The following is a 114170-nucleotide window of genomic DNA, read 5'->3' as shown; positions in this document are numbered from 1 at the left end:
CTGCTCGCCACCCACCGCAACGGCGAGACGATCACCGCCGAGCACGGCTTCCCGGTCCGACTGGTCGTCCCCCGGCTGTACGCCTGGAAGGGGCCCAAATGGGTCCGGGCGGTCGAGTACATGCGGGCCGACCGGCGCGGCTTCTGGGAGGAGCGCGGCTACCACAACCGGGCCGACCCGTGGCGCGAGCAGCGGTACTCCCACCAGGAGGAGCCGGGCGACGGCCCGCTCCGGTAGGGGGCGCGGGGTCCGGTCGGGGCCGCTCCTTGAAGGTCGCTCCCGGAAGGTCGCTCCTAGAAGAACGGGAAGGTGACCGTCACCACGGTGCGCTGCGGCTTGCGCTCACCGGCCGCCGGGGACTGACCGTTCACCTTGCCGGTGCCGAAGAGATTGACCCCGCTGCTCTGCATGGCGAACCCGGCCGCCTGGAGCGCCTTCTCCGCGGCCTCCTTGCTCATCCCGGTCACGTCCGGGACGGCCACCATGCCCTTGCTGACCACCAGCGCCACCGGCGTGTTCTCCGCGACCTGCTCCCCGGCGGCGGGCGAGCTGCTGATCACCGAGCCCTCCGGCACGGTGTCGCTGAACGTCGAGGTGACCGTGCCGGCCGCCAGCTGCACCCCGGCCAGCGCCGGGGCGGCCTGCGCGGACGGCTTGCCGACCAGGTCCGGCACGGCGATCCGCTTCGGCCCGCGCGAGACGGTGAGCGTCACGGTGTCGCTCTTCCGGGACCGGGTGCCGACCCCGGGGTCGGCCGCGACCACCTGGCCGGCCGGGACGGACTCGCTGTACACCTCGGTGATCCGCCCGTGCATGCCGGCGGCGTCGAGGATCCGCTCCGCCTCGGCTCGGTCCTTGCCGAGCACGCCCGGCACCGTGCCGTACACCGCGCCCGAGATCGCGTACGTCGCCCCGCCGACCAGCAGCACCAGGGTGGTGAGCACGGCCGCCCAGATCAGCGGCTTGCGCGGCAGCCGTCGTCGGGCGGCCCCGGACCCGCGGGCGGACCGGGACCGGCGGGCCCGGGGCGTCCGGACCGGCGGCGGCTCGTCGTACGGACGGGGCTCGGTGAGCAGCTGCTCCATGACGTCCGGCGGCACGTCCAGCACGCTGGTGCGCTCGACCGGGGCCGCCGGGGCCACCGGGGTGAGCACCGAGGTCGCCTCGCCGGTCGGGTACTGGGGGCTGGGGCGGGTGGAGGCGGGCGGCTCGGCGTCCAGCTGGTCCGGTGTGAGCCCGCGGCGGACGCGCTGGAGCGCGGCGAGCAGTTCCACCGCGTCGAACGGGCGGAGGTCGCGGTCGCGGGCGCAGGCCCCGGCCACTATCGCGTCCAGTTCGGGCACCACGCCGGGCACGGTCGCGGACGGCGGCGGGACGTCCTCGTGCAGATGCCGGTACATCACCTGGACCGGGTTCTCGCCGGTGTGCGGACGGGAGCCGGTGAGCATTTCGTACAGCAGGATGCCGGCCGCGTAGACGTCCACCCGGCGGTCGGTCTCGGCACCGGGGTGGATCTGCTCGGGCGCCAGGTAGGAGACGGTGCCGAGCACGGTGTCGGTGGTCGAGGTGCTGGAGGAGGTCGCGCCGTCGGCGGCGTTCAGCACGCGGACCAGGCCGAAGTCGGCGACCTTGACCAGTCCGTCGTCGGTGATCAGGACGTTCTCGGGCTTGACGTCGCGGTGCACCAGCCCGGCCCGGTGGGCGGCGCCGAGCGCGGCGAGCACCGGCTCCAGGATGTCCAGCGCGGCCCGGATGGAGAGCGCGCCCCGGTCGTTCAGCAGGTCGCGCAGGGTGCGGCCGGGCACGTACTCCATGGCGAGGAAGACATGGCCGCCGTCCGCGCCCTGGTCGAAGACGTTGACCACGTTGGGGTGGGCGAGCCGGGCGACGGCCTTGGCCTCGCGGATGAAGCGGGCGGTGAACGCGGCGTCCCCGGCCAGCGAGGGGTGCATCACCTTGAGCGCGACGACCCGGTCGAGCCGGGTGTCGGTGCCCCGGTACACGGTGGACATCCCACCGGCGGCGATCCGCCGCTCGACCCGGTACCGGCCGTCGAGCAGGGTACCGATCAGGGGGTCGCGCAATGCCATGTCCACCCGGCGAGTCTAGGCCGTGGGGATCGGAGGGCCCCCGGAGACATCGATCCGGGGGCCGCTCTGTGCCTGCTTTGTGACACCGGACGCCCACTTGACCCCGAACGCCCACCGCTTTGTGACCCCGGACGCCCACTACTACAACCCGCCCCGAGCCGAAGGGGCGCGCCGGTGCCGAAAGGGAGAGCGCGAGGAGGCCCCTGAGGAACGAAGGGGCATCGGAGCGCCGACCGTCGGCACCGGAGCAGAGCGCCCCGGAGGCGAGCGGGCGAGGATTCAGAACGCCGGGCGCTCGCGGGTGTCGAGGTCGGCCCGGCCGGCCATCGCGGAGGAAGCCTCCGCGTGGAAGCGGCGCGGGATCCGGCCGGCCCGGTACGCGAGCCGGCCGGCCTCGGCGGCGTGCCGCATCGCGTCGGCCATCAGCACCGGCTCCTGGGCCCGGGTGACCGCGGAGGCCAGCATCACCGCGGCGCAGCCCAGCTCCATCGCCAGCGCGACGTCCGAGGCGGTGCCGGCGCCGGCGTCCAGGATCACCGGGACCCCGGCGCCCTCCACGATCAGCTGGAAGTTGTGCGGGTTGCGGATGCCGAGGCCGGAGCCGATCGGCGAGCCCAGCGGCATGATCGCCGCACAGCCGACGTCCTCCAGCTTGCGGGCCAGCACCGGGTCGTCGTTGGTGTACGGCAGCACCGTGAAGCCGTCGTCGACCAGGGTCTCGGCGGCGTCCAGCAGCTCGATCGGGTCCGGCAGCAGGGTCCGCTCGTCGGCGATCACCTCCAGCTTCACCCAGTCGGTGCCGAGCGCCTCGCGGGCCAGCCGGGCGGTCAGCACGGCCTCGCCGGCGGTGAAGCAGCCCGCCGTGTTGGGCAGGATCCGGATGCCGTTGCGGGTCAGCACGTCGAGCACCGAGCCCTGGGTGGCGGCGTCGACCCGGCGCATCGCCACCGTGGTCAGCTGGGTGCCGGACACCTGGAGGGCCTGCTCCAGGACCTCCAGGCTGGGGGCGCCGCCGGTGCCCATGATCAGCCGGGAGGAGAAGGACGCCCCGGCGATGGTGAGAAGGTCGTCGGCCATCGGTCAGCCTCCCTGGACGGCGGTGAGGATTTCGATCCGGTCACCCGCGGACAGCGCGGTGAGCGGCCACCGGGTGCGCGGCACCACGGTCTCGTTGAGGGCGGCGGCGACCCCGGAGTGGGCCTCGCTGAGGGTGGCGACCACCTCGGCGAGGGTGGTCGAGGCGGGCACCTCGCGCGGCTCGCCGTTGACGCTCAGCCGGACGTTCGGAGGGGTGTCGCTGGTGCGGGGGCTCATGCCGGGACCTTCGTGAATCGGTGGGGGGAGAACGGGCGGGCGAGCTCCGGCAGGTCGCCGGTGGCCAGGTACTCGGCGAGCAGGTCGCCGGTGACGGGCGTCAGCAGCACGCCGTTGCGGTAGTGGCCGGTCGCGGCGACCAGCCCGGGCAGGTCGGTCGGGCCGAGCAGCGGCGCGTTGTCCGGCGAGCCGGGCCGCAGCCCGGCACCGGTCTCCACCAGCGGCAGCTCGGTGAGGCCGGGCACCAGCTCGTGCGCGTCGCGCAGCAGCTCGTAGACGCCGCCGGCGGTGACCGTGGTGTCGTGGCCCTGCTCCTCGGTGGTCGCGCCGATCACCAGCTCGCCGTCGGCGCGAGGCACCAGGTAGATGTGGGCGCCGCGGACGACGGCGCGGACGTTGCGGGACAGGAACGGCCGGTAGGCCGCCGGCACCCGCAGCCGCAGCACCTGGCCCTTGACCGGGCGGATCGCGGGCAGCACGCCGGGGGGCAGGCCGGCCAGCAGGTGGCTGCGCGAGCCGGCCGCGAGCACGACCCGCCCGGCGGTGAGGGCCGTGCCGTCGGCGAGCCGGACGCCGGTCGCCCGGTCGTCCTCGACCAGCAGTCCGGCGGCCTCGGTGCGGCGCAGCACCACGCCGGCCCGTTCGCAGGCCCGGACCAGGGCGGCGGCCAGTCGGCGGCCGTCGACCTGGTGGTCGTCGGTGACGTGCAGTCCGCCGCGCACGCCGGGGGCGAGCATCGGCTCCAGCCGACGGGCCTCGCGGCCGGTGAGCCACTGCGAGTCCAGGCCGAGCCGCCGGTGGAAGGCGTGCAGTTCGCGCAGTTCCTCGCGGTCGTCGGAGTCCAGGGCGACGGCGAGGGTGCCGCACTGCCGGTAGCCGGTGTCCAGGCCGCCGCTCGCCTCGGTGAGTTCGGCGGCGAAGGCCGCCCAGCGCTCGTTGGAGGCCATGCCGAGGCGGAGCAGGGGCTCCTCGCCGTACTGGAGTTCGGTGACCGGGGCGAGCATGCCGGCCGCGACCTGCGCGGCGCCGCCGCCGGGGGCCGGGTCGAGCACGGTGACCCCGAGGCCCCGCCGGGCCGCCTGCCAGGCGACCACGAGCCCGATGATCCCGCCGCCGACCACCAGCACCTCGGCGCGGTCGCCCGATGCCAAGCGTGTCAAAGTCGCTGCTCTCCCTTCGCCGGTATGACCCGGATCAGGTTCGGACGGTCGCGGGCCGTGCCAGCCCGCCTCTCAGCCCGGTCCGCCGGGCTCCCGTGATGGTGCCCCCACCTTAACTCCGGGGGGTCGGAGCGCTGAAGGTGCCCGTGACGGGCCCGACGAGCGGTCGGTCCTAGGTCGGAGGACCTGCGACCGGGCTCAGTACAGTGACGGGCGTGGCTGAGCTGAGCGGTACGGGACAGACGGATCGGGTGGTCGTGGTCGGCGCCGGGCTGGCCGGGGCGCAGTGCGCCGCGGTGCTGCGGCGGGACGGCTGGGAGGGGCGGATCACGCTGGTCGGCGAGGAGCCGCACGCGCCCTACGACCGGCCGCCGCTCTCCAAGGACGTCCTGCTCGGCAAGACCGACAGCACCGCCCTCGACCTCGACTTCGGGCGGCTCGACGTCGAACTGCTCACCGGCCGCCGCGCCACCGGGCTCACCCCCGGCGGCCCCGGCACGGCCGGCACCCTGCACACCGACGCCGGGGACGTCCGGTACGACGCGCTGCTGATCGCCACCGGCTCCGAACCGCGCGTCCTGCCCGGTGCCGAGCGGGCCCACGTGCTGCACACCCTGGACGACGCGCTGGCGCTGCGCGCCCTGCTCCGCCCCGGGCTGCGCCTGGTCCTGGTCGGGGCCGGCTGGATCGGCGCCGAGGTGGCCACCGCCGCCCGGGCGGCCGGCTGCGAGGTGACCGTGGTCGAGGCCGGGCCGGCGCCCGTCCCCGGCGCGCTGCCCACCGAGGTCGGCCGGGCGATGGCCGCCTGGTACGCCGAGGCCGGGATCGTGCTGCGCTGCGGCACCGGTGTGGCCGCCGTCGAACCGGGCGCGGTGCTGCTCGCCGACGGCTCGCGGCTGCCCGCGGACGAGGTCGTGGTCGGCATCGGCGCCCGCCCGGCCACCGGCTGGCTGGCGGGCACCGGCGTCGCGCTGGACGCGGCCGGCGCCGTCCTGGTGGACGAGCGGCTGCGCACCACCGTGCCGGGCGTGCTCGCGGCCGGCGACTGCGTCGGCTACCCCTCGGCGCGCTCCGGCACCCGGCTGACCGTCCAGCACTGGGACCACGCGCTGCAGTCCGGCGAGGCCGCCGCCGCCACCCTGCTCGGGGCGGACGCGCCGCCGTACGACCCGGTGCAGTACTTCTGGTCGGAGCAGTTCGGGCGGATGGTGCAGTACGCCGGACGGCACGGCGCGGAGGACGAACTGCTCTGGCGGGGCTCCCCGGACGACGCCGACTGGTCGGTGCTCTGGCTGCGCGACGGCGTCCTGCGGGCGCTGCTCGCGGTGGACCGGCCGCGCGACCTGACCCAGGGCCGGCGGCTGGTCGAGCGCGGCGCCGTGCTGGACCGGGCCCGGGCGGCCGACCCGGCCGTTCCGCTGAAGTCGGCGCTCGCCGGGTAGCGGCGGGGCGCCCGCCGGGAGGGCGATTGGTGCGCGGGGGGCCGCGGAGGTGGCAGTCTGGGGGGGTGAGTGAGATCGAAGCCAAGATTGAATCCCTGGTCCCCGCGTGGCTCTACCTGCCGGACATCTCCGAGCGGTGGGGTGTGGTGATCACCGAGGTCCGCAACATGGTCAAGAAGGGTGAGCTGATCGCCGTCCGCCGCGGCCCCAACAAGTCGCTGCAGGTCCCGGCGGCGTTCATCGACGAGACCGGCCTGGTGAAGCACCTGCTCGGCACGGTGACGGTGCTGCGCGACAGCGGTTTCAACGACAACGAGATCCTGGTGTGGATGTTCACCGAGGACTCGTCGCTGCCCGGCACGCCGATCCAGGCGCTCTGCGAGAACCGGGCCACCGAGGTCAAGCGGCGGGCCCAGGCGATGGCGTGGTGACGGACCGGCGCGGACGGCTCGCCGACGCCCGGCTGTACCTGTGCACCGACGCCCGGCGCGAGCAGGGCGACCTGGCCGGGTTCCTGGACGCCGCGCTGGCCGGCGGCGTGGACATCGTCCAGCTCCGGGACAAGGGCCTGGAGGCCAAGCAGGAGCTGGCCGCGCTGGAGGTCCTCGCCGACGCCTGCCGCCGGCACGGCAAGCTGCTCGCGGTCAACGACCGGGCCGACGTCGCGCACGCGGCCGGCCCGGACGTGCTGCACCTCGGGCAGGACGACCTGCCGGTGCCGGCCGCCCGCGCGATCCTCGGCGAGGACGTGCTGATCGGGCGCTCCTGCCACGCCGAGTCCGAGGTGGACGCGGCGGCCGTCGAGCCCGGCGTCGACTACTTCTGCACCGGCCCGGTCTGGCCGACCCCGACCAAGCCGGGCCGCTTCGCGCCGGGCCTCGGTCTGGTCGAGTACGCGGCGAAGCTGTCCACCGGGCGGCCGTGGTTCGCCATCGGCGGCATCGACCTCGGCAACCTGGACGAGGTACTGGCCGCGGGGGCCGACCGGGTGGTGGTCGTCCGGGCCATCACGGCGGCCGAGGACCCGGGTGCGGCGGCCGCCGCGTTCGCCCGGCGGCTGCGCGCCGTCTGACCTTCTTCGGGGCCGTCGTCGTCCGGCCGTCGTCGTCCGGCTCAGTACTTGCGGACGGTGGCGGCCTCGGCCAGTGCCAGCAGGGCCGCCCGGGCCGGCCCGTCCGCCAGCGGGGCCGCCTCCAGCGCCCCCAGCGACTGGCGCAGCAGTTCGTCGATCCGCCGCTCCACCCGCTCCGGCGCCCCGCTGCGGGCCACCAGCTCGCGCAGCCCGACGACCTCGTCGGGCGTCAGGTCGGGCGCGCCCAGCCGCTCGTCCAGCCGGCGCGCCTCGTCGGCCGGCAGCCCCCGCATGGCGTGCGCGACCAGCAGCGTCCGCTTGCCCTCGCGCAGGTCGTCGCCGGCCGGCTTGCCGGTGACCGCCGGGTCGCCGAACACCCCGAGCAGGTCGTCCCGCAGCTGGAACGCCTCGCCCAGCGGCAGGCCGAACGCCCCGTAGGCGTCCACCAGCCGGGGTCCGGCTCCCGCGAGCAGCGCGCCGACCTGGAGCGGCCGCTCGATCGTGTACTTGGCCGATTTGTAGTGCAGGACGGTCTGCGCCCGCTCCAGCGCGCCGCCGTCGGCGGAGTCCCCGGCGACCGGCTCCAGCACGTCCAGATACTGGCCGACCATGACCTCGGTACGCATCAGGTCGAACATCGGCTTCGCGGCCAGCACCGCCTCCGGGTCCAGGCCGGAGTTCAGGAACAGCTCGTCGCACCAGATCAGCAGCAGGTCGCCGAGCAGCACGGCGGCCGAGGCGCCGTACTGCTCGCGGTCGCCGCGCCACCCCCGGGCGAGGTGCAGCGCCTCGAACCGGCGGTGCACGGAGGGCAGGCCGCGCCGGGTGTCGCTGCGGTCCATGAGGTCGTCGTGGACCAGCGCGCTGGCCTGGAGCAGCTCCAGCGCCGCCGCCGCCCGGGTGATCCCCTCGCCCCTCGCCGGGCCGCCGGCGCCCCGCCAGCCCCAGTAGCAGAAGGCCGGGCGGAGCCGCTTGCCGCCGTCCAGCAGGAAGTCGCGCAGCGCGTCGGTGACCGGGTCCAGCTGCGGGGAGACCTTGCTGAGCAGGGCCGCCTGGCCGTCCATGAAACCGACGAGGGCGGCGTTGACGCGCTCGCGCACGTCCTCCATGTCAATGGGGTTGGCCGGCCGCGGGCTGGACGAGGTCACGATGGGGCTCCGGAGGTAGCTGTGGTGCAGCAAGGGTATCCGGGGCGGAGGAGAACAGCCGTACGGGCGGGTTTCGGCCGGACGGGTGAAGCGCTGTTCACGCGGGCGTCGCACCCGCCCCCGACGCCGTCCGTTCCGGGTTCGCCCCCCGTCCATCCAATGTCTCAGAACCTGGGACGGAGTTGTCCGCGCCCTTCCACCGGCGGCTAACCTGCCACCATGGCACTCGGTATCGCTTCGACCAGACCGGACCGCGCACAGACCGTCCGCGACCTGCTGGCGGCGGGCAAGCGGTCCTTCTCCTTCGAGTTCATGCCGCCACGCACCGAGGTGGGTGAGCAGAAGCTCTGGGACGCCATCCGGCGGCTCGAACCGCTCGACCCCAACTTCGTCTGCATGACCTACGGCGCCGGCGGCTCCTCGCGGGAGCGCACGGTGAACATGGTCGGCCGGATCGCCACCGAGACCACGCTCACCCCGGTCGCCCACCTGACCGCCGTCGACCACTCGGTCGCCGAGCTGCGCAACATCATCGGCCAGTACGCCGACCAGGGCGTCCGCAACGTCCTCGCGGTGCGCGGCGACCCGCCCGGCGACCCGATGGGCGAGTGGGTCAGCCACCCGGAGGGCGTCACCTACGCCTACGAGCTGGTCGAGCTGATCAAGGGCATCGGCGACTTCTGCGTCGGCGTGGCGGCCTCGCCGAACATGCACCCGAGGTCGACCGACTGGGACGAGGACATCCGGCACTTCGTGGCGAAGATCCGCTCCGGGGCCGACTACGCCATCACCCAGATGTTCTTCGAGGTCGACGACTACCTGCGGCTGCGCGACCGGGTGACGGCCGCCGGCTGCGAGACGCCGATCATCCCGGAGATCATGCCGGTCACCAACGCCCGGCAGCTGGAGCGGTTCCCCCAGCTGAGCGGCGCGCCCTTCCCGGCCGAGCTGGAGGCCGGGCTGCGCGCGGTCATCGACGACCCGGTGGCGCTGCGCGAGGTCGGGATGGAGCACGCCACCGCGATGTCCGAGCGGCTGCTCGCCGAGGGTGCCCCCGGCCTGCACTTCATCACCCTGAACCACTCCACGGCGACCCTGGAGATCTACCAGAACCTCGGTCTGCACCAGCGCTGAGCTGCGCGCTTCCCACCCCTCGGGGCGCCCTTCCCGGTACGCCCGACGGGTGGGAACGCGATGCGGTACCCGGGCCGTTGAACGGGTACAGTCGCCGCACACGCGCGGCGGGCGCGGGCACGCGACTGGAGGTAGCGGGCGGGATGGGGATCGGATACCTGCTGCTGTACGCCTCGTTGGCGGTGGTGGCGCTCTGGCTGGTCGCCGAGCTGCTGTTCCAGAACCGGGCCCCGATGCACTGGCGCGGCCTGGCCCTGGTCGGCTTCCTCGCGGTGGCCGGCGGCATGGCGATGGGCTCGGTCCCGGTGATCGGCGGCGGCGCCGCGATGTTCGCGGTGGGCCAGACCTTTGTGACGCTCTCCGTGAAGCGCGGCTACGCGGCCGGCTGGTCGCTGCGCCGCCCGGACGGGAACCTGCCCGGGCCGCTCGCCAAGGTGCCGCTGCTCGGCGCGCTCACCGGCGGCGGCGCGGTCGCCGCGGCCGTGGTCGCGGCGGACCGGGTCGGCGAGGTCGGCGCCGTCGAGGAGGCCGGACCGGTCGCGGACAGCGCGCCCCGGCTGCCGGAGGAGGCGCCCGTCGAGCGGACCGCCGCCTTCGAGATGCAGGAGCTGGCCGCCGACGGGGTCTACGCCGCCGCCTACTACGAGCAGCAGCAGACCGAGGTGCTCCACGCGGTCGAGAACGTCCAGGCGGTGCCCCAGCAGGACGCCTACGCGGAGGCGTACCAGGGCGGCTACGACCCGGCGCAGCAGCACGACCCGCAGCAGCAGGCCGGCCAGTACGGCTACGACCAGCAGCAGCAACAGCAGCAGTGGCAGGCCCAGCAGCAGCCGGTGTTCGGCTACGACCAGGGCTACGGCGGTTACCAGCAGCAGGACCCGTACGGCGGCTACCAGCAGCAGCCGGACCCCTACGCGGCCTACCAGCAGCAGCCCCAGCCGCACGAGCAGCAGCACGACCCGCAGCAGCAGGCCGGCCAGTACGGCTACGACCAGCAGCAGCAACAGCAGCAGTGGCAGGCCCAGCAGCAGCCCGACCCGCAGCACACCACCGGCATCCCCCAGCAGCCGCAGCCGCAGTACGACCAGTACGGCTACCAGCAGCAGCCCACCTGGCAGCAGCACCAGGGCTGAGCGGCACCGGGTGCCCGGTCCCTACCGGGTCCGGGCCCCACCGGGGCTCAGGCCGGGCCGATCAGGTTGGCCACGATGCAGGCGGACATGCCGACCCGGGCCAGCCCGCCGCCGGGGTGGGCGGCGCCACCGGTGAGGTAGAGGCCGGGGTGGTCCTCGTTGGGGGCCTGGAGCAGGTCGCCGCCGAGGCCCGCCAGGGCCGGCGGCGGGACGGAGCCGAAGAAGGAGCCGGCCTCGCGCTCGGTGTGCTCGGGCGTGCGGACCACCCGCCAGAGCATCCGCTCGCGCAGGCCCAGACCCGCCGCGTCGACCTGGTCGAGCATCCGGTCGGCGAAGGCCTCCGGGACGCCGGGCACGCCCCAGTCCAGGTCGAGCGACGGGGTGGTCGCGGTCAGCACCACGGCCTCGTGCCCCGCCGGGTGCAGCGAGGGGTCGTCCGGCCGCAGCACCTGGACGGTCGGCCGGTCGCCCATCGGCGTTCCGGTGTCGAACAGCCCCGCCAGCTCGGCGGCCGGGTCGGGGGAGTGCACGACCGTGCGGTGCGGGGTGCCCTCCGGGCGTTCGCCGCGCAGCGCCAGCAGCACCACGACCCGCCCCGGCACGCAGTGCAGCCGGGACGCCGAGGCGGGCCAGTCGTCCGAGCTCTCGGCCGGGCCCATCCACTGGGTGTGCAGCACCCGCGCGTCGATCGAGGAGACCACCAGGTCGGCGTCGATCCGGTCGCCCTTGGTCTGCACACCGGTCACCCGGCCGTCCTCGACGACCACCCGGGCGACCGGCGTCCCGAACCGGAACTCCACCTTGCGCTGCTCGCAGCGGCGGAAGAAGGCGTCGGCCAGGGCGCGCAGACCGCCCTCGACGTACCAGACGCCGAAGGACTGCTCCATGTACGGCAGCACGGTGGCCCCGGCGGGGGCGGAGCGCGGATCGAGGCCGAACCGCAGCGCGTGCTCGTGCAGCAGGGCGGTCAGCCCGGGGTGCCCGCCCAGCTCCTGTGCGGCGACGTCGGCGAGTGTCCACGGGCGCGGGCCGCGCCACCGGCCGAACAGGCCGCGCCGGGCCGGGGCCGCGCCCGGCACCGGGTAGGGGTCGGTGTGCAGCGGCGTCGGGTCGGCGGGGAGCGGTTCCTCCAGCAGCGGCCGCCGGGTGGCCTCCCAGACCGTGCGGCCGTGGTTGAGCACGGCGGCCCAGCGCTCCCCGGAGCCGGGCCCGAAGGCCTCGTCCAGCGCCCGGACCACCCCGCCCCGGGAGGCGTTGGGGAGGGACACCGCCGTGCCGTCGGGGAACAGGTGCCGGCTCTCCGGATCGACCGGGCGCAGCCGCACCAGCTCCTCCAGCGGCTCGCGTCCGGTCTTCAGCGCGAGGTCGCGGTAGACGGCGGGGAGGGTGAGCAGACCGGGGCCGGTGTCGAAGGCGAAGCCGTCCCGCTCGTAGCGGCCGACCATGCCGCCGTAGGTGTCGCGCGCCTCGCAGACCGTCACCTTGTGCCCGAGGGTCGCCAGCCGCGAGGCCGCCGCGAGTCCGCTCATTCCTGCGCCGATGATGACGATCCGTGCCATGGCTCGATCCTAGATCCGGTACGGAGCCTCCTCCGCCACCGGGCGTCCGGCGGCGGCGCGGGCGGCGCGGCGTTCGCGGCGGCGGGCGCGGAAGGCGCGGATCCGGTTGATCGCGAACCACACCAGCAGGATGCCGACCAGCAGCAGTACGGCGGAGATCGCGGCGGCCAGCCAGGGGTGGAAGATCGCCAGGGTGACCAGTCCGGCCACCGAGATGTCCTCGGCCAGCGAGACCACGATGTTGCTGGCCGGCTCCGGCGAGGTGTTCACCGCCATCCGCAGCGAGGCCTTCACCAGATGGCTGACCAGCGCCGTCGTCCCGCCCATCGCGCCCGCCGCGACCTCGCCCAGCGAGCCCGGGTCGGTGCTGGCGGCGGCGATCAGGGCGCCGACGGTCGCGCCGGCGATCGGGCGGATCACGGTGTGGACGGCGTCCCAGACGGTGTCCACGTACGGGATCTTGTCGGCCACCGCCTCCAGCAGGAAGAGCACGGCGGCCGCGATCAGCACATCGGTGCGCTCCAGGGCCGGCGGTACCGAGTCGGCCCCGCCGAACCGGCCCAGCAGGCCGAGCAGCAGGACCACCGCGTACGCGTTGATCCCGCTCGCCAGTCCGCTGGTGAAGATCAGCGGGACGATCGTCATCGGTTCCCCGTCCGTTTCCTGCTCGCGATCCGGTCCGGTGTTCGGTCCGGCCCTCGCCGTACCGTACCGGGACGCCGCCGCCGGGGCCTCCGGTTCCCGCCCCCGTCCGTCTGAGTACGGATACTCAGACGGACGATTGAGTACCTGCACGGATGCCCCGCGACCTGCGAGGACGTCACAGTGGTGGCACCGGGACGGCGGCGCGTCGGGCGCCTGCGGCCCGAGGGGCGGACGATCGGCGTCCGGCGGTCACGGGGGACCGGCGGAAGCGCGTCGAGGGGGTGTCCGCCCCGGAGCCGGTCGGAGACCGCGCACCGCCGGCACGGGGCGGCGGAGCGGGTCAGGGGGGACCGGCACCACCGGGGGACCGGGAGTTCCGAAGCGCCGTCCGTGGGGGACGGCGCTTCGGCGACCGGCGGGGGCGGCCGGGCGGCCACCGGACCGGATCGCCGATGGACCGGATCGCCGGCGGGCCGAATTGTCAGTGGTGCCGTTCACGATGGAGGAGCACGGACCACCCGGCCCGCGCGCTGCCTCGGAACGGGGGAGACCATGACCATCAGTCACCCTGAGCACGTCACCGCCCGCCTCCACTCCGCCGCCCACCGACCGTCCACCGCCACCGGGGCCGACCCGGTGCTGAGCCGACTCGCCGCCCCGCCCGCAGCGCTCGACCTGCTGGCCGAGGCCCACCGCACCCTCGACCGCGCCCGCTCCCTGGCCGACCCGCTGGAGCGCTACGCCGCCGCGCACCTCGCGGCGCTGCGCACGGTGGCGGCGGTGCTCGCCGCCCGGGGCCGCCCGGAGAAGAGCGAACGCCGCCGCCGCGCGATCCGCAGCGCCTGGGAGGTCCTGCCCGAGGTGGCGCCCGAGCTCGCCGAGTGGGCGCCGTACTTCGCCGCCGGCGCGCGCCGCAGGGCGGCCGCCGAGGCGGGCATCAGGGGCGCGGCCTCGGCCCGTGACGCCGACGACCTGATCCGCAACTCGGCCCTGTTCCTCCGGCTGGTCGAGCGCCTTCTCGGCCTGCGGGCCGCTCCGCCCGCCCCGCGACTGCCGCTGGACGGCCTGGACGGGGACGGCGCGGGCGGGGAGAGCGGCGCGGACACCGGCACCCGGGAGGCCGGTTGACCGGGGCGGGGCCGATCGGGGCGGGGCGGGGGAGAGGGGAGGGGGAGCGCTCGGTCTAAGGTTGGGGACAACCTGATCGACCCTGCACGTGCCAAGGAGCTTCGCCTTGTACCCGACGCGTCCCCGCAGCGCCCTGCGTACCGCCGTGGTGTGGGAGGTGGTGCGGGCCGCCCTGGAGAAGCGGGTGGCCGAGCTGGACCAGCCGGTGCTCGACGTGGTCGACACCGGCGGCGGCACCGGCAACTTCGCCGTGCCGGTGGCCCGGCTGGGCCACCGCGTCACCGTGGTCGACCCGAGCCCGGACGCGCTGTTCGCCCTGGAGCGCAGGGCCGCCGAGGCCGGCGTGACCGATCTGGTCCGCGCCGTCCAGGGCGACACCCAGACGCTCCCCGAGCTGGTCCCGCCGGGCACCGTCGACGCGGTGCTCTGCCACGGCGTGCTGGAGGTCGTGGACGACCCGGCGGAGGCGCTCGGCAGCCTGGCCGGCACCCTGCGCCGGGGCGGTTTCGTCAGCCTGCTGGCCGCCAACCGCAACGGCGCCGTGCTCGCCCGGGCGCTCGGCGGCCACTTCGCCGAGGCCCGCGCGGTGCTGGGCGCCGCCGACGGCCGCTGGGGCGAGCACGACCCGATGCCGCGCCGCTTCACCGGCGAGGAGCTGGACCGGCTGGCGGTCGGTGCCGGCCTGCGGGTCGAGTCGGTGCATGGTGTCCGGGTCTTCGCCGACCTCGTCCCGGGCGTCCTGGTGGACACCGAGCCCGGCGCGATGGAGGCGCTGCTCAAGCTGGAGGAGGCCGCCGCCGGGCAGCCGGCCTTCCACGCCGTGGCGACCCAGCTGCACCTGCTGGCCACCCTGGGCTGACCGGGCGGACCGCCGCCGTTCGCCGCCGGACCGCCCACTGTTCGCCGCCGGACCGACGGTGCGTCTCCCGCTCGTTTCCCCGCCTTCTCCTCGGGATCTCCCCAGGTCCGGACCGATTCCATCGGATCGGGCACTAGTCCGGCCCCCGCCGCGTTGAGTGTGGTGCGGCGAGGAGCCGCCGAAGTGGCCGGGCCCACGCGTGGTCGACCACTCCGTCGCGAGCCCGTGGACCGTATGATCTGGGTAAAGCCGGAAAGCATGACCGCCGGACGCTCGGGGCATATGGACGACACGGGCCCGGGCCCCCGCACAGGCGTCCGACCGCGTGTTCTGAAGGCTGATTGGACTTGCCACCCCGACCGGGGCGGCGGACCGGTCGCACCCGCGACCGACGAGTAGGAGGACTCCGTGCCGCTCTCGGAGCACGAGCAGCGACTGCTCGACCAGATGGAGCGAGCGCTCTACGCCGAAGATCCCAAATTCGCTACGGCGCTAGAGGGAACCGGTCTGCGCACCTACACCCGTCGACGGGTCTATCTCGCCGTCGGCGGTTTCGTGGTCGGTATCGGCCTGCTGATGGGCGGCATGGTCGTACCCAATCAGATCTGGGTCAGTGTGGTCGGCTTCCTGGTGATGCTCGGGTGCGCCGTCTTCGCCGTGACGGGCTGGCGCCGAGGCCCCGCCGGGCAGGCGCAGCAAGCCGGTCCGGCCGCCGCGCCGCGCCGCAAGGCCGGGATGATGGACCGGGTCGAGCAGCGCTGGCAGCGTCGGCGCGACGAGCAGACCGGTGGCGGATTCTGAGACCTGAGGTCCGTACCGCCGCCGGTACGGACGCGAGGAGGGCGGGCAGTCGACCGACTGCCCGCCCTCCTCGCGTCCGGGCCCGGGTTCAGGACTCCGTGCCGCCGCTCCCGCCGCGGCGACCGCGGCCGGGGCGGCTGGCGGTCAGCCGGCGGACCGGCCCGGTGACCGCGCCGACCGTCCGGGAGATCCGGCCGCCGACCGCCAGCCGGGCCGTCAGCAGGGCTTCCGAGATCCGCCACCGCAGCTGTGCGGAGGAGGGCGGCAGCAGCAGGGCCCTGATCCGGCCGCGCCGTCCGGCGTGTGCCCGCAGGCCGTTCCTGGCGGTCCTGACGTCGGCCGCGAGCGGTTCCCCGACCTCCGCGGAACGGGCGTAGAGCACCCGTTCGGTCGCCAGCGCCACCCGACCGGCGGCCGCCGTCGCGCCTTCGTCCAGCTCGCCGGCCTCGGCGATCCGGCGGGCGGCGGCACGCGGGGTGCGCGAGTCGTCCGGCGGGATGCCGAGGTCCCAGGCGGAGTCGATCAGTTCGTCCCAGGCGGCCAGCACCTGCGCGTCGGTGAGCGGGACCGCTCCCGGCCCGCCGGGTCGCCGCCGCCCGCCCCCGCCCAGCCGGCGCCGGCGCAGCCGGGCCCGCCAGACCATCGGGGTGAGCAGCAGGAACAGCACCAGCGCGGCCGAGGCCAGGCCGGTCAGGACCTTCCCGGAGAGCAGCCAGGACTCCTCGCCGGCGCCCCCGGCGCTCTCCGGCCGGTCGCCGCAGTCGCCGGTCCGGCGCAGCTTCGCGTCGCAGTCCGGGTTGGCGGACGGCAGCTGGACCGGCGCGCTGGCCTGCGGCTCGACGGTCGGCTGGGTGGTCGGCTGGGTGGCCGGGGAGGAGGTCGGGTCCGAGTAGTCGGGCTGGACGCCGCGGGTCGGGGTGGGCTCGAAGCGCAGCCAGCCGTAGCCCTCGAAGTAGAGCTCGGGCCAGGCGTGGTACATCGCGTCGGTCACCGCGTAGACGTTGTTGCCCTTGGTGTTGCCGGGGGTGAAGCCGAGTGCGACCCGGGCCGGGACGCCCAGGATGCGGGCCATCACAGCCATGGTGGAGGCGAAGTGGACGCAGAAGCCGCGGCGGCGCTCCAGGAAGTCCTTCATCGCGTCGCTGCCGCTGTCGGTCCTGGTGGTGGCGTCGTAGGTGAAGTCGGGGCCGGTGAACCAGTCGCGCAGGGCGACCGCCTTGTCGTACCCGGTCTTCGCCTTGCCGGTGACCCGCAGGGCGGTGTCCCGGACCACCGGCGGCAGGTCGCGCGGCACCACGAGGTACTGGTCGCGGATCCGCTCGGGCGGGGTCGGCACGGTGCGCAGCACGGTCGCGGTCGGCCGGACGTCCAGCGCGGTGACCGTGTAGTTGAGGCCCTTGATCGCCTTCTCCCTGGCGGGCAGGAGGCTGGAGGTGACCGGGTCGAGCTGCCAGGCGGCGTTGTCGCGGAGGGTGACGCCGACCGGCGGGTAGGGCATCGGCAGCCAGGCGTCGTCCAGCTGGGGGCCGATCCGGACCTCGGCCTTCAGCTGCTGGGCCAGGTCGATGCTGCCCAGCCCCTCGGGGGCCGGGAAGGTGCCGGTGAACGGGACCGTGGCGGCCGAGCCGCGCTTCCAGCTGACGCCGTCGAAGACGTCCAGCGAGCCGGTGCGCAGATAGGTGGAGTCGGTGGCGGGGCTCTCGGACTTGTAGCTGAACAGTTCGACGTTGCGCGGCTTGGGGATCGCGCCGGTCAGGGTGATCAGCGGGTCCAGGCTGCTGACCGCGCCGGCGGTGCCGGTACCGCTGCCGGTGCCGCTGTGCACCAGGCCGGAGTCCCAGCGCGGCAGGAAGACGGGCAGCAGCAGGGCGAGCGCCAGCGCCAGGACGCCGACCTGCTGGCCGCTCCGGCCGAGCGTGCCGGTGCCGCTCCCTTCGCCGTCCCGCTCGGAGCCGCGGAAGATCCGGCCCCAGCGGGAGACCCGGTCCTGGCCCTCGGCGAAGAGCAGCACCAGGTAGCCGACGGCGGCGGTGGCGAACCAGAGCCAGTTGCCGTCGTCCCCGGCCAGGCCGTTGCCGATCGAGTAGAGCGCGAGCAGCGGCAGCCCGGCCAGGGCCGAGCGCCGGTAGGTGACCGCGACGGTGTCCACCACGACGGCGATCAGACCGACCGAGCCGACCAGGATGAGCCGCAGCCCGGGGCTGGGCGGGGCGGGGATGGCGTAGTCGCGGACGTCGTGGAACCCCTGGGAGAGGATCCGGCCCAGCAGCCGGACCGACTCGGGGCCGGGCACCAGGCCGCCGAAGACCGCGGCCGAGGAGGCGAAGCCGAGCAGCAGCAGGAGGGCCAGCGCGAGCAACTGGCCGGCCGGGACGGTCCACCGGTAGAACGGCGTGCGCCGCAGTCCGGCGCCGACCGCCGCGACGACCGCGACCACCAGGAAGGCGTGGGTGATCCAGCCCTTGGTGGTCAGCAGCGGGGTGAGGCAGAGCGCGGCCAGGGCGGTGGCCAGCGCCGAGTACACGGTCAGTTTGGCCCGGGTGGTCACGCGCCGGCCTCTTCTCGGTAGGGGGCGGACGACTCGGGCCGGTCGGCGGCGCGCCAGAGGTCGGGGAGGGAGTCGCCGGCGCGGACGGTCAGCACCGTCCAGCCGGCCTCGCGCAGCCGGCGGGCCCGCTCGCGGAACTCCTCGCCGCCGGTCTCGGGGGAGAGCAGACGCAGGCCCGCCCAGGTGCCGGTGTCGAGCAGCAGGACGACGGCGCCGCCGGTGCGGCCGCGCAGCCGGGCGAGCCGGGCGGTCTGCTCCTCGTCGAGCTCGCCGAGGACGGCCACCAGCAGGCCCTCGCCGCCGGCCCGCAGCGGTTCCTCGGCCCGGGAGAGCCCGGCGCCGTCGGAGAGGTCGACCACGGCGAGCGCGTCCAGGATCACCCCGGAGGTGTCGGCGGCGGTGTGGCCGCTGTCCCCCTGGACGCCGGGGACGGCGTGGCCGGTGTCGGTGAGCAGGCGGGTCTGGTAGCCGCGCTCCAGCAGGTGGACGCAGACCGAGGCCGCGCAGGCGACGGCCCACTCGAAGGAGGAGGCCGGGCCGCTGCCCCGGTGGCCGGTCTCGCGGGTGTCCAGCAGCACGGTGGCGCGGGCCCGGCGGGGCTGCTCCTCGCGCCGGACCATCAGCTCGCCGTAGCGGGCGGTGGACTTCCAGTGCACCCGGCGCAGGTCGTCGCCGGCCCGGTACTCGCGCAGGATGACGTCGTCGTCGCCGGCCAGCGCGAGCGAGCGGGTGTGGCTCTCGCCCTGCCCGGCCCACTCGCCGGTGAGCCGCACGAACGGCAGCGGCAGCACCTGCGGGACGACGGTGAGCACGTCGGAGGCGGCGAAGGAACGGTTCAGTTCGCACATCCCGAACGGGTCGGAGAGCCGCAGCTGGAGCGGGCCGAGCGGGTAGCGGCCGCGCAGGTCGGAGCGGACCCGGTAGGAGACCTCGCGGTGGCCGCGCGGTTCGACCCGGTCCAGCACGAACCGGGGCCGGGGCCCGAGCACGTACGGGACCTTGTCCTCCAGCAGCAGCAGGCCGGTGGGCACCCGGGAGACGTTGTCCACCCGCAGGTGCACCCGGGCCTCCTGGCCGGCCACCGACCGGTGCGGGTTGAGCCGGCGGCCGCTGGCGACCCGGTAGCGGGTGTTGGCCAGCAGCAGCGCGGCGGCCAGCGGCAGCGCGGCGAGCAGTACCCCGACGCGCAGCAGCGCGTCCTGGCCGAGCAGGTAGGAGCAGACCACGGCGGTCAGTCCGGCGGCGAGGAAGGAGCGCCCCCGGGTGGTGAGGCCGCGCAGGCCGGCGCGCAGGCCCGACGGTTCGCCGGACGGGCCCACCTCAGCCCCTCCGGACGGCCGGGCCGCCCTGCGGGCGCGGCAGCGGCAGGCGGGCGACCAGGTCGGTGACGATCTGCTCGGAGGTGCGGCGGCTGAGCTGCGTCTCGGCGGTCGGCATCAGACGGTGGGCGAGCACCGGCACGGCGAGGCGCTGGATGTCGTCCGGGGTGACGTAGTCGCGGCCGTCGAGGGCGGCGCCGGCGCGGGCGGCCCGGACCAGGTGCAGGGTGGCCCGGGGGGAGGCGCCGAGGCGCAGCTCGTGGCTGGTGCGGGTGGCGGCGACCAGGTCGACGGCGTAGCGGCGGACCGGGTCGGCGACGTGCACGGTGCGGACGAGGTCGATCAGCTTGAGGATGTCGGAGGCGTGGGCGACCGGCTGGAGGTCGTCCAGCGGGCTGGCGCCGGCGTGCACGTCGAGCATGGCGAACTCGGCCTCGGCGCTGGGGTAGCCCATCGAGATCCGGGCCATGAAGCGGTCCCGCTGGGCCTCCGGGAGGGGGTAGGTGCCCTCCATCTCCACCGGGTTCTGGGTGGCGACCACCATGAACGGCGAGGGCAGCCGGTAGCTGGTGCCGTCGATGGTGACCTGGCGCTCCTCCATCGACTCCAGCAGCGCGGACTGGGTCTTCGGCGAGGCGCGGTTGATCTCGTCGCCGACCACGATCTGGGCGAAGATCGCGCCGGGGCGGAACTCGAAGTCGCGCTGCTGCTGGTCGAAGATGTTGGTGCCGGTGACGTCCGAGGGCAGCAGGTCCGGGGTGAACTGGATCCGTCGCACGGTGCAGTCGACCGAGCGGGCGAGTGCCTTGGCCAGCATGGTCTTGCCGACGCCGGGCACGTCCTCCAGCAGCAGGTGGCCCTCGGCGAGCAGGACGGTCAGCGCGATCCGGACGGCCTCCGGCTTGCCCTCGATGACGCTCTCGATGTTGGCCCGGATCCGGTCGACGACGGCGGCGAGTTCCGGCAGACCGATCGGGCGGTGTTCCACCGCCTCCCGGTCGCCTCCCGCACGACCGTCGAGACCGGCCTGATCGCTGTAGCTCGTCACCCGTACGCTCCCTGGCACACCAATGCCCGGCTCCGTCCGAGCCCGGCCCCCACCCCATGCTGGACGCGGCCCCTCCGGTCGCGGTTCCGTGTGGGGGAGCCGGCGCCGGGGTACGGCCTGCGGCAGGCCTCCCCAGGTGGTTCGGGGTCAGACCGGCAGGCGCATTCTCCCCTGCGCGGCGGTGGAAGTCACCCTGTTCCTGTCCGCCCGCCTCCGGGCGGGGCCGCCGCCCCGGCGCCGGGCCGGGGTGCCCGGCGGCCCGGACGCCGTCGGCCGGGCCGGTCGGGCGGACGGGGGATCAGTCGATCTCGCGCAGCAGACCGGTGTGGACGTCGAACACGAAGCCGCGCACGTCGTCGGTGTGCAGCAGGAACGGGGAGGTGCGGACCCGCTGCATGGACTGCCGGACGTCGCCGTCGAGGTCCACGAAAGCCTCGACCGCCCACTGCGGGCGCTGGCCGACCTCCAGTTCCAGCTCGCGCCGGAAGTCCTCGGTGAGGCCGAGCAGGCCGCAGCCGGTGTGGTGGATCAGCGCGACCGAGCGGGTGCCCAGGGCGCGCTGACTGATGGTGAGGGAGCGGATGGTGTCGTCCGTGACCACGCCGCCCGCGTTGCGGATGACGTGGGCGTCGCCGAGTTCGAGGCCGAGGGCGGCGAACAGGTCGAGGCGGGCGTCCATACAGGCCACCACGGCGATCTTCTGCACGGGGCGGGCGTCCATGCCGCCGTCCCGGAAGGTCACCGCGTAGTCGCGGTTGGAGGCGACGAAGCGGTCGATGATGGTCGGGGTGGCGGGGTCGGCAGCGGCGGTCGGCGTGGGCCGGTCGGGAGTCACTGTCATGGTGAAGACGTTAGTGCGATTTACCCGGTCGTGGTGGGGCTGATTGCTACAGAGCGGGCGCCTGTGACCGAGGGCATATCCACAACGCCGTCCGCCGGGGCGCCCGGCGTCCGGCCGGCCGCGCCCGGGCGTCCGGCATGTGCCACGAGCACCCTCGCGACCTGCGGTGATCCGTACCGCCGCCCGGGTGGTGCGCCGGAGCGGACCATTGACTGGAGGGGCGCGCGCGATAGAGTTGCGGCGCAGTGGAGCACACCCGCCGAGGCCCGTCAACCGGGCCTTTCCGGCCGTGCGCGACCGACGCGGCCCGCGGCCTCCACCCGCTCCCCGTACCACCTGGCGCACCTTCCCCGGCGCCGGGCGGACACGGTCCTTCCCCAGGAGCGGGCGGGGACCACGGGCCGCGCGGCCCGGCCCGTGCGAGGGCTCCGTCTCCCGGTGGGACAGAATGGTCGGGGCTCCCCGGACGTCGGGCGGCTTACGCACCGAGGAAGGGCGCCACAGCGCATGAGCACCAACGATCCGGGTCCCAAGCACGTCCCGGTGATGCTGCAGCGGTGCATGGACGCGCTGGCCCCGGCGATCTCCCGGCCCGGCGCGGTGGTGGTGGACGCCACCCTCGGCCTCGGCGGACACAGCGAGGCGCTGCTCACCCAGTTCCCGGACGTCCGGCTGGTCGCGGTGGACCGCGACCCGGCCGCGCTCGAGCTCTCCGGCGAGCGGCTGGCCCGCTTCGGCGACCGGGCCACCCTGGTGCACGCGGTCTACGACGAGATCCCCGAGGTGCTGGACCGCCTGGACATCCCGAGGGTCGACGGCATCCTGTTCGACCTCGGTGTCTCCTCGATGCAGCTGGACGAGGCCGACCGGGGCTTCGCCTACGCGCAGGACGCGCCGCTCGACATGCGGATGGACCAGACCCGGGGGATCAGCGCGGCCGAGGTGCTCAACACCTACAGCCACGGCCAGCTGGCCCGGATCCTCAAGGTCTACGGCGAGGAGCGGTTCGCCGGGAAGATCGCCTCGGTCGTCCTCCGGGAGCGCGAGAAGGAACCGTTCACCAACAGCGCGCGTCTGGTCGATCTGGTGCGCAACGCCATCCCGGCCGCCACCCGGCGCACCGGCGGCAACCCGGCCAAGCGGACCTTCCAGGCGCTGCGGATCGAGGTCAACGGCGAGCTGGAGGTCCTGGACCGGGCGATCCCCGGGGCGCTGGACGTGCTGGCGCTCGGCGGACGGATCGTGGTGATGTCCTACCAGTCGCTGGAGGACCGCCTGGTCAAGCAGTACCTGGCGGCGGGCGCGACCAACACCGCGCCGCCGGGGCTCCCGTTCATTCCCGAGGAGCACCAGCCCTGGCTCAAGCTGATCACCCGAGGTGCCGAGCAGGCCACCGAGGAGGAGATCGAGGAGAACCGGCGTGCCGCACCCGTGCGGCTGCGGGTGGCGGAGAGGATCAGGGACCGAAGGACCCGGGGCTGACCGGAACCGGGCGGTCCGAAGGGCGGAGGAAGACGGTGGGGCCGGTGGCCGGAGGCGGGGCGGGGAGCCGGGTGCTCCCCGGGCAGGGCGGCAGGGCGCGGATCACCGTGCGCCCGGGCCGGTCGGTACGGGGGCGGACGCCGTTCGCGGTGCTGGTGGTGCTGCTGCTCGGGGCGGGGCTGCTCGGGCTGCTCGCCCTGAACACCGCGCTCAACGAGGGCTCCTTCGAGCTGTCGCGGCTGAACCGGCAGACCACCGTGCTGACCGACGAGCAGCAGGGGCTCCAGCACCAGATCGACCAGAACTCCGCGCCGGACGCGCTGGCGCGCCGGGCCGTCGAGCTGGGCATGGTGCCGGCCGGCGGGATGGCCTTCCTCGACCTGCCGAACGGCGGCGCGGTGGTCGGCACGCCCAAGCCGGCCCAGGACAGTCCGCCGGTGAAACGGTCCACCGTGGAACCGTGGCCCGGGAAGCAGCCCGCGCCGGGCCAGTCGGCGGCCCAGCCGACCGCCCAGCCGAGTGCCCAGCCCTCCCCGGCGGCGCCCGCCGCGCCGGCCGCCACTGCGGCCCCGTCGACCGTGCCCGGCACCGGAGGCGACGTCACCGTGCAGGTCAACCCGGGCCCGGCCAGGCCGGCCACGGGCGGAGGTGGCGCCCGATGAGCACACCCCGTCAGCCCCCCGGCGGCGGCGCCGGCGGGCGCCGGACGATCAAGGGCGCCGCACCGCGCCCGGGCGCCCCGCGCGGACAGTCCGGCGGCAAGCCGCCGGCCGCCGGGCGGGCCCGCAGCCCCAAGCCGCAGCCTCCCGGGACGCAGCCCGCGAAGCCCCAGCCGCCCAAGCCCCAGTCGTCCAAGTCGCAGCCGCCCAAGTCGCAGCCGCCCAAGCCGCACGCGCCCAGGCCGGCCGCCGCGAGGTCGCAGCCCCCGTCGGCCGCCAAGGGCCAGGGCGCGCGCGGGCAGTCCCCGAAGGACCAGCCCGCCCGGGCCCGCCAGCCCCGTCCGCAGTCCGCCGAGGGCCGCCCCGCGCGCAGCGGGCAGCCGTCCGCCGCGACGGTCCGCCCCGCCGTGCGCGGGGTCCGTCCGCCGCAGCAGCGCCGCGCCGAGGGTCGCCCGCCGACCGGTGCGCCGCCGCGCCGACGCCCCCCGCAGCGCCGTCCGGCCTCCCGGGGGATCCGGCTGGCCGATCCGCGCCGCCGGCTGCGGGTGATCACCGTCGTGCTGTCGGTGGTGTTCTCGGTCTTCGCCGGGCGACTGGTCCAGCTCCAGCTGCTGGACTCGGACGCGCTGGCCTCCGACGCCAACACCAACCGCTACCTGAACATCCCGATCACCGCCGAGCGCGGCTCGATAACGTCCTCCGACGGTGTCGCGCTGGCCACCACCGTGGACGCCTACGACATCACCGCCGACCCGGCGATGTTCACGCCCGGGGCGACCGGCCTCCCCGACGCCCCCGAGCAGGCGGCCGCCCTGCTGGCGCCGATCCTCGGCGTGCCCAAGGAGAAGCTCACCGCCGACCTGCGCACGCCGAAGACCCGCTACAAGCGGCTCGCCGCCCAGCAGACCCCGGACGTCAAGAACCAGATCACCGACCTCAAGTCCAGCCTGGAGAAGCAGGCCGGCTCGCGCGCCTGCCAGGCCCAGAAGCGGCTGCTGAACAAGTCCGTCGACGAGGGCGGCCGGACCAGGGTCGACAACGAGTGCGTCAACCCGCTGGCCGGTGTCTTCAACCGGGACACCCAGAAGCGGGTCTACCCCTCCGACGGACTGGCCGCGAACCTGGTGGGCTTCGTCAACGCCGAGGGCGAGGGCGCGGGCGGGCTGGAGTCGCAGTACCAGAAGCAGCTGTCCGGCAAGGAGGGCCACAGCAGCTACGCCCAGGCGGGCGGCCGGCTGGTGCCCACCGCGGGGGGCTCGTTGGACCCGGCCGTGCCCGGCACCGACCTGCGGCTGACCGTCAACCGGGACATCCAGTGGGCCGCCCAGCGCGCCATCACCGACCAGGTCGCCAACGCCGGGGCGGAGAAGGGCTATGTCGTCGTCCAGGACGTCAAGACCGGCCAGGTGCTGGCGATGGCCACCTCCCCCGGCTTCAACCCGAACGATCTGAGCACGGCCAAGAACTCGCAGCTCGGCAACGCCGCCCTGCAGGACGCCTACGAGCCGGGCTCCACCGCCAAGCTGATGACCATGGCCGCAGTGCTGGACACCGGGAAGGCCACCTGGGACACCAAGGTCACCGTGCCGTACCCGCTGGTCCGCGGCGATGTCGCGTTCAAGGACGACGAGAAGCACGACACCTGGTACCTCACGCTGGCGGGCGTGCTGGCCAAGTCCTCCAACATCGGCACCATCGAGGCTGCCCAGACTCTCGGTGCCACCCAGCCGGAGGCCAACAAGGTGCTCTACGACTACCTGCGCAGGTTCGGCATCGGCGAGCAGACCGGTCTGGCCTTCCCCGGCGAGACCCCCGGCATCCTGGACAAGCCGGAGGACTGGAAAGCCTCGAAGCAGTACACCATTCCGTTCGGCCAGGGGCTGTCCCTGAACGCGCTCCAGGCCACCTCGGTCTACTCCACCATCGCGAACGGGGGCGTCCGGGTGGCGCCGAGCATCGTCCAGGGCACCACCGCGCCGGACGGCCGGTACACCCCGGCCGCGCCCGGCGCTCAGTCCCGGGTGGTCAGCGAGCAGACCGCGAAGACGCTCACCGAGATGCTGGAGTCGGTCGTCACGGACGAGCAGGGCACCGGCGGCAGGGCCGCCATCCCCGGTTACCGGGTCGCCGGCAAGACCGGCACCGCCAACCGGGTGGACCCGAAGACCGGCGGCTACCGCGGGTACACCGCCTCGTTCATCGGCTTCGCCCCGGCCGAAGCCCCCCGGGTCACGGTCTCCTGCACCATCCAGGACCCGGTCAACGGCCACTTCGGCGGCCAGCTGTGCGGCCCGGTGTTCAAGCAGGTGATGGAGTTCACCCTGAAGACCCTCCAGGTCCCGCCGAGCGGGAGCGAGGCGCCCAACCTGCCCGTCGAGTGGAAGCCGTGATCGACCATGGACAACGACCTGGCGGGTGCGGCCGCCGGTGCGCAAAAGGGCCGGTTTGGCCCTGGACACCCTTCGGCGGATAGCCTCTCCGCCGTGCCGAAACCCGATCAAAACACCGTGAGCCCGCCCCGCCCCGCGCGGACCGGCGCCCGGACGCTCGCCGAGGTCGCCCGTCTGCTGGGCCTGGGCCCCGTGGAGGGGCCCGAGGTCACCGGCGTCACCCACAACGCCCGCGAGGTCCGCCCCGGCGACCTGTACGTGGCGTTCCCGGGGGCCAACCACCACGGCGCGGCCTTCGCCGCACAGGCCGCCGGAGCCGGCGCCGTCGCGGTGCTCACCGACCCGGCGGGAGCCGAGCTGGCGGCCGGCACCGGTCTGCCGCTGCTGGTCGTCGACCGGCCCCGGGCCCGGATGGGCGAGCTCGCCGCGGCCGTCTACGACCGCCCCTCCGAGCGGCTGCTGATGATCGGACTCACCGGCACCAACGGCAAGACCACCACCTCCTACCTGGTCGAGGGCGGCCTGCGCGGCGCCGGACGCCACCCCGGGGTGATCGGGACCGTGGAGATGCGGGTCGGCGACGAGCGGATCAAGAGCGAGCGCACCACCCCCGAGGCCACCGACCTGCACGCGATCCTCGCCGTGATGGGGGAGCGCGGCGCGGACGCGGTGACCATGGAGGTCTCCAGCCACGCCCTGGTCTACGGCCGCACCGACGGCGTGGTCTACGACGTCGCGCTGTTCAACAACCTGACCCCCGAGCACCTCGACTTCCACCCGGACATGGAGGACTACTTCCAGGCGAAGGCCCGGCTCTTCCAGCCCGGCAAGTCCCGCGCCGGCGTGGTCAACCTGGACGACGCCTACGGCCGCCGGCTCGCCGCCGAGGCGAAGATCCCGGTCGTCACCTTCTCCGCCACCGGCGCCCCGGAGGCGGACTGGCGCGCGGTGGACGTCCAGCTCGGCCCGGTCGGCTCGACCTTCCGGGTGCTCGGCCCCGGCGGCGTCGAGGCGGACGCCGCCGTCCCGCTGCCCGGCCCCTTCAACGTCGCCAACGGGCTGGCCGCGATCGTGCTGCTGGCCACCGCCGGGCTGCCGCTGGAGTCGGCCGTCGCCGGCGTCGCCGCCGTCCCCGGGGTGCCCGGGCGGCTGGAGCGGGTGGACGCCGGACAGCCGTACGTCGCGGTGGTCGACTACGCCCACAAGCCGGACGCCCTGGAGGCCGTCCTCGGCTCGCTGCGCGAGGTCACCAAGGGCCGCCTGCACGTGGTGGTCGGCTGCGGCGGCGACCGCGACCCGCACAAGCGCGCCCCGATGGGCGGCATCGCCGCCCGGCTCGCCGACACCGCCGTCCTGACCAGCGACAACCCGCGCAGCGAGGACCCGCTGGCGATCCTCGCCACCATGCTGAACGGCGCCGCCGCGGTGCCCGAGGCCGAGCGCGGCGCCGTCCTGGTGGTGCCGGACCGCGCCGAGGCGATCGAGCTGGCGGTCGCCCGGGCCCAGGCCGGCGACACCGTGCTGGTGGCCGGCAAGGGCCACGAGCTCGGCCAGTACGTACGAGACGAGATCCGCCCCTTCGACGACCGGGAGGTGCTGCGCGAATCCATCGCGCGGACCACGGCCGCCCGGGGCACCCGAGGAGTAGAGCAGCAGTGATCGCACTGACCCTCGCCGAGGTGGCCGCCGCAGTCGGGGGAACCCTGACCGACGCCGACCCGGACGCCCTGGTGACCGCCCCGGTCGAGGTCGACTCCCGCAAGGTCCGCCCCGGCGGGCTCTTCGCGGCCTTCGTCGGCGAGCACGTGGACGGCCACGACTACGCGGACCGGGCGCTCGCGGCCGGGGCCGTCGCGGTGCTGGCCTCCCGCCCGGTAGGCGGCCCGACCGTCCTGGTCGACAGCGTGGTGGACGCGCTCGGCAAGCTGGCCCGCGCCGTGGTCGGCCGCGCCGACGCCGCCGTGGTCGCGCTGACCGGCTCGGCCGGCAAGACCAGCACCAAGGACCTCATCGCCCAGCTGCTCCAGCGCCTGGGCGACACCGTCTACCCGCCGGGCTCGCTCAACAACGAGATCGGCCACCCGATGACCGCCCTGCGGGTCGAGGACACCACCCGGCACCTGGTGCTGGAGATGGGCGCCCGGCACAAGGGCGACATCGAGTACCTCACCTCGATCACCCCGCCCCGGATCGGCCTGGTGCTCAACGTCGGCACCGCCCACGTCGGCGAGTTCGGCTCCCAGGAGGCGATCGCCGAGGCCAAGGGCGAGCTGGTCGAGGCGCTGCCCGCCGACGGCGTCGCGATCCTCAACGCGGACGACCGCCTGGTGCGCGCCATGGCCTCCCGGACCAGGGCCCGGGTGGTGTACTTCGGCGAGTCCGCCGAGGCCGACGTCCGGGCACGGGATGTTCGCCTCGACTCCACCGGACGTCCATCGTTCACACTGAGCACCCCGGCCGGTTCCGCACCCGTGCAGCTGCGCCTGTACGGTGAGCACCACGTCTCGAACGCCCTCGCCGCCGCAGCGGTGGCGACGGAGCTCGGGATGACCGTCGACGACACCGCCGAAGCACTGAGCGAGGCGGGTGCGCTGTCCCGCTGGCGCATGGAGGTCGTCGACCGGGCCGATGGTGTCACCGTCGTCAACGACGCCTACAACGCGAACCCCGACTCGATGCGGGCCGCGCTGCGGGCGCTGATCTCGATGGGGGGACGCGGCCCGGAGCGCCGTCGCACCTGGGCGGTGCTCGGCGAGATGCGGGAGCTCGGCGAGGACAGCCTGGCCGAGCACGACGCCATCGGGCGGCTCGCGGTCCGGCTCGACGTCACCAAACTGGTGGCGGTCGGCGGACGCGAGGCGGCCTGCATGGAACTGGGCGCGAGGAACGAAGGTTCGTGGGGTGAGGAGTCGGTGCTGGTGTCCGACGCGGACGCGGCGGTCGAACTGCTGCGCAGTCAGCTGCGGCCGGGGGATGTGGTGCTGGTGAAGGCTTCCCGTTCGGTGGGGCTGGAGAAGGTGGCCGAGGCCCTCCTCGCGGACGGTGCGGCCGAGTAATGAAGCAGATCCTCTTCTCCGGCATGATCGGCCTGATCCTGTCGCTGGCCGGCACCCCCGCGCTGATCAAGCTGCTCGCCCGGCAGGGCTACGGCCAGTACATCCGCGACGACGGCCCCAAGGCGCACCACAGCAAAAAGGGCACGCCCACCATGGGCGGCATCGCGTTCATCCTGGCGACCCTGATCGCCTACTTCGCCACCAAGGCGATAACGCGCGAGAGCCCGACCGCCTCCGGGCTGCTGGTGCTGTTCCTGACGGTGGGTCTGGGCCTGGTCGGCTTCCTCGACGACTACATCAAGGTCGTCAAGCGCCGCTCCCTCGGCCTGCGGGCCAAGGCGAAGCTGGTCGGCCAGTCTGCCGTCGGCCTGGTGTTCGCGGTGCTGGCCCTGCAGTTCCCCGACAACGCCGGCCGCACCCCGGCCTCGGAGCACCTCTCCTTCGTCCGGGACTTCGAGTGGGCCGTCGGCCCGGTCCTGTTCGTCATCTTCGCGTACTTCCTGATCGCCGCGACCTCCAACGGCGTCAACCTGACGGACGGTCTGGACGGCCTGGCCACCGGCGCCTCGGTGATGGCCTTCGGTGCCTACACCTTCATCGGCGTCTGGGAGTACGGCCAGAGCTGCGCCTACGTCACCTCCGCCACCGCCAACTGCTACGACGTCCGCGACCCGCTGGACCTCGCGGTGGTCGCCGCCGCCCTGATGGGCTCCTGCTTCGGCTTCCTCTGGTGGAACACCTCGCCCGCCAAGATCTTCATGGGCGACACCGGCTCGCTGGCCCTCGGCGGCGCGCTGGCCGGTCTGGCGATCTGCTCGCGCACCGAGATCCTGCTCGTCCTGCTGGGCGGCCTCTTCGTGATCATCACCCTCTCGGTGATCATCCAGGTCGGCTCGTTCCGGATGACCGGCAAGCGCGTCTTCAAGATGGCCCCGCTGCAGCACCACTTCGAACTCAAGGGCTGGAGCGAGGTCCTGGTCGTGGTCCGGTTCTGGATCATCCAGGGCCTGTGCGTGGCCGTCGGCCTCGGCCTCTTCTACGCGGGATGGGTGACCGGATGACCGACTCCGACCGGTCCGCCGGCCCGACCCCCGACTGGACCGGCCTGCCGGTCACCGTCGCCGGGCTCGGTGTCTCCGGCATCAGCGCCGCCCGGGTCCTGCACGGCCTCGGCGCCCTGGTCACGGTCGTCGACGGCGGCTCCGGCGAGGGGCTGGAGGCCCGCGCGGCCGAGCTGGAGGCGCTCGGCGTCACCGTCCGCCTCGGCGACGGCGACACCCTGCCCGAGGGCACCCGGCTGGTCGTCACCTCGCCCGGCTGGCCGCCGAGCAGCCCGCTGTTCGAGGCCGCCGACCGGGCCGGCCTCGACATCTGGGGCGACGTCGAGCTGGCCTGGCGGCTGCGCAGGCCGCACCCCGCCACCGGCGAGCCGGCCCCCTGGCTGGCCGTCACCGGCACCAACGGCAAGACCACCACCGTCCAGATGCTCGCCTCGATCCTGACCGCCGCCGGCCGGCGCACCGCCGCCGTCGGCAACGTCGGGGTCTCGGTGCTGGACGCGGTGCTCGCCGAGGAGCCCTACGACGTGCTCGCCGTCGAGCTCTCCAGCTACCAGCTGCACTGGGCGTCCTCGCTGCGCCCGCACTCGGCGGCCGTGCTCAACCTGGCCCCCGACCACCTGGACTGGCACGGCTCGATGGAGGCGTACGCCGCCGACAAGGGCCGGATCTACCAGGGCAACACCGTCGCCTGCGTGTACAACCTGGCCGACCCGGCCACCGAGGCGCTGGTCCGCGAGGCCGACGTCGAGGAGGGCTGCCGGGCGATCGGCTTCGGCCTGGGCGCACCCGCCCTGTCGAACCTCGGCGTGGTCGACGGCCTGCTGGTGGACCGGGCGTTCGTGTCCGACCGGGCCAAGAACGCCGCCGAGCTCGGCTCGGTCGAGGACGTCAGTCCGCCGGCCCCGCACAACATCACCAACGCGCTGGCCGCCGCCGCGCTGGCCCGCGCCTACGGCGTGGAGCCGAAGGCGGTTCGCGAGGGCCTGCGGGCCTTCCGTCCGGACGCGCACCGGATCGCCGAGGTCGCGGTGGTCGACGGGGTCACCTGGATCGACGACTCCAAGGCGACCAACACCCACGCCGCCGCGGCCTCGCTGGCCGCGTACCGGCCGGTGGTCTGGATCGCCGGCGGCCTGGCCAAGGGCGCGGAGTTCGACGAGCTGGTCCGGGGCGCGGCCGAGCGGCTGCGCGCCGCCGTGCTGATCGGCGAGGACCGCGCGCTGATCCGGGAGGCGCTGGCGCGACACGCGCCGGATGTCCCGGTGATCGAGGCGGTCGAGGGCCAGACTGGCGCGGTGGCGATGACCGAGGTGGTCCGCGCGGCCGCCTCGCTCGCCCGAACGGGTGACACGGTGCTGTTGGCCCCGGCCTGTGCCTCGATGGACATGTTCACCAACTACGGCGAGCGCGGAGACCTCTTCGCCGCGTCCGTCCGGGAGCTGGCGGACGGGGACCGGTAGCGGGACGGACGGCCTCCGGCCGGCGTCGCCGCGCCCGGCCGGAGGCCGACGAGGCACGAAAAAAGGGGAGCGTTGTGGCCGGGAGCGGCAGGGCGGGCGGTTCGAGCGCGCCGGAGAAGGGCCGCCCGGCCGATTCCCTGCGAGTGATCTCGGCCACCACCACCGCCTACAAGTCGGCCGGTCCGCTGGCCCGCCTGCAGGCGTTCCGGGCCCGCGCGCGGTACACCCTGGACCGGCCGCTGACGCCGTACCTGCTGATCGCCGGCACGGTGCTGCTGCTGGTGGTGCTCGGCCTGATGATGGTCTTCTCGGCCTCGCAGATCCTCGCGCTGGGCCAGCACCGCTCGACCCAGTTCTACTTCTACAAGCAGCTGCTCGCGGTGGTCCTGGGCTTCGCGCTGCTGCTCGGCTTCGCGCTCGTCCCGGTGGCCGTGCTGCGGGTGGTCGTCTACCCCGTGATGCTCGCGGTGATCGGGGCCATGGTGCTGGTGGCGATCCCCGGCATCGGCATGGAGGTCAACGGCAACCGGAACTGGCTCGATTTCGGGGTGTTCCAGTTCCAGCCCTCCGAGTTCGCCAAGCTCGCCCTCGTGCTCTGGGGCGCCGACCTGCTCGCCCGCAAGCAGAAGACCGGCACCCTCGGCGAGTGGAAGCACCTGCTGATCCCGCTGGTGCCCGGCACCCTGCTGCTGATCGTGCTGATCATGCTCGGCGGAGACATGGGCACCACGATGATCCTGGTGGCCATGCTGTTCGGGCTGCTGTGGATGGTCGGAGCGCCGCTGCGGTTGTTCGTCGCCACCCTCGGGGTGGCCGTGGTGGTCTGCACCGCGCTGGTCGTCACCGTCCCGCACCGGGCCGAGCGGCTCTCCTGCATCGGGGTGACCAAGCTCGACCCGGCCGGCTCCTGCTTCCAGGCCCTGCACGGCGTCTACTCGTTCGGCCTCGGCGGCCTGTTCGGCTCCGGACTCGGCGCCGGCGTCGAGAAATGGGGCCAGCTCCCGGAGGCGCACACCGACTTCATCTTCGCCACCACCGGTGAGGAACTGGGTCTGGTGGGGACGCTGTCGGTGATCGGTCTCTTCGCGGCACTAGGCTACGCGGGTATCCGTGTGGCCATCGGTACGAGGGATCCCTTCGTCAGGTACGCCGCGGGGGCCGCCACCACCTGGATCATGGCTCAGGCCGTGATCAACCTGGGGTCGGCGCTGGGACTGCTGCCCATCGCGGGCGTCCCGCTCCCGCTGTTCTCCTACGGCGGTTCCGCCATGCTGTCGGCCATGTCCGCGATCGGGGTGCTGCTCTGCCTGGCACGCAGCAGCTCGGGCGCGAAGGCGGCCCTGGCCGCCCGGAGCAAGAACTCCCGGATCAGGAAGCAGCTGGCCCGGGTGCTGCCACGACGACGAACCACAGCGCGCCCGGTCCCAGGACCGGCACGCAGGGAGCGGTGAATTTCGGTGCATGTCGTACTCGCCGGCGGGGGGACCGCCGGTCACATCGAGCCGGCCATGGCCCTCGCGGACGCCCTCCGCAGGCACGACCCGTCCGTCGGGATCACCGCCCTCGGCACCGAGCGCGGCCTGGAGACCCGGCTGGTCCCCGAGCGCGGATACCAGCTGGAGCTGATCCCGGCCGTCCCGCTGCCCCGCAAGCCCACCCCCGAGCTGATCACCGTACCGGGCCGGCTGCGCGGCACCGTCCGGGCCGCCCAGGAGATCATCGAGCGGGTGAACGCGGACGCCGTGGTCGGCTTCGGCGGCTATGTCGCGATGCCCGCCTACCTGGCCGCCAAGCGGGCCGGGGTGCCGATCGTGGTGCACGAGGCCAACGCCCGGCCCGGACTGGCCAACAAGATCGGCGCCCGGTACAGCGACTTCGTCGCCGTCTCCACGCCGGACAGCAAGCTGCGCGACTCCCGGTACATCGGCATCCCGCTGCGCCGGACCATCGCGACCCTGGACCGGAACGCGGCCCGCCCGGAGGCGCGGCACTACTTCGGCCTCGACCAGCGGCTGCCCACCCTGCTGGTCACCGGCGGCTCCCAGGGGGCCCGCCGGCTGAACGAGACGATCACCGCGATCGCCCCCCGGCTCCAGCAGTACGGGGTGCAGATCCTGCACGCGGTCGGCCCGAAGAACGAGCTGCCGCAGGTGGACGACATCCCCGGGATGCCGCCGTACCGCGCGGTGCCGTACCTGGACCGGATGGACCTCGCCTACGCGGCGGCCGACATGATGCTCTGCCGGGCCGGCGCCATGACGGTGGCCGAGCTGGCCGCGGTCGGCCTGCCGGCCGCCTTCGTGCCGCTGCCGATCGGCAACGGCGAGCAGCGGCTGAACGCCCAGCCGATGGTGAAGGCCGGCGGCGGCCTGCTGGTCGACGACGCCGAGCTGACCCCGGACTGGGTGCTGCAGAACGTGCTTCCGGTGCTGACGGACCCGCAGCGGCTGTGGGACATGAGCCGGTCGGCCGCCGAGTTCGGCCGCCGGGACGCCGACGAGCTGCTCGTCGGCATGGTCTACGAGGCCATCGAGGCTGCCCGGGGCGGCCGCCGTCGTGGCTGACGCCCGGCTCGCCGACCCCCTGGACGAGGAGTTCGAGGCCGAGGAGCACGCTCCTCGGCTCCGGCTCTCCCGGCGGGGTGCGGTGGTGCTGGGCGGCCTGGTCGCGCTGCTGTTCGGGGTGCTGTCCTGGCTGGTCTTCTTCTCCTCGGTGCTGGAGGTGCGCTCCGTCGCGGTGCAGGGCCTCCAGGACGAGCGGCTGACGGCCGACGAGGTCAGGACGGCGATCGGGGCGGTCGGTTCGGGGCCGCTGGCCCGGGTGGACCTCGACGACGCCCGCGCGCGGGTGGAGGCGATCCCCCGGGTGGCCGGGGCGGAGGTCTGGCGGGGCTGGCCGAACACCCTTCGGGTGAAGGTCACCCAGCGCACGCCGGTCGCCGCGGTGAAGGGCGAGGACGGCCGCTTCACCCAGGTCGACGCGGCCGGAGTGAGCTTCGCCACCGAGCCGGCCGCCCCGTCCGGGGTGCCGGTGGTGGAGCTGAGGCTCAGCCAGCAGGCCCTGGACGCCGAGCCGGTGATCGGCCGGACGCAGCTGGTGGAGGGCGCGGTCGCGGTGGCGGCCGGGCTTCCGGAGGACGTCCGGCAGCGGGCCGGGGCCGTTCTGGTGCATTCGTACGACGATGTCCAGCTGCAGTTGGCCGGGGGTGCGACGGTGCGCTGGGGGAGTCCCGAGCAGACGGATCGCAAAGCCCGGGTGCTGGTGGCGCTGTTGCGTCAGAAGGGTACGAACTTCGATGTGAGCGCTCCGGACGCGCCTGCGGTGTCCGGATGATCCGGTAGGTTCTGTGCGCAAGGGTGCGCGCGGAGCGCGTCGTCGGAAGGACGGCGGCGGGCCGCGGGCGGGGTTGACGCGGGTTCGTGTCGGCCCGACCCTTGGTGGTCACCCCGGTGTCATCCGCCGGTCGATGATCACATAGGCTCAAAAGAAAAAGGGAAGCTCGGCGTGTTCGTTGAAACACGTGGCCGGAGCCACCTAGTGTCCTGTCTCACCAGACTGTGTTCCCTGGTGATCTGACAGAGGCACAGGACTAACCCTAAAGGTCAAGTTTAGGGTTGGGGTCGGCGGTCGGCATTTCGGACATTACGTCAGGAACCAGGCTCCCTACCCATCGACATCCGTCGGTCCGGCCCTGATCGGGCATTCGGGCCGACCTGGAAATTCGAGGCGAGAGGCCTTCGACGTGGCAGCACCGCAGAACTACCTCGCAGTCATCAAGGTCGTCGGTATCGGCGGCGGTGGTGTCAACGCCATCAACCGGATGATCGAGGTCGGTCTCAAGGGCGTCGAGTTCATCGCGATCAACACCGATGCGCAGGCCCTCCTCATGAGCGACGCCGACGTCAAGCTCGATGTGGGCCGTGAACTCACCCGGGGCCTCGGCGCCGGCGCCAACCCCGAGGTCGGCCGGAAGGCCGCCGAGGACCACCGCGAGGAGATCGAGGAGGTCCTCAAGGGGGCCGACATGGTCTTCGTCACCGCCGGCGAGGGCGGCGGCACCGGCACGGGCGGCGCGCCGGTGGTCGCCAACATCGCCCGCACCCTGGGCGCGCTGACCATCGGCGTGGTCACCCGTCCGTTCACCTTCGAGGGCCGGCGGCGCGCCAACCAGGCCGAGGACGGCATCGCCTCCCTGCGCGAAGAGGTCGACACCCTCATCGTCATCCCCAACGACCGGCTGCTGTCCATCTCGGACCGCCAGGTCAGCGTGCTGGACGCGTTCCGCTCCGCCGACCAGGTGCTGCTCTCCGGCGTCCAGGGGATCACCGACCTGATCACCACCCCGGGTCTGATCAACCTCGACTTCGCCGACGTCAAGTCCGTCATGTCGGACGCCGGTTCGGCGCTCATGGGCATCGGCTCGGCCCGCGGTGAGGACCGCGCCAAGGCGGCCGCCGTGATGGCGATCTCCTCGCCGCTGCTGGAGGCCTCGATCGACGGCGCCCGCGGCGTGCTGCTGTCCATCTCCGGCGGCTCCGACCTCGGCCTGTTCGAGATCAACGAGTCCGCCCAGCTGGTCAGTGAGGCGGCCCACCCCGAGGCCAACATCATCTTCGGTGCCGTCATCGACGACGCCCTGGGCGACGAGGTCCGGGTCACCGTCATCGCGGCGGGCTTCGACGGCGGCCAGCCGCCGGCGATCGTCCGCGAGCCGGTGGTCAAGGCGAGCGCGACCCCGGCCAACCCGCCGGCCTCCTCGGGCACCCCCGAGCGTCCGACCGGCCGGCCCGCGTACGGCGGCATCGGCTCGGTCACCTCCCGCTCGGAGGGCGACAACGCCTCCTCCTACCGTGCGGCCGAGTCGCCGTCCACCACCACGGCCGCCCCGGTGCCGCCGCAGGTGCAGCCGGCCCGGCAGCCGTTCGTGGAGAACCCGGCCGAGGAACTCGACGTGCCGGACTTCCTTAAGTGATCGACCACGCGGTCCGCGACGGTGCTCACTTCGCCTTCACCACTCGGTGGGGCGGGGTGAGCATTTCGCCGTACGGGGAGCTGAACCTCGGCGGCGCGGTGGGGGACGACCCGGCGGCCGTCCTGGAGAACCGGGCGATCGCGGCCCGCGAGCTCGGCCTCGACCCGGCCGACGTGGTGTGGATGAACCAGGTGCACGGGGCGGACGTCGCCGTGGTGACCGGGCGCCAGCCGGCGGGGGAGGCCCCGACGGTCGACGCGGTGGTCACTGACCGGCCGCTGGCGCTGGCCGTGCTGACCGCGGACTGCACCCCGGTGCTGCTGGCGGACCCGGTCGCGGGGGTGGTCGGCGCGGCCCACGCCGGACGGCCCGGCCTCGCGGCCGGTGTGGTGCCGGCGGTGGTCGCGGCGATGGCGGCGCTCGGCGCCGAGCCCGCGCGGATCACCGCCGCCACCGGCCCCGCCGTCTGCGGCCGCTGCTACGAGGTGCCCGCGCAGCTGCGGGCCGAGGTCGCCGGGCGGGTGCCCGAGGCCCACGCGGTGACCTCCTGGGGGACCCCGGCCCTGGACGTGCCGGCGGGGATCGCGGCCCAGCTGGCCGCCGCGGGCGTCACCGCGCCGGTGCTGTCACCGGTCTGCACCCTCGAATCCGCCGACCACTACTCCTACCGGCGCGAGCAGCGCACGGGCCGGCTCGCGAGCTACGTCTGGTTGGGCTCTTCATACTGATGACGAATGACATCTACGGACCGTTCCCGGGCGATTCCGCCCGATTCCCGGACAAGTCCTGGCTGGACGCGCTGACGGAGGGCCAGCGGGCCCGGTACGAGGAACTCGGTACCAACCTGGAGGTCGTCGAGCGGCGGATCGCCGACGCCTGCGCCGCCGTCGGGCGGGCCCGCGACGAGGTCCGGCTGATCGTGGTCACCAAGACCTACCCCGCCGAGGACACCGCGCTGCTGGCCGGGCTGGGCGCCACCGATGTCGCTGAGAACCGCGACCAGGATGCCGCGCCCAAGGCGGAGCAGTGCAGAAACCTTCCTCTTGTCTGGCACTTCGTCGGACAGCTGCAGACCAACAAGGTCCGCTCGGTCGTCCGGTATGCCGACCACGTCCACTCGGTGGACCGGGCGCGGCTGGTGGAGTCGCTCGGCGCGGCGGTCACCAAGGCCGAACGCGCCGACCTGGGCTGCCTGGTGCAGGTGGCGCTGGACAAGGAGGCCGGCGAGGGCGGGCACCGTGCCGGGGTCGCCCCGGCGGACGTGCTCACGCTGGCCGACGCGATCGCCGACACGCCCGGACTGCGCATGGACGGTGTGATGACGGTCGCTCCGCTCGCGGGTCCGCTGGCCGGCGATCCGGCCTCGGCCTTCGATCGGCTGGCGGAAATCGCAACCGCCGTACGGGCGGCCCATCCGGCTGCCACCATGGTCTCGGCAGGGATGAGCGGCGACCTGGAGCAGGCCATTGCCGCCGGAGCGACACACGTGCGCGTCGGAACGGCGGTACTCGGAGTGCGGTCACCCCTCAGGTAACGTCACCGGGTAGTAGATCAGACTGCAGGACAAAATAGGACAGAAGCTAGCAGCTTATCGGAGCGCTAGCCAACCGTGGATCGTTGCTCCGCGGCCCTCATCCACGAACTCTGATTGGCCGTCGGCCTGACGAGGCGTCGTGGGCGGACCGCGGAATCCGCGGACGGGGCCGTTCGGCCCGGCCGTCGGGACGGAGTCGGTCCACCACAAGCGGAGGAGACAGGAGCATGGCCGGCGCAATGCGCAAGATGGCGGTCTACCTCGGCCTCGTGGAGGACGAGACGTACGACGGCCAGGGGTACGACCCCGACGACGACTACGACGCGGATCCCGAGCCGATCCGGACCGGACGGACCGAGGACATTCCGCGGCCGGCCTCCCCGGCGCCCGCGCCGGTCTCCTCCATCACCCCGCAGCCGGTGCCGGCCGCGGTCCCGATTCGCCAGGAGACCCCGAGGATGGCACCAGTGTCGTCCATCACACCCGAACGTCGCCACAACCTGGAGAAGAGCGCCCCGGTGATCATGCCCAAGGTAGTGAACGAACGAGAGCCCTACCGCATCACCACGCTGCACCCGAGGACCTACAACGAGGCCCGTACCATCGGGGAACAGTTCCGCGGCGGGACCCCTGTGATCATGAATCTCACGGAGATGGACGACACCGACGCCAAGCGGCTCGTAGACTTCGCCGCTGGACTCGTCTTCGGTCTGCACGGCAGTATCGAGCGCGTGACGCAGAAGGTGTTCCTCCTGTCGCCTGCTAACGTCGATGTCACGGCGGAGGACAAGGCTCGGATCGCCGAGGGTGGGTTCTTCAACCAGAGCTGACCCGACCACGACTTTACGTGTGGATCTGATCGACAGTGAGTTAGCGACAGGCGAGAGCGGCCCGAGGGCCGACAACCGGGGAGAGGGAAGCGCGATGGAGATCGTGTGGGCGGTGCTCTATTACGCACTGACCGTCTTCCTGGTGTTCCTGCTCGTGCGGCTGGTGATGGACTGGGTCTTCCAGTTCGCGCGTTCGTGGCGGCCCGGCAAGGCCATGGTCCTGGTCCTGGAGGCCACGTACACTGTCACGGATCCGCCGCTCAAGCTTCTGCGGCGGTTCATTCCGCCGTTGCGTCTCGGGGGCGTGGCGCTCGACCTGTCCTTCTTCGTACTGATGATCATTGTGTATGTCCTGATCTCGCTTGTGCGGCCCTAGTCGTAGGTGAGCGATGCGACAGGATGCCGGTGTGCCGACGATCACGTTGAGGTGAAGAGATGCCATTGACCCCCGAGGACGTTCGGAACAAGCAGTTCACGACCGTCCGCCTGCGCGAAGGCTATGACGAGGACGAGGTCGATGCCTTCCTCGACGAGGTCGAGGCGGAGCTGACCCGTCTCCTCCGCGAGAACGAGGACCTGCGCGCCAAGCTGGCCGCCGCGACCCGTGCCGCCGCGCAGAACCAGGCCAACATGCGCAAGGAGCCGCCGCAGGACGCGCGCCCCGGCGCCCCGGTGCCGGCCGCCATATCCGGCCCGCCGGTTCCCGGCCAGCAGGGTGGCCCCGGTCCGCAGCAGCAGCAGATGGGCCCGGGCGGGCCGCAGCAGCAGCAGATGGGTCCCGGTCCGCAGCAGCAGCAGATGGGCAACCAGCCGCTCGGCCTGCCGTCCGGCGCCCCGCAGCTCCCCGTCGGCCAGGGCGGCCCGATGGGCGGCCCCGGCCAGCAGCAGCAGATGGGCCAGACCATGGGCGGCCAGCAGCAGCTGGTCCAGCCGATGGGCGGTCAGATGCTCCAGCCGATGGGCGGCCCCGGCGGCCCGCAGGGCATGGGCAACCCGATGGGCCAGGGCATGGGCCAGCAGCAGATGCAGCAGATGGGCGGCCCCATGGGCGGCCCGCAGCAGATGGGCGGCCCGATGGGCGCCCCGATGCAGCAGCAGCAGAGCCCCGGTGGCGACAGTGCCGCCCGGGTGCTGGCGCTCGCCCAGCAGACCGCGGACCAGGCGATCTCCGAGGCCCGTTCCGAGGCCAACAAGATCGTCGGCGAGGCGCGCAGCCGCGCCGAGGGCCTGGAGCGGGACGCCCGCGCCAAGGCCGACGCGCTGGAGCGGGACGCGCAGGAGAAGCACCGCGTCGCGATGGGCTCGCTGGAGTCCGCCCGCGCCACGCTGGAGCGCAAGGTCGAGGACCTGCGGGCGTTCGAGCGTGAGTACCGGACGCGCCTGAAGTCCTACCTGGAGACCCAGCTGCGTCAGCTGGAGTCGCAGGCGGACGACTCGCTCGCGCCGCCGCGGATCCCGGCCACCGCTTCGCTGCCGCCGGCCGCGTCGTCGATGGCTCCGGCCGGTGCGAGCGCGATGAGCAGCCCGTCGCCGAGCTTCGGCGGCAGCCAGCAGTCGTTCGGCGGCCAGCCGTCCTTCGGCGGGCAGAGCGCCTTCGGCGGGAACGGTGCGCCGAGCTTCGGCGGGCCGTCGGCCGCGGGCAACTCGGGTGCGCCGCAGATGCAGCCGGCCGGGATGACCCAGCCGATGGCGGCCGTCCGTCCGCAGCCGCCGCAGCCGATGCAGCAGGCGCCGGCTCCGATGCGGGGCTTCCTGATCGACGAGGACGGCGACAACTAAGCGGTAGCCGTCGGCACAGGCGCCCTCTTCTCGGCCCTTCGGGGTCGGGGAGGGGGCGCTTTCGTGCGTGCGGGGGCTGCCGCTTGCGCACGGTGCCTGCCGCTTCCGGGTGTGCGGGGGTCCGTGCCTGACGGGAGGGGGAACGGCGGAGCCGCCGCCGCCCGGTGGGCGACGGCGGCTCCGGGGTCGGGTCAGGCCTTGCGCAGCTGGAAGGCGAGGCCGAGGGACTCGTCGGCGAAGGTGTCGGACTGCCAGTCGGCGGCGCCGGCGGCGAAGTCGGTGGCGAGCACCTCCTCGGCGACCAGCGCACCGTGCTCGGCGATGGCCTCGGCGGTCTCGTCGTTGCTCGCCCGCCAGCGCAGCACGATCCGGTCGGCGACGTCCAGGCCGGAGTTCTTGCGGGCCTCCTGGATCTGGCGGATCGCGTCCCGGGCGACGCCGAGGCGCTTGAGCTCGGGGGTGATCGCGAGGTCCAGCGCGACCGTGGCGCCGGACTCGTTGGCGACGGCCCAGCCCTCGCGCGGGGTCTCGGTGATGATCACCTCGTCCGGGGACAGGGCCACCGTCTCGCCGTTCAGCTCGACCGAGGTGGTGCCCCCGGCACGCAGCTCGGCGGCGAGCCGGGCGGCGTCCGCGGCGGCGACCGCCTTGGCGACGTCCTGCACGCCCTTGCCGAAACGCTTGCCCAGCGCACGGAAGTTGGCCTTGGCGGTGGTGTCGACCAGCGAGCCGCCGACGTTCGCGAGCGACTCCAGGGCGGAGACGTTGAGCTCCTCGGCGATCTGCGCGCGCAGGTCCTCGGGCAGCTCGTCCCAGCCCTGGGCGGCGACCAGCGCGCGGGACAGCGGCTGGCGGGTCTTCACGCCCGACTCGGCGCGGGTGGCCCGGCCCAGCTCGACCAGCCGGCGGACCAGCGCCATGTGACGGGAGAGGTCGGTGTCGATCAGCGACTCGTCCGCCACCGGCCAGGAGGCCAGGTGGACCGAGGCCGGGGCGTCCTGGACGACCGGGACGACCAGGTCCTGCCAGACCTGCTCGGTGATGAACGGGGTGAGCGGGGCCATCAGCCGGGTGACGGTCTCCAGCGCCTCGTGCAGGGTGGCGAGCGCGGCGGCGTCGCCCTGCCAGAAGCGGCGGCGGCCGCGGCGGACGTACCAGTTGGAGAGGTCGTCGACGAAGGCGGAGAGCAGCTTGCCGGCGCGCTGGGTGTCGTAGGCCACGAAGGCCGCGTCGACCTCGCGGACCAGGGTGTTCAGCTCGGAGAGCACCCAGCGGTCCAGCTGCGGGCGGTCGGCCGGGGCCGGGTCGGCCGCGGACGGCGCCCAGCCGGAGGTGCGGGCGTACAGGGCCTGGAAGGCGACGGTGTTCCAGAAGGTGAGGAGGGTCTTGCGGACCACCTCCTGGATCGTGCCGTGGCCGACCCGGCGGGCCGACCAGGGGGAGCCGCCGGCGGCCATGAACCAGCGGACGGCGTCGGCGCCGTGCTGGTCCATGAGCGGGATCGGCTGCAGGATGTTGCCCAGGTGCTTGGACATCTTGCGGCCGTCCTCGGCCAGGATGTGGCCCAGGCAGACGACGTTCTCGTACGAGCTCTTGTCGAAGACGAGGGTGCCGACGGCCATCAGGGTGTAGAACCAGCCGCGGGTCTGGTCGATCGCCTCGGAGATGAACTGCGCCGGGTAGCGCTTCTCGAACAGCTCCTTGTTCTGGTACGGGTAGCCGTACTGGGCGAAGGGCATCGAGCCCGAGTCGTACCAGGCGTCGATGACCTCGGGCACGCGGGTCGAGGTGCCGCCGCACTCGCGGCAGTCGAAGGTGACCTCGTCGATGAACGGGCGGTGCGGGTCGAGGCCGGCCTGGTCGGTGCCGGTGAGCTCGGACAGCTCGGCCAGCGAGCCGACGCAGGTGAGGTGGTTCTCCTCGCAGCGCCAGATCGGCAGCGGGGTGCCCCAGTAGCGGTTGCGGCTGAGCGCCCAGTCGATGTTGTTGTTCAGCCAGTCGCCGAAGCGGCCGTGCTTGACGTTGTCCGGGAACCAGTTGGTGGCCTCGTTCTCCCGGATCATCGCGTCCTTGACCGCGGTGGTGCGGATGTACCAGGACGGCTGCGCGTAGTACAGCAGCGCGGTGTGGCAGCGCCAGCAGTGCGGGTAGCTGTGCTCGTACGGGAGGTGGCGGAAGAGCAGGCCGCGCTCCTTGAGGTCCGCGACCAGGGCCTCGTCGGCCTTCTTGAAGAACTGGCCGCCGACCAGCGGGACCTCGGGGCCGAAGGTGCCGTCGGTCAGCACCGGGTTGACCACCGGCAGGCCGTACTTGCGGCAGGTCGCGAGGTCGTCGGCGCCGAAGGCGGGCGACTGGTGGACGATGCCGGTGCCGTCCTCGGTGGTGACGTACTCGGCGTTGAGGACGTAGTGCGCGTTCTCGATCTCGACCAGGTCGAACGGGCGGCGGTAGGCCCAGCGCTCCATCTCGGCGCCGGAGAAGGACTCGCCGGTCGCCTCCCAGCCCTCGCCGAGGGCCTTGGCCAGCAGCGGTTCGGCGACCACCAGCTGCTCGGTGCCGTCGGTGGCCACCACGTAGGTGACCTCGGGGTGCACGGCGGCGGCGGTGTTGGAGACCAGGGTCCACGGGGTGGTGGTCCAGACCAGCAGCGCGGCCCGGTCGGCCAGCGGGCCGCTGGTCAGCGGGAAGCGGACGAAGACCGAGGGGTCGACGACGGTCTCGTAGCCCTGGGCCAGCTCGTGGTCGGAGAGGCCGGTGCCGCAGCGCGGGCACCAGGGGGCGACCCGGTGGTCCTGGACCAGCAGGCCCTTGTCGAAGATCTGCTTGAGCGACCACCAGACGGACTGCACGTAGGACGGGTCCATGGTGCGGTAGGCCTGGTCGAGGTCGACCCAGTAGCCCATCCGGTTGGTGAGCTCGACGAAGGCGTCGGTGTGGCGGGTCACCGACTCGCGGCACTTGGCGTTGAACTCGGCGATGCCGTACGCCTCGATGTCCTGCTTGCCGGAGAAGCCGAGCTCCTTCTCGACGGCGAGCTCGACCGGGAGGCCGTGACAGTCCCAGCCGGCCTTGCGGGCGACGTGGTAGCCCTTCATCGTCCGGTACCGGGGGAAGACGTCCTTGAAGACGCGGGCCTCGATGTGGTGGGCACCGGGCATGCCGTTGGCGGTCGGCGGGCCCTCGTAGAAGACCCACTCGGGGCGGCCCTCGGACTGCTCCAGGCTGCGCTGGAAGACCTTGTTGTCCTGCCAGAACGACAGGATCCGGTGTTCGAGGGCGGGCAGGTCGACCTGCGCGGGGACGGGGTTGTAGGAGCTGGCCATGACGGGCGTCTACCTCCGGCGGATGCATGGACGGGATCCGACGGAGGGACGAGACGGCTTGCCGCCCCGCGGTACCACCCTCCTTGGCCGCGATGCTGTCCGCGGCCCTCTTGTTTGGGCTTGCTGCCGGCTCTAGCGGACCGACGAAGGGGATCGCGGACCGTTCTTCCGGCGGCTCCGGGGTGATCTTCGCGCGGTGCACACCCCCGGGCTCGCACCGTCCCCGGGTCGCTGGTGGCTGCGTACTGCGGTACTCGTCCCCATCTGCGCCTTGCAGGCCCCAGTGTATCGGCCGTCGCAAGTCGGTTTCGGCGCGCCGGGGCGGGGGGCACAACTCTGTTCGGCGCGATGGGCGTGTCGCGTGTGGCGGCTGGCTGGGTGGGATCATGGTGAGGCGTCGGTATGTCATGTTGTGACCATTTTTGATCGGGATTATCGTTCCGGCACTGGAGGCCGCCGGGAACCGGCGGCTGGATTCGTTCGTAGATGGGGTCGAAGCCATGGCTGAGAAGACAACCGTCGCGGGTACCGCCACCAAGCGGGCACGCAAGGCCGTGGCAGGCGATCCAGGGGAGGGGACCGTGACCACTACCGCACGGCGCAAGAACACCACCGACACCGCTCTCGTGGCCCCCGGCCGCACCCGTACCCCCGCCGGGGCCGGGGCCGCCGCCCGTACCGGCGGCGCCGAGTCGGTCGACCCGGCCGAGCTGCCGGTCCGTTCCGGCGAGGACCCGTGGACCTCCGAGGAGGTGCGCGAGCTGCACGCCGAGTTGATCAACGATCTGGAGCGGCTCCAGCAGGAGATCGACGCGGCCGAGGCGGCCATCACCGGTCTGATGCGGGACTCCAACGACGGGGCCGGCGACGACCAGGTGGACGCCGGTACGAAGAACATCTCGCGCGAGAGCGAGGTGGCGCTGGCCAACAACGCCCGCGACAGCCTCGCCCAGACCGAGCACGCGCTGGCCCGGCTTGAGGGCGTCGGATTCGGCATCTGCGAGTCCTGCGGCCAGGCCATCGGCAAGGCCCGGATGCAGGCCTTCCCGCGGGCGACGCTCTGCGTCCAGTGCAAGGCCAAGCAGGAACGCCGCTGACCGCTCCGGGCGGCCGACCGGGACGACGGGAGGGGTCGGGCTTGCCGTAGGCTCGACCCCGTAACGTCGCCTGATCCGTCGGATGATCCGTCGCAGATCGGGTTTCCCACCGGCCCTTCGGCCCCCCACGTCACGGCAGCGGAGCGGATCATCAGTACGCAAGGTTCCCCCCAGACGCGGGACGACTCCGTCCCCACGCCCGCCGACGTCGTGGCCCCGGCCGGGGACGCCGCCGGGCCCGGTGACGGGGCCCCGGCCCGGCCGGAGGCCCCCGAGGCGGCGGCCGCGGCCCCCGCGTCCTCCCCGGTGTCTTCTCCGGCCTCTTCTCCGGTGCCGGCCCCGACGCCGCTGCCGGTCGAGCCGGCCGGGGCGGAGGAGCCGAAGGGGCGCAGGCGGATCGGCGTGCTCCTGGTCGTCGCGCTGCTGGCCTTCCTGATCGACTTCGGCAGCAAGCTCCTGGTCGTGGCCCGGCTGGAGAACCACTCGGCGATCAAGGTGATCGGCGATGTGGTGACCTTCCAGGTGATCCGCAACTCCGGCGCCGCCTTCGGCATGGGGCAGGCGCTGACCGTCGTCTTCACCATGATCGCCTCGGCCGTCATCGTGGTGATCTGGCGGATCGCCCGGCGGCTGTACAGCCTCCCCTGGGCGATCGCGCTCGGCCTGCTGCTGGGCGGCGCGCTCGGCAACCTGACCGACCGGCTGTTCCGCTCGCCCGGCGTCTTCCGCGGGCACGTGGTCGACTTCATCTCCGTCCAGCACTTCGCGGTGTTCAACCTCGCGGACTCGGCGATCGTCTGCGGCGGCATCCTGGTCGTCCTGCTCTCCTTCCGGGGCAGCAACCCGGACGGCACCGTGCACCAGCAGGCGGACAAGGGCGAGCGGGCGGACAAGGGCGAGTAGGGCGGACAGCGGCGGGCAGGGCGGGGCGGCCCCCGCTCCCCGCCGGGCATGGCGCGGGCGGGAGCCCGCGCGTCCGGCATACTCGTACGGGTGAGTACCGCAGCGCAGACCCGAAGCCTCCCCGTTCCCGACGGCCTGGAGGGCGAACGCCTCGACGCCGCCCTCGCCCGGATGTTCGGCTTCTCCCGGACCAAGGCCGCCGAGCTGGCCGCCGAGGGCAAGGTGACGCTCGACGGGGCCGTCGCCGGCAAGTCGGACCGGGTCACCGCCGGCTCCTGGCTGGAGGTCGAGATCCCGGCCCCCGCCGCGCCGGTGCAGATCGTCGCCGAACCGGTCGACGGCATGTGCATCGTCCACGACGACGACGACATCGTGCTCGTCGACAAGCCGGTCGGCGTCGCCGCGCACCCGAGCCCGGGCTGGACCGGTCCCACCGTGATCGGCGGGCTGGCCGCGGCCGGCTACCGGATCTCGACCTCCGGCGCCGCCGAGCGCCAGGGCGTCGTGCACCGGCTCGACGTCGGCACCTCCGGGCTGATGGTGGTGGCCAAGTCGGAGCGCGCCTACACCGACCTCAAGCGGCAGTTCCACGACCGGGTGACCGAGAAGAAGTACCACACGCTCGTCCAGGGCCACCCGGACCCGCTCAGCGGCACCGTGGACGCGCCGATCGGGCGCCACCCCAGCGCGGACTGGAAGTGGGCCGTCACCCGCGAGGGCAAGCCGTCCGTCACCCACTACGACCTCATCGAGGCGTACCGGGCCGCCTCGCTGATGGACATCAAGCTGGAGACCGGCCGCACCCACCAGATCCGGGTGCACATGTCCGCGCTGCGCCACCCCTGCGTCGGCGACATCACCTACGGGGCCGACCCGACCCTCTCCAAGCGGCTCGGGCTGACCCGGCAGTGGCTGCACGCCGTCTCGCTCGGCTTCGAGCACCCGTCGGACGGCGAGTGGGTGCAGTTCTCCAGCGAGTACCCCGCGGACCTGCGGAAGGCGCTGGACATCATCGCGTCGGAGAGCTGAGCCGGAGCCGGTAGGCGGCGCGGGGACCGGCGCAGGACGGCACCGGGATTCCGCGCCGGACGACGGGCCTGGTGCTGCAGGGCTCGGGTACGACAGGCAGGGCACGGCCCCCGGGAGAGCTCCCGGGGGCCGCTGTTCTTATCGGACGCCTACTCCGGGGGCGACTACGATCACGCCCATGGAGCTCGGTGGGGCGTGGCGCCGGTGGCGAGGCCGTGGGACGGTCGCCGGACGGAGACTGGTGGCCGGGGCGGTGGCCCTGACGGCCGTCGTCGCGGTCGGGGCGGCCGCGGCCGTCGCCGCCGGGGGCGAACAGCCCGTCCGCCAGGAGGACCGCTTCCTCGCGATGGCCGAGACCCCCGGCAGCTCGCAGATCGTCCAGCTCGACACCTCCTTCTTCAGCACCGGCAGCAGCCCGCGCCCCGCCGTCCTGCTCGGGCACGGCTTCGGCGGCTCCAAGGAGGGCGAGCGGGAGCGCGCCAGGAAGCTCGCCCGGCAGGGGTACGCGGTGCTGACCTGGTCGGCGCGCGGCTTCGGGCGCTCCGGCGGGAAGATCGGGCTGAACGCGCCGGACCGCGAGGTCGAGGACGTCAAGCACCTGGTCGACTGGCTGGCGCAGCGCCCCGAGGTCCAGCTGGACGGGCCCGGCGACCCCCGGGTGGGCATCACCGGCGCCTCCTACGGCGGCGCGGTGGCGCTGCTCGGCTCCGCGTACGACCGGCGGATCGACGCCGTGGCCAGTGCGATCACCTGGTGGAACCTGGCCGACGCGCTGTTCCCGCAGGGGGTGCGCGGCTCGGGCGCGGTCGACGGCGTGTTCAAGAAGCTGTGGTCCGGGATCTTCTTCACCACCGGTTCGGTGGGCGAGCTCGGCCCGTCCGGCGGCGCGGCGCGTCCGGCCCTCGCCCCCGAGCAGGGCGGCGGGCAGGTCGGCTGCGGGCGGTTCCTGGACGAGCTGTGCCGGATGTACGACCGGGTGGCGACCGCCGGGCACGCCGACCCGGAGGCGGTGGCCCTGCTCGACCGGTCCAGCCCCTCCTCGGTCGCGGACCGGCTCAAGGTGCCCACGCTGGTGGTCCAGGGCCAGCAGGACTCGCTGTTCCCGCTCGACCAGGGCGACGCGATCGCCAAGGCGGTGGCCGCCAACGGCGCTCCGGTGGCGGTCGACTGGTTCGCGGGCGGGCACGACGGCGCGACCGACACCAGCGACCGGGTGGACGACCGGGTCACGGCCTGGTTCGACCGCTATCTGAAGGGTGCCGGGGGCGGCGCGGGCGACGGTGCGGCCGGCTCCGGCGCGGCGTTCCGGGTGACCCGGACCGGCGGGGTCGACTCGACCGGCTTCCAGGCGGTGCTGCGGGGGGCCACCGCCGACAGCTACCCCGGCCTCGGCGGCACCGGCTCGCGGCAGTTCGAGCTGAAGTCCCCGGACGGCGAGCCCGAGCAGGCGTTCGCCAATCCGCCCGGCGGCGCGCCGTCCAACATCTCCGCGGTGCCCGGCCTCGGCGGCCTGCTCGGCCAGGCGTCCGCGCTGGGCGCCGGCCTCGCGCTGGACTTCCCCGGCCAGTTCGCCACCTTCGAGTCGGCGCCGCTGGACTCCTCGGTCCACCTGACCGGGCAGCCGACGGTGCCGGTCCGGGTCCGGGCCGACCGGCCGGACGCGGTGCTCTTCGCCAAGCTGTACGACGTGGCCCCCGACGGCAAGCAGAGCCTGCCGCAGCAGCTGTCCGCCCCGCTGCGGGTGACCGGGGCGGACGCCCCCGACGGCCGGAGCGTCACCGTGGCGCTGCCCACCGTCGACCACACCTTCGACGCCGGGCACCGGCTGCGGCTGGTGCTCGCCTCCACCGACCTCGCGTACGCCTCGCCGGTCGAGCCCGCCACCTACCGGGCCGCCATCACCGGGCCGGTCGTCCTGCCCACCGTCGACGGGTTGGTCACCGAGGCCGCGCCGCTGCCGAACCGGACCTGGGTGCTGCCGCTGGTCGCGCTCGCGCTGGCCGCCGGGCTGGTGCTGGTGCCGCGGCTGCGGGCGGCCAGGGCCGGGCGGCGCGCCCACGGACCCGCGTACGAGCCGGAGCTCGCCGGGGTGCCGCTGGTGATCACCGGTCTGAGCAAGCGCTACAAGGGCGCCGCCGACCGGTACGCCGTCCGTGACCTGGGCTTCCGGGTGGAACGGGGCCAGGTGCTCGGTCTGCTCGGCCCCAACGGCGCCGGCAAGACCACCACCCTGCGGATGCTGATGGGGCTGATCCGGCCGGACGCCGGCGAGATCAGGATCTTCGGCCACCTGATCCGGCCCGGGGCACCCGTGCTCTCCCGGGTCGGCGCCTTCGTCGAGGGCGCGGGCTTTCTGCCGCACCTCACCGGGCGGGCCAATCTGCGGCTCTACTGGCAGGCCACCGGCCGTCCGGAGGCGGACGCCCACCTGGACGAGGCGCTGGCGATCGCCGGGCTCGGCGAGGCGCTGGACCGGGCGGTGCGCACCTACTCGCAGGGCATGCGGCAGCGGCTGGCGATCGCCCAGGCCATGCTGGGGCTGCCGGACCTGCTGATCCTCGACGAGCCGACCAACGGGCTCGACCCGCCGCAGATCCGCGAGATGCGCGAGGTGATGATCCGGTACGCGGCGGCCGGGCGGACCGTCATCGTCTCCAGCCACCTGCTGGCCGAGGTCGAGCAGAGCTGCACCGACCTGGTGGTGATGGACCGGGGCCGGCTGGTCACCACGGGAGGGGTCGCGGAGATCGTCGGCGCGGGCACGCAGCTGCTGATCGGCACCGCGGCGTCGTACGGCGCGGCGGAGCTGGCGGCGGCGGCCGACAAGGTCGCCGCGCTGGACGGGGTCGACACGGCGGAGGCCGTGGAGGGCGGGCTGCTGGTCGGGCTGGACGGTATGCCGGCGAGCCGGCTGCTGGCCGAGCTGGTGCGGCTCGGGGTGCCGGTGGAGTCGGCCGGGCCGCAGCGCCGGCTGGAGGACGCGTTCCTGTCACTGATCGGAGGTACGGCGTGAGTGCCGCGGTTGCTGAGGTGTCGGCCGATCACGCGGCCGGCTACCGGCCCGGGCGGACGCTGCCGTTCCGGGTCGAGGTGGTCCGCCAGCTGCGGCGGCGCCGCACGATGGTGATCGGCGGGGTGCTGGCCGCGATGCCGCTGGTCGTGCTGGCGGCGTTCGCGGTGGCCGGGACGCCCGGGCGGGCCGACCGGACCACGTTCATCGAGCTCGCGACCTCGTCCGGGCCGAACTTCGCGACCACCATGCTCTTCATGGGCACCGGCTTCATGCTGGTGATCCCGGTCGCGCTGTTCTGCGGCGACACGGTGGCCTCGGAGGCCAGCTGGTCCTCGCTGCGGTACCTGCTGGCCGCGCCGGTGCCGAGGGCGCGGCTGCTGATGCGCAAGTTCCTGGTCGGGCTGCTGTTCTCGGCGGCGGCCGTGGTGCTGCTGCCGCTGGTCGGGCTGGCGGTCGGCACGGCCGCGTACGGCTGGGGCGATCTGCGGCTGCCGGCCGGGGCGAGCCTGACGGCGGGCGAGGCGCTGCCCCGGCTGGCGGTCGCGGTGGCGTTCGTGTTCCTCAGCGAGGTGGTGATCGCGGCGCTGGCGTTCTGGCTCTCGACCGCCACGGACGCGCCGCTGGGGGCGGTCGGCGGGGCGGTGTTCGCCTCTATCGTCGCCGGGGTGCTGGACGCCATCACCGCCCTCGGCGACCTGCGGGCCTGGCTGCCGGCGCACTGGCAGTGGGCGTGGGCGGACGCGCTGCAGCCCCGGATGGAGTGGGGCGGGATGGTGCAGGGGGTCTCGCTGTCGCTGTCCTACGCGGTGGTGCTGCTGGCGCTCGCGTTCCGGGGCTTCGCACGCAAGGACGTGGTGTCCTGACGGTGGGAGAGGCGGACCCCGCCCGCCGGGGGACGGCGGGCGGGGTCCGTCGTTCGCGGGACCGCTCCGGGACTACTTGACGGGGGAGTGGACCCGCTCGACCTGCTGGGTGCCGGACCTGGTGCGGTAGGAGCGCGACCACTTGGTGGTGGCGTCCTTGCGGGTCCGGTCCGAGAGCACGTAGTAGTCCATCTGGGTCTGGGCCGGGGTGACCTCCAGGACGCCGTAGCCGTGCGAGTCGAGGTCGACCCACTGGACGTGGCGGTTGGCGCCCTTGATCGCGGCGGCGGCGACCAGCGAGAGGGTCTGCGGCGCGACCTTGAGGAAGTCGTCGATGTTGTCCGAGGTGACCGAGGTGACCACGAACTCGGTGGCGACGCTGCCCGACAGCGGGTAGGTGGCGGCCTCCTCGGGGACGTCCGAGGCCCAGGCGGAGTGGATGTCGCCGGTCAGGAACACCGTGTTGGTGATGCCGTTCGACTTCAGATGGCCGAGCAGCTCGCGCCGGTCGTGGGTGTAGCCGTCCCACTGGTCGGTGTTGATCGCCAGGCCCTCGCCGGGCAGGCCGAGCAGCTTGGCCAGCGGGCGCAGCAGGTAGTCCGGCAGCGAGAAGAGGGCGACCGGGGAGATCATCACCTCGTTGCCGATCAGGCGCCAGGCGGTGTCGGAGGCGGAGAGGCCGGACTTCAGCCAGTCCATCTGGGCGCGGCCGGTGAGGGTGCGGTCGGCCGAGTCGACGTCGCCGTTGCCGACCTTGACCTGCTGGGAGCGGAACGAGCGCTGGTCCATCAGGTGCAGGTCGGCGAGCTTGCCGTAGCGCAGGCGGCGGTAGGTGGTGCCGGCGATGGACGGGCGGACCGGCATCCACTCGAAGTAGGCCTGCTTGGCGGCGGCCATCCGGGCCGTCCAGTCGCCCTCGGTGCCGGGGGTGTGGTTCTCGGCGCCGCCGGACCAGGCGTCGTTGGCGAACTCGTGGTCGTCCCAGATCGCGATGGTCGGGACCTGCGCGTGCAGCGCCTGGAGGTCCTCGTCCGTCTTGTAGCGGCCGTGTCGGGTGCGGTAGTCGGAGAGGCTGAGGATCTCGTGGACGGGGGCGTGCGGGCGGACCACGGAGCCCCGGGCGCAGAACTCGCCGCTCTTGTACTCGTAGATGTAGTCGCCGAGGAAGAGGAAGGCGTCGAGGTCGCCGCGGGCCGCCAGGTGGCGGTAGGCGGAGAAGTAGCCGGCCTCCCAGTTGGCGCAGGAGGCCACACCGAAGCGGAGCCGGTCGAGGGCGGCGTCGGTGGCCGGGGTGGTGCGGGTGCGGCCGACGGGGGAGACCGTCGCGCCGGCGGTGAAGCGGTACCAGTGGGCGGTGTCCGGGGCGAGGCCGCGGACGTCGACCTTGACGGTGTGGTCGGTGGCGGCGTCGCTGGTCACGGTGCCGCTCGCGGCGATCCGGGTGAAGCCCTTGTCGGCGGCTATCTCCCAGCGGACCTCGGTGCCGGCGCCGAGGCCGGAGCCGGGCACCGCCTCGGGGGCGGGGGTGACCCGGGTCCAGAGCAGGATGCCGTCGGGCAGCGGATCGCCCGAGGCGACGCCGTGGAGGAACTGCGGGGCGGTGGCGGCCTGGGCGGAGGCGCCGAGGGCGAGCGGCAGGGCGGCGGCGCCCGCGACGGCGGCGGTGGCCTTGAGCACCTGGCGTCGGAGGGGGCGGGCGGCGGTCATGTCATTGACAAGGTCAGTCACGGCGGACAGGCTACCGGCGGGTAACGCGGTGTTCCATATGCTGAACTGACTGTTCGTTGTCGCTTCACCACGACGTGACGTCCCGCCACCCCCTCGGGTGGGTGCGGTCACCCGGCGGACATGCGCGATGATGGGAGGCTGTTCCGGCCCCCGTCGCAAGGAAGTCCCGCCCGTGGCACACGTCCTGCTCCTCCACTCCGTGTACGGCCTGCGCCCCGCCGTCCAGGTCGCCGCCGACCGGCTGCGCGCCGCCGGGCACACCGTGCACACCCCCGACTTCTTCGACGGGCGGACCTTCGACGACGTCGAGGAGGCCATGGCCCACAAGGAGGAGATCGGCAGCGACGAACTGCTGCGCCGGGCCGTCGGGGCCGCCGCCCCGCTGCTGGGCGCCGGGACGCCGCTCGTCTACGCCGGCTTCTCGCTCGGCGGCTCGCTCGCCCAGAACCTCGCGCTCGCCGACGAGAAGGCCGTCGGTCTGCTGCTCCTGCACGGCACCTCGGACATCCGGGAGGACGCGGCCACCGCGATCCCGGTCCAGCTGCACGTGGCCGAGCCGGACCCCTTCGAGTCGGAGGACTGGCTGAACGCCTGGTACCTGGGGATGCGCAAGGCCGGTGCGGACGTCGAGGTGCACCGCTACCGCGGCGCCGGGCACCTCTTCACCGATCCGGAGCTGCCGGACTACGACGCGGAGGCGGCGGAGCAGACCTGGGCGGTCGCGCTGGACTTCCTGGCGGAGCTGGACGCGGCGTAGTCCTGGGTTCTCCTGTTGCGCAGGAAGTCGGCGTGGCCGACTTCCTGCGCAATGCTCGGCTCCGGTCTGCCCCGGCTCAGGGCTCAGGGCTCCAGGCGGTGCGGGCCGCGGAACAGGAACGTGACCTCGCGGAGGCTGGGGGCGTCGAGAAGCAGCATCAGCAGCCTGCCGAGACCCAGTCCGAATCCGCCGTGGGGCGGGGTGCCGAAGCGGAAGCAGTCGAGATAGCCGGTGAGCGGCCCGGTGTCCATGCCCTTCTCGCGGGCCTGGGCGACCAGGCGCTCGTGGCGGTGCTCGCGCTGGGCGCCGGTGGTGATCTCGACGCCCTTCCACAGCAGGTCGAAGGACTCCGTGACGGTGGGGTCGTCCTCGGGGCGCAGGTGGTAGAAGGGGCGGACGGAGGCGGGGAAGCGGGTGACGAACACGAACTCGTGCCCGGACTCCTCGGCGACGAGGGCGGAGAGCCTGCGCTCGCCCTCGGGGTCGAGGTCCTCCTTGACCCCCTCGGGGTCCCAGCCGGTGGCCCGGAGCCTGGCGAGGGCGTCGGCCATCGTGATTCGGGGGAACGGCGCCTCGGGGACGACGACCCGGGCGCCGAAGTGCTCGGCGACGGCGTCGCCGTGGCGTTCCGAGACCCGTTGGAGGACGCGCCGGAGGAGCCGCTCCTCGAAGGCCATGACGTCCTCCACGCCGTCGATCCAGGCGAGTTCGGCGTCGACGCCGGTGAACTCGGTGGCGTGGCGGGAGGTGAAGGACGGCTCGGCACGGAAGACGGGGCCGATCTCGAAGACCTTGTCGATGCCGCCCGCGATGGCCATCTGCTTGTAGAACTGCGGGGACTGGGCGAGGTAGGCGGTGCGGTCGAAGTAGTCGACCTGGAAGACCTCGGCCCCGGACTCGGAAGCGGTGCCCATGAGCTTCGGGGTGTGGAGCTCGGTGAAGCCCTCCTCGGCGGTGACCTCGCGCATGGCCTGCTCGACCGTGGTCTGGACGGCGAACACCAGCTGCTGCGAGGGCCTGCGGACGTCGAGGAAGCGCCAGTCGAGACGCTGGTCCAGGCCGGTCTTCTCGTCGACGGGCAGCTTCGGCTCGGCGCGCGACACGACCTCGACGCGCTCGGGGACGATCTCCAGCCCGCCGAGCTTGACGTGGGGGTTGCCGACGACCTTGCCGGTGATCTTCACGGCGGACTCGGTGGTGACGCCCTCGAAGGCCGCCTCGATCCCGTCGCCCTCACCGCCCCGGGCATGGGTGACCTGGACGAGGCCGGTGTGGTCGCGGACCAGCACGAACTGCATGCGTCGCTGGAGGCGGAGGGTGTTGATCCAGCCGTAGACGGTGACCGTCCCGTCGATGTGGCTGGAAAGTTCTGCGACGAGGGTACGCGTCATGACGGCAACTCCCTGATTGCGGGCGCGTTGGTCGCGCCACTGGGTCGGGCGGTAGACGGCCGCCCGGGGACTGGCGTCACCCTAACCGGAGGGGTCGCGCGGGTGCCTCCGGATTAACGCCGGCCGCGATCGAGCGAGGCCGGACCCGGCAGGTTGGGGGAACCGGCTTGCCCATGGAGGTGGTCCTTCCGCATGGGCGCGACATGCGGGAAGACTTCGGCCGCCTTCGTCGTGCGCGACGAAGGCGGCCGTGGGAGTGGGTTCAGCGCAGGTGGTCGAAGGCGCCGGACTTCGCGCCGTCGAGGAGGGCGGCGATTTCGGCGCGGGTGTAGACGAGCGGGGTCTGTGTCGGAGTCTTGGAGTCGCGGATGGCGATGAACCGGCCGATCACGCCGAACTCGACGCAGTTGTCGCTGCCGCCGCTGAACGGGGACTTCTCCCAGATGACATCGGAGAAGTCGATCTCGGCGGGGTCGGGCTTGTTGATCACGTGCGCTTCTCCTTGAGCAAGCTGGTCAGATGGGCATGGGTCTCGGGCGGGCCGAGAGCGCGCGCTCGCAGGTGGTCGAAGACCTCGGTGTAGTGATCGACCTCGTCCGCACCCTCGAAGTACACCGAGTTGGGGCCATTCTCCATCCACACGACCTCCGGGTTGGGGTCGGGAAAGCCCATCAGAACGAACGGGCCGTCGAGGCCGGGGTGGAGTCCCGCACTGAAGGGCAGGAACTGCACGGTGATGTTCGTCCGCTCTGCCACGGCGAGCAGGTGCTCGAGTTGGCCGCAGAGCACGGCGGGTTCCGGAATCCGGTGAAGCGCCGCTTCGTCGATCACGGCCCACAGCTTGATGGCGTTCTCGCCCTCCAGCAGGTGGCGGCGACCCATCCGCACCTCGACGAGGGCTTCGATCTGCTGCGGAGTGAGGTCGAAGCGCATGTTGGCGATGACCTGCCGGGCGTATTCCTCGGTCTGCAGGAGACCGGGAACGAGCTCGGTTTCGTAGGTCCGGAGGGAGTTCGCGCTGGACTCCAGGGCCAGGTAGCCGCCGTACTTGGTCGTGTTGATGACGGCGGAGTACTTCCTCCACCACGGTTGCCGCTGCGCCGCGTCGGCGCGGACCAGGTCGAGGATGTCCTCGCGGGCTGCAGGGTCGGTTATGCCGTAGCAGTCCAGAAGAGCCTTCGCGAGGACCGGGGTTGTCCCACGGTCGCCGTTCTCGATGCGGCTCAGCGAGCCCTGGCTGACCTCCACCACGGCGGACACCTCGGTCAGTGTCAGGCCGGCCTGCGCTCTCAACTCCTTGAAGCGAGCGGAGAGCTGACGTCGGTACACCGATGGTGGTGCCGGGTTCCTCTTCCATGCCATGGGCAGCAGTGTGCCACCTGGAGACCCTTGAGCAACTCGAATGGGGGAAAATCTACTGGGCATATTGCCCACCTTGAGAGCGCCGAGGCATGCTGCCGGAGGTAGCGATACGTGGGGGCATCGTCGTGGCCCGTGTCGGTGCGTGATCTCATAGGAGGCATCCGGTGCCGTCCATCAGGACCGAATCCCGACAGGTCTCATGGGTTGTTCCCTCGCGGGACGAAGCCGTCGGCTACGTGCGGCACAGAACGGTGGCGGAGATCAGAGCGTGGGGCATCGAGCTCGCCGATCCGCTCGAAGTGGAGCTGGTGGTCACCGAGCTGGTGACCAACGCGGTCTCGCATGCCGGTGGGCAGGTCGTCGGTGTCGGGATCCAGGTGGCCGAGGCGGGTGCCGTGGTGATCCGGGTCAGTGATTCGCACCCGGGGTTCTTCGGGCGGCGGGTGCGGCGGGTGCGGCGGGAGCCCGGGGAGCACGGGCGGGGGCTCGTCATGCTGCGGCAGTTGGCGCGGTGCTGGTGGTGGGAGCCGCTGTCGGAGGGGAAGGTGGTCTGCGCCTTGGTGGAGGTGTCCGGCTGCTGAACGTCCCGGGGGAGGATGGGGGTGTGACGAGGATGAGTGACGGGCGGTATGCGCCGGCGGGGTCGTTGATCGGGATGGTGCAGCGGGGGCGGGGGCTCGGGGCGCGGATGGCTGGGGAGAACCCGGCTGCTGCGGCCGAGATCGTCCACGGGTGTCTGCGGTGGGACTGGCGGTGGGACTCGACCGACGATCGGGCGCTGTACCTGGCGCGGCTGGTGCGGGACTTGGCGTTGCCGCTCGGGCCGGTGGCGGAGGGGCTCGGGGGCGACGAGGGCACATGCGAGCGGGTCGCCCGGGTGCTGGAGCTGCTGGCGTTGGGTGGGTCGGGGGAGGCGCGGGAGGCGTTGCGGGGGTATGTGCGGGCGGGGGAGTACTGGCGGGACGTACTGGAGTCGGCCGCGGGCTGTTGGCCGGTGGAGTGGTGGGACGACCTGGAGGGGGCCGCGCGGCACCGGTTGCAGGGCGACGAGAAGGACCTGTGGGGAGAGCCATGGGGGCGGTGGGGGTTGGCCGCGGCGCCTGCGGAGAGGGCCGTGCGACCGGATCCGTTGGCGGGCGAGACGAGTGCACGACTGCTGGAGCTGCTGGCGGACCCGGGGGCGAGGCAGGAATGGCGGCACGTGATGGTGGCGCTGGCCCGGCGGGAGGCGGAGCCCGGACTGCTGCCGCTCGTGCCGTCGTTGGGCCCGCCGGACGGTGAGTACCCGCTGCCCCTGTTGCCGCGCGCGCTGCGGAAGCTGGGCGTGCTGGCGGTGCCCGCCGCCCGGGAGTGGGTGAGGGCGGAGGAAGACTGGCTGGCAGGGCTCGGGCATGGCGTGCTGGCCGAGCACGGGGAGGCCGAGGACATTCCCGCACTGGTCGCGGAGCTGGAGCGGGACTGGGTCGAGCGGCGGTGGTGCGGGTCGATGGACACGGCGCGGGGGCTGGCGCGGTTCGGGGCCGAGGCGCGGGGTGCGGTGTCGCTGCTCAGGCGGCTCTGGTTGTGGACGCCGCACTCCTACGAGCGGGTGAGCTGCCTGGAGGCGTTGGCGGAGATCGACCCGACGGGGTTGGAGTCGGTGTACGTGGAGTGTCTCTGGGACTGCGAGGAGGACGCCCGGCTGCTGGGGGTGGAGCGGGCTCCGGACGGGCCCGAGGTGCGGGAGAGGTTGAGGTACTTGGCGGACGACCCGATGGAGGAGGGGACGGTCAGGGCCGCCGCTCTGGAGCGGTTGGCGGCCCTGACCGAACAGCGCTAGAGGCCCGGGATGCGGCCGTTGCGGTAGAGGTCGACGAAGAGCTGGTGGTCGGCGCGGGCCCGGGCGCCGTACGCGTGGGCGAAGTCGACGAGCATCGCCGTGAAGCCCGCCTCGTCGCGGCTGACGGCCTCGTGGATGGCGTGCTCGGTGGAGAACGGGACCAGGGTGTGGCCGCTGGACGACTCGTCCGCCGCCGCGTGCATGGTGGCGGTGGCGCGGCCCAGGTACCGGGTGACGGCGAGCAGGTCGGGCAGCTCGTTGAGGTCCCGCCAGTCGAGGTCGGTCGCGTACGGCGACACCTCGGCGACCAGCTGGCCCCGGCCGCGCAGCGTCGTGTACCCGAGCCACGGGTCGCTGTGGGACTGGAGGGCGCGCTGCGAGATCACCGTGCGGTGGCCCTCGTGCTGGAAGTAGCCCGCGATCGCGGGGTCGGTGACGTGGCGGGCGACGGCCGGGGTCTGGCCCTGCTTCATATAGATGATCACGTCGTTCTCCAGGGCGTCGGTGTGCCCTTCGAGCAGGACGTTGTAGGAGGGCAGGCCCGCCGAGCCGATGCCGATGCCCCGGCGGCCGACCACGTCCTTGACCCGCAGGGCGGTGGGGCTGACCCGGGTGGACGGCGGCAGGGTGGCGAGGTACTGCTCGAAGGCCGCGAGGACCTCGGCCTTGGTGGGCCCGTCCAGTTCGAACGCGCCGCCGCCGAGGCGGAAGCGGCGGTCGTAGTCCTCGACCACGGTGTCGCCGTCGAGCAGGGACACCCGGGTCTGCAGCCGGGCCTTCCGGAGCGTGTCGAGGATCGGGCCGGTGGCGGTGTCCAGGGTGTACGGATCGGCGTCGCCGGAGGTGACGTGGGCGGCGATCCGGGCCCGGTACGCCTCGGCGAAGGCGGTGACCAGTTCGGTGATGGTCGCGTCCGACAGGGCCTTGGCGTAGCCGATCAGGGCGAGTGAGGCGGCGAGCCGCTGGACGTCCCAGGTGAAGGCGCCGACGTAGGCCTCGTCGAAGTCGTTGACGTTGAAGACGAGCCGGCCCTCGGCGTTGAGGTAGGTGCCGAAGTTCTCCGCGTGCAGGTCGCCGTGGATCCAGACCCGGCCGGTGCGCCCGTCGAGGAAGGACGCGCCGTAGGAATCGAACGGGGCGGTGGTGAGGTCCGCGTAGTAGAGGGCGGCGGTGCCCCGGTAGAAGGCGAACGCGGAGGCGGCCATCTTGCGGAACTTCACCCGGAACGCCGCCGGGTCCTGGGCGAGGAGCTCGCCGAAGGCCGTGTCGAAGACACCGAGGATGGTCTCGGCACGGTCGGTGGCGGGGGTCGGCGGTTGCGACATTCGGGATCCTTCGGGCTCGGCGGGTGGCCGCTAACGGGGCTGCCCCAGGAGGCTAGAGTAGGAGCGTGAACGTGTGAGTGCTGGTCCGGGCCCCGTGAGTGGCTCGGGCCGCAATTGTTTCCGGGCGTCCTCTGTGACCTGCGCGTTCGCCGGCTCCCCAGCTGCCAGTACGAGCCTACGGAGGCCCCGCCTTGAGCGATCAGCCGTTCGCGCACCTGCACGTCCACACCGAGTACTCGATGCTGGACGGCGCAGCCAGGCTGAAGCAGATGTTCAAGGAGGTCGAGCGGCTCGGGCAGACCCATGTCGCGATGACCGACCACGGCAACATGTACGGCGCCGCGGAGTTCCACAAGCAGGCCACCGGCGCGGGCATCACCCCGGTGATCGGCATCGAGGCGTACGTCGCTCCGGAGTCCCGTTCGAACACCAAGCGGATCCTGTGGGGCCAGCCGCACCAGAAGCGGGACGACGTCTCGGCGTCCGGCGCCTACACCCACAAGACGATCTGGGCCCGGAACAAGGAGGGCCTGCACAACCTCTTCAAGCTGACCTCGCGCTCGTACTCCGAGGGCTGGCTGGTCAAGTGGCCGCGGATGGACAAGGAGCTGATCTCCGAACTGTCCGGCGGCCTGATGGCGACCACCGGCTGTCCGTCCGGCGAGGTGCAGACCAGGCTGCGCCTCGGGCAGTTCGACGAGGCGCTGCGGTCGGCCGGCGAGTACCAGGAGATCTTCGGCCGGGAGAACTACTTCCTGGAGCTGATGGACCACGGTCTCGACATCGAGAAGCGGGTCCGGGACGGGCTGATCGAGATCGGGCGCAAGCTCGGCATCCCGCCGGTGGTCACCAACGACTCGCACTACACGACCGAGGCCGACGCCGGCGCCCACGACCTGCTGCTCTGCGTGCAGACCGGCAAGAACCTCTCCGACCCGGACCGCTTCCGGTTCGACGGCACCGGCTACTACATCAAGTCGGCCGCCGAGATGTACGCGCTGGACCAGTCGGACGCCTGGCAGGAGGGCTGCCGCAACAGCCAGCTGCTGGTGGCCTCGCGGGTCGACACTGCGGGCATGTTCGAGTTCCGCAACCTGATGCCGCGGTTCCCGATCCCGGAGGGCTTCGAGTCCGAGGCGGAGTTCTTCCGGGCGCAGGTCTGGCAGGGCATGGAGTGGCGCTTCCCGAACGGGTACGACGAGGAGCACCGCAAGCTCGCCGAGTACGAGATGGACACCATCGTGCAGATGGGGTTCCCGGCGTACTTCCTCGTGGTCGCGGACTTCATCATGTGGGCGAAGGGGCAGGGCATCGCGGTGGGCCCCGGCCGCGGTTCGGCGGCCGGTTCGCTGGTCGCGTACGCGATGGGCATCACCGACCTCGACCCGATCCCGCACGGTCTGATCTTCGAGCGCTTCCTCAACCCCGAGCGCATCTCCATGCCCGATGTCGACATCGACTTCGACGAGCGCCGGCGCGGCGACGTGATCCGGTACGTGACCGAGAAGTGGGGATCCGACAAGGTCGCCATGATCGTCACCTACGGCACCATCAAGGCGAAGGCCGCCATCAAGGACTCCTCGCGGGTCCTCGGCTACCCCTACGCGATGGGTGACCGGATCACCAAGGCGATGCCGCCGGACGTCATGGGCAAGGGCATCCCGCTGTCCGGCATCACGGACAGCAGCCACCCGCGCTACGGTGAGGCGGGCGAGATCCGCGGGCTGTACGAGAACGACCCCGACGTGCGGAAGGTGATCGACACCGCGCGCGGCATCGAGGGCCTGATCCGCCAGCCCGGCGTGCACGCGGCCGGCGTCATCATGTCCGCCGAGCCGCTGACCGACCACATCCCGGTCTGGACCCGGCACACCGACGGCGTCACCATCACGCAGTTCGACTACCCCACCTGCGAGGGCCTCGGCCTTCTCAAGATGGACTTCCTCGGCCTGCGCAACCTGACGATCATGGACGACGCCGTCAAGGCGATCGAGAAGAACAAGGGCATCAGGATCAATCTTCTTGAGCTGCCCCTGGACGACCGGCCGACCTACGAACTGCTGGCCCGGGGCGACACGCTCGGCGTCTTCCAGCTCGACGGCGGCCCGATGCGCTCGCTGCTGCGGCTGATGAAGCCCGACAACTTCGAGGACATCTCCGCCGTCCTGGCGCTGTACCGGCCGGGCCCGATGGGCGTCAACTCCCACACCAACTACGCGCTGCGCAAGAACGGCCAGCAGGAGATCACCCCGATCCACCGGGAGCTGGAACAGCCCCTGGAGGAGGTGCTCCGGCCCACCTACGGCCTGATCGTCTACCAGGAGCAGGTGCAGAAGGCGGCGCAGATCCTGGCCGGCTACTCGCTCGGCCAGGCCGACCTGCTGCGCCGGGCGATGGGCAAGAAGAAGAAGGAGATCCTGGAGGCGGAGTTCGTCCCGTTCCAGAAGGGCTGCCGGGAGCGCGGCTACTCGGACGCCGCGATCCAGGCGGTGTGGGACGTCCTCGTCCCCTTCTCCGGCTACGCGTTCAACAAGGCGCACACGGCGGGGTACGGGCTGGTCTCGTACTGGACGGCGTACCTCAAGGCCAACTTCCCGGCCGAGTACATGTCGGGCCTGCTGACCTCGGTCAAGGACGACAAGGACAAGTCGGCGGTCTACCTCAACGAGTGCCGCAAGATGGGCATCAACGTCCTGCCGCCGGACGTCAACGAGTCGGACGCGGACTTCACCCCGCACGGGGACACCACGGTGCGGTTCGGCCTGACCGCCATCCGCAACGTCGGCGGGCCGGTCGTGGAGTCGATGATCCGGACCAGGAGGGCCAAGGGGAAGTTCGCCTCCTTCCCGGACTTCCTGGACAAGGTGGAGTCGGTGGTCTGCAACAAGCGGACCGTGGAGTCGCTGATCAAGGCCGGTTCCTTCGACTCGCTCGGGCACACCCGCAAGGGCCTGACCGCCGAGTTCGAGCCGATGATCGACAACGTGGTGGGCATCAAGCGCAAGGAGGCGGAGGGGCAGTTCGACCTCTTCGGCGGCGACGCGACCAGCGAAGAGCCGACCTTCGGGCTGGACGTCGTCTTCTCCGAGGAGGAGTGGGAGAAGTCCTTCCTGCTCGCCCAGGAGCGGGAGATGCTGGGCCTGTACGTGTCCTCGCACCCGCTGCACGGCATCGAGCACGTGCTCGCGGAGAAGGCGGACTGCGCGGTGGCGGAGATCGCCGAGCGGCCGGACGGGTCGTTCGTCACCATCGGCGGCATCATCTCGGGCCTCCAGCGGAAGATGACCAAGCAGGGCAACGCCTGGGCGATCGCGACGGTCGAGGACCTCGCGGGCTCGATCGACTGCATGTTCTTCCCGGCCACCTACCAGCTGGTGTCCTCGCAACTGGTCGAGGACGCGGTGGTGTTCGTCCGGGGCAAGGTGGACAAGCGGGAGGACGTGCCGCGGCTGATGGGGATGGAGCTGAACGCCCCCGACCTGTCGAACGCGCACGCCGAGCCGCCGATCGTCATCATCATCCCGGACGGCAAGGTGACGCCGCCGCTGGTGGCGCGGCTCGGCGAGGTGCTGAGCAGCCACCGGGGGACGACGGAGGTGCGGGTCCGGCTGGAGGAGGAGCACCGGACGACGCTGCTGCGGCTGGACCGGCACCGGGTGAAGTCGGACCCGGCGCTGTTCGGCGACCTCAAGCAGCTGCTCGGGCCGAGCTGCCTGGCCGCCAACGGGCCCGCCAACGGGGCGGGCTGACCCCGCCGCGAGGGCCCCGCTAGGCGGAGTTGCGCAGCGGGGCCGGGACGGCGGTGTGCAGGGCGGAGACGAAGGCGGAGACCGCCGGGTGGGCCCCGGCGCCGGCGCGGAAGGCGGCGCGGGTGCGGCGGTACATCGGCAGCCGGGTGAGGACGACCCCGGGCGGCGGCCGGTCGATGCCGAGGTGGGGGACCAGCGCCACGCCCTGACCGGCCGCCACCAGGGCGAGCACGGTGGCGAAGTCGTCGATCCGGTGGCGGATCCGGGGGGCGAAGCCGGCGCTCTCGCAGGCCCGAACGGCCATGCTGTGGCACAGGGTGCCGGGCGGGGAGACGATCCAGGGTTCGGCGCGCTGGTCGGCGACGGTGCCGGGGGCGCGGGCGGCGAGGTACATCGGTTCGGTGAAGACGGGCCGGGTCACCGCGAGGCCGGGCTCCGGGTCGGCCGGGACCAGGTCGTACTCGTGCACCAGCGCGACGTCCAGCTCGCCGGCCCGCAGCGCCGCCGCGACCTCGGCCGGGTCGACCTCGGTCACCATCGGCTCCAGCCCCGGGTGCCAGCCGGCCAGTTCGGCGAGCACGGCCGGGACGATCGCGCGGGCCGCCGACGGGTAGGTGCCGATCCGCAGCGGGCCGGCCAGGCCCTCGCGGGCGTGGGCGAGTTCGGCGCCCGCCTGCTCCAGCCGTTCGAGCACGGCCTCGGCGTGCCGCACCAGGTTGCGTCCGGCCGGGGTGAGGACGACCCGGCGGCCGGTGCGTTCGAGCAGCGGGACGCCGGCCTCCTTCTCCAGTACGGACAGCTGCTGGGACACCGCCGAGGCGCTGAAGCTGAGCGCCTCGGCGACGGCGGCGATGGTGCCGAGGTGGGCGAGTTCGCGCAGCAGGCGCAGGCGTCGGACGTCGAGCATCGGCCCAGCTTACGAGAAGCGTCGGAAACATGAACTGGACCTGGGGGATCGCCCGGCCGCAGGATCGTGGCCATGGAACTCAAGGGCATTCTCGTCCCCCTGGTCACCCCGTTCGCGGCCGACGGCTCGGTGGCGCTGGACGCGCTGGAGAAGCTGGCCGGCTCGCTGCTGGACGAGGGCGCTTCGGGTCTGGTCGCACTCGGCACCACCGGCGAGCCGGCCGTGCTGACGGCGGACGAGCGGCAGGCGGTGATCGGGGTCTGCGCCGCGGTCTGCGCCGACCGGGGCGTGCCGCTGCTGGTCGGCGCGGGCGGGCCGGGCACCGCCGCGGCCGCCGAGGAGCTGGCCGGGCTGGCCGGGCGGGTGCCGGGGGCGGCGGGCGCGCTGGTCACCGTGCCGGCCTTCGTCCGGCCGGGCGAGGCCGGGACGGTGGCGCACTTCCGGGCGCTGGCCGAGGCCAGTTCGGTGCCGCTGGTCTTCTACCACATCCCCTACCGGACCGGGCAGCAGCTGTCGGGCGCCGCGCTGCTGGAACTGGCCGCGCTGCCCGGGGTGGTGGGCGTGAAGTACGCGACCGGCGGGGTGGACCAGGCGGCGGTGGAGCTGCTGGCCTCCGCTCCGGCCGGGTTCTCGGTACTGGGCGGGGACGACGCGGTGCTGGCACCGCTGCTCGGGCTGGGCGCGGCCGGCGGCATCCTGGCCTCCGCCCACCTGGCCACCGCCCACTGGGTCGAGCTGGCCGAGGCGTGGCGGGCCGGGGACGCGGCGCGGGCCCGGGCGCTGGGCCACCGGCTGGCCGGGCTGGCGGTGGCGGCCTTCGCGGCGCCGAACCCGGCGGTGGTCAAGGGGGTGCTGCACGCGCAGGGGCGGATCCCGACGCCGGACGTGCGGCTGCCGCTGCTGCCGGCCGGCCCGGCGGAGGTCGAGCGGGTGCTGGAACTCCTCAGTGGTCTGGACCACTGAGGACCACGGGTTGGAATATCCGGCCGTCCGACGCCCGTGACAAGGCATGATGGGCGGAGTGCGGCCGTGAACGGCGACATCAAGAGGAGTAGACGGATGAAGATCGGCATTGTCGGGGCCACCGGTCAGGTCGGCGGCGTGGTCCGCGAGATCCTGGCGCAGCGCGCGGACCTCCCGGGCGGCGTCGGCCCGGTGGAGCAGCTGCGGCTGTTCGCCTCGGCCCGCTCGGCCGGGCGCACCCTGCCCTGGCAGGGCACCGAGATCACCGTCGAGGACGCGGCCACGGCCGACTACACCGGCCTGGACATCGTGATCTTCTCCGCCGGCGGCTCCACCTCCAAGGAGCTCGCCCCCAAGGCCGCCGCTGCGGGCGCCGTCGTCATCGACAACTCCTCCGCCTGGCGCCGCGACCCCGAGGTCCCGCTGGTCGTCTCCGAGGTCAACCCGCAGGCCATCGCCGACCGCCCCAAGGGCATCGTCGCCAACCCGAACTGCACCACGATGGCCGCCATGCCGGTGCTGCGCCCGCTGCACGACGAGGCCGGCCTCGCCGCCCTGGTCGTCTCCACCTACCAGGCCGTCTCCGGCAGCGGCGTGGCCGGTGTGGCCGAGCTCCAGGAGCAGGCCGCCAAGGTCGTCGACGGCGCGGCCGCGCTCGCCCACGACGGCTCCTCGGTCGAGTTCCCCGAGCCCAAGGTCTACCAGCGCCCGATCGCCTTCAACGTCGTCCCGCTGGCCGGCTCGATCGTCGAGGACGGCTCCAACGAGACCGACGAGGAGCAGAAGCTCCGCCACGAGAGCCGCAAGATCCTCGGCATCCCCGAGCTCAAGGTGGCCGGCACCTGCGTGCGCGTCCCGGTCTTCTCCGGCCACTCGCTGCAGATCAACGCCCGCTTCGAGCGCCCGATCAGCCCCGAGCGCGCGGTCGAGCTGCTCGCCGGCGCCCCCGGCGTCGAGCTGAGCGAGATCCCCACCCCGCTCCAGGCCGCCGGTCAGGACCCGAGCTACGTCGGCCGGATCCGCGCCGACGAGACGGTCGAGAACGGCCTGTCGCTGTTCGTCTCCAACGACAACCTGCGCAAGGGCGCCGCGCTCAACGCCGTCCAGCTGGCCGAGCTGGTCGCCGCCGAGCTCCGGGGCTGACCTGCCGCATCGCATCGAAGGGCTCCGTCCACGACCGGACGGGGCCCTTCGGCCTGTCGCGGGACAGCGGCGGAGCCCGAGGTTCGGCGGGCGGGTCAGTGGGAAAAGGTGACCCAACGATCGGGCGGCAGCGGGCACCCCCTCACCCCACCCCGCCCGGCCGCCGGGCGGAGCGCGCCCACCCCGGCACCGTCGGCCCGGCGGAGCCCCCACCCCGAGGGCGAGCGGAAAGAGGTGCGCGATGGACCGCTGTGTCGTCCTCGTGGATGCCGGATACCTGCTGGGCGCCGCCGCCAGTCTGCTCGCCGGTGACCCGTCCCGCTCCAAGGTCACCGTCGACCACATCGCGCTGATCGCCGCCCTGCGCGAACGCGCCGAGGCCGAGACCGGCCTCCCGCTGCTGCGGATCTACTGGTTCGACGCCGCGCCCGAGCGCCGCCCGATGCCCGAGCACCGGCGGCTGCGGGTCCTGCCCCGGGTCACCGTCCGGCTCGGCGCGCTCACCCGGGCCGAGGGGCGCTGGGTGCAGAAGGGCGTCGACGCCGCGATGCACGCCGAGCTCTCCGAGCTCGCCCGCAACCGGGCCTGCGCCGACGTCGTGCTGATCACCGGCGACGGGGACCTGCTGCCCGGCATGATGTCCGCCAAGGAGCACGGCGTCGTCGTCCACCTCTGGGCGCTCCAGGCCGCCGACGGGGACTTCAACCAGTCCGAGGACCTGGTCGGCGAGGCCGACGAACGCCGGGTGCTGGACCGCGAGTGGATCGAAGGACCGTTCAGCCTGCGCGACACCTCCAGCGTCTTCCCCGCCCCCGGCGCCCGGCACGACATCGCCAAGATCCTCGCCGCCCCGCCCGCCGCGCCCCCGGCCGGACTGCCGGGACCGCTGCCCGCCGAGCCGGTGCCCGGCCGTCCCGCCGCCGCCGGGGCGCCCGCCGCGGCCGTCGCGGCCGTCGCGGCCGTCGCCGCCGCCGGCCCGGCCGTCGACGGACGCCCCCAGCCGGCCACCGCCGTCGGGCTCAAGGTCGTCCCCACCCCCAAGGACCTCGCCGGGCGCAGCGCCGACCGGCAGGCCACCGCCGCCGACCGCCACCAGACCGGCCCGGTGCTGCGCTGGTCCTCCGACCGGGGCTGGATCGAACGGCCCGCCCAGGAGCCCCCCGTCACCGCAGGCGACGGCCTGCCCACCCTCGCCCAGCTCACCACCGCCGAGCAGCGCTGGGCCGACCGCGAGGAGGACATCACCTCCATCGGCGGCGACGCCCACGAGGTCGGCCAGGTCTTCGCCCGCCGCTGGACCACCCGGGCCGGCGACGTCGAACGGCTCACCGTCCTGTGGCCCGACTACCCCCGGATCCCGCACCGGGTCGACGGCGAGCTGCTGCGCTACGCCGCCCGGTTCGGACTGCTCGCGCACAAGGACGACCAGATCGACGAGCACGACCGCTACGCGATCCGGGCCGGGTTCTGGAAGGAGCTCGCCGCCCGGGTCCCCGGCGGGAACCTGATCGTCGTCGACGACTGACCCGGCGGGAAGCCGGTCGCGGCAGGGGAGCGACCCCGGCGGGAACCCGGCCGCGGTCGACGACCGAACCCGGTGGACGACCGGGACCGGGGCGGAACGGGCCCCGTTGTCCGGTTCGCCGGTTGCACCGCGTAGAGTCTTCGGTCGTGAGCGAGTCGGCCGGGCGGGCACCCCAGGACACCGCGCCGTGCTGCGCCGTACGGGACCTGGTGAGGACGTACCGCGCCGGGCGCGGCGGCGCCGCCGAGACGGTCCGGGCCAACGACGGCATCAGCCTGACCGTCCGGCAGGGCGAGATCTTCGGCCTGCTCGGACCCAACGGCGCGGGCAAGTCCACCCTGGTCCGACAGCTCACCGGCCTGCTGCGGCCCGACTCCGGCAGCGTCGAGATCCTCGGCCACGACGTGGTCCGGCACCCCGAACGGGCCGCCCGGCTGCTCGGCTACCTCGGCCAGGAGTCCACCGCGCTCGACGAGCTGACCGTTGCCCTCGCGGCCGAGACCACCGGGCGGCTGCGCGGCCTCGGCCGGACCGAGGCCCGGGCGGCGGCGGACGCGGTGATCACCGAACTGGGCCTGGAACCGCTCGCCCACCGGCCGCTCGCCAAGCTCTCCGGCGGTCAGCGCAGGCTCGCCTGCTTCGCCGCCACCCTGGTCGGCGACCGGCCGCTGCTCGTCCTCGACGAGCCGACCACCGGCATGGACCCGGTCGCCCGGCGGGCCGTCTGGTCGGCGGTCGAGCGCCGCCGGGCCGAACGCTCCGCCACCGTGCTGCTGGTCACCCACAACGTGATCGAGGCCGAGACCGTACTGGACCGGGTCGCCGTGATCGACGAGGGCCGGGTGATCGCCTGCGACACCCCCGGCGGCCTCAAGGCGCTGGTCGACGGCGACGTCCGGCTCGACCTGGTCTGGCGGGACGAGGCGCCGCTGGGCGTCCCCGCCGTGGCGGCGCTGGCCGAGCGGGCCGAGCGCACCGGCCGCCGCTGGACCGTCCGCACCACCCCCGAGCAGGCCCGCGAACTGGTCTCGGCCGTCACCACCGGCCCGGCGTTCGCCGCCCTGGACGACTTCACCCTGGCCACCCCGAGCCTCGAGGACGCGTACCTCAAGCTGGGCGGCCGCCACGGAGGACTGGCCAAGTGACGCTGCTCTCGGCACCGCCGCGGACCACCCCGGCCGCGGCCGGCGGACCCGCTCCGCTCGCCCCCGCCGCCCGGCTGCTGCCCGCCCTCGCGGCGGTCTACCGGGCGCAGCTCGCCCGGGCCCGGGTGGCGCGGATCCCGCTGCTGTTCGTGGCCACCTTCCAGTCGCTCGGCATCCTGGTGATGATGCGCGGCGTCGTCGACGCCGGGCAGACCTCGGCCGCCCGGTACGTGGTGGCCGGCTCCAGCGTGCTGGTGGTCGCCTTCGTGGCGCTCAACCTGCTCGCCCAGTACTTCGGGCGGCTGCGGGCCAGCGGCGGCCTGGACCACTACGCGACGCTGCCGGTGCCGGCCGCCTCGGTGGTGCTCGGCGCGGCCGCCGCGTTCGCCTCGTTCACCCTGCCCGGGGCGCTGGTCACGGCGGCCGCGGGCGCGGTCATGTTCGGACTGCCGCTGGGCCAGCTGTGGGTGCTGCTCGCCGTGGTGCCGCTGGCCGGGGCGGCGCTGGCCGGGCTCGGCGCGGCCTGCGGGCTGCTCGCGCCCCGGCAGGAGATCGCCACCATGCTGGGGCAGCTCGGCATGTCGGCGGCGCTGCTGCTCGGCGTCCTGCCGGTCGACCACCTGCCGCAGCCGGTGCTGTGGCTGCGCGACCTGCTGCCGTCCACGTACGCGGTGGAGGCGTTCGCCCGGACGTTCCGGCCGGATCCCGACTGGGCGGCGGTGGTCGGGAACCTCGGGGTGTGCGCGGGCGTGGGCGTGGTCTCGCTGGCCGTGGCCACCTGGGCGTACCGGCGGGCGACCCGCCGATAGGCGCTGCCTCCTCGGCGCTGTCTCCTTGATCGTGCCGGGCCCCGCCGGTTCGGTGGGTGGCCGGGTCGCGGTGGTCGTGAGCGTGAAACGATGGGGGCGTGACCGTACCGAACACACCTCCGGATCCCGCGCGCGCCGACGGTGTCACCGACGCCGTGCCCGCCCCGTACGCCGCCGACCGTGATCCGTACGCCGCGCCCGGGCCCGCGTCCGAGCTGTACGGGCTGCCGCCCGGGGTGGACCCGACGGCCGCGAAGGACCGGTCGGCCGAGCCGCTCGCGCAGCGGCTGCTGCCCGAGCTGAGGGTCGGGGCGGCCACGGTGCTGGCCTGTCTGGTGCTCGGGGTCGTGATGGGCGCGCTGTGGGTCTGGCTGGCGCCCAAGGTGCCGCTGGTGGTGGACGGCAACAAGATCCTCTACGCCGACCCGGAGGGCGAGCAGCGGGCCGGGGCCGACAGCGTCTTCGTGCTGCTCGGCCTGGGGGCGGGCCTCCTGACCGCGCTGGGCGCGTTCCTGTTCACCCGCAAGCGGGGCGGCGGGATCTCGGTGGCGGTCGGGCTGACGGTCGGCGGGCTGCTGGCCTCGGTCGGCGCCTGGGGCCTCGGACGCTGGCTCGGGCCGGGCCGGGACCTGGTCGCCCAGGCGCGGCGCGTCGGCAACGGCGGGCACTTCTCGGCGGACATCGACCTCGGGGCGTACGGCGCGGTGCTGGCCTGGCCGATGGCCGCGATGGTGCTGCTGCTGGCGCTGTCGGCGGCGTTCGGCAAGCGCGAGGAGGACCCGCCGCCGTACTGGGTCCCGGGGCCGCCGGTCCCGGGCGCGGGCGTTCCGGCCGGGCACCAGGCCGCGCACCCGGCCGCCCCGCCGGAGGACCGGCGGGACGACCGGCCGCAGGACTGGCGCGAGGACCGGCGGGAGGACCGGCGGGAGGGCTGACCGGCCGCCGCCGCCCGTCTCAGCGGGCGATGGCGGCGGTGCGGGCCCCCGTCAGGGCGACCAGGTGCGCGGGGGAGAGCTCGACCTCCAGGCCCCGGCGGCCCGCGGAGACGTAGACGGTGGGGTGGCCGAGCGCGCTCTCGTCGACGACGGTGCGCAGCGCCCGGCGCTGGCCGAGCGGGGAGATGCCGCCCAGGACGTAGCCGCTGCTGCGCTCGGCGGCGGCCGGGTCGGCCATCGCGGCGCGCTTGCCGCCGACCGCCGCGGCCAGCGCCTTGAGGTCCAGCTGCCCGGAGACCGGGACCACGCCCACCGTGAGGACGCCGTCGACGTCGGCGACCAGGGTCTTGAAGACCCGGTCGGCGGTCACCCCGAGCGCCTCGGCTGCCTCCTCCCCGTAGGAGGCGGCGGCCGGGTCGTGCGCGTAGGCGTGCACCGTGAACGGCACCTCGGCGGTCTCCAGGGCGACCGTCGCGGGGGTGCCCCGGCCGCCCTTCTTCGGTTTCGTGGCCACGGGGCCTCCGCTGGTCGGTCGGGGCTGGGTCGGGTGCGGTCGGGGGACCGGTTCAGTTGGGGCTGAAGGACTGGCGGGTCAGATTGACGGCGGGCAGCGAGGGGAGCCAGCCGAGCACCGCGCTCTCGCGGCGCAGCAGTTCGAGTTCGGCCCGCAGCCGCTGGGCGTTGTCCGGGCTGGCGAGCAGCCGCTGCTTGAGCGGGACCTCCAGCACGGCGGCGGCCGCGACCAGGTAGGACAGCACCTGCGGGTCGTCGGGCAGGTCCGGACGGCCGACGGTGCTGGCCTCCCGGGCGCCGGCGAGCCGTCGCTGGTAGGTGCGGAAGGCGCGTTCGACCTCGGCGGCCAGGGCGCCGGAGCCCTCGCCGGTGCGCTCCTCGATCGGTTCGGCCTCGCCGACCAGGTAGGGGCCGCCGACGTCGACCGAGCGCAGCCGGAACCGGGTGGTGCCGGTGACCAGCAGTTCGTAGCGGCCGTCGGGCTTCGGCTCGACGGAGGTGACGTCCGCGACACAGCCGATGTGGTGCAGTGCCTCCAGCGGGTCGCCGGTGGCGGTGCCGAGGCCGTCCAGCGGACCGGCCGGTCCGTCGTCGGGGCGGACCGGGGCGACCTCGCGGCCGTCCTTGATGGCGAGCACGCCGAAGCGGCGCGGCCGGTCCTCGGGCCCGTCGAGCAGATCGGCGACGAGACGGCGGTAGCGCTCCTCGAAGACGTTCAGGGGCATGACCAGGCCCGGGTAGAGCACGGTGTTCAGCGGGAAGAGCGGCAGCCGTTCTGTCACGGCGGACAGCGTAGTTCCCCGGGCGGTGCGAGCGCTCCGGGGTTATCCGCGCGAGCGCGTCCGCGGCTGCCTGCGGCTGCCCGCGCGGGAGCGTCCGGCGGCTGCCCGCCAGCTGCCTGCCGTTGTCCCGCCGCTGCCCGCCGCTATCCGCGCTGGAGCATCCGGCTGGCGCCGGCGGCGACGGTGGTGGCGAGCACCCAGCCGACCACGACCAGGCCCGCCGAGACCCACTGCGAGGCCCCGCCGGGGTTCCAGCCGCCCTGGCCGAGGTCGACGACCGGCAGCAGCTGGCCGAGCGCGTACAGCACCGGGTTCCAGTGCGGCCGCTCGTCGGCCTTGAGCGGCTGGAGCGCGTGGGTCGCGAAGTAGAGGCTGCCGAGCGCCCAGGCGAGCAGCAGCCAGAGCGCGGCCCGGCCGGGCCGGTAGCCGTAGCCGACCGTCGCGTCCTGGACCCGGCCCCAGATCCGGGCCGGCAGCGGCAGGGTCTGCCGGCGGCGGCGCTGCTTGGCGTGCAGCACCTCGCGGGCGTCGTCGTCGGCGCCGTCGCGGCGCAGCGCGGCGGCGAGCTGCTCGTAGGACTCGGGCTGGAACTCCACCGCGGCGCCCTCCAGCCAGGCGATCCGCTCCTGGACCGGGAACGGCACGGCCGGGCGCAGGCACTCGTAGGTGAAGCCGGTGAGGCCGATCGTGCCGCCCCGCGGCCAGGCGCCGGGGGCGTCGACCAGGTTGCCGATCCGGGCCCGGGACAGCGAGACCGTGCCGCCCGCCGGGAAGCGGCAGGTGAAGCGCAGCTCCGGGGTCTGGATCCGGCGCAGGGTGACCTCGTCGCCCGCGTCGAGGTGGAACTCGGCGTCGGAGAGCAGGCAGGCGTTCTCGAACCGGCCGTCGGACAGCCGGACCTGGCCGAAGGCGCGGAACGGCGTGCTCGGCGAGCCCGCCGGCGGCACCTCGCCGTACCCGGAGCCGTAGTAGGTCTGCGAGCCGTACCAGCCGCCGTCGGCCGAGCCGCTCAGGTACAGCGTGTGGCCGACGGTGAGCCGGACCGCGTTGAGGGCGTTGCGGTTGCCCGGGACGGCGTGCAGCTGGGCGCCGCGCAGCGAGAGCCGGCCGCCGATCCGGGCGGTGCGCAGGCTGACCTCGCCGTCGCTGGCGAGCCGGTCGGCCTCGCAGTCCTGGTTCACCGCGATGCCGTCGGCGGACAGCGCCCGGCCGAACCGGTCGCCGCCCAGGACGGCCTGGTTGAGCAGCAGGTCGGTGCCGATCCGGGCGTCGGTCAGCCGGACGCCCTGCGGTATTCGGCAGCGGGCCAGGTGCAGGTCGCCGGAGGTCACCAGCCGGGAGGCCTCCAGCCGGGGGACGAGGCAGTTGATGAAGCGCACGGTGCCGGCCTCGGCCTCGGACATCAGGATCTTCTGGTCGAACCGGCAGTCGTGCAGCTCGACGTAGTGCCCGATCGTGCCGCCGGCCAGCCGCAGCGGCCCGGTGACCAGCGCGCCGGTCAGCTTCAGCGAGGCGACCCGGCCGGGCACGGGGGCGGGCCCGTCCAGCAGCAGCCGGGAGAGCACCTCGGCCCGGACCGTGCGCCGGGCGTCCCAGACGGCCCCGCCGAACGGGTCGTCCGCCTCGGCGTCCCCGGCGCGCAGGTCGAGGGTCCGGCCGTGCCGGAACGCCTGCCACAGTGCCTGCTCGGCCGCCGTCCAGCCGTCCGGTGCCCGCTCCGCCATGCCGTCCCCCCGTGTCCCCCGGTTGTCTCGCTCTTCGTATCACGGACTGAAATGCGGGATCGCGGGTTCCGGCCACTCCTTACACTGGGGGACGTGATCTCTCGAATCGATCTGCGCGGCTCGCTCGACGACCCGCGCGGCCTGCTGCCCCGTGCCGACTTCGACGTCGCGGCCGCCCTGGAGAAGGTGCGCCCGATCGCCGAGGACGTGCATCATCGCGGGGTCGCGGCGCTGATCGAGATCACCGAACGCTTCGACGGCGTGCGGCTGGAGTCCACCCGGGTCCCGGCCGAGCAGCTCGCCGAGGCCCTCGCGGAGCTGGAGCCGAAGGTGCGCGCCGCACTGGAGGAGTCGATCCGCCGGGCCCGGCTGGTCCACGCCGACCAGCGCCGCGAGGGGCACACCACCCAGGTGGTGCCCGGCGGCACGGTGACCCAGCGCTGGGTGCCGGTGGACCGGGTCGGGCTGTACGTGCCGGGCGGCCTGGCCGTCTACCCGTCCTCCGTAGTGATGAACGTGGTGCCGGCCCAGGAGGCGGGCGTCGCCGGGATCGCGGTGACCTCGCCGCCGCAGAAGGCCTTCGGCGGCCGGGTGCACCCGACCATCCTGGCCGCGTGCGCGCTGCTCGGCGTCACCGAGGTGTACTCGGTCGGCGGCGCCCAGGCGGTCGCGATGTTCGCCCTCGGCACCGAGGAGTGCGAGCCGGTGAACATGGTCACCGGCCCCGGCAACATCTACGTGGCCGCCGCCAAGCGCTACTTCGCGGGCCGGATCGGCATCGACTCCGAGGCCGGACCGACCGAGATCGCCGTCCTCGCCGACGACACCGCCGACCCGGCGGAGGTCGCCGCCGACCTGATCAGCCAGGCCGAGCACGGCCCGACCTCGGGCTCGGTGCTGGTCACCGCCTCCGTGGAGCTCGCCGACGCGGTCGAGGCCGAGCTGAAGACCCAGGTCGCCCGGACCAAGCACGCGGAACGGGTGGCCGAGGCCCTCGGCGGCCGGCAGTCCGGCCTCATCCTGGTCGACGACCTGGAGCAGGGCCTGGCCGTCGTCAACGCCTACGCGGCCGAGCACCTGGAGATCCAGACCCGCGACCCGCACGCGGTCGCCGCGAAGGTCCGCAACGCCGGCGCGATCTTCCTCGGCCGGTACACCCCGGTCTCGCTCGGCGACTACGCGGCCGGCTCCAACCACGTGCTGCCCACCGGCGGCTGCGCCTGCCACTCCGCGGGCCTGTCCGTGCAGACCTTCCTGCGCGGCGTGCAGGTCGTCGAGTACGACCGCGAGGCGCTGGCCGGCATCGCCGCGCACGTGGTCACCCTGGCGGACGCCGAGGACCTTCCCGGTCACGGCGACGCGATCAAGGCCCGTTTCGTCGGAGACGAGCACAACTGGCAGAGCGAGTGGACGGTTCCCGGCACGTGACCACGATCGACGACCTCCCCGTCCGGGACGAGCTGCGCGGACAGTCGCCCTACGGCGCCCCCCAGCTAGACGTCCCGGTCCAGCTGAACACCAACGAGAACCCGTACCCGCTCCCCGAGGAGCTGGTCGCGCGGATCGCCGAGCGGGTCGCCGAGGCCGCCCGCCACCTCAACCGCTACCCCGACCGGGACGCGGTCGAGCTGCGCGAGGGCCTGGCCGGCTACCTGACCCGGACCACCGGCTTCGCCGTCGCCCGGGAGAACGTCTGGGCCGCCAACGGCTCCAACGAGGTGCTCCAGCAGCTGCTGCAGACTTTCGGCGGTCCCGGTCGCACCGCGCTCGGCTTCGAGCCCTCGTACTCGATGCACGCGCTGATCTCCCGGGGCACCGGCACCGGCTGGATCTCCGGCCCGCGCAACGACGACTTCACCATCGACCTGGACGCCGCCGTCACGGCGATCGCCGAGCACCGGCCGAACGTGCTGTTCGTCTGCTCGCCGAACAACCCGACCGGCACCGCCGTCGCCGCCGACACCGTGCTGCGGCTGTACGAGGCCGCGCAGGCCGCCCGGCCCAGCCTGGTGGTGGTCGACGAGGCGTACGTCGAGTTCTCGCACCGCGACTCGCTGCTGTCGCTGATCGAGGGCCGCCCCAACCTGGTGGTCACCCGCACCATGTCCAAGGCCTTCGGCGCGGCCGGGCTGCGCCTGGGCTACCTGGCCGCCGACCCGGCGGTGGTGGACGCGGTCCAGCTGGTGCGCCTGCCGTACCACCTGTCGGCCGTCACCCAGGCGACCGCGCTGGCCTGCCTGGAGCACACCGACACCCTGCTCGGCTACGTCGGCCGGCTCAAGGACGAGCGCGACCGGCTGGTCGGGGCCCTGCGCGGACTCGGCCTGGAGGTGACCGACTCGGACGCCAACTTCGTCCAGTTCGGCCGCTTCACCGACACCCACGCCGTCTGGCGGGCCATTCTCGACCACGGCGTCCTGGTCCGGGACAACGGCGTCCCCGGGTGGCTGCGCGTCACCGCCGGCACCCCCGCCGAGAACGACGCCTTCCTGGCCGCCGTCGCCACAGTGATCAAGGAGCTGTAACCCGTATGACCCGCATCGGACGCGTCGAACGCACCACCAAGGAGACGTCCGTCCTGGTCGAAATAGACCTCGACGGCACCGGCAAGACCGACATCTCCACGGGCGTCGGCTTCTACGACCACATGCTCGACCAGCTCGGGCGCCACGGCCTCTTCGACCTGACCGTGAAGACCGACGGCGACCTGCACATCGACAGCCACCACACCATCGAGGACACCGCCCTCGCGCTCGGTGGCGCCTTCCGGCAGGCGCTCGGCGACAAGGTCGGCATCTACCGCTTCGGCAACTGCACCGTCCCGCTGGACGAGTCGCTCGCCCAGGTGACCGTCGACCTCTCCGGCCGCCCCTACCTGGTGCACACCGAGCCGGAGAACATGGCACCGATGATCGGCGCCTACGACACCACCATGACCCGGCACATCCTGGAGTCCTTCGTGGCCCAGGCCCGGATCGCCCTGCACGTCCACGTGCCCTACGGGCGCAACGCCCACCACATCGTGGAGTGCCAGTTCAAGGCGCTGGCCCGGGCCCTGCGCTACGCCGCCGAGCGCGACCCGCGCGCGGCCGGCATCCTCCCGTCGACCAAGGGTGCGCTGTGAGCAACACCGCGATGATCCTCATCTTCGTCGGGCTCTTCCTGGCCGGCGGCGTGATCTCGTTCTGGAAGCAGAAGCAGGCGAAGGGCGTCATCCTCGTCCTCGCGCTGGGCTCGGTCATGTGCCTGGGCGCCGGCCTGATGCGCCTGTAACCGCCCGGCGAACGACAGACCGGCGAACGAAAGACTGGACACCTGAACATGGGCAAGAACGTCGTGGTGCTCGACTACGGCTCCGGCAACCTCCGCTCCGCGCAGCGCGCCCTGGAGCGGACCGGCGCCACCGTCACCGTCACCTCCGACTACCAGAAGGCGATGGACGCCGACGGCCTGCTCGTCCCCGGCGTCGGCGCCTTCGAGGCCTGCATGCGCGGACTGAAGTCGGTCCGCGGGGACTGGATCGTCGGACGCCGGCTGGCCGGCGGCCGACCGGTCATGGGTATCTGCGTCGGCATGCAGATCCTCTTCGAGAAGGGCGTCGAGCACGGGGTGGAGACCGCCGGCTGCGACGAGTGGCCGGGCACGGTGGAGCCGCTGGAGGCCCCGGTCGTCCCGCACATGGGCTGGAACACCGTGGACGCCCCCGAGGGCAACCGGATGTTCGCCGGCCTGGACGCGGACGCCCGCTTCTACTTCGTCCACTCCTACGGGGTGCGGCACTGGGAGCTGGAGACGCACAGCGCGCGGATCAACCCGCCGCTGGTCACCTGGGCCACGCACGGGCAGCCGTTCGTGGCGGCGATCGAGAACGGCCCGCTCTGGGCCACCCAGTTCCACCCCGAGAAGTCCGGCGACGCCGGCGCCGCCCTGCTGACCAACTGGGTCAACACCCTCTGACCACGGAAGACGTGTACCTCATGAGCCGCCTCGAACTGCTGCCCGCCGTCGACGTCCGGGACGGGCAGGCCGTCCGCCTGGTCAAGGGCGCCTCCGGCACCGAGACCTCCTTCGGCGAGCCGCTCGCCGCCGCCCTCGCCTGGCAGAACGCCGGCGCCGAGTGGCTGCACCTGGTCGACCTCGACGCCGCCTTCGGCACCGGCTCCAACCGCGACCTGGTCCGCGGGATCACCGAGACCCTCGACATCAAGGTCGAGCTGTCCGGCGGCATCCGCGACGACGCCTCGCTGGCCGCCGCCCTCGCCACCGGCTGCACCCGGGTCAACCTCGGCACCGCCGCCCTGGAGAGCCCGGACTGGGTCGCCAAGGTCATCGCCGAGCACGGCGACCGGATCGCCGTCGGCCTCGACGTGATCGGCACCACCCTGCGCGGCCGCGGCTGGACCAGCGAGGGCGGCCAGCTCTTCGAGGTGCTGGCCCGCCTCGACGCCGAGGGCTGCGCCCGCTACGTCGTCACGGACGTCGACCGGGACGGCACCCTGACCGGCCCCAACCTCCAGCTGCTGCGCGACGTGTGCGCCGCCACCGACCGCCCGGTGGTCGCCTCCGGCGGCGTCTCCTCGCTGGACGACCTGGTCGCCATCGCCGGCCTGGTCGGCGAGGGAGTCGAGGGCGCGATCGTCGGCAAGGCACTCTACGAGCAGAAGTTCACCCTCGGAGAGGCGTTGGAGGCGGTTTCGGGATGACGGAACGTCGGATCGTGCGCGGCCGGCTCGGCGGGTTCTCCTCCTGGGAGGAACTCCTCGGCGTGTCGCAGGCGGTCGCCGCCGGGGACCACGTCCACGTGGCCGGTGCCCGGCCGCTGGTGGACGGCGTGCTCCAGGGCGAGGGCGACCCCTACGAGCAGGCGCGGACCGCCTTCGGCACCGCGCTGGAGGCCCTGGCCGCGTACGGTCTGACGGCGGACGACGTGGTCCGCACCCGGGTGTACCTCGCCCACTCCCGTGACATCGACGCGGCGGGCCGCGCCCACCAGGAACTCTTCGGCGCCGTGCGCCCGGTGGCCACCGTCGTGGTGGTGCAGAGCCTGGTCGACTCGCGGCTGCTCGTCGAGGTCGAGCTCGACGCCCACCGCGCCGGACTCGCCGCCACCCTGGAAGCTCTGGAAGGCAAGCAGCCGTGACCCTCGCAGTACGTGTCATCCCCTGTCTGGACGTCGACGCCGGCCGCGTGGTCAAGGGCGTCAACTTCCAGAACCTGCGCGACGCCGGGGACCCGGTCGAGATGGCCAGGCTCTACGACGCCGAGGGCGCCGACGAGCTGACCTTCCTCGACATCACCGCGTCCTCCGGCGACCGCGAGACCACCTACGACGTGGTCCGCCGCACCGCCGAGCAGGTGTTCATCCCGCTCACCGTCGGCGGCGGCATCCGCGCCGTCGAGGACGTCGACAAGCTGCTGCGGGCCGGCGCCGACAAGGTCGGCGTCAACACCGCCGCCATCGCCCGCCCCGAGCTGGTCCGCGAGATCGCCCGGCGGTTCGGCCGCCAGGTGCTGGTGCTGTCGGTGGACGCCCGCCGCTGCGCGGAGGGCACGGAGACCGCATCCGGCTTCGAGGTCACCACCCACGGCGGCCGCAAGGGCACCGGCCTGGACGCCGTCGAGTGGGCCGGCCGCGCCGCCGAGCTGGGCGCCGGCGAGATCCTGCTCAACTCGATGGACGCCGACGGCACCAAGGACGGCTACGACCTGGAGCTGATCCGGTCCGTCCGCGCGGCGGTGTCCGTCCCGGTGATCGCCTCCGGCGGCGCCGGGAAGCTCGCCGACTTCGCCCCCGCGGTGGAGGCCGGCGCGGACGCGGTGCTGGCCGCCAGCGTCTTCCACTTCGGGGACCTGCGGATCGGCGAGGTCAAGGACGCGCTGCGGGAGGCCGGGCACCCGGTCCGCTGAGTCCTCGGCCCGGCCTGGCCCGGCCCGGCCCGGTTCGGCTGCGCCGGGCCGGGTGCGCGTCGGCGGTCAGGCGTCCTTCGGCGGCTCGCCCTTGATCAGGGCGAACGGGGCGCCGAATGGGTCGGCCAGCCAGGCGATCCGGCCGACGTCCGGCACGCTCTCCGGGCCCATCAGCACGCTCGCCCCGGCGGCGGTGGCCCGGTCGACCACCGCGTCCACGTCGGAGGAGCCGAAGTACGGCGTCCAGGACGGCGGTCCGGAGTCCGCCATCACCGGGGCGATGCCGCCGAAGGTGGTGGCCCGCAGGTCGCCCCCGGCCGGGGAGAGCACCTTGTACGTCAGGCCGGGCGCCGGGAAGTCCTCCTCGCGCCAGCCGAACACCGTCCGGTAGAAGCCGAAGCCGGTGTCCACGGAGCCGGTGTGCAGCTCGATCCAGATCAGCGCGCCGTCCTCGGACACGACGTCCAGGCCGGTCACGGCGCCCGGCTGCCAGACCGCGAACTGCGCGCCCTGGGGATCGGTCAGCTGGGCCATCCGCCCGGCCTCCATGACGTCGAAGGCCGGGACCCGGACGGTGCCGCCGGCCCGCTCGACGGCCGCGGCGGCGGCCTCGGCGTCCGGCGTGCGGAAGTACGTCGTCCAGGCGGAGCGCGCGCCCTCCTCGGTGAGCCGGCCGACGGCGGCGACCGTCCGGCCGTCCAGCTGGAGGAAGCCGTAGCCCTCGGCCTCCGGACCGGCCGACCGGAACGTCCAGCCGAACACGGCCCCGTAGAACGCGGCGGCGGCCTCCGGATCGGGGCTGCCGAGATCGATCCAGCAGGGCGAGCCGGCCGGGAAGTCGGTGGTGAGCATGGTGTCGCGTCCCTTCGAGGGAGACGGTAACGACGGGCAGGGGCCGGACGGCCGCCGCCGGGGGCCCGGCGGCGCCCCTCCCGGCCACCTGCGAGTCTGCACCCCGCCACCGACATCCGCAGCCGGGGCGTGGCCCGTCGGCCGCTACTCGCGCTCGGGGAGCGGGAGGGCGTGCCGCAGGGCCTCGACGGCGTCGTGCGGGCCGTCGACCTCGACCCGGGTGCGGGCGCCCCGGCCGAAGGCCAGCAGCACCAGTTCGCCCGGCTCGCCGGTGATCCGCACCGTCGCCGCCCCGGCCGGGCCGACGGACAGGCTCCGGCCGTCGGGGTGGCACAGCTCCAGCCGCACCGGGGAGCGGCGGCCCGCCTCCATCCGGGCGGGCAGCGACAGCCGCCGCCAGAGCGCCTCGGCCCGGCCGGCCGGGACCGCCGTCGGCGCCGGGCCGTCGCCGGCCCGGGCGACGTCCTCGGCGTGCACGTAGTACTCGACGGTGTTGCCCGCCTCGTCCGCGCCGGGCAGCGAGAACAGGGAGAACGGGGGCGGACCGGCGCGGAACATCCGGACCAGCTCCTCGTAGGGCCGCACGGCGTAGGAGTCCTGCACCCGCTGGGTCCAGCCGGCCAGCGGGCCGATCCGGATCCCGGCGGCGGCGTCCGGCCGCCGCTCGCGGATCACCAGGTGGGCGGCGAGGTCCCGGGTGGACCACCCGTGGCAGAGGGTCGGCGCGTCCGGCCCGGCGGCGGCCAGCAGTTCGGCCAGACGGTGGCGCTCGGCGAGAGCGTGGTTAGACATGCGGCCCACCCTACGAGTGCCGACGGGGGGTCAGCGAAGGTGTCCGGTGAGCTTGCCGGTGTCCGGCCGGTTGCCCGCCGTCAGGATGCAGGTGTAGTCGCGCCAGCCCTGCTGGTAGAAGGCGTAGCTCGGGCCCACCGGGTAGCTGTAGTACGGCCCGCCGCCGCCCTGCCGCGCCTCGGCGGCGGCCTGGGCCTCCTTGCAGCCGTCCCGCATCGCGTTGGCGACCACGTAGTCGCCGGTCAGCCCCTCGGGCAGCAGCTGGTCGGCGATCGCCTCGCCGTCGTGCCTGCCCTCGCAGGGGCGGGCCTCCGGCTTGGTGACCGTCCGGCTCAGCTGCGGGTGGTCCAGGCAGGTGCCGACGGTGAAGAAGCTGTACGGGACCACCTTGGTCGGCGTCGGGGTCGGGGTCGGGGTCGGCGTGGGGGTGGGGGTGGGCGTGGGGGTGGGTGTCGGCGTCGCGGTGGGGGAGGGCGGGGGCGGCGCGGGGGCCGGGTCGTCCGCCGGCCACAGCAGGACCGTGGCGACCACCGCGAGCAGCAGCACCAGCACCGCCGCGACGCCGACCCGCAGGCCCCGGGACGGCCGGGCGTCCTCGCCGCCGGGGCGGTCGCCGGGACGCTGACCGGGGCGGTCGGCGGCGGACCGGTCGGCCGCGGACCGGTCGCGGTCGGGCGGCCCGGCGGGCCCGGCGGAGTGCTGCTCGGAGGTCATGACCACGAGAATGGCGCAGAGCGGGGGCACCCGGCAGGCGGTTGGCACAACTCGTTCGATCGGATGGTCCTCCCGGTCGGGCACCGCGCCGCGCGCCCCGCCCCCCACCTGCGCCTCACCCGCCCCCACCTGCGCCCACGGGCCCGGCCGCGATCCGGACGGCGGCCCTGGCGGCCGGACCGGGCTGTCACAATGGCCCCATGTCCACCACACCCGCCGCCCCCGGCTCCACCGCCCTGGCCCCCGAGATCGCCGCCCGGCTCAAGCGGACCCCGGACGGACTGCTCCCGGCCGTCGCGCAGCAGTACGACACCGGCGAGGTGCTGATGCTGGGCTGGATGGACGACGAGGCGCTGCACCGCACCCTCACCACCGGCCGCTGCACCTACTGGAGCCGCAGCCGCAGCGAGTACTGGGTGAAGGGCGACACCTCCGGCCACGTCCAGCTGGTCAAGTCGGTCGCCCTCGACTGCGACGGCGACACCCTGCTGGTCAAGGTCGACCAGACCGGCGCGGCCTGCCACACCGGCGACCGCACCTGCTTCGACGCCGACGTGCTCCCGCTCGGCTGAACCGCCCGCTCCGCCCCTCCCCGTAAGGTGCCGCCCGCATGGACCTCGAAGCCTTCCGCAAGCTCGCCGTCGACACCCGGGTCATCCCGGTCACCCGCAGGCTCCTCGCGGACGGCCTCACCCCGATCGGCCTCTACCGCGGCCTCGCCGCCGAGCGCCCCGGCACCTTCCTGCTGGAGTCCGCCGAGCAGGGCCGCAGCTGGTCGCGCTACTCCTTCGTCGGGGTCCGCAGCGCCGCCACCCTGACCGTCGGCCCGGACGGCGACGCCCGCTGGCTCGGCGCCCCGCCGGTCGGCATCCCCACCACCGGCGACCCGCTGGAGGTGCTGCGCGCCGCCCTGCGGACCCTGCACACCCCCCGGCACCCCGACGACGGCCTGCCGCCGCTCACCGGCGGCCTGGTCGGCTACCTCGGCTACGACGTGGTGCGGCGCCTGGAGAAGCTGCCCGACCTCAACCCCGACGACCTGCGGCTGCCCGAGCTCACCCTGCTGCTCGCCACCGACCTCGCCGTGCTCGACCACGTCGACGGCACCGTGCTGCTGATCGCCAACGCCGTCAACCACAACGACCTGGAGAGCGGGGTGGACGAGGCCTACGCGGACGCCGTCGCCCGGCTCGACCGGATGGAGGCCGACCTGCTGAAGCCGGTCGACCCCGGCCTGGCCACCTTCACCCCGACCGGCCCCGGCGAGGTCCGCTCGCCGTTCGGCGGGGCGCCCTACCGGGCCGCGGTGGAGGAGATCAAGGAGCGGATCCGGGCCGGCGAGGCGTTCCAGGTGGTGCCCTCGCAGCGCTTCGAGGCACCCTGCCCGGCCTCCGCGCTCGACGTCTACCGGGTGCTGCGCACCACCAACCCCAGCCCGTACATGTACCTGTTCCGCTTCCCCGGCCCGGACGGCGGCGCCGAGGGCGGCTTCGACGTGGTCGGCTCCAGCCCCGAGGCCCTGGTCAAGGTCACCGACGGCGAGGCGATGCTGCACCCGATCGCCGGCACCCGGCACCGCGGCGCCACCCCGCACGAGGACGCCGCGCTGGCCGCCGAACTGCTCGCCGACCCCAAGGAGCGGGCCGAGCACCTGATGCTGGTGGACCTCGGCCGCAACGACCTCGGGCGGGTCTGCGAACCGGGCAGCGTCGAGGTCGTCGACTTCATGCAGATCGAGCGCTACAGCCACGTCATGCACATCGTCTCCACGGTGACCGGGAAGGTCGCCGAGGGGCGGACCGCCTTCGACGTGCTGACCGCGTGCTTCCCGGCCGGCACGCTCTCCGGCGCGCCCAAGCCGCGGGCGATGCGGATCATCGAGGAACTGGAGCCCACCCGCCGCGGCCTGTACGGCGGCTGCGTCGGCTACCTGGACTTCGCGGGGGACTCCGACACCGCGATCGCGATCCGCACCGCGGTGCTGCGCGACGGCACCGCGTACGTCCAGGCCGGGGCCGGCGTGGTCGCCGACTCCGACCCGCACGGCGAGGACACCGAATGCCGCAACAAGGCCGCCGCCGTCCTGCGGGCGGTCGCCACCGCGAATACGCTGCGTAGGCCGTAGGCCGTAGGCCCCGCGCGCGTCGCGGGGCCGCCGCAGCGGAAGGGACGACAGCATGCCTGACGTGCAGCGGCGGATCGTGGCCGCCGCCAGGGAGCAGCTGCTGCGGCAGTCCGGCGGCCACGGCGGTGTGCGCTCCGTGGTGAGCGAGGACGGGCGCGGGACCCGGCTCCTGGTGCTGGCCCCGGGCGCGTCGTCGGACGCCGCCGGACGGTACCGCAGCGGGGACGCGCTGGTGGTGCTGGAGGTCGCACCGGTCCCGGAGCCGACCGGCGGCCACCGCGCCCACGCGGACGCGCGGGTCCCGCTGTACGTCCTGGTGGACCCGGGCGAGGCGGTCTGCACCGTGCACAGCCGGCCGCTGCCGGGCGCGGGGTACCGGGAGGCGGAGCGGGTGCCGTTCGGGAACGATCTCTTCCTGCCGCTGGGGGAGGGGACGCTGGTGCTGGAGACGGGCGACTTCCCGGTCGGGCCGCCCACCCCGGGTGCGGCGACGGGGTGAGGGCGGGGGACACTGGTCCGGTGACCGCTGAAGCCCGTACCGACGCCGTGTCCGCCGACCCCGCCGCCGCCCCCGCGCCCGCCGCGCGGGCCGGGCGGCGCACGCTCGGGGTGATGCTGCTGCTCACCGTGCTGGGCGCGGTGCTGGTGCTGACCGCCGCCGGGCGGGTCTGGGCCGAGGGCCTGGCCGGCACCCTGGAGGTGTCCGTCACCGGCGGGAAGATCTCCGAACTGCCCGCCGGGCTGGCCCTGGTGGCCCTGGCCGCGGCGGTCGCGGTGTTCGCGGCGCGCGGCGCCGGGCGGCTCGCGGTCGGGGTGCTGACGGTACTGGCCGGGCTGGGCGCCGCCGCGGCCGCCGCGGCGGGCGCCGGGGACACCGCCGCGCTGGACGCCGAGGCGGCCCGCAAGCTGGCACTGACCGGTTCCGCCGCGACCGGGGTCGGGCACACCGCCTGGCCGTGGGTGGCACTGCTGGGCGGGCTGCTGCTGGCGCTGGCCGGGTTCCTGACCGTCCGCTACGGGCGCGGCTGGCCGGCCATGGGCAGCCGCTACGAGGCGCCGACCGGCCGGGCGCCGGTCCGGCGGGCGGCGGCCGAGACCCCGGCGGACCTGTGGAAGGCCCTGGACCGGGGCGAGGACCCGACCGCGCGCTGAGCCGGGCGGACCCGGTCGCACTGTGACGCGATAGACCCGCCACCCGCTTTGGGCCGCCGCTGTACGGCCCGGCACAATGGAGACGTCAACCCGCCAGGGGCCCGCAGGCCCGGCCGGGGCCCCGAGAGCGTAGGAGCACCATCTGATGTCTGCAGGAACGAAGGCCGCCAGCGGCCACACCGTCGCCGCCTGGACCGGCGTGACGATCTCCTTCATCGGCTTCGCCATCGCGGGTGTCGCGATGATCCTGCCGTCGGTGCTGCTGGTCTGGGGCGGCCTGGCGGTCGTCGTGCTGGGCGGCGTGGTCGGCAAGGCCATGGCGATGGCGGGCATGGGCGCGCAGCCCAGCGCCCACACCTACACCCCGGAGGAGCAGGCGGCGCTGGTCGGCAGCGCGGCCTGACCCGGCCGGACCTCCTCACGTGAACGGCGGGCGGCAGGCCCGCCGTTTCGTTTCTCCCGCCGCGCCGTCGGGAGGGGCACAATCATGGGCGTGAACGCCGCCTCCGCCCCCACCGCCGCCGCCCGGCCGTCCGGCCCCCGCCGGCTCGTTCCGCCGCTGGCCGCCGCGGTCGCCGTGGCCGTCCCCGCCGGGTACATCGCCGCGGTGGACCCGAACAACCCCGGGCACTACCCGGACTGTCCCTTCCTCGCGGCCACGGGCTGGTGGTGCCCGGGCTGCGGCGGGCTGCGCTGTGTGCACGCGCTGACCCACGGGGACTTCAACGGCGCCCTGCACGACAACGCGGTCGCGGTGCTGCTGTTCGTGGTGCTGGCGGTGCTCTGGGCGCGCTGGCTCTGGGCGGCGCTGCGCGGACTGCCCGGGCCCCGGCTGGCGCTCGGGCCCCGGCGCTGGGTGCTGGTGGCGCTGTTCGTCCTGGTCTTCACGGTGGTCCGCAATCTGCCGGTCGGTGCCGGTCTGGCCCCGCCGTCGGTCTGAGCCCGGTCCGGACCCGGGAGCGGGGTGGCGGAGCGGTGGGCCGCCGGGCGGGGGTGGCGGAGCGGTGAAGGCGCAGGCCGGAGCCCCCGTACGGTGTCCGTTCCACGAGACGCGCGCCGGGCGGATGCGCTGTGCGCCCCCCCGTGCCGATACCATCGAGGGGCCGGGGGCCCATTGGCCGCCGGCTCCTCGCCAGTAGTACCGGCAAATCATGATGGGGGCGCCCGAGTGAGTGTGCTCGACTCGATCGTCGAAGGGGTCCGCGAGGACCTCGCCGAGCGACAGGCCCGGGTCTCGCTGGACGAGCTCAAGGAGCTCGCCGCCAAGGCCCCGGACGCCAAGGACGGCGTGGCCGCGCTGCGCGGCGACGGCATCCGGGTGATCTGCGAGGTCAAGCGCTCCAGCCCGTCCAAGGGCGCGCTGGCCACGATCGCGGACCCGGCCTCCCTGGCGACCGACTACGCGGCCGGCGGTGCCGCCGCGATCAGCGTGCTGACCGAGCAGCGCCGCTTCGGCGGCTCGCTGGCGGACCTGGACGCCGTCCGCGCCGCCGTGGACACCCCGCTGCTCCGCAAGGACTTCATCGTCACCGCCTACCAGCTGTGGGAGGCCCGCGCGCACGGCGCCGACCTCGCGCTGCTGATCGTCGCGGCCCTCGAGCAGCCGGCCCTGGTGTCGCTGATCGAGCGCGCCGAGTCGATCGGCCTCACCCCGCTGGTGGAGGTGCACGACGAGGAGGAGATCAAGCGCGCGGTGGACGCCGGGGCGCGGATCATCGGCGTCAACGCCCGCAACCTCAAGACCCTCGAGGTGGACCGCAACACCTTCGGCAATGTCGTCCACGCCATTCCGGACAGCATCGTCAAGATCGCCGAGTCCGGGGTGCGCGGTCCGCTGGACGTGATCTCCTACGCCAACCTGGGCGCGGACGCGGTCCTGGTCGGCGAGTCCCTGGTGACCGGCAAGGACCCGCGGGCCGCCGTGGCCGACCTGGTCGCGGCCGGTGCCCACCCGGCGATCCGGCACAAGGACTGATCCCGCCGCCATGAAGATCGCCTCCCGTCTCGCCCCCGGCTGCCGCCCGCGCGGCTGCCGCGCGCCCGCGCGCCGGGTGCTGGGGCGGCGGGTGCGGTACGTCATCGGCTGCGAGCCCGGACAGGTACCCGGGAGGCGATGGCGTCCGACGTCCGGCTGACCGCAGCCATCAGACGTCACGTCATCCGTCGGCATCACCCGTCGACATCATCCGAGGGACTCCACCATGTCCGAAAAGTCCGAAAAGTCTTCAGGAAATCCCGAGCGGGACCACCTGCCCGGCGCCGAGGTGCCGGACGCGCGCGGCTACTTCGGCGCGTACGGCGGCCGCTTCATCCCGGAGGCGCTGGTCGCCGCCGTCGAGCAGGTCGCCGAGGAGTACGAGAAGGCCAAGACCGACCCGGCCTTCACCGCCGAGCTCGACGCGCTGCTCAAGGACTACACCGGCCGCCCCAGTCCGCTGACCGATGTGCGGCGGTTCTCCGCCGAGGCCGGCGGCGCGCGGATCCTGCTCAAGCGCGAGGACCTCAACCACACCGGCTCGCACAAGATCAACAACGTGCTGGGGCAGGCCCTGCTCACCAGGCGGATGGGCAAGACCCGGATCATCGCCGAGACCGGCGCCGGCCAGCACGGCGTGGCCACCGCCACCGCCTGCGCCCTGTTCGGCTTCGACTGCACCATCTACATGGGCGAGGTCGACACCCAGCGGCAGGCGCTCAACGTCGCCCGGATGCGGATGCTGGGCGCCGAGGTGGTGTCCGTGACCTCCGGCAGCCGGACGCTCAAGGACGCCATCAACGAGGCGTTCCGCGACTGGGTCGCCAACGTCGACTCCACCCACTACCTGTTCGGCACCGTCGCCGGCCCGCACCCGTTCCCGATGATGGTCCGGGACTTCCACCGGGTCATCGGGATCGAGGCGCGGCAGCAGGTGCTGGACCGCACCGGCCGGCTCCCCGACGCGGTCGTGGCCTGCGTCGGCGGCGGCTCCAACGCGATGGGCATCTTCCACGAGTTCATCCCGGACGCCGGGGTGCGGCTGATCGGCTGCGAGGCGGCCGGCGAGGGCGCCGAGACGCCCAGGCACGCCGCCACCCTCACCAAGGGCGACCCGGGGGTGCTGCACGGCTCCCGGACGTACGTCCTGCAGGACGAGGACGGCCAGACCATCGAGTCGCACTCGATCTCGGCCGGCCTCGACTACCCGGGCGTCGGCCCGGAGCACGCCTGGCTGAAGGACACCGGCCGGGCCGAGTACCGCCCGGTCACCGACGACGCCGCCATGCAGGCGCTGCGACTGCTGTCCCGCACCGAGGGCATCATCCCGGCCATCGAGAGCGCCCACGCGCTGGCCGGTGCCCTGGAGCTGGGCCGCGAGCTCGGCCCCGAGGCCACCGTCCTGGTCTCGCTGTCCGGCCGCGGCGACAAGGACATGCACACCGCCGCCGAGTACTTCGGCCTCTACGACGAGCCGGGCGCCGGCTCCGCCCACGGGGGTAAGTGACCATGGCTTCCAAGCTCAGTGGCATTCTGGCCGCCGCCAAGGCGGAGGGCCGCGCCGCGCTGATCGGCTACCTGCCGGCCGGCTTCCCGTCCGTGGACGGCGGCATCCGCGCCGTCGGCGCCCTGATCGAGGGCGGCTGCGACATCGTCGAGATCGGCCTGCCGCACTCCGACCCGGTGCTGGACGGTCCGACCATCCAGACCGCGGACGACATCGCGCTGCGGGGCGGGGTCCGGATCAAGGACGTGCTGCGCACCGTCCAGGAGGTGGCCTCGGCGCACCCCGCCGCGGCGGTGCTGGTCATGACCTACTGGAACCCGGTGGACCGGTACGGCGTCGCGCGGTTCGCCGCCGACCTGGCCGCGGCCGGCGGGGCGGGCTGCATCCTGCCGGACCTGCCGGTGGAGGAGTCCGTGGAGTGGCGCAAGGCGGCCGAGGAGCACGGTCTGGACACCGTGTTCGTGGTCGCGCCGAGCAGCAAGGACCGCCGGCTCGCGGAGGTCACCTCGGCCGGCAGCGGTTTCGTGTACGCGGCCGCGGTGATGGGCGTGACCGGCAGCCGGGCGCAGGTCGGCGACCTCGCCGAGGACCTGGTCGCCCGGACCAGGGCCACCACCGAACTGCCGGTCTGCGTCGGCCTCGGGGTGTCGACCCGTGAGCAGGCGGCGCAGGTCGCCGGGTTCGCGGACGGCGTCATCGTCGGTTCGGCCTTCGTCCAGCGGATCCTGGACGCGGACGGGGACGAGGGGGCCGCGCTCGTGGCGGTCCGCGAGCTGGCCGGCGAACTGGCGCGGGGCGTCCGCCGGGCCTAGGGGCCGAGTCGTACCACTGGCGGCCCGTCATCTCCTCGGAGGTGGCGGGCCGTCGGCGTTCCCCGTCGCTCCGGGCGGTCGGCCGGACCCGAACGGGTGAACAGTGCGGGGCGTGCGCATCAGCGGGGGTTGACCGGCGTTGAGTGGAGGGACGAGTGCACGAACCACGTGCCCCCGGGGCGCGGGAGCGAGCGGAAGGGGTCGGCCGATGCCCGGTCTTCAGCGAGCCGTGCTGCTGCGGGCGGCCGCGGCCGCGCTGGCCCTCGGCGCCGCGCTCGGGGCGCAGGCGGCGGTCGTCCCGGCCCTGGCCAAACGGGGGGTGGAGCGGGCCGAGCGGGACGCGTACGTGTGTGCCGAAGCGGTCCGGATGGAGGCGGTGGCGCGGTCCGGCCGCTCGGATCCGCAGGGGCGGCCGGCGCTCCTCGGCGACAGCCGGTCCGAGCCGGGGAGATCCGAGCCGGGGAGATCCGAGGCCGGGAGGTACGAGCCCGGGCGGTACGACCTCGACCGGTACGAGCTCGGGTGGCCGCCCGGCTGCGACCCGGTCGCTCGTTAGGGTGAAACCGGGTCAACAACTATCAATGTTCACTCTTTCGGCTTAACTCGCGAAACCGGAGGAACCCGGCGTCACCGTCGGCGGTTCATAGGGCGTGACGGTGTTTCCCGAGGGGGTTGTCCGGATGGCCGGGCCGGTGACGGAGTGGATCGGTACGGCGGCCCGGTTGGGCCTGGCCGTGGTCTGGGGCTGGGCGGGGCTGGCGAAGATCGCCGACCCGGCGGAGGCCGCCCAGGCGGTGCGCGCGTACGAGATCCTGCCCGAGGCCCTGGTCAAACCGGTCGGCCACGGGCTGCCCTTCCTGGAGCTGGCGCTCGCGCTGCTGCTGGTGGTCGGCCTGGGCACGCGCCTGGTCGCGGCACTCTCGGCGGGGCTGCTGCTCGCGTTCATCGCCGGGATCGCCTCCGCCTGGGCGCGCGGCATCTCGATCGACTGCGGATGCTTCGGCGGCGGCGGGGCGGTCGACTCCTCGCAGACCGAGTACCTGCAGGAGATCCTGCGCGACACCGGGTTCCTGCTGCTGGCCGGCTGGCTGCTCCGGTGGCCCCGCACCAAGCTCTCGGTGGACGGCTGGCTGGCGCGCTGAGCGCCCCGTCCTCCCACCGCACCACCCCCGTCGTCCCACCGCACCACCCCCGCCCCCGAATCTGGAATGTCCAAGGCTGATGAGCGAGAAGAACCGAGAAGGCAAGCGCACCGCCCGAGAGCAGATGCTGGCGGACCGGGCCGCGGACGAGGCCCGCGGCCGGAAGAAGAAGAAGCTGATCATCGGCGGCGTGGCGCTCGCGGTGATCGCCGCCGCCGTGGTCGTCGGCGTGGTGGTGCAGGACCAGCGCTCCAAGCCGGAGACCCCCACCGCCGCCCCGGCCGGCGCGATCGGGGACAAGAACCTCGTGATCCCGGTCGGCTCGGACAACTCACCGGCCGTCCTCACCGTCTACGAGGACGCGCGCTGCCCCGCCTGCGGCAGCTTCGAGCGGGAGTTCTCGTCCACCATCAGCCAGCTGGAGGACGCGGGCAAGATCTACACCAACTACCACATCGTCTCGTTCATCGACCGGGCGGTGCCGGGCAAGGGCTCCCGCTACGGCGCCAACGCGCTGGCCTGCGCCCAGGACGCCGGGCACTTCCGCGACTACCACGACGTGCTCTACCGCAACCAGCCGGACGAGACCAGCGACGCCTTCGGCGACAAGGCGACCCTGATCAGCCTCGGCAAGCAGGTCGAGGGACTCGACACCCCCGCGTTCGAGGCCTGCGTCAACAACTCCACGTACAGCGGATGGGTGTCGGCCGTCCAGCAGGACTTCGACAAGTCGAGCTACAAGTCCACGCCCACCGTGCTGCTCAACGGGCAGCCGATCTACCCGAAGTTCAACAACGAGGAGATCACCCCGGCCAACCTGGTGAAGTGGGTCGACGCCGCCAACCAGGGCAAGACGCTGGGCACCCCGGGCACCCACGGACAGTCGCCGGCCCCCACCAGCACCGCCTCGGAGAGCAACAACCCCTCGCCGAAGGCCGGCTGAGCCGGGCCCGCCGCCGCGGCCGCCGCCGTCCCCTCCCCGGCCGGAGGGGGCGGCGGCGGGCCGTGCTCCTGGCCCGCGTTCCGATCGGTGCGCCGATCCGTGCGCCGATCGGTGCGCCGATCTGTGCACCGACTGTGACCCGCCGGGGTGTCCTGGACGGGCCGTCGACCCTGTAGCGTCGGAGCTGCCATGGATATCGCCTACATTCCCAGCCCGTCGCGGGGCGTCCTGGAAATCGGACCCGTCCCGCTGCGCGCCTACGCCTTCTGCATCATCCTCGGTGTCGTCGTCGCCGTCTGGCTCGGCAGCAAGCGCTGGGTCGCCCGAGGTGGTGGCAAGCACACGGTCGGCGACATCGCCGTCTGGGCTGTGCCGTTCGGCCTGGTCGGCGGCCGGCTCTACCACGTGATCACCGACCACCAGCTGTACTTCGACGAGGGCAAGAACCCCTGGAACGCCTTCAAGATCTGGGAGGGCGGCCTCGGCATCTGGGGCGCGATCGCGCTGGGCGCGGTCGGCGCCTGGATCGGAGCCCGCCGCCGGGGCGTGCCGCTGCCCGCCTACGCCGACGCGATCGCCCCCGGCATCGCGCTCGCCCAGGCCCTCGGCCGCTGGGGCAACTGGTTCAACCAGGAGCTCTACGGCCGCGAGACCACGCTGCCGTGGGGCCTGGAGATCAAGAAGACGCTGCCGAGCGGTGAGGTCGTCACCGGGATCTACCACCCGACCTTCCTCTACGAGTCGCTCTGGTGCGTGGGCGTCGCGGCGCTGGTGATCTGGGCGGACAAGCGGTTCACCCTGGGTCACGGCCGGGCCTTCGCGCTGTACGTGGCCGCGTACACGGTGGGCCGGTTCTGGATCGAGTGGCTGCGGATCGACGACGCGCACCACATCCTCGGCCTGCGGCTGAACGACTGGGTGGCGATCCTCGTCTTCCTCGGCGCCGTCGCGTACTTCGTGATCGTCGGGAAGAAGCACCCCGGCCGCGAGGACCCGGCGAGCATCGACCCGATGGCCGACGCGGACGAGCGGGCGGCGGCGCCGGCCGACGGGACCGCCGACGCCTCGGACGGGAAGGCGGGCGACAGGCCCGGTGACACGTCGGACGAGAAGTCGGGCGGGAAGTCGGACGAGAAGCCGGGCGGGAAGGCCCAGGACGCCCTCGCCGAGAAGCTCGACAAGTTGGAGAAGGGCGCCAGGAACCCCGCCTGAGCTGCGCCGATCCAGGCCCCCGGCCGCCTTCCGCACCCCGTGCGGAGGGCGGCCGCCGTCATGTTCGGACAGCCTTACTTTGCTGGAAATGCCCAGGTCAACAGGGCTACGGTCAGTAAGTAAGGCGATCGGACCAATGGACGGAGGGGGAAGAGTCGTGACCGCGACCATCCTGGAGCACGAGGCCGGGCAGCACCCGCGGATACCCGCGGCGGGACACCACCGGGACGTCAACGGCGGCTGGCTGCGGCCGGCGGTGTTCGGCGCGATGGACGGACTGGTCTCCAACTTCGCGCTGATGACCGGCGTCGTCGGCGGCGCCGTCTCCAGCAGCACGGTGGTGCTCACCGGCCTGGCCGGGCTGGCCGCCGGCGCCTGCTCGATGGCGGCGGGGGAGTACACCTCGGTGGCCTCCCAGCGGGAGCTGGTGCAGGCCGAGATCGAGGCGGAGCGGCTGGAGCTGAGCCGCAACCCGCACGGCGAGCTGGCCGAGCTGGCCCAGGTGTACGTCGACCGGGGGGTGGACCCGGAACTCGCCCACGAGGTGGCCCGGCAGCTGTCCGCCGACCCGGACCGGACGCTGGAGGTGCACGCCCGGGAGGAGCTGGGCATCGACCCCAACGACCTGCCCTCGCCGTGGGTGGCGGCCGGGTCCTCCTTCGTCTGCTTCGCGGTGGGCGCGCTGCTCCCGCTGCTGCCGTACCTGCTGGGTGCGACCTCGCTGGTACCGGCGCTGCTGCTCTCGGCGGCCGGGCTGTTCGCCTGCGGCGCGGTGGTGGCCCGGGTGACGGCGCGCAGCTGGTGGTTCAGCGGGCTGCGGCAGCTGCTGCTGGGCGGGGCGGCGGCCGGGGTGACGTATCTGCTGGGGTGGCTGATCGGCGGGCAGATCGGCTAGGGGGCCGGGGGCGGCGGAGGGTCACCGTGGGGGTACGGTGTGCTGTTGCATGGTTATGCACTCCACTGGGTGACATTGCGCACATGGCGCCCCGGCTCCGCCTGGCTTGTCTCAGCATTCGAGCCGATCGGGCCAAGGAATCACATCTGCCGGTCGAGTGTGGGAATGGAATCGCAGGCACCCTTGATCGACTGTCGTGGCGGGCGGATGTCGCCCCTGTTTCAGGCGGTCGACGGCCGGGCACAATCGTCAAGGCGTGCGGCGCGGCACGCCCTCCCGCAGCACCCGTGACCTGCGGATCCGTCCCGCGATGTGGACGAGGTATCCCGCTTCCCGGGATGTTCGGCATCATGTAACTTGCACGAAATCGCATCAGGGCCAACGTCGTCCCTACTGCACCAGCCTCCAAAGACGACGACGGGAGAGCCGATGCTGTCTGCATCCATGCACTCCGCCAACGAGCCCCAGGCCGGCGCCGCCCGCCCGCCGTACGCGCTCGTTCCGGATGCGCGACCTGCTGCTCAGGGCCTGTACGACCCGCGAAACGAGCACGACGCCTGTGGCGTCGGATTCGTCGCCACGCTGACCGGCATCGCCGACCACACCGTCGTCGAGCAGGCGCTGACCGTCCTGCGCAACCTGGAGCACCGCGGCGCCACCGGCGCCGAGCCGGACTCCGGTGACGGCGCCGGCATCCTCACCCAGGTCCCGGACGCCTTCCTGCGCGCCAAGGTCGACTTCGAACTCCCCGCCGCCGGCTCCTACGCGGTCGGCATCGCCTTCCTGCCCGACGCCGACGACCAGGACGCCGCCGCCGTCGCGCGGATCGAGGCCATCGCGGCCGAGGAGGACCTGACCGTCCTCGGCTGGCGCGACGTCCCGGTCACCCCGGACCTGCTGGGCGCGACCGCCCGCGGCGTCATGCCCCGGTTCCGCCAGCTCTTCCTCGGCGGCACGGACAGGACCGGCATCGAGCTCGACCGGGTCGCCTTCGTGGTCCGCAAGCGCTCCGAGCGCGAGGCCGGGGTCTACTTCCCGTCGCTGTCCGCGCGCACCATCGTCTACAAGGGCATGCTGACCACCGGCCAGCTGGAGCCCTTCTTCCCCGACCTGTCGGACCGGCTCTACGCCTCCGCGCTCGGACTGGTGCACTCGCGGTTCTCCACCAACACCTTCCCGAGCTGGCCGCTCGCCCACCCGTACCGCTTCGTCGCGCACAACGGCGAGATCAACACGGTCAAGGGCAACCGGAACTGGATGACCGCCCGGGAGTCCCAGCTCGCGACCGACCTGATCCCCGCGAACAGCAACGGTCAGGGCCTGGAGCGGATCTTCCCGATCTGCACCCCGGACCACTCCGACTCGGCCTCCTTCGACGAGGTCCTGGAGCTGCTCCACCTCGGCGGCCGTTCGCTGCCGCACGCGGTGCTGATGATGATCCCCGAGGCGTGGGAGAACCACGTCACGATGGACCCGGCCCGCCGCGCCTTCTACCAGTACCACTCCAACCTGATGGAGCCCTGGGACGGCCCGGCCTGCGTCACCTTCACCGACGGCACGCAGATCGGCGCCGTGCTGGACCGCAACGGTCTGCGCCCCGCCCGCTACTGGATCACCGAGGACGGCCTGGTCGTCCTCTCCTCCGAGGTCGGCGTGCTCGACATCGAGCAGACCCGGGTGGTCAAGAAGGGCCGGCTGCAGCCCGGCCGGATGTTCCTCATCGACACCGCCGAGCACCGGATCGTCGAGGACGAGGAGATCAAGTCGGCGCTGGCCGCCGAGCACCCCTACGCGGAGTGGGTCGAGGGCGGGCAGATCGAGCTCGCCAGGCTCCCCGAGCGCGAGCACATCGCGCACACCCACGCCTCCGTCACCCGCCGCCAGCAGACCTTCGGCTACACCGAGGAGGAGCTGCGGGTCGTCCTGGCGCCGATGGCGAAGACCGGCGGCGAGGCGCTCGGCTCGATGGGCACCGACTCGCCGATCGCCGCGCTGAGCGAGAAGCCGCGACTGCTGTTCGACTACTTCGTGCAGCTCTTCGCGCAGGTCACCAACCCGCCGCTGGACGCCATCCGCGAGGAGCTCGTCACCTCGCTGCTGTCCAACCTCGGCCCCGAGGGCAACCTGCTGACCGCCGAGGCCGCGTCCTGCCGCTCGGTCGGCATCACCTTCCCGGTGATCGACAACGACGAGCTGGCCAAGCTGGTCCACATCAACGCGGACGGCGACCAGCCCGGCCTCAAGGCCGTCACGCTGTCCGGCCTGTACCGGGTCGCCACCGGTGGCGAGGGCCTGGCCGCCCGGCTCGCCGCCGTCGCCGCCGAGGCGGACGCGGCGATCGCCGACGGCGCCCGGATCATCGTGCTCTCCGACCGGCACTCCGACGCCGAGCACGCCCCGATCCCCTCGCTGCTGCTCACCTCGGCGATCCACCACCACCTGATCCGCACCAAGCAGCGCACCCGGGTGTCGCTGCTGGTCGAGGCCGGCGACGTGCGCGAGGTGCACCACGTCGCGCTGCTGATCGGCTACGGCGCCGGCGCGGTCAACCCGTACCTGGCCATGGAGTCGGTCGAGGACCTCGTCGCCCAGGGCACCTTCCTGACCGGCATCGAGGCCGAGAAGGCGATCAAGAACCTGATCAAGGCGCTCGGCAAGGGCGTGCTGAAGGTGATGTCCAAGATGGGCATCTCCACCGTCGCCTCCTACCGCGGCGCGCAGGTCTTCGAGGCCATCGGCCTCGCCCAGGAGCTGGTCGACGCCTACTTCGCCGGCACCACCAGCAAGCTCGGCGGCATCGGCCTGGACGAGGTCGCCAAGGAGACCGCCGCCCGGCACGCCAAGGCGTACCCGGCCTCCGGCATCCCGGCCGCGCACCGCGCCCTGGAGATCGGCGGCGAGTACCAGTGGCGCCGCGAGGGCGAGCCGCACCTGTTCGACCCGGACACCGTCTTCCGGCTGCAGCACTCCACCCGCAACCGCCGGTACGACATCTTCAAGCAGTACACGGACCGGGTGAACGAGCAGTCCGAGCGGCTGATGACGCTGCGCGGCCTGTTCAAGCTGGACGGGCTCGGCCGCACCCCGGTGCCGGTCGAGGAGGTCGAGCCGGTCTCCGAGATCGTCAAGCGGTTCTCCACCGGCGCCATGTCGTACGGCTCGATCTCCCTGGAGGCGCACGAGACGCTGGCGATCGCGATGAACCGCCTCGGCGCAAAGTCCAACACCGGTGAGGGCGGCGAGGACGCGGACCGCCTGTACGACCCGGAGCGCCGCTCGGCGATCAAGCAGGTCGCCTCCGGCCGCTTCGGCGTCACCTCCGAGTACCTGGTCAACGCCGACGACATCCAGATCAAGATGGCCCAGGGCGCCAAGCCCGGCGAGGGCGGCCAGCTGCCCGGCCACAAGGTCTACCCGTGGGTCGCCAAGACCCGGCACTCCACCCCGGGTGTCGGTCTGATCTCGCCGCCGCCGCACCACGACATCTACTCGATCGAGGATCTGGCGCAGCTGATCCACGACCTCAAGAACGCCAACCCCGAGGCCCGCATCCATGTGAAGCTGGTCTCCGAGGTCGGCGTCGGCACGGTCGCGGCCGGCGTCTCCAAGGCGCACGCGGACGTCGTCCTGGTCTCCGGCCACGACGGCGGCACCGGCGCCTCGCCGCTCACCTCGCTCAAGCACGCGGGCGGCCCCTGGGAGCTCGGCCTCGCCGAGACCCAGCAGACCCTGCTGCTGAACGGTCTGCGCGACCGGATCGTGGTGCAGACCGACGGCCAGCTGAAGACCGGCCGCGACGTCGTCATCGCCGCGCTGCTGGGCGCCGAGGAGTTCGGCTTCGCGACCGCCCCGCTGGTGGTCTCCGGCTGCATCATGATGCGCGTCTGCCACCTGGACACCTGCCCGGTCGGCGTCGCCACCCAGAACCCGGTGCTGCGCGAGCGCTTCTCCGGCAAGCCGGAGTTCGTGGTCAACTTCTTCGAGTTCATCGCCGAGGAGGTCCGCGAGATCCTGGCCGAGCTGGGCTTCCGCACGATCGAGGAGGCCGTCGGCCACGCCGAGCACATCGACGCCGAGGCCGCGGTCGACCACTGGAAGGCCGCCGGGCTCGACCTGGCCCCGCTCTTCCACGTGCCCGAGCTGCCCGAGGGCGCGGCCCTGCACCGCACCACCACGCAGGACCACGCGCTGGACAAGGCCCTGGACAACCAGCTGATCGACCTGGCCCAGGACGCCCTGGAGAACGGCGACGCCGTCCGCATCCAGCTGCCGATCCGCAACGTCAACCGGACCGTCGGCACCATGCTCGGCCACCACGTGACCAAGCGGTACCGCGGCGAGGGCCTGCCCGAGGGCACCATCGACGTCACCTTCACCGGCTCGGCCGGCCAGTCCTTCGGCGCCTTCGTGCCGCGCGGCGTGACGCTGCGGCTGGAGGGCGACGCCAACGACTACGTCGGCAAGGGCCTGTCCGGCGGCGTGCTCGTGGTCCGCCCGGCCCGCGACGCGGCGGCCATCGGCAACGACGCGCAGAACCACGTCATCGCCGGCAACACCATCGGGTACGGCGCCACCAGCGGCCGGATCCACCTGCGCGGCAAGGCCGGCGAGCGGTTCGCCGTCCGCAACTCGGGTGCCACCCTGGTCGTCGAGGGCGTGGGCGACCACGCCCTGGAGTACATGACCGGCGGCCGGGTCGTCATCCTCGGCGAGACCGGGCGCAACCTGGCGGCCGGCATGTCCGGCGGCGTCGCCTACGTGCTGGACCTGCGCCCGGCGAACGTCAACAGCGGCATGGTGGGCATCGAGGCCCCCGGCGCCGTCGACCGCGAATGGCTGCGCGAGACCGTGCAGCAGCACTACGAGGAGACCGGCTCCACCGTGGCGGCCGGACTCCTGGCGGACTGGGGCAGCGGGGTCTCCCGCTTCTCCACGATCATGCCGACCGACTACAAGGCAGTGCTCGCCGCCAAGGACGCCGCTGAGCGCGATGGCCTCTCCGAGGCCGAGACCACTCGCAAGATGATGGAGGCGGCACGTGGCTGACCCCAAGGGCTTCCTGACCACGCCCAAGCAGCTCGCCGAGCGGCGTCCGGTGGACGTGCGCATCCGGGACTGGAACGAGGTCTACGTCGAGCGCAGCCTGCTGCCGATCATCACCAAGCAGGCCGGCCGCTGCATGGACTGCGGCATCCCGTTCTGCCACAACGGCTGCCCGCTCGGGAACCTCATCCCCGAGTGGAACGACCTCGCCTACCGGGACGACTGGTCCGGCGCGATCGAGCGGCTGCACGCGACCAACAACTTCCCGGAGTTCACCGGGCGGCTCTGCCCGGCGCCCTGCGAGTCGGCCTGCGTGCTCGGCATCAACCAGGACGCGGTGACCATCAAGAACGTCGAGGTCACCATCATCGACAAGGCCTGGGACCGCGGCGGGGTCACCCCGCAGGTGCCGGAGCGGCTGTCCGGCAAGACGGTCGCCGTGGTCGGCTCCGGGCCGGCCGGCCTGGCCGTCGCCCAGCAGCTCACCCGGGCCGGGCACACCGTCGTGGTGTACGAGCGGGCCGACCGGATCGGCGGCCTGCTGCGGTACGGCATCCCCGAGTTCAAGATGGAGAAGCGCCACATCAACCGCCGCGTCGAGCAGATGCGCGCGGAGGGCACCCGGTTCCGCACCGGCGTGCACGTGGGCGAGGACATCACCGGGCAGCAGCTGCGCGAGCGCTTCGACGCGGTCGTCGTCGCGGCCGGCGCCACCACCGCCCGCGACCTGCCGGTGCCCGGGCGCGAGCTCAAGGGCGTCCACCAGGCGATGGAGTACCTGCCGCTGGCCAACAAGGTGCAGGAGGGCGACTTCGTCGAGCCGCCGATCAGTGCCAAGGGCAAGCACGTCGTGGTCATCGGCGGCGGCGACACCGGCGCGGACTGCGTCGGCACCGCCCACCGGCAGGGGGCGGCCTCGGTCACCCAGCTGGAGATCATGCCGCGACCGGGCGAGGAGCGGCCGTCCGGCCAGCCCTGGCCGACCATGCCGATGACCTACAAGGTCACCTCCGCGCACGAGGAGGGCGGCGAGCGGATCTACTCCGTCTCCACCACCCACTTCAGCGGCGACGAGGAGGGCAACGTCCAGGAGCTGCACCTCGTCGAGGTGGAGTTCAAGGACGGGAAGTTCGAGCAGGTGCCGGGCAGCGAGCGGGCGATCCCGGCGCAGCTGGTCACCCTGGCCATGGGCTTCACCGGGACGGACGTCAGGAACGGTCTGGTCGAGCAGCTGGGCGTGGACCTCGACGCACGCGGTAATGTGTCCCGGGACGCGAAGTTCGCCACCAATGTCGATGGCGTCTACGTCTGCGGCGATGCCGGCCGTGGCCAGTCGCTGATCGTCTGGGCCATCGCGGAGGGCCGCTCGGCCGCCGCGGCGGTCGACACCTACTTGGGCGGCAAGACCCCGCTGCCCGCACCGATCCGGCCGACGGACCGCCCTCTGGTGGTCTGATCCGGTCCAGGTAACCCGGCGCTGCACTCGCCGGGTCGCACCGAGCCGCACCCCGTCAGCGTCGCCGGGCCACCGCGGTCCCTGGCGCCTGCCCACATCCCCGACCAGTTTGGGGGCAGGCGCCGTTCGCGTGCCCGGGGGCGGTTCAGCTCTCCGGGACGGGTTCGGGGAACACGACGGGGCGGCCGGCGAGGTTGAGCACCACCCGGTCGCCGAGGGGGCGGGTGAAGGGGAACCGGGCGTACTGGTAGCTGTGGCGTTCGGTGCAGGTCCTCGGGCGGCCGGTGGTGCGGCCGATCAGCACCAGGACGTCGGCCGTTGCGTACACCTCGCCGGGCCGTGCGTCGGCGCAGTTCTCCGGCTCGGTCATGGACGTCCCGTCCGGGAACGAGACCGTCCCGGTGCCGGAGAACGGCGGGAAGCCGGCCGCGAGGTCGATCCGGCCGCCCAGGAACGCCGCGAAGGCGTCGCCGGAGGTGTAGAAGTCCTCCGACAGCCAGTCCTGTCGGTACAGCCGCAGGCAGCAGCCGGTGCGCCGGATCCGCGCGGACTCGGAGGCGGACCAGGCCTCCGCCACCCGGCGGGCCCGCTCCAGGACCTCGCCGGTGAGGGCCGGGGGGCACCCGCAGGTCCGCGGGAGGAGTCACCGGGGACGGTGGCGACCACGGACAGCAGGGCGAGCGGGAGTGCGGCGGTGGGCAGTCGTCCCGGCACAACGTGGGGGACGTTCGGCCGCGCGTGCGGGTTCCGTCAACTGGTGCCGGTTCCGGCCGAGTTGTGGTCACCCTACGGGTGGTGGCGGGGGTTGGGGATGTGCATCGCGGCGGCGGGGGACTAGAGTGCGTTCCGGGGAGCTACGGTTCGGCTACCGCGCGTATCCGGACGCTGTTCGTCCGGGCGGCCCCGTGGGGGCGGAAGATCCCGATGAGGGCGTTCCGAGGACTGTTGTTCGTCGGTCCCTGGTGGAAGACTGCGGCCACGGCCGGGGGGCTGCTGACGTGCGGAGGTTGAGGCGATGAGTGCGACTCAGGCGGGTGGCGGTGCCACGGTGCGGCGTCTGCTGCTGGGGTCGCAACTGCGACGGCTCCGGGAGGCCCGCGGGGTCAGCCGGGAGGAGGCCGGGTACTCGATCCGGGCCTCCGAGTCGAAGATCAGCCGGATGGAGCTCGGCCGGGTCGGCTTCAAGGAGCGCGACGTCGCCGATCTGCTGACCCTGTACGGCGTGGACGCGGAGCCGGAGCGGGCCTCGGTGCTCGGACTGGTCCGGGCGGCCAACGCGACCTCCTGGTGGCACGGGTACGGGGACGTCCTGCCGGGCTGGTTCCAGAACTACCTGGGACTGGAGGAGGCCGCCACCGAGATCCGCAGCTACGAGGTCCAGTTCGTCCACGGGCTGCTGCAGACCGCCGACTACGCGCGGGCGGTGATCACCCACGGCGGCCATGTGACCGAACCGGCCGAGATCGAGCGGCGGGTGGAGGTGCGGCTCAAGCGGCAGCAGGTGCTGGGCGCCGAGCGGGCGCCCCGGCTGGTCGCGGTGCTGGACGAGGCCGCGCTGCGCCGTCCGTGGGGCGGTCCGCAGGTGATGCGGGCGCAGATCGACCGCCTGCTGGAGCTGACCGAGCTCCCGCACGTGGCGCTCCAGGTGATGCCGCTGGGCTTCGGTGGGCTGCGCGCGGAGGGCGGGGCGTTCTCGGTGCTGGCCTTCGACGAGCAGGAACTGCCGGACATCGTCTACCTGGAGCAGTTCACCACCGCGCTCTATCTCGACAAGCCGGCCGAGGTCTCGGAGTACGCGGGCGCGATGGACGGTCTGGTGGCGGACAGCCTTTCTCCCGAGCGGACACGAGAAGTTCTCCGCTCCGTACGCCAGGAGCTGTAGCAGGTAAGTACGATGAGGCCCGATCAGTTCTGATCGCGAACGACCGCTGGAATGTCGCGGCCGTTCCCGAACGGTATGAGAGGGATCGGATGTCGTACCTTTCCGAGTTGGCGCTGCAGTTCATCGACGGCGAGTGGCGCGAGGGCAGCGGCTCCTGGGACATCGTCGACGTCGACCCCTTCACCGGGGACAAGCTCGCGAGCATCACCGTGGCCACCGTCGACGAGGTCGACCAGGCGTACCGGGCCGCGGCGCAGGCGCAGAAGGAGTGGGCGGCCACCAACCCCTACACCCGGCGGCTGGTCTTCGAGCGCGCGCTGCGGATCCTGGAGGACCGCGAGCAGGAGATCACCCGGGACATCATGGCCGAGCTCGGCGGCACCGCCGTCAAGGCCTGGTTCGAGCTCTCCCTCACCAAGGACATGCTGCGCGAGGCGATGCAGCTGTCCCTGCGGGCCGAGGGGCGGCTGCTGCCCTCGCCGGTGGACGGCAAGGAGAACCGGCTCTACCGGCTGCCGGTCGGCGTCGTCGGGGTGATCAGCCCGTTCAACTTCCCGCTGTTCCTGTCGATGAAGGCCGTCGCCCCGGCGCTGGCGCTCGGCAACGGTGTGGTGCTCAAGCCGCACCAGGAGACCCCGGTGGTCGGCGGCACCCTGATCGCCAAGATCTTCGAGGAGGCGGGCCTGCCGGCCGGCCTGCTGAACGTCGTGATCACCGACATCGCCGAGATCGGTGACGCGTTCATCGAGCACCCGCTCGCCAAGGTGATCTCCTTCACCGGCTCCGACAAGGTCGGCCGGCACGTCGCCACCGTCGCCGCCTCCCACTTCAAGCGGACCGTGCTGGAACTCGGCGGCAACAGCGCGCTGATCGTGCTGGACGACGCCGACCTTGACTACGCCGTGGACGCGGCCGTGTTCAGCCGCTTCGTGCACCAGGGCCAGGTCTGCATGGCCGCCAACCGGGTGCTCGTCGACCGCAGCGTCGCCGAGGAGTTCACCCGCAAGTTCGTGGCCAAGGTCGCCACCCTGAAGGTCGGCGACCCGAGGGACCCGGCCACCCACATCGGCCCGCTGATCAACCCGGTCCAGGCCGACGCCCTCACCGCGCAGGTGGATCAGGCCGTCGCCGACGGCGCCACCGCGCTGCTGCGCGGCACCACCGTCGGCAGCCTGATGGACCCGGTCGTGCTCGGCGGCCTGCCGGCCGACGCGCCGATCCTGCGGCGCGAGCTGTTCGGGCCGGTGGTGCTGGTGGTCGAGTTCGACGGCGAGGACGAGGCGGTGCGGATCGCCAACGACACGCCGTTCGGGCTCAGCGGCGCCGTGCACACGGCCGACGTCGAGCGCGGGGTGCGGTTCGCGCAGCGGATCGAGACCGGCATGATCCACGTCAACGACGGGACCATCGCGGACGAGCCCGTGGTGCCGTTCGGCGGCGAGAAGAACTCGGGCGTCGGCCGGCTGAACGGCGAGTCCACGGTGGACGCCTTCACCACGGTGAAGTGGATCTCGATCCAGCACGGGCGCAGCCGCTTCCCGTTCTGAGCGAGTCCGAGGACCCGGCCGCCCCGGTGGAGGGGGCGGCCGGGTCCTCGGCTGCTGGTGTTCGACGTACCGAAGGAGTGGCGGAGTGACCGGGTTCCAGGAGATCGGCCGGGAGTGGCTCACAGGTGACGGGGAGGGCGGTGCGCGGCCGCCCGCCGACCTGCGCCCCGAAGTCCCGCACCCCGCCCGGATGTACGACTACTACATCGGCGGTAAGGACAACTTCCCGGCCGACCGGGAGGCCGCCGAGCGGGTGCTCGCGATCAGCCCGATGGTGCGGATCAGCGCGCTCGCCAACCGGGCCTTCCTCGGCCGCGCGGTGCGGCACCTCGCCGAGGACGGCATCCGCCGGTTCGTCGACATCGGCACCGGCATCCCGAGCGCCGGGAACACCCACGAGGTCGCCCAGCGGGTGCGGCCCGACGCCCGGGTGGTGTACCTCGACAACGACCCGATCGTGCTGGTGCACGGCCGTGCGCTGCTGAGCGGCACCACCCCGGAGAGCACCGCGGTGGTCCAGGCCGATCTGCGCGACCCGGCGGGGATCCTGGCCGCCCCGGAGGTCCGGCAGGCCCTGGACGCGGGCGAACCGGTCGGGCTGCTGCTGGTCGCGGTGCTGCACTTCGTCGACGAGCAGGACGACCCCTACGGCATCGTGCGCACCCTGGTGGACGCCCTGCCGCCCGGCAGCCGGCTCGTCCTCTCCCACGGGACCCTGGACTTCACCGCCACCGCCGACGCCGGCCGAGGCCCGGCCGTCTACCGCAACGCCTCCGCCCGGCTCACCATGCGCGGCCGCGAGCAGGTGCAACGCTTCTTCGACGGCCTGAAGCTCACCGACCCCGGCCTGGTCACCGCCCCCCTCTGGCGCCCCGACGCCCCCGTACAGCCCAGCGACTCCCAGGTCGGCATCTGGGCGGGCGTGGCGGAGAAGCCCTAGTTCAGGCCGTTGCGCCGGCGGGGTACCGGAGCAGCTCGGAGGTCGCGAGCTCGAAGTCGAACGGCGCCGGGACGGGCACGGCGTCGCCGAACTTCCCGGTCCACCGGCGGTGGTAGGCGCCGTTGCCGGGCTCGGAGTGCAGGGTGAGGGTGCCCTCGCGCGGGTCGATCACCAGGTAGAGCGGGATCCCCATCTGCGGGTAGTCCCGGACCTTGCCCACCAGGTCGTTCTCCGGGTTGGACGGGGAGACGATCTCGACGGCGATCACGGCCAGTTCGGCGGGGACCTGGTTGCCGCCGAGCTCGACGGTGGCGAGGGGGATGTAGGTCAGGTCGGGATTGCGGAGCTTGCCCGTGTTCGGGGAGCTCAGATCGGTGTTCTCGCTGGGCATCAGATCCCTCGGGCGATGGGCGTCGAACTGCTCGCGGACGAGCAGCAGATTGCGCTGGTGGATCACCGACGGCCCGGCCGTCACGATGATCGCGTCGCCCGAGACCTCGACCTTCCAGCCCGAGGGCGGGTTCAGGCCCTGGGCGTAGGTCAGCAGCCGGGCCTGCCGTCCGGGGATCCATGGCTCGCTCATGGGGCCATCCTCCCATTCTGGGCGTCCTTCTCCACGTGGTAGTTCGTGGTGCGAATTACGGCTGTTAGGCTGGCCGGATGGCGAAGAGCGAGGGTGGCGGCATCGGGGTGGTGGGGGCGTTGGTGCGGGCGGCGTTCCTGGTGGACGCGGTGTATGCCGAGTCGGCGCGGGAGTTCGGGTTGACGCCGCAGCAGGGGCAGTTGCTCTGCGTGCTGCTGGGGCGGTCGTACGTGATGGGGGAGTTGGGTGGCGTGCTGCGGCTGGCCAAGTCGAGCCTGACCGGTCTGGTCGACCGGAGCGAGCGCAACAGGCTGGTGCGGCGGGAGAGTTGTGAGGGGGATGCGCGGGCCGTGCGGGTGGCGCTGACGGCGGAGGGTGCGGTGCTGGCCGATCGCTTCTATGCGGAGACCTGTCGCCGGATCGACGAGCTGCCGGCCGGGCTCTCGGGTGAGGAGCGGGAGCTGCTGGGCGGGTTGCTCGGCCGGGTGGTGCTGGACAACAAGGTGCCTCCGGTGTTCGGGGAGCAGTAGGCGGCCGGAGGTCCGGAGGGGTTGAAGTTCGCGGAGCGAACTAATATGTTCGTGCTGCGAACTTCAGCTCCTTTTTGCTTCTGGGGGAACGATGAGCATCGGGAACGCGGGCGTCGTCTTCGGATTCGGAGCGCCGGGGGACCTCGCCGACACGGCGAGCCTGCTGGACGTCGTCCAGCAGGCCGACCGGGACGGGTTGGACCACTTCTCGCTGTCCGACCACCCGTACGTCGGCGGGCGGGTGGACGCGTACGCCGCGCTCGGCTTCCTGCTCGGGCGGACCGGGCGGATCAGCGGCTTCGCCAACGTCACCAACCTGCCGAGCCGTCCCGCGCCGATGCTGGCGCGGACCGTCACCTCGCTGTCCGCGCTGTCCGGCGGGCGCGTGGTGCTGGGGATGGGCGCGGGCGGGATCTGGGACCGGATCACCGACCTGGGTGTCGAGCGGCTCGCCCCCGGCGCGGCGGTGGAAGCCTTCGAGGAGGCGATCGTGCTGGTCAAGCGGCTGTCGGGGGGCGGCCCGCCGGTCACCCACGAGGGGCGGCACTACCGCGTCCGGGAGATCGAGCCGGCGCCCGTCGCCGCGCCGCCGGTGTGGACGGGCTCCAACGGCCGCAAGTCGCTGGCCGCCACCGGCCGGGTCGCCGACGGCTGGATCCCCGGCCACGCGGCGGACTGGCTCAGCGAGTGCTACCGCACCTCGCGGCCGGTCGTCGACGAGGCGGCCGCCGCCGTCGGACGCGACCCGCGCGAGGTCCGCACCGTCTACAACCTGCCCGGCCGGATCACCGACCGGCCGCTCGCCGCGACCCGTGACGCGGAGGGCAGGTGGCTCGGCGGCTCGGTGGGCCAATGGGTGGAGGAGCTGACCGGCGCGGTGCTGGAGCACGGCGCGTCCGGCTTCACCCTCTTCGCCGCCGACCACGGCTCGCCGGACCCGGTCACCCTCGGCCGGTGGGCGCGGGAGGTCGCCCCGGCGGTCCGGGAGGCGGTCGGGGGCGCGTCCGGCGGCGCGTCCGGCCAGGGCTGAGACCGGCGCCTCAGGCCGTGCGGGCCTCGCGGCGGTAGCCACCCGGGGCCAGGCCGAATTCGCGTTTGAAGGCCTTGGCGAAGGCGTACTCCGAGCCGTAGCCGGTCTTCGCGGCGACGGCGGTGAGCGGGGCCTCGGACTCGCGCAGCAGGCGGGCCGCCGTGGTCATCCGCCAGCGGGTCAGGTACGCCATCGGCGGCTCGCCGACCAGGGCGGTGAAGCGGCGGGCGAACGCCGCCCGGGAGAGGCCGGCCCTGCCCGCCAGCGACTCCACCGTCCACGGCGTGGACGGTGCCTCGTGGATAGCGGTGAGCGCCGGTGCTACCGCCGCGTCCCCGAGCGCCGCCGCCCAGCCGGCCGCCGTGGCGGGCGGCTGCTCCTCGAACCAGGCCCGCAGGATGTACAGCAGCAGCGAGTCGATCAGCGCCGGGACGATGCCGACCGAGCCGATCCTCGGGTTCTCCAGTTCGGCGCCGAGGAGTTGGACGGCCGCGCTCAGCTCGGGGTGGCGGCCGTGCCGGGTCTGCAGGTGGACGATCTCCGGCAGTTGCCGCACCAGCGGGTGCGGGCGCGCCTGGTCGAGGTGGTAGTTGCCGCACAGCAGGCTGGTGCGCGGCCCGTCCCCGCCGACGGTGACGGTGCCGATCGGCAGGCTCGGCCGGAACTGCGAGGGCTGCTCGGGGACGGCCGGGGTGTCCGGCCGGTCGGCGAGGACGTGCCCCCGGCCGTCCCGCAGGAAGACCACGTCCCCCGGGCTGAGCGCGATCGGCTCGGCCGTGTCGTCCTCCAGCGGCACCAGCCAGCACGTCCCGTAGAGGACGACATGGAACCCGGCGCCGGCGACCGGGGGCAGCCGCAGTCCCCACGGGGCCCGGCCCTCGGTGCGGACGGAGGCGGGCTGCCCCGTCCGCATCGAACCCAGCGCCTCGGTCAGGATGTCCATGCCGCCTCCCCCGGTCGGTACGTGCTCCACCGGAACCCTACGGCTCAGGCGACGGTGAGGACGATCTTGCCCTGGGTGCGGCCGGTGGCGATCAGCTCGTGCGCCTTGCCGGCCTCCTCCAGCGGGAAGGTCTCGGCGATGTGCGGCCGGATCCGGCCCTCGTCGACCAGCTTGGCGATCGCCTCCAGCGAGGCGTAGTCCGGCTCCACCGAGATGCCGGCGAACCGGCGGCCGGCGGCCTCGACCTCGGCGGCGAGCGCGGTGTTCCAGTGCTCCATGATCGAGACCAGTACGCCGCCCTCGCGCAGCACCTCCAGCGAGGCGGTGCCCTGAGAGGAGGAGTCGAGCACCACGTCCACCTGGCCGACCGCCGCCAGGAAGCCCTCGGTCCGGTAGTCGATCACCTCGTCCGCGCCCAGGCCGCGCACGAAGTCGTGCTTCGGCTCGCTCGCCAGGGCGATCACGTACGCGCCGCGGGCCTTGGCGATCTGGACCGCGAGGTGGCCGACGCCGCCCGCCGCGCGGTGGATCAGCACCCGCTGCCCCTCGGACAGGCCCGCCGCGTCCACCAGGCCCTGCCAGGCGGTGAGCGCGGCCAGCGGCAGCGCGGCCGCCTCGACGTGGTTCAGCGCGGCGGGCTTGCGGGCCACCTGGCGGGACGGCACCGCGACGTACTCGGCGTACCCGGTGGCGGCCCGGGGGAAGAACGGCAGGCCGAACACCTCGTCGCCGGCCTTGAACCGGGCACCCGGCCCGGCCACCTCGACGACGCCCGAGATGTCCCAGCCGACACCGAAGGGCGGCTCGCCCAGCAGCGGGTAGGCGCCCGAACGGACCGCCACGTCCACCGGGTTGACGCCGCTGGCGTGGACCCGGACGAGCACCTCGCCGCCGCGCGGGGCGGGCCGGTCGGTCTCGACGACCTCCAGGACCTCGGGGCCGCCGACGGACTTCTGGACAACTGCGCGCATGGGACTGCTCCTTGTTGCGAGGTGTGCTGCTCTCGGTGACGTGATCAACGGTAGGCAGGCCGGGCGCGCGGCTGAATATCCTGCGGTCTCGGGAAGATGTCCCAGCGTCTCGCCGGCCGGTGGTCCGGGCGGGAGCGCCACCCGCGGTGGACCCTCCCGCGGCGGGAGGGTCCACCATGGCGGCGTGCGCGAACAGGACGAACTCCTCACCATCGGGCGCTTCGCCCGGCTCTGCCGGCTGAGCGTCAAACAGCTCCGCCACTACGACGACACCGGACTGCTGCCGCCGACCCGGGTCGACCCCGCCACCGGCTACCGCTACTACGCCGCCGACCGGGCCCGCGACGCCCTGACCGTCGCCCTGCTGCGCGAACTCGACGTGCCGCTCGCGGTGATCGCCGCGACCCTGGCCGGCGACGGGGCGGACCGGGCGCGGCTGCTGCGCGCCGAACGCGACCGGGTCGCCGAGCGGATCACCCGCGACCGGGCCCGGCTGGAGCTGCTGGAGCGGCTCGCGGACGGCGGCGGACTGCCCGGCTACGAGGTCGCCGAGGACCGGGAGCCGGAACGGCGGCTGGCCGTCGTCCGGGCCGTGACCGGGCCGGCCGGGCTGGGGGAGCGGGTCGGCGAGTGCGTCGGCCGGCTGCTGGCGCAGTTGGACGGGGTGGCGTGGCGGCCGCCGCTGTGGGGGCTGTTCCCGCTGGACCTCGGGGAGGGGATGCGGATCGCGGTGGGGGCCGAGGCGCCGCCGCTCCCGGCCGGTCCGGAGGCGCCGGAGCGGCCGGTCCTGCCGGGCGGGCCGGAGCGGCCGGTGCTGCCGGGCGGGCCGGTCCTGGCGACCGTGCACCACGGCTCGTACGCCCAACTGCCACTGGCGTACCACGCGTTGCTGGCGGCGGTGCACGAGCGCGGGCTGCGGCCGGTGCCGCCGGTCCGCGAGGCGTACCTGGTCGGACCGGGTGAGGCCGCGGCGGAGGAGTGGATGACCAGGCTGGTCGTCCGGGTCGAGGAGCGAGTGGAGGGCGGATCATGACGGAACCGCACTGGAGCACGGGCGGTGGCGTGCACTGCGAGACGACGGCGCTGGGCGTGCTGCTGCGGCACGAGGGCATCGAGCTGTCGGAGCCGATGCTGTTCGGGCTCGGCGCCGGGCTGTCCTTCGTCCACTGGGACGGCAAGGGGCTGGACTTCCCCTTCCTCGGCGGCCGGTCCAAGCCGTTCGCGCCGACCCGGGCCCTGGCCGCCCGGCTCGGGCTGGAGCTGGACGTCCGGGAGACCGGCTCGGCCCGCCGGGCCTGGCAGAACGTGGCCGACGGGCTCGCCGCCGGTCGACCGGTCGGACTCCAGCTGGACTGCTACCACCTGGAGTACTTCACCGCGAGGACCCACTTCGGCGGGCACATGGTCGCGATGCTCGGCCACGACGCGCACGACGCCCACCTGGTCGACACCGCGCAGCAGGGCGGCGCCGTCCGCACCGGTCTGGCCTCGCTCGCGGCGGCGCGCGCCGAACGCGGCCCGATGACCGCCCGCAACCGCTCCTTCACCCTCGCCCGGCGCGGCGAACTCCCCGAACTGCGCGAGCTGTTGGCGCCCGCCATGGCCGACTGCGCGGAGGCGTTCCTGAACCCGCCGATCGCGAACCTCGGCCACCGGGGGATCGCCAGGGCCGCCGCCCTGGTGCCGGGCTGGCTGACCCGCGCCACCGATCCGGGCCGCCAACTGCCGCAGGCCGCGCGCATGATGGAGCTGGCGGGCACCGGAGGGGCGCTGTTCCGCAACCTGTACCGGGACTTCCTCGGCGAGTGCGCCGAACTGCTCGACGACGCCCGGGCGCGGGCCGCCCGCGACCGCTACGCCGAGGCGGCGGCCGGATGGACCGAGGTGGCCGCCCTGGTCGCCGCGGCGGGGGAGAGCGGGGACGCGGCGCACCTGGCGCGGGCCGGTGCGCTGCTGGCGGAGCTGGCCCGGATCGAGCGGGAGGCGATGACGGAGCTGGTACAGCTCAGGAGTTGGCGCTCAGGTCGCCGATGAGGGCGAGGGGGCGGCCGGACCGCCGGCAGTGCCACCAGGCCCGCTCCCCGTCGTCCGGGTCCGGCGCCGGCACCAGCAGGTGGACGTGGCCGGGGCAGGTCGGCCACTGGAGTAACTCGTAGCCGGTGACGTGGTCCTGCACCTGTTCGGCGACCAGCGCGGTGAGCGGCCCGGGCGGCAGGTAGGGGTCCACTTCGAGGGTGTACCGCAGGCTGAGGGTGCTGCCGAGGCCGAGCAGGAAGCCGGACCAGGGCTCCTCGGAGAGCTCCCAGCGGGCGCCGTCCGGCAGTCGGGCGCCGGCGGGCAGGTGCCGCAGGTCCCGTCCGACCCGGGTGCAGGGGGTGCGGAACTCGGCCGGCACGTCGGGCGGGGGCGGGGCGTCCAGGGGCCAGGTGGCGATGGTCCGCATGCGGGCCAGGCTACCGGCGGGGGAGCGGACCGGGGAGAGGGCGGGAGAGGGAGCGGGGAGAGGGAGCGGGGAAGGGCAGGGGGAACAGCCCCCGGGGTACGGGCCCCGGGGGCTGTTCCGGCCGTGCGGGCCGGGCCTGCGGCTCCGGCCGTGGGACCGGGCTTCCGGCCGTGGGCCGGACCGGTCAGAAGACCGGCTGGCCGGCCCGGACCAGGCGCCAGGACTCGGCGGCGAAGTCGGCCGGGTCGATGACGCCCTTCGCCTTCACCCAGGCGATCATCGCGTTGCGGATCTCGTCCGAGTTGGCCCACACCTTCTGGGCGGCCGCGACGTGCGGGAAGTTGCCGCCGCCGTTGGCGCGGTAGTTGTTCACCGCGAGGACGAACTGGGCGGTCGGGTCGATCGGACGGCCCTCGAAGCTCAGGTTGACGATCCGCGAGCCGACCGGCTGGGCGACGTCGATGTCGTACGAAACGCCGTACACCGAGTCGTAGTTGTAGTCCGGGGTGTTCTGGGCGTTGGTCAGGGTGGCCTTGTCGACCGGCGCGCCCGGGGCGAGCTGGTTGTAGTACTTGGCCGAGAACTCCAGGTAGTCCTTGATCTGGGCGCCCGTCAGGATCCGGGCCTCCAGGGTGTTCTCGTAGATGTACAGGCCGGCCGCGTCGCGCAGCTTGACCTGGCCGGCCGGGATGACGGCGCTGCGGTTGAACGGCGCGGCCTGGGCGAGCACCGGCAGCTTGGCGTACTGGCCGCCGGCCAGCGCGTCGCGCACCACGTCGGCCTGGACCCGGCCGATGAGGTCGATGATCGGGGTGTCCTTGAACGGCGCGTCGGCGATGGACAGCGCGACCTTGGCGGTGCCGATGACCTGGTTGACGTACTCGACGACCTTCTTGTGCTGGTCGGTCATCAGGTCGACGATCTCCGGGTCCTCCGGCACGGTGTTGGAGTTCAGCACCCGGGAGGAGAGCGAGACGACCTTCCACGCGCCGCCGTCGTACTCGACCTCGAAGTCGAAGCAGGTCAGCCGCTGGCCCCAGCACAGCGGCTCGGACAGCACGACGGTCTTCCCGGTCTCCTTGTTGACGACCAGGCGCTGCGGGATCTCCTTGTGGGCGTGGCCCACCAGGACGGCGTCGATGCCGGGCACCTGCTCGGCCAGCGCGACCGAGACGTTCTCCGCCCAGGGCAGCTGGTCGCCGTAGGAGGTGGCCTCGTCCATGCCGGAGTGGCAGGCGACCACGACGACGTCCGCGCCGGCGGCCTTGACCTTCGGCACCCAGATCTTCGCCGTCTCGACGATGCCCGGGAAGGTCATCTTGCCGGCGACGTTCGCCTTGTCCCAGATCGCGATGCCCGGGTTGGTCAGGCCGACGATGCCGACCTTCAGCGCCGGGCCGGCGTTGCCCAGCTTCACCTTGCGGATCACGTAGGGCGGGAAGGCCGGCTTGTCGTTGCGGGCGTTCAGCGCGTTGGCGCCGAGCAGCGGGAAGTCCAGCTGCTCCTCGTAGGCGCGCAGGGTGTCGATGCCGTAGTTGAACTCGTGGTTGCCGAGCGCGGCGGCGGTGTACTCCATGGTGTTCATGGCGAGCGCCATCGGGTGCTCGGGCGCGGTGTCGGCCTCGGTGGCGATCGGCTCGACCCGGGCGTAGTAGTAGGTCAGCTGGGTGCCCTGGATGGTGTCACCGGCGTCGATGAGCAGGCAGCGGTCCCAGCCCTTCTCCTCGCGGACCTGCTTGGCCAGCGTGGAGATCTTGGCGAGGCCGACCTCGTTGTGCGCCTTGTCGGCGTAGACGGCGTCGGTGAAGTAGTCCCAGTTGAGCACCCGGCCGTGGAGGTCGGTGGTGCCCATGACGGTGAAGGCCTGGCGCTTGGTCCGGCCCTTGGCGCGGGCCTCGTCCGGTCCGGCGGCCGCCGCGGGGGTGGCGGAGGCGAGGGCTCCACCGCTCACGAGGGCGGCGCCGGCGGCGGTGGCGGCGGACCGGGTGACGAAGTCACGGCGGTTCAGGGGCATGGACGACTCTCCCGGTGGGGACGGCGGCAACGGACCGTCAACGACGGCCGGGATCGCCGCCGGTGACGGCGGGCAGGCGCGTTGACGCGCGTAGAAGTACGCGCGTAGAAGTCTGCCGTGCGCTCCCCTCCGGCGGATAGTCCCCGGACCTTTCCAACAGGTGAGATCTTGGCGACTCGTTCGTGACCCGGGCGGGCGGGTACCGCACCCGCCCGCCCGGACCACTGCCGGTAGTCCCTAGATGTAGCCCTCGCGCACCGCGTGGGCCACCGCGTGCGCCCGGTTGCGCAACTGCAGCCGGGTCGTCAGGCCGTGCAGCACGTTCTTCACGGTGCGCTCGGAGTACGACAGCCGGGCCGCGATCTCCCCGGTGTCCCACCCCTCGGCGACCAGCCGCAGCACGTCCGACTCACGCTCCGACAGACCCGTCGGCGCCTGGCCCGGCATGCCCTGGACGGACCGCTGCAGCCGACCCACCTGGGCGATCAGCCGCCCCTGGAGGTCGGCCGGCAGGTCGCCGTCGCCCCGGGCCGCGGCCAGCACCGCCCGGCCGAGCCGCTCCGGTGTCGCCTCCCGCCGCCACAGGATCGCCGCCACCCCGCACTCGACGGCCTCCATCAGCTCCGTCTCGCGCAGCCGCTCGACCACCAGCACCACCCGCTGACCGGCGCCGCGGACCAGCCGGCGCAGGGCCGCCGTCGCGGCCGCGTCGGCGGACTCGGCGACCAGCACGGTGACCGTGCCCGGACCGGCCGCGCCGCTCGGGTCGACCACCGCGACCCCGGGGAAGCGGCGCAGCTGCGCCTCCGCCCCGGCGCGGGAGAGCGGATCGGCGGCCTGGACGGCGACCGGCACCGTCGAGCTTCGGGCCGTCGCCGCGGCGACCGCCCGCCCGGCCCCGGCCGCACCGCGGACGGCGACGGCGGCCTGGGGGTGGACGGACGGGTGGACGGCTGCCGCGGCGGTACCGACGGCATGGGTGTTCGTGGTGACCGAGCGGGACGCCGTCGGGCGCTGCGGCGGGACCGTGCGGGTGGCGGACGCCGACCCGGACGACCCCACCGCGGTGCCCCGGCGGTCGTACTCGGTGTGCAGAACAGTCAAATCTGGCCCCCTCCTGGAGAAGCCGGCCCGGCCACCCGGCGGACCCCGAACGTCAGGGCGTGGCGCCCCACCCGGGCAGGCCGACCGTTTCGACGGCGATCCGGGAGCGCTGCCCGTGCCCCGGAATCAACCACCATGCTTCCCGGCCGGGCAGCCTCCCGGCCATCGTGGTCCACCACGAGATCGGGCCCGCCGAGTGGTCCCCGCCGATCGGGGGAGGCAACGTTTTCGACCCCCCAGGTGGTCTGGAACACGGGAGAGGTGGGTCGAGGAGCCGCCGGAACGCCGCGAAACCGTCGAATCGGACAGCCGGAGCGACCCGGAGCGGACCGGAGCGGCCCGGGCGGGAAAGTCCGTCCGCGGCGCGGAAACCTGACTCGCCAGTAA

103 protein-coding genes and 1 riboswitch (1 of these 104 cut by a window edge) are annotated in these 114170 nt (G+C 73.4%); of the genes, 72 read left to right on the top strand and 31 right to left on the bottom strand.

Translation table 11 applies throughout. The features are described from left to right. Nucleotides 1–237, top strand: partial view of a sulfite oxidase-like oxidoreductase gene (locus OG715_RS13345; protein WP_043472393.1) — the final stretch only. 393 nt of this gene lie to the left of the window's left edge; only the last 237 of its 630 coding nucleotides appear in the window; the start codon falls outside the window, past its left edge; it ends in the stop codon at nucleotides 235–237. 56 nt (nucleotides 238–293) lie between these two features. Here the strand turns inward: OG715_RS13345 and pknB are convergent, their stop codons facing one another. The 4 genes from pknB to thiO all read right to left on the bottom strand — a co-directional run bounded on the left by pknB (nucleotide 294) and on the right by thiO (nucleotide 4564). Next, nucleotides 294–2090, bottom strand: a complete 1797-nt coding sequence (pknB, locus tag OG715_RS13340) for a Stk1 family PASTA domain-containing Ser/Thr kinase (protein WP_266271663.1) — start codon at nucleotides 2088–2090, stop codon at nucleotides 294–296. Nucleotides 2091–2369: 279 nt separating this feature from the next. Next, a complete protein-coding gene (locus tag OG715_RS13335) occupies nucleotides 2370–3167 on the bottom strand; it encodes a thiazole synthase (RefSeq protein WP_266268910.1) in 798 nt (265 codons plus the stop codon). Nucleotides 3168–3170: 3 nt separating this feature from the next. Further along, nucleotides 3171–3404: a sulfur carrier protein ThiS gene (gene thiS, locus OG715_RS13330; RefSeq protein WP_030391474.1), complete on the bottom strand. Its 234-nt coding sequence runs from the start codon at nucleotides 3402–3404 to the stop codon at nucleotides 3171–3173. Next, nucleotides 3401–4564 carry a glycine oxidase ThiO gene (gene thiO, locus OG715_RS13325; RefSeq protein WP_266268909.1) on the bottom strand — a complete coding sequence of 388 codons (1164 nt, stop codon included), beginning with the start codon at nucleotides 4562–4564 and terminating at the stop codon, nucleotides 3401–3403. The genes thiS and thiO overlap by 4 nt, the downstream gene beginning before the upstream one ends. Next, a riboswitch (TPP riboswitch) is annotated at nucleotides 4559–4671 on the bottom strand. It overlaps the preceding gene by 6 nt. Before the next feature lie 108 nt (nucleotides 4672–4779). On the opposite strand from thiO, the gene OG715_RS13320 reads away from it, so the two are divergent. From OG715_RS13320 to thiE, 3 genes are all read left to right on the top strand, one after another. Further along, nucleotides 4780–6006, top strand: a complete 1227-nt coding sequence (locus OG715_RS13320) for an NAD(P)/FAD-dependent oxidoreductase (protein WP_407660974.1) — start codon at nucleotides 4780–4782, stop codon at nucleotides 6004–6006. A gap of 65 nt (nucleotides 6007–6071) precedes the next feature. Then, nucleotides 6072–6437 (top strand): Rv2175c family DNA-binding protein, encoded by a 366-nt coding sequence (locus OG715_RS13315; protein ID WP_266268906.1) that lies wholly within the window; start codon nucleotides 6072–6074, stop codon nucleotides 6435–6437. After that, the gene (gene thiE, locus OG715_RS13310; RefSeq protein ID WP_266268904.1) at nucleotides 6434–7078 is read left to right on the top strand and encodes a thiamine phosphate synthase; all 645 of its coding nucleotides are present in this window, start codon (nucleotides 6434–6436) and stop codon (nucleotides 7076–7078) included. Before OG715_RS13315 ends, thiE begins: the two co-directional genes overlap by 4 nt. A 41-nt stretch (nucleotides 7079–7119) precedes the next feature. On the opposite strand, the gene OG715_RS13305 is transcribed toward thiE, so the two are convergent. Next, a complete protein-coding gene (locus OG715_RS13305) occupies nucleotides 7120–8187 on the bottom strand; it encodes a polyprenyl synthetase family protein (protein WP_327064139.1) in 1068 nt (355 codons plus the stop codon). Nucleotides 8188–8445: 258 nt separating this feature from the next. On the opposite strand from OG715_RS13305, the gene metF reads away from it, so the two are divergent. Both metF and OG715_RS13295 read left to right on the top strand, forming a co-directional pair. Next, nucleotides 8446–9360, top strand: a complete 915-nt coding sequence (gene metF / locus OG715_RS13300; protein WP_053648173.1) for a methylenetetrahydrofolate reductase [NAD(P)H] — start codon at nucleotides 8446–8448, stop codon at nucleotides 9358–9360. Between the two features lie 143 nt (nucleotides 9361–9503). Continuing rightward, nucleotides 9504–10493 (top strand): hypothetical protein, encoded by a 990-nt coding sequence (locus OG715_RS13295; RefSeq protein ID WP_266268902.1) that lies wholly within the window; start codon nucleotides 9504–9506, stop codon nucleotides 10491–10493. A gap of 47 nt (nucleotides 10494–10540) precedes the next feature. Here the strand turns inward: OG715_RS13295 and OG715_RS13290 are convergent, their stop codons facing one another. Together OG715_RS13290 and OG715_RS13285 are read right to left on the bottom strand one after the other, a co-directional pair. After that, the gene (locus OG715_RS13290; protein WP_266268901.1) at nucleotides 10541–12052 is read right to left on the bottom strand and encodes a phytoene desaturase family protein; all 1512 of its coding nucleotides are present in this window, start codon (nucleotides 12050–12052) and stop codon (nucleotides 10541–10543) included. A 9-nt stretch (nucleotides 12053–12061) separates the two neighbouring features. Continuing rightward, on the bottom strand, nucleotides 12062–12697 hold the full coding sequence (locus tag OG715_RS13285) for a DUF4126 domain-containing protein (protein WP_266268900.1): 636 nt from the start codon (nucleotides 12695–12697) through the stop codon (nucleotides 12062–12064). A gap of 552 nt (nucleotides 12698–13249) precedes the next feature. Between OG715_RS13285 and OG715_RS13280 the strand changes: the two genes are divergently transcribed. From OG715_RS13280 to OG715_RS13270, 3 genes are all read left to right on the top strand, one after another. Next, nucleotides 13250–13825 carry an SAV_6107 family HEPN domain-containing protein gene (locus OG715_RS13280; RefSeq protein WP_266268899.1) on the top strand — a complete coding sequence of 192 codons (576 nt, stop codon included), beginning with the start codon at nucleotides 13250–13252 and terminating at the stop codon, nucleotides 13823–13825. Nucleotides 13826–13931: 106 nt separating this feature from the next. Further along, on the top strand, nucleotides 13932–14684 hold the full coding sequence (locus OG715_RS13275) for a methyltransferase domain-containing protein (protein WP_266268898.1): 753 nt from the start codon (nucleotides 13932–13934) through the stop codon (nucleotides 14682–14684). A 408-nt stretch (nucleotides 14685–15092) separates the two neighbouring features. Continuing rightward, the gene (locus OG715_RS13270) at nucleotides 15093–15485 is read left to right on the top strand and encodes a DUF3040 domain-containing protein (protein WP_030391462.1); all 393 of its coding nucleotides are present in this window, start codon (nucleotides 15093–15095) and stop codon (nucleotides 15483–15485) included. 88 nt (nucleotides 15486–15573) lie between these two features. Here OG715_RS13270 and OG715_RS13265 read toward each other — a convergent pair whose 3' ends face one another. The 4 genes from OG715_RS13265 to OG715_RS13250 all read right to left on the bottom strand — a co-directional run bounded on the left by OG715_RS13265 (nucleotide 15574) and on the right by OG715_RS13250 (nucleotide 21241). After that, nucleotides 15574–18033, bottom strand: a complete 2460-nt coding sequence (locus tag OG715_RS13265; protein ID WP_266268897.1) for a transglutaminaseTgpA domain-containing protein — start codon at nucleotides 18031–18033, stop codon at nucleotides 15574–15576. After that, on the bottom strand, nucleotides 18030–19352 hold the full coding sequence (locus OG715_RS13260) for a DUF58 domain-containing protein (protein WP_266268896.1): 1323 nt from the start codon (nucleotides 19350–19352) through the stop codon (nucleotides 18030–18032). The genes OG715_RS13265 and OG715_RS13260 overlap by 4 nt, the downstream gene beginning before the upstream one ends. 1 nt (nucleotide 19353) lies before the next feature. After that, nucleotides 19354–20325, bottom strand: a complete 972-nt coding sequence (locus tag OG715_RS13255; RefSeq protein WP_266271662.1) for an AAA family ATPase — start codon at nucleotides 20323–20325, stop codon at nucleotides 19354–19356. Between the two features lie 373 nt (nucleotides 20326–20698). Continuing rightward, on the bottom strand, nucleotides 20699–21241 hold the full coding sequence (locus OG715_RS13250) for a beta-class carbonic anhydrase (RefSeq protein WP_266268895.1): 543 nt from the start codon (nucleotides 21239–21241) through the stop codon (nucleotides 20699–20701). A gap of 507 nt (nucleotides 21242–21748) precedes the next feature. Here OG715_RS13250 and rsmH point away from each other — a divergent pair. The 16 genes from rsmH to OG715_RS13170 all read left to right on the top strand — a co-directional run bounded on the left by rsmH (nucleotide 21749) and on the right by OG715_RS13170 (nucleotide 40464). Further along, a complete protein-coding gene (gene rsmH, locus OG715_RS13245; RefSeq protein WP_266268894.1) occupies nucleotides 21749–22723 on the top strand; it encodes a 16S rRNA (cytosine(1402)-N(4))-methyltransferase RsmH in 975 nt (324 codons plus the stop codon). 44 nt (nucleotides 22724–22767) lie between these two features. After that, complete coding sequence (locus OG715_RS13240; RefSeq protein WP_407660973.1) at nucleotides 22768–23385, top strand: cell division protein FtsL; 618 nt, start codon at nucleotides 22768–22770, stop codon at nucleotides 23383–23385. Continuing rightward, nucleotides 23382–25772 carry a peptidoglycan D,D-transpeptidase FtsI family protein gene (locus tag OG715_RS13235; RefSeq protein WP_266268893.1) on the top strand — a complete coding sequence of 797 codons (2391 nt, stop codon included), beginning with the start codon at nucleotides 23382–23384 and terminating at the stop codon, nucleotides 25770–25772. The genes OG715_RS13240 and OG715_RS13235 overlap by 4 nt, the downstream gene beginning before the upstream one ends. A 6-nt stretch (nucleotides 25773–25778) precedes the next feature. Continuing rightward, nucleotides 25779–27431, top strand: a complete 1653-nt coding sequence (locus tag OG715_RS13230; protein WP_266268892.1) for a UDP-N-acetylmuramoyl-L-alanyl-D-glutamate--2,6-diaminopimelate ligase — start codon at nucleotides 25779–25781, stop codon at nucleotides 27429–27431. Beyond that, entirely contained in the window at nucleotides 27428–28828 is a 1401-nt protein-coding gene (locus OG715_RS13225) for a UDP-N-acetylmuramoyl-tripeptide--D-alanyl-D-alanine ligase (protein ID WP_266268891.1), read from the top strand. Before OG715_RS13230 ends, OG715_RS13225 begins: the two co-directional genes overlap by 4 nt. Beyond that, the gene (gene mraY / locus OG715_RS13220; protein WP_266268890.1) at nucleotides 28828–29889 is read left to right on the top strand and encodes a phospho-N-acetylmuramoyl-pentapeptide-transferase; all 1062 of its coding nucleotides are present in this window, start codon (nucleotides 28828–28830) and stop codon (nucleotides 29887–29889) included. The genes OG715_RS13225 and mraY overlap by 1 nt, the downstream gene beginning before the upstream one ends. Further along, nucleotides 29886–31349, top strand: a complete 1464-nt coding sequence (gene murD, locus OG715_RS13215; RefSeq protein ID WP_266268888.1) for a UDP-N-acetylmuramoyl-L-alanine--D-glutamate ligase — start codon at nucleotides 29886–29888, stop codon at nucleotides 31347–31349. Before mraY ends, murD begins: the two co-directional genes overlap by 4 nt. A 143-nt stretch (nucleotides 31350–31492) precedes the next feature. Further along, the gene (gene ftsW, locus OG715_RS13210) at nucleotides 31493–32800 is read left to right on the top strand and encodes a putative lipid II flippase FtsW (protein ID WP_438268124.1); all 1308 of its coding nucleotides are present in this window, start codon (nucleotides 31493–31495) and stop codon (nucleotides 32798–32800) included. A 6-nt stretch (nucleotides 32801–32806) separates the two neighbouring features. Beyond that, the gene (gene murG, locus OG715_RS13205; RefSeq protein WP_053648156.1) at nucleotides 32807–33913 is read left to right on the top strand and encodes an undecaprenyldiphospho-muramoylpentapeptide beta-N-acetylglucosaminyltransferase; all 1107 of its coding nucleotides are present in this window, start codon (nucleotides 32807–32809) and stop codon (nucleotides 33911–33913) included. Beyond that, nucleotides 33906–34682 carry a cell division protein FtsQ/DivIB gene (locus tag OG715_RS13200; protein WP_266268887.1) on the top strand — a complete coding sequence of 259 codons (777 nt, stop codon included), beginning with the start codon at nucleotides 33906–33908 and terminating at the stop codon, nucleotides 34680–34682. Before murG ends, OG715_RS13200 begins: the two co-directional genes overlap by 8 nt. A 409-nt stretch (nucleotides 34683–35091) precedes the next feature. Beyond that, nucleotides 35092–36321, top strand: coding sequence for a cell division protein FtsZ (ftsZ, locus tag OG715_RS13195; protein WP_266268886.1), 1230 nt, complete (start codon nucleotides 35092–35094; stop codon nucleotides 36319–36321). Continuing rightward, nucleotides 36318–37049: a peptidoglycan editing factor PgeF gene (pgeF, locus tag OG715_RS13190; protein WP_266268885.1), complete on the top strand. Its 732-nt coding sequence runs from the start codon at nucleotides 36318–36320 to the stop codon at nucleotides 37047–37049. The genes ftsZ and pgeF overlap by 4 nt, the downstream gene beginning before the upstream one ends. Continuing rightward, nucleotides 37049–37855 carry a YggS family pyridoxal phosphate-dependent enzyme gene (locus OG715_RS13185; RefSeq protein ID WP_266268884.1) on the top strand — a complete coding sequence of 269 codons (807 nt, stop codon included), beginning with the start codon at nucleotides 37049–37051 and terminating at the stop codon, nucleotides 37853–37855. Before pgeF ends, OG715_RS13185 begins: the two co-directional genes overlap by 1 nt. A gap of 227 nt (nucleotides 37856–38082) precedes the next feature. Beyond that, nucleotides 38083–38685 (top strand): cell division protein SepF, encoded by a 603-nt coding sequence (locus OG715_RS13180; RefSeq protein ID WP_030391444.1) that lies wholly within the window; start codon nucleotides 38083–38085, stop codon nucleotides 38683–38685. Between the two features lie 94 nt (nucleotides 38686–38779). After that, entirely contained in the window at nucleotides 38780–39061 is a 282-nt protein-coding gene (locus tag OG715_RS13175; protein ID WP_030301231.1) for a YggT family protein, read from the top strand. Nucleotides 39062–39120: 59 nt separating this feature from the next. Next, the gene (locus tag OG715_RS13170) at nucleotides 39121–40464 is read left to right on the top strand and encodes a DivIVA domain-containing protein (RefSeq protein WP_266268883.1); all 1344 of its coding nucleotides are present in this window, start codon (nucleotides 39121–39123) and stop codon (nucleotides 40462–40464) included. Nucleotides 40465–40655: 191 nt separating this feature from the next. Here the strand turns inward: OG715_RS13170 and ileS are convergent, their stop codons facing one another. Continuing rightward, nucleotides 40656–43787, bottom strand: coding sequence for an isoleucine--tRNA ligase (gene ileS, locus OG715_RS13165; protein ID WP_266268881.1), 3132 nt, complete (start codon nucleotides 43785–43787; stop codon nucleotides 40656–40658). Nucleotides 43788–44368: 581 nt separating this feature from the next. On the opposite strand from ileS, the gene OG715_RS13160 reads away from it, so the two are divergent. The 5 genes from OG715_RS13160 to OG715_RS13140 all read left to right on the top strand — a co-directional run bounded on the left by OG715_RS13160 (nucleotide 44369) and on the right by OG715_RS13140 (nucleotide 50692). Beyond that, nucleotides 44369–44884, top strand: a complete 516-nt coding sequence (locus OG715_RS13160; protein WP_266268880.1) for a TraR/DksA family transcriptional regulator — start codon at nucleotides 44369–44371, stop codon at nucleotides 44882–44884. 96 nt (nucleotides 44885–44980) lie between these two features. After that, entirely contained in the window at nucleotides 44981–45787 is an 807-nt protein-coding gene (lspA, locus tag OG715_RS13155) for a signal peptidase II (protein ID WP_407661105.1), read from the top strand. Between the two features lie 90 nt (nucleotides 45788–45877). Then, complete coding sequence (locus tag OG715_RS13150; protein WP_266268878.1) at nucleotides 45878–46816, top strand: RluA family pseudouridine synthase; 939 nt, start codon at nucleotides 45878–45880, stop codon at nucleotides 46814–46816. Between the two features lie 178 nt (nucleotides 46817–46994). Continuing rightward, nucleotides 46995–49829, top strand: coding sequence for an alpha/beta fold hydrolase (locus OG715_RS13145; protein WP_266268876.1), 2835 nt, complete (start codon nucleotides 46995–46997; stop codon nucleotides 49827–49829). Continuing rightward, nucleotides 49826–50692 (top strand): ABC transporter permease, encoded by an 867-nt coding sequence (locus OG715_RS13140; RefSeq protein ID WP_053648146.1) that lies wholly within the window; start codon nucleotides 49826–49828, stop codon nucleotides 50690–50692. The genes OG715_RS13145 and OG715_RS13140 overlap by 4 nt, the downstream gene beginning before the upstream one ends. Before the next feature lie 72 nt (nucleotides 50693–50764). Here OG715_RS13140 and OG715_RS13135 read toward each other — a convergent pair whose 3' ends face one another. Continuing rightward, the gene (locus tag OG715_RS13135; protein WP_266271659.1) at nucleotides 50765–52399 is read right to left on the bottom strand and encodes an alkaline phosphatase D family protein; all 1635 of its coding nucleotides are present in this window, start codon (nucleotides 52397–52399) and stop codon (nucleotides 50765–50767) included. A 193-nt stretch (nucleotides 52400–52592) separates the two neighbouring features. Between OG715_RS13135 and OG715_RS13130 the strand changes: the two genes are divergently transcribed. Further along, on the top strand, nucleotides 52593–53177 hold the full coding sequence (locus OG715_RS13130) for a dienelactone hydrolase family protein (RefSeq protein ID WP_407660971.1): 585 nt from the start codon (nucleotides 52593–52595) through the stop codon (nucleotides 53175–53177). 83 nt (nucleotides 53178–53260) lie between these two features. Here the strand turns inward: OG715_RS13130 and aspS are convergent, their stop codons facing one another. The 3 genes from aspS to OG715_RS13115 form a co-directional block, all read right to left on the bottom strand. Then, the gene (gene aspS / locus OG715_RS13125; RefSeq protein ID WP_266268875.1) at nucleotides 53261–54568 is read right to left on the bottom strand and encodes an aspartate--tRNA(Asn) ligase; all 1308 of its coding nucleotides are present in this window, start codon (nucleotides 54566–54568) and stop codon (nucleotides 53261–53263) included. Between the two features lie 262 nt (nucleotides 54569–54830). Continuing rightward, nucleotides 54831–55058 carry a DUF397 domain-containing protein gene (locus OG715_RS13120; RefSeq protein ID WP_266268874.1) on the bottom strand — a complete coding sequence of 76 codons (228 nt, stop codon included), beginning with the start codon at nucleotides 55056–55058 and terminating at the stop codon, nucleotides 54831–54833. Then, nucleotides 55055–55930 (bottom strand): helix-turn-helix domain-containing protein, encoded by an 876-nt coding sequence (locus OG715_RS13115; protein ID WP_266268873.1) that lies wholly within the window; start codon nucleotides 55928–55930, stop codon nucleotides 55055–55057. Before OG715_RS13115 ends, OG715_RS13120 begins: the two co-directional genes overlap by 4 nt. 164 nt (nucleotides 55931–56094) lie before the next feature. Between OG715_RS13115 and OG715_RS13110 the strand changes: the two genes are divergently transcribed. Beyond that, nucleotides 56095–56511, top strand: a complete 417-nt coding sequence (locus OG715_RS13110) for an ATP-binding protein (RefSeq protein ID WP_266268872.1) — start codon at nucleotides 56095–56097, stop codon at nucleotides 56509–56511. Nucleotides 56512–56618: 107 nt separating this feature from the next. Further along, nucleotides 56619–57749, top strand: coding sequence for a hypothetical protein (locus OG715_RS13105; protein WP_266268871.1), 1131 nt, complete (start codon nucleotides 56619–56621; stop codon nucleotides 57747–57749). Here the strand turns inward: OG715_RS13105 and OG715_RS13100 are convergent. Next, nucleotides 57746–59074, bottom strand: coding sequence for a DUF2252 domain-containing protein (locus OG715_RS13100; protein WP_266268870.1), 1329 nt, complete (start codon nucleotides 59072–59074; stop codon nucleotides 57746–57748). The genes OG715_RS13105 and OG715_RS13100 overlap by 4 nt on opposite strands. A 191-nt stretch (nucleotides 59075–59265) precedes the next feature. On the opposite strand from OG715_RS13100, the gene dnaE reads away from it, so the two are divergent. Continuing rightward, complete coding sequence (dnaE, locus tag OG715_RS13095) at nucleotides 59266–62823, top strand: DNA polymerase III subunit alpha (protein ID WP_266268868.1); 3558 nt, start codon at nucleotides 59266–59268, stop codon at nucleotides 62821–62823. A gap of 19 nt (nucleotides 62824–62842) precedes the next feature. On the opposite strand, the gene OG715_RS13090 is transcribed toward dnaE, so the two are convergent. After that, the gene (locus OG715_RS13090; protein ID WP_266268867.1) at nucleotides 62843–63730 is read right to left on the bottom strand and encodes a LysR family transcriptional regulator; all 888 of its coding nucleotides are present in this window, start codon (nucleotides 63728–63730) and stop codon (nucleotides 62843–62845) included. Nucleotides 63731–63802: 72 nt separating this feature from the next. Between OG715_RS13090 and OG715_RS13085 the strand changes: the two genes are divergently transcribed. From OG715_RS13085 to OG715_RS13060, 6 genes are all read left to right on the top strand, one after another. Further along, nucleotides 63803–64693, top strand: coding sequence for a dihydrodipicolinate synthase family protein (locus tag OG715_RS13085; RefSeq protein ID WP_266268866.1), 891 nt, complete (start codon nucleotides 63803–63805; stop codon nucleotides 64691–64693). Nucleotides 64694–64789: 96 nt separating this feature from the next. Then, the gene (locus tag OG715_RS13080; RefSeq protein ID WP_266268865.1) at nucleotides 64790–65836 is read left to right on the top strand and encodes an aspartate-semialdehyde dehydrogenase; all 1047 of its coding nucleotides are present in this window, start codon (nucleotides 64790–64792) and stop codon (nucleotides 65834–65836) included. A 241-nt stretch (nucleotides 65837–66077) separates the two neighbouring features. After that, nucleotides 66078–67361 carry an NYN domain-containing protein gene (locus tag OG715_RS13075; protein ID WP_266268864.1) on the top strand — a complete coding sequence of 428 codons (1284 nt, stop codon included), beginning with the start codon at nucleotides 66078–66080 and terminating at the stop codon, nucleotides 67359–67361. Nucleotides 67362–67507: 146 nt separating this feature from the next. Continuing rightward, nucleotides 67508–68506, top strand: coding sequence for an ABC transporter ATP-binding protein (locus OG715_RS13070; protein ID WP_266268863.1), 999 nt, complete (start codon nucleotides 67508–67510; stop codon nucleotides 68504–68506). After that, complete coding sequence (locus tag OG715_RS13065) at nucleotides 68503–69315, top strand: ABC transporter permease (protein WP_266268862.1); 813 nt, start codon at nucleotides 68503–68505, stop codon at nucleotides 69313–69315. The genes OG715_RS13070 and OG715_RS13065 overlap by 4 nt, the downstream gene beginning before the upstream one ends. Before the next feature lie 98 nt (nucleotides 69316–69413). After that, nucleotides 69414–70250 carry a hypothetical protein gene (locus OG715_RS13060; RefSeq protein ID WP_266268861.1) on the top strand — a complete coding sequence of 279 codons (837 nt, stop codon included), beginning with the start codon at nucleotides 69414–69416 and terminating at the stop codon, nucleotides 70248–70250. Between the two features lie 19 nt (nucleotides 70251–70269). Here OG715_RS13060 and ybaK read toward each other — a convergent pair whose 3' ends face one another. The 3 genes from ybaK to OG715_RS13045 all read right to left on the bottom strand — a co-directional run bounded on the left by ybaK (nucleotide 70270) and on the right by OG715_RS13045 (nucleotide 73269). Further along, the gene (ybaK, locus tag OG715_RS13055) at nucleotides 70270–70764 is read right to left on the bottom strand and encodes a Cys-tRNA(Pro) deacylase (RefSeq protein WP_266268860.1); all 495 of its coding nucleotides are present in this window, start codon (nucleotides 70762–70764) and stop codon (nucleotides 70270–70272) included. A 52-nt stretch (nucleotides 70765–70816) separates the two neighbouring features. Continuing rightward, nucleotides 70817–71545 (bottom strand): LON peptidase substrate-binding domain-containing protein, encoded by a 729-nt coding sequence (locus OG715_RS13050; protein WP_266268859.1) that lies wholly within the window; start codon nucleotides 71543–71545, stop codon nucleotides 70817–70819. A 143-nt stretch (nucleotides 71546–71688) separates the two neighbouring features. Beyond that, the gene (locus OG715_RS13045; RefSeq protein WP_266268858.1) at nucleotides 71689–73269 is read right to left on the bottom strand and encodes an oxidoreductase; all 1581 of its coding nucleotides are present in this window, start codon (nucleotides 73267–73269) and stop codon (nucleotides 71689–71691) included. 93 nt (nucleotides 73270–73362) lie between these two features. On the opposite strand from OG715_RS13045, the gene hisD reads away from it, so the two are divergent. From hisD to hisF, 8 genes are read left to right on the top strand one after another with little or no spacing between them, the layout of a single operon-like run. After that, nucleotides 73363–74697, top strand: coding sequence for a histidinol dehydrogenase (gene hisD / locus OG715_RS13040; protein ID WP_266268857.1), 1335 nt, complete (start codon nucleotides 73363–73365; stop codon nucleotides 74695–74697). Further along, entirely contained in the window at nucleotides 74694–75794 is a 1101-nt protein-coding gene (locus OG715_RS13035) for a histidinol-phosphate transaminase (protein ID WP_266268856.1), read from the top strand. Before hisD ends, OG715_RS13035 begins: the two co-directional genes overlap by 4 nt. A gap of 5 nt (nucleotides 75795–75799) precedes the next feature. Beyond that, nucleotides 75800–76393, top strand: a complete 594-nt coding sequence (gene hisB / locus OG715_RS13030) for an imidazoleglycerol-phosphate dehydratase HisB (RefSeq protein WP_266268855.1) — start codon at nucleotides 75800–75802, stop codon at nucleotides 76391–76393. After that, nucleotides 76390–76542, top strand: coding sequence for a hypothetical protein (locus tag OG715_RS13025; protein WP_266268853.1), 153 nt, complete (start codon nucleotides 76390–76392; stop codon nucleotides 76540–76542). Before hisB ends, OG715_RS13025 begins: the two co-directional genes overlap by 4 nt. Before the next feature lie 48 nt (nucleotides 76543–76590). Further along, on the top strand, nucleotides 76591–77226 hold the full coding sequence (gene hisH / locus OG715_RS13020; RefSeq protein WP_030391411.1) for an imidazole glycerol phosphate synthase subunit HisH: 636 nt from the start codon (nucleotides 76591–76593) through the stop codon (nucleotides 77224–77226). A 20-nt stretch (nucleotides 77227–77246) separates the two neighbouring features. Beyond that, nucleotides 77247–77972 carry a bifunctional 1-(5-phosphoribosyl)-5-((5-phosphoribosylamino)methylideneamino)imidazole-4-carboxamide isomerase/phosphoribosylanthranilate isomerase PriA gene (gene priA, locus OG715_RS13015; protein ID WP_266268852.1) on the top strand — a complete coding sequence of 242 codons (726 nt, stop codon included), beginning with the start codon at nucleotides 77247–77249 and terminating at the stop codon, nucleotides 77970–77972. Further along, nucleotides 77969–78409 (top strand): Rid family hydrolase, encoded by a 441-nt coding sequence (locus tag OG715_RS13010; protein WP_266268851.1) that lies wholly within the window; start codon nucleotides 77969–77971, stop codon nucleotides 78407–78409. The genes priA and OG715_RS13010 overlap by 4 nt, the downstream gene beginning before the upstream one ends. Continuing rightward, entirely contained in the window at nucleotides 78406–79176 is a 771-nt protein-coding gene (hisF, locus tag OG715_RS13005) for an imidazole glycerol phosphate synthase subunit HisF (protein ID WP_266268850.1), read from the top strand. The genes OG715_RS13010 and hisF overlap by 4 nt, the downstream gene beginning before the upstream one ends. 66 nt (nucleotides 79177–79242) lie before the next feature. Here hisF and OG715_RS13000 read toward each other — a convergent pair whose 3' ends face one another. The 3 genes from OG715_RS13000 to OG715_RS12990 all read right to left on the bottom strand — a co-directional run bounded on the left by OG715_RS13000 (nucleotide 79243) and on the right by OG715_RS12990 (nucleotide 81534). Beyond that, complete coding sequence (locus OG715_RS13000) at nucleotides 79243–80028, bottom strand: VOC family protein (RefSeq protein WP_266268849.1); 786 nt, start codon at nucleotides 80026–80028, stop codon at nucleotides 79243–79245. Between the two features lie 144 nt (nucleotides 80029–80172). Beyond that, entirely contained in the window at nucleotides 80173–80820 is a 648-nt protein-coding gene (locus tag OG715_RS12995; protein WP_266268848.1) for a TIGR03085 family metal-binding protein, read from the bottom strand. Between the two features lie 30 nt (nucleotides 80821–80850). Then, a complete protein-coding gene (locus tag OG715_RS12990; RefSeq protein WP_266268847.1) occupies nucleotides 80851–81534 on the bottom strand; it encodes a hypothetical protein in 684 nt (227 codons plus the stop codon). A 200-nt stretch (nucleotides 81535–81734) separates the two neighbouring features. Here OG715_RS12990 and hisI point away from each other — a divergent pair, with 200 nt between their 5' ends. From hisI to OG715_RS12910, 17 genes are all read left to right on the top strand, one after another. Beyond that, nucleotides 81735–82106: a phosphoribosyl-AMP cyclohydrolase gene (hisI, locus tag OG715_RS12985; protein ID WP_266268846.1), complete on the top strand. Its 372-nt coding sequence runs from the start codon at nucleotides 81735–81737 to the stop codon at nucleotides 82104–82106. Between the two features lie 38 nt (nucleotides 82107–82144). Then, the gene (locus OG715_RS12980) at nucleotides 82145–83659 is read left to right on the top strand and encodes an anthranilate synthase component I (protein ID WP_266268845.1); all 1515 of its coding nucleotides are present in this window, start codon (nucleotides 82145–82147) and stop codon (nucleotides 83657–83659) included. Between the two features lie 52 nt (nucleotides 83660–83711). Continuing rightward, the gene (locus OG715_RS12975) at nucleotides 83712–84158 is read left to right on the top strand and encodes a hypothetical protein (RefSeq protein ID WP_266268844.1); all 447 of its coding nucleotides are present in this window, start codon (nucleotides 83712–83714) and stop codon (nucleotides 84156–84158) included. Nucleotides 84159–84178: 20 nt separating this feature from the next. Beyond that, nucleotides 84179–84811 carry a TIGR02234 family membrane protein gene (locus OG715_RS12970; protein WP_266268843.1) on the top strand — a complete coding sequence of 211 codons (633 nt, stop codon included), beginning with the start codon at nucleotides 84179–84181 and terminating at the stop codon, nucleotides 84809–84811. Between the two features lie 145 nt (nucleotides 84812–84956). Then, entirely contained in the window at nucleotides 84957–85214 is a 258-nt protein-coding gene (locus OG715_RS12965; RefSeq protein ID WP_266268842.1) for an HGxxPAAW family protein, read from the top strand. Nucleotides 85215–85298: 84 nt separating this feature from the next. Continuing rightward, nucleotides 85299–85751 (top strand): DUF2752 domain-containing protein, encoded by a 453-nt coding sequence (locus tag OG715_RS12960; RefSeq protein ID WP_380504385.1) that lies wholly within the window; start codon nucleotides 85299–85301, stop codon nucleotides 85749–85751. Nucleotides 85752–85979: 228 nt separating this feature from the next. Next, a complete protein-coding gene (gene trpC / locus OG715_RS12955; protein ID WP_266268840.1) occupies nucleotides 85980–86786 on the top strand; it encodes an indole-3-glycerol phosphate synthase TrpC in 807 nt (268 codons plus the stop codon). Between the two features lie 10 nt (nucleotides 86787–86796). After that, entirely contained in the window at nucleotides 86797–86946 is a 150-nt protein-coding gene (gene trpM / locus OG715_RS42400) for a tryptophan biosynthesis modulator TrpM (protein WP_368082909.1), read from the top strand. 66 nt (nucleotides 86947–87012) lie between these two features. Continuing rightward, complete coding sequence (trpB, locus tag OG715_RS12950) at nucleotides 87013–88293, top strand: tryptophan synthase subunit beta (protein WP_266268838.1); 1281 nt, start codon at nucleotides 87013–87015, stop codon at nucleotides 88291–88293. Nucleotides 88294–88295: 2 nt separating this feature from the next. Beyond that, nucleotides 88296–89105 (top strand): tryptophan synthase subunit alpha, encoded by an 810-nt coding sequence (gene trpA / locus OG715_RS12945; RefSeq protein WP_266268836.1) that lies wholly within the window; start codon nucleotides 88296–88298, stop codon nucleotides 89103–89105. Between the two features lie 208 nt (nucleotides 89106–89313). After that, on the top strand, nucleotides 89314–89661 hold the full coding sequence (locus OG715_RS12940) for a hypothetical protein (RefSeq protein ID WP_266268835.1): 348 nt from the start codon (nucleotides 89314–89316) through the stop codon (nucleotides 89659–89661). Between the two features lie 124 nt (nucleotides 89662–89785). After that, nucleotides 89786–90247, top strand: a complete 462-nt coding sequence (locus OG715_RS12935; protein ID WP_266268834.1) for a MauE/DoxX family redox-associated membrane protein — start codon at nucleotides 89786–89788, stop codon at nucleotides 90245–90247. Between the two features lie 79 nt (nucleotides 90248–90326). After that, the gene (locus OG715_RS12930; protein WP_266268832.1) at nucleotides 90327–91190 is read left to right on the top strand and encodes a DsbA family protein; all 864 of its coding nucleotides are present in this window, start codon (nucleotides 90327–90329) and stop codon (nucleotides 91188–91190) included. A 189-nt stretch (nucleotides 91191–91379) separates the two neighbouring features. Beyond that, nucleotides 91380–92402 (top strand): prolipoprotein diacylglyceryl transferase, encoded by a 1023-nt coding sequence (lgt, locus tag OG715_RS12925; RefSeq protein WP_266268831.1) that lies wholly within the window; start codon nucleotides 91380–91382, stop codon nucleotides 92400–92402. Between the two features lie 136 nt (nucleotides 92403–92538). Then, nucleotides 92539–93297, top strand: a complete 759-nt coding sequence (locus OG715_RS12920; protein ID WP_407660970.1) for a VIT1/CCC1 transporter family protein — start codon at nucleotides 92539–92541, stop codon at nucleotides 93295–93297. Between the two features lie 444 nt (nucleotides 93298–93741). Then, nucleotides 93742–98343 carry a glutamate synthase large subunit gene (gltB, locus tag OG715_RS12915; protein WP_266271656.1) on the top strand — a complete coding sequence of 1534 codons (4602 nt, stop codon included), beginning with the start codon at nucleotides 93742–93744 and terminating at the stop codon, nucleotides 98341–98343. Further along, nucleotides 98336–99796, top strand: a complete 1461-nt coding sequence (locus OG715_RS12910) for a glutamate synthase subunit beta (protein ID WP_266268830.1) — start codon at nucleotides 98336–98338, stop codon at nucleotides 99794–99796. The genes gltB and OG715_RS12910 overlap by 8 nt, the downstream gene beginning before the upstream one ends. Nucleotides 99797–99941: 145 nt before the next feature. Here the strand turns inward: OG715_RS12910 and OG715_RS12905 are convergent, their stop codons facing one another. Then, nucleotides 99942–100373, bottom strand: a complete 432-nt coding sequence (locus OG715_RS12905) for a hypothetical protein (protein ID WP_266268829.1) — start codon at nucleotides 100371–100373, stop codon at nucleotides 99942–99944. Nucleotides 100374–100811: 438 nt separating this feature from the next. On the opposite strand from OG715_RS12905, the gene OG715_RS12900 reads away from it, so the two are divergent. From OG715_RS12900 to OG715_RS12890, 3 genes are all read left to right on the top strand, one after another. Continuing rightward, nucleotides 100812–101678, top strand: a complete 867-nt coding sequence (locus tag OG715_RS12900) for a helix-turn-helix domain-containing protein (RefSeq protein WP_266268828.1) — start codon at nucleotides 100812–100814, stop codon at nucleotides 101676–101678. An 89-nt stretch (nucleotides 101679–101767) separates the two neighbouring features. Further along, nucleotides 101768–103225: an aldehyde dehydrogenase family protein gene (locus tag OG715_RS12895; RefSeq protein WP_266268827.1), complete on the top strand. Its 1458-nt coding sequence runs from the start codon at nucleotides 101768–101770 to the stop codon at nucleotides 103223–103225. An 85-nt stretch (nucleotides 103226–103310) separates the two neighbouring features. After that, the gene (locus OG715_RS12890) at nucleotides 103311–104165 is read left to right on the top strand and encodes an SAM-dependent methyltransferase (protein ID WP_266268826.1); all 855 of its coding nucleotides are present in this window, start codon (nucleotides 103311–103313) and stop codon (nucleotides 104163–104165) included. A 1-nt stretch (nucleotide 104166) separates the two neighbouring features. Here OG715_RS12890 and OG715_RS12885 read toward each other — a convergent pair whose 3' ends face one another. Beyond that, a complete protein-coding gene (locus OG715_RS12885) occupies nucleotides 104167–104748 on the bottom strand; it encodes a Uma2 family endonuclease (RefSeq protein WP_266268825.1) in 582 nt (193 codons plus the stop codon). A gap of 77 nt (nucleotides 104749–104825) precedes the next feature. On the opposite strand from OG715_RS12885, the gene OG715_RS12880 reads away from it, so the two are divergent. Continuing rightward, nucleotides 104826–105278: a MarR family winged helix-turn-helix transcriptional regulator gene (locus OG715_RS12880; RefSeq protein ID WP_266268824.1), complete on the top strand. Its 453-nt coding sequence runs from the start codon at nucleotides 104826–104828 to the stop codon at nucleotides 105276–105278. 91 nt (nucleotides 105279–105369) lie between these two features. Further along, nucleotides 105370–106308: an LLM class flavin-dependent oxidoreductase gene (locus OG715_RS12875; RefSeq protein ID WP_266268822.1), complete on the top strand. Its 939-nt coding sequence runs from the start codon at nucleotides 105370–105372 to the stop codon at nucleotides 106306–106308. Nucleotides 106309–106318: 10 nt separating this feature from the next. Here OG715_RS12875 and OG715_RS12870 read toward each other — a convergent pair whose 3' ends face one another. Continuing rightward, the gene (locus OG715_RS12870; RefSeq protein ID WP_266268821.1) at nucleotides 106319–107251 is read right to left on the bottom strand and encodes an AraC family transcriptional regulator; all 933 of its coding nucleotides are present in this window, start codon (nucleotides 107249–107251) and stop codon (nucleotides 106319–106321) included. Nucleotides 107252–107295: 44 nt separating this feature from the next. Then, a complete protein-coding gene (locus tag OG715_RS12865) occupies nucleotides 107296–108222 on the bottom strand; it encodes an NADP-dependent oxidoreductase (protein WP_266268820.1) in 927 nt (308 codons plus the stop codon). A gap of 184 nt (nucleotides 108223–108406) precedes the next feature. Between OG715_RS12865 and OG715_RS12860 the strand changes: the two genes are divergently transcribed. Both OG715_RS12860 and OG715_RS12855 read left to right on the top strand, forming a co-directional pair. Continuing rightward, nucleotides 108407–109255, top strand: a complete 849-nt coding sequence (locus OG715_RS12860; protein WP_266268819.1) for a MerR family transcriptional regulator — start codon at nucleotides 108407–108409, stop codon at nucleotides 109253–109255. Then, complete coding sequence (locus tag OG715_RS12855; RefSeq protein ID WP_266268818.1) at nucleotides 109252–110256, top strand: BtrH N-terminal domain-containing protein; 1005 nt, start codon at nucleotides 109252–109254, stop codon at nucleotides 110254–110256. Before OG715_RS12860 ends, OG715_RS12855 begins: the two co-directional genes overlap by 4 nt. Here OG715_RS12855 and OG715_RS12850 read toward each other — a convergent pair. From OG715_RS12850 to OG715_RS12840, 3 genes are all read right to left on the bottom strand, one after another. Next, the gene (locus tag OG715_RS12850; RefSeq protein WP_266268817.1) at nucleotides 110228–110665 is read right to left on the bottom strand and encodes a hypothetical protein; all 438 of its coding nucleotides are present in this window, start codon (nucleotides 110663–110665) and stop codon (nucleotides 110228–110230) included. The two genes, OG715_RS12855 and OG715_RS12850, sit on opposite strands and share 29 nt — an antisense overlap. A gap of 184 nt (nucleotides 110666–110849) precedes the next feature. After that, nucleotides 110850–112679, bottom strand: a complete 1830-nt coding sequence (locus OG715_RS12845) for a bifunctional metallophosphatase/5'-nucleotidase (RefSeq protein WP_266268816.1) — start codon at nucleotides 112677–112679, stop codon at nucleotides 110850–110852. A gap of 237 nt (nucleotides 112680–112916) precedes the next feature. Then, nucleotides 112917–113534, bottom strand: a complete 618-nt coding sequence (locus tag OG715_RS12840) for a helix-turn-helix transcriptional regulator (RefSeq protein ID WP_051742222.1) — start codon at nucleotides 113532–113534, stop codon at nucleotides 112917–112919. Nucleotides 113535–114170 lie beyond the last annotated feature (636 nt).

This window comes from Kitasatospora purpeofusca, assembly GCF_036010405.1.
GTDB lineage: Bacteria > Actinomycetota > Actinomycetes > Streptomycetales > Streptomycetaceae > Kitasatospora > Kitasatospora purpeofusca.
The sequence above is the reverse complement of the archived record's forward strand: the minus strand, read 5'-3'. Positions and strand labels throughout refer to the sequence as shown.

Excerpts from the sequence above, each read along its gene's own strand:
- OG715_RS12965 (WP_266268842.1), top strand. The coding sequence starts at position 84,957 with ATGTCTGCAGGAACGAAGGCCGCCAGCGGCCACACCGTCGCCGCCTGG.
- OG715_RS13285 (WP_266268900.1), bottom strand. The coding sequence starts at position 12,697 with ATGACGATCGTCCCGCTGATCTTCACCAGCGGACTGGCGAGCGGGATC.
- hisH (WP_030391411.1), top strand. The coding sequence starts at position 76,591 with ATGGGCAAGAACGTCGTGGTGCTCGACTACGGCTCCGGCAACCTCCGC.
- thiS (WP_030391474.1), bottom strand. The coding sequence starts at position 3,404 with ATGAGCCCCCGCACCAGCGACACCCCTCCGAACGTCCGGCTGAGCGTC.
- OG715_RS13280 (WP_266268899.1), top strand. The coding sequence starts at position 13,250 with ATGACCATCAGTCACCCTGAGCACGTCACCGCCCGCCTCCACTCCGCC.
- OG715_RS13185 (WP_266268884.1), top strand. The coding sequence starts at position 37,049 with ATGACGAATGACATCTACGGACCGTTCCCGGGCGATTCCGCCCGATTC.
- trpB (WP_266268838.1), top strand. The coding sequence starts at position 87,013 with ATGTCCGAAAAGTCCGAAAAGTCTTCAGGAAATCCCGAGCGGGACCAC.
- OG715_RS12870 (WP_266268821.1), bottom strand. The coding sequence starts at position 107,251 with ATGGACATCCTGACCGAGGCGCTGGGTTCGATGCGGACGGGGCAGCCC.
- OG715_RS12960 (WP_380504385.1), top strand. The coding sequence starts at position 85,299 with ATGGGCGTGAACGCCGCCTCCGCCCCCACCGCCGCCGCCCGGCCGTCC.
- OG715_RS12845 (WP_266268816.1), bottom strand. The coding sequence starts at position 112,679 with ATGCCCCTGAACCGCCGTGACTTCGTCACCCGGTCCGCCGCCACCGCC.
- OG715_RS13085 (WP_266268866.1), top strand. The coding sequence starts at position 63,803 with ATGGAACTCAAGGGCATTCTCGTCCCCCTGGTCACCCCGTTCGCGGCC.
- gltB (WP_266271656.1), top strand. The coding sequence starts at position 93,742 with ATGCACTCCGCCAACGAGCCCCAGGCCGGCGCCGCCCGCCCGCCGTAC.
- priA (WP_266268852.1), top strand. The coding sequence starts at position 77,247 with ATGAGCCGCCTCGAACTGCTGCCCGCCGTCGACGTCCGGGACGGGCAG.
- OG715_RS13045 (WP_266268858.1), bottom strand. The coding sequence starts at position 73,269 with ATGGCGGAGCGGGCACCGGACGGCTGGACGGCGGCCGAGCAGGCACTG.
- hisI (WP_266268846.1), top strand. The coding sequence starts at position 81,735 with ATGTCCACCACACCCGCCGCCCCCGGCTCCACCGCCCTGGCCCCCGAG.
- OG715_RS13075 (WP_266268864.1), top strand. The coding sequence starts at position 66,078 with ATGGACCGCTGTGTCGTCCTCGTGGATGCCGGATACCTGCTGGGCGCC.
- OG715_RS13080 (WP_266268865.1), top strand. The coding sequence starts at position 64,790 with ATGAAGATCGGCATTGTCGGGGCCACCGGTCAGGTCGGCGGCGTGGTC.
- OG715_RS13135 (WP_266271659.1), bottom strand. The coding sequence starts at position 52,399 with ATGACCGCCGCCCGCCCCCTCCGACGCCAGGTGCTCAAGGCCACCGCC.
- OG715_RS12865 (WP_266268820.1), bottom strand. The coding sequence starts at position 108,222 with ATGCGCGCAGTTGTCCAGAAGTCCGTCGGCGGCCCCGAGGTCCTGGAG.
- OG715_RS13305 (WP_327064139.1), bottom strand. The coding sequence starts at position 8,187 with ATGGAGGACGTGCGCGAGCGCGTCAACGCCGCCCTCGTCGGTTTCATG.
- mraY (WP_266268890.1), top strand. The coding sequence starts at position 28,828 with ATGAAGCAGATCCTCTTCTCCGGCATGATCGGCCTGATCCTGTCGCTG.
- trpM (WP_368082909.1), top strand. The coding sequence starts at position 86,797 with ATGAAGATCGCCTCCCGTCTCGCCCCCGGCTGCCGCCCGCGCGGCTGC.
- OG715_RS13010 (WP_266268851.1), top strand. The coding sequence starts at position 77,969 with ATGACGGAACGTCGGATCGTGCGCGGCCGGCTCGGCGGGTTCTCCTCC.
- metF (WP_053648173.1), top strand. The coding sequence starts at position 8,446 with ATGGCACTCGGTATCGCTTCGACCAGACCGGACCGCGCACAGACCGTC.
- OG715_RS13230 (WP_266268892.1), top strand. The coding sequence starts at position 25,779 with ATGGACAACGACCTGGCGGGTGCGGCCGCCGGTGCGCAAAAGGGCCGG.
- OG715_RS13145 (WP_266268876.1), top strand. The coding sequence starts at position 46,995 with ATGGAGCTCGGTGGGGCGTGGCGCCGGTGGCGAGGCCGTGGGACGGTC.
- OG715_RS13290 (WP_266268901.1), bottom strand. The coding sequence starts at position 12,052 with ATGGCACGGATCGTCATCATCGGCGCAGGAATGAGCGGACTCGCGGCG.
- OG715_RS13000 (WP_266268849.1), bottom strand. The coding sequence starts at position 80,028 with ATGCTCACCACCGACTTCCCGGCCGGCTCGCCCTGCTGGATCGATCTC.
- OG715_RS13100 (WP_266268870.1), bottom strand. The coding sequence starts at position 59,074 with ATGTCGCAACCGCCGACCCCCGCCACCGACCGTGCCGAGACCATCCTC.
- OG715_RS12930 (WP_266268832.1), top strand. The coding sequence starts at position 90,327 with ATGAGCGAGAAGAACCGAGAAGGCAAGCGCACCGCCCGAGAGCAGATG.
- aspS (WP_266268875.1), bottom strand. The coding sequence starts at position 54,568 with ATGACGCGTACCCTCGTCGCAGAACTTTCCAGCCACATCGACGGGACG.
- OG715_RS13180 (WP_030391444.1), top strand. The coding sequence starts at position 38,083 with ATGGCCGGCGCAATGCGCAAGATGGCGGTCTACCTCGGCCTCGTGGAG.
- OG715_RS12935 (WP_266268834.1), top strand. The coding sequence starts at position 89,786 with ATGGCCGGGCCGGTGACGGAGTGGATCGGTACGGCGGCCCGGTTGGGC.
- rsmH (WP_266268894.1), top strand. The coding sequence starts at position 21,749 with ATGAGCACCAACGATCCGGGTCCCAAGCACGTCCCGGTGATGCTGCAG.
- hisB (WP_266268855.1), top strand. The coding sequence starts at position 75,800 with ATGACCCGCATCGGACGCGTCGAACGCACCACCAAGGAGACGTCCGTC.
- OG715_RS13175 (WP_030301231.1), top strand. The coding sequence starts at position 38,780 with ATGGAGATCGTGTGGGCGGTGCTCTATTACGCACTGACCGTCTTCCTG.
- ileS (WP_266268881.1), bottom strand. The coding sequence starts at position 43,787 with ATGGCCAGCTCCTACAACCCCGTCCCCGCGCAGGTCGACCTGCCCGCC.
- lgt (WP_266268831.1), top strand. The coding sequence starts at position 91,380 with ATGGATATCGCCTACATTCCCAGCCCGTCGCGGGGCGTCCTGGAAATC.
- OG715_RS12875 (WP_266268822.1), top strand. The coding sequence starts at position 105,370 with ATGAGCATCGGGAACGCGGGCGTCGTCTTCGGATTCGGAGCGCCGGGG.
- OG715_RS12975 (WP_266268844.1), top strand. The coding sequence starts at position 83,712 with ATGCCTGACGTGCAGCGGCGGATCGTGGCCGCCGCCAGGGAGCAGCTG.
- trpA (WP_266268836.1), top strand. The coding sequence starts at position 88,296 with ATGGCTTCCAAGCTCAGTGGCATTCTGGCCGCCGCCAAGGCGGAGGGC.
- OG715_RS13250 (WP_266268895.1), bottom strand. The coding sequence starts at position 21,241 with ATGACAGTGACTCCCGACCGGCCCACGCCGACCGCCGCTGCCGACCCC.
- OG715_RS12885 (WP_266268825.1), bottom strand. The coding sequence starts at position 104,748 with ATGAGCGAGCCATGGATCCCCGGACGGCAGGCCCGGCTGCTGACCTAC.
- OG715_RS13115 (WP_266268873.1), bottom strand. The coding sequence starts at position 55,930 with ATGGCATGGAAGAGGAACCCGGCACCACCATCGGTGTACCGACGTCAG.
- OG715_RS12850 (WP_266268817.1), bottom strand. The coding sequence starts at position 110,665 with ATGCGGACCATCGCCACCTGGCCCCTGGACGCCCCGCCCCCGCCCGAC.
- OG715_RS13090 (WP_266268867.1), bottom strand. The coding sequence starts at position 63,730 with ATGCTCGACGTCCGACGCCTGCGCCTGCTGCGCGAACTCGCCCACCTC.
- OG715_RS12880 (WP_266268824.1), top strand. The coding sequence starts at position 104,826 with ATGGCGAAGAGCGAGGGTGGCGGCATCGGGGTGGTGGGGGCGTTGGTG.
- OG715_RS13105 (WP_266268871.1), top strand. The coding sequence starts at position 56,619 with ATGGCTGGGGAGAACCCGGCTGCTGCGGCCGAGATCGTCCACGGGTGT.
- OG715_RS12990 (WP_266268847.1), bottom strand. The coding sequence starts at position 81,534 with ATGACCTCCGAGCAGCACTCCGCCGGGCCCGCCGGGCCGCCCGACCGC.
- OG715_RS13335 (WP_266268910.1), bottom strand. The coding sequence starts at position 3,167 with ATGGCCGACGACCTTCTCACCATCGCCGGGGCGTCCTTCTCCTCCCGG.
- pknB (WP_266271663.1), bottom strand. The coding sequence starts at position 2,090 with ATGGCATTGCGCGACCCCCTGATCGGTACCCTGCTCGACGGCCGGTAC.
- OG715_RS13170 (WP_266268883.1), top strand. The coding sequence starts at position 39,121 with ATGCCATTGACCCCCGAGGACGTTCGGAACAAGCAGTTCACGACCGTC.
- OG715_RS12995 (WP_266268848.1), bottom strand. The coding sequence starts at position 80,820 with ATGTCTAACCACGCTCTCGCCGAGCGCCACCGTCTGGCCGAACTGCTG.
- murD (WP_266268888.1), top strand. The coding sequence starts at position 29,886 with ATGACCGACTCCGACCGGTCCGCCGGCCCGACCCCCGACTGGACCGGC.
- OG715_RS12920 (WP_407660970.1), top strand. The coding sequence starts at position 92,539 with ATGGACGGAGGGGGAAGAGTCGTGACCGCGACCATCCTGGAGCACGAG.
- OG715_RS12900 (WP_266268828.1), top strand. The coding sequence starts at position 100,812 with ATGAGTGCGACTCAGGCGGGTGGCGGTGCCACGGTGCGGCGTCTGCTG.
- OG715_RS12855 (WP_266268818.1), top strand. The coding sequence starts at position 109,252 with ATGACGGAACCGCACTGGAGCACGGGCGGTGGCGTGCACTGCGAGACG.
- OG715_RS12940 (WP_266268835.1), top strand. The coding sequence starts at position 89,314 with ATGCCCGGTCTTCAGCGAGCCGTGCTGCTGCGGGCGGCCGCGGCCGCG.
- OG715_RS13235 (WP_266268893.1), top strand. The coding sequence starts at position 23,382 with ATGAGCACACCCCGTCAGCCCCCCGGCGGCGGCGCCGGCGGGCGCCGG.
- OG715_RS13295 (WP_266268902.1), top strand. The coding sequence starts at position 9,504 with ATGGGGATCGGATACCTGCTGCTGTACGCCTCGTTGGCGGTGGTGGCG.
- OG715_RS12895 (WP_266268827.1), top strand. The coding sequence starts at position 101,768 with ATGTCGTACCTTTCCGAGTTGGCGCTGCAGTTCATCGACGGCGAGTGG.
- OG715_RS12980 (WP_266268845.1), top strand. The coding sequence starts at position 82,145 with ATGGACCTCGAAGCCTTCCGCAAGCTCGCCGTCGACACCCGGGTCATC.